Raw genomic sequence first — 111,733 nt, 5'->3', positions numbered from 1 at the left:
GGAGTCGAGCAAGATGACGTCCTTGATTCCAACAGCAAGCATGATTTCTGCGATGGCGATGCCTGCGGCACCTGCGCCGGAAACAACAACCTTCAAGCCGGCCAGCTCGCGCTTGGTCACCTTGGCGGCGTTGGTCAGGGCTGCAAGAACCACGACGGCGGTGCCGTGCTGGTCATCATGCATGACCGGGCAGTCGAGTGCTTCAATGAGCCGCTCTTCGAGTTCAAAGCAGCGGGGTGCGGAGATGTCCTCGAGGTTTACCGCACCGAAGCTCGGGCGGAGGCGTACCAAAGTCTCGATGATCTCGTCGACGTCGGTGGTGTTGAGCACGAGCGGGATGGAGTCCAGGTCGCCAAAAGACTTGAACAGGGCGGACTTGCCTTCCATGACTGGCAGGGAAGCGCTGGGGCCGATGTTGCCAAGGCCCAAAACGGCGGTGCCATCGCTGACCACCACAACAAGGCGCTCTGCCCAGGTGTGTGTGCGGGCAAGTTCGGGGTTGGCGTGGATGGCGCGGCTGACTTGGGCCACGCCGGGGGTGTACGCAATGGAAAGGTCACGTTTGTTATTCAGCGGAACGGTGCTGGAAATACTGAGCTTGCCGCCTTCGTGGGCTGCGAAAATCTCTTCTTCGCTCAGTACCAGGGCGTCATTATCAGTTGCAATTGTCTCGGTGGACACGTCTTTGTCTCCTCAGGCTAGCCGTGGACCCACGGCATGATTCGGGCAGGAACAGAACTGCGGTGCGGGCCAAGGGTGACTGGCCCGGCGTTGCTTCTGCAGATAAGGGGGCTGCTAGCCGCTTCGGTGTTTCCAGCCTAAGGAGTAACAACGGGGACAAGATTCAATACCAACAGAGATGATTCGAGAGTAAAACGATTAACCATCGGCTAGTGTGACGTGCTTCATGCAGGTTTCGGTAGGTGCGAGCCCCGGCGCTAGCTGGCGGTAAGTAGCGTGCAGGCCCTCTTCAGGTCCTTCTCGGCTTCGAACAGCGAAAGCCGGCGGCAGCGGACAGCCTGAACCAAACCGCTGACCAGATGTAGCAAAATTCGGGCCCTGACGGCGTCGTTGGCGGTGTCCTTACTCAGGGAGCCAACCGCTTCGACGGACAGTGCGTCTATCTCCCGGAGCAACTGGGTAGTGTCCTCGTCGCGGCCTGCGGGCCGGATCAAACAATGTTCAACACCGGGTTGCATGACCCTCAGGTGGAAGATCTCCATCATCACACCGGCAAGGTCATGGCCCTTACCCACTCGCTTGCGCAACCCGTCCCGCAGTTCGCGCAGTTGTTGCCGGTACACGGCCAGCATCAGGTGGGCAGTGGAGGGAAAGTATCGGTACAACGTGCCAAGCGGAACGTCCGCCCGAGAAGCGACATCGGAGAGGCTTAACGTGTCGAATTGACGTTGGGCAAATCCCGCCGCGGTCTTCAGGATGCGGGCATAGCGCAATTGCTGTCGCGGCGTGGTGGGCGCGGCAGCCATGCGGGGCAAGCCCGTGGTCAGATCAAGGGAGTACGGTTCCAGTGAGTTCGGTGCGGTCATTTCCGGCGATCTTTTGGCAAGCTGACAAGGAAGCGGCGTGCTCGGTCCCAATGGACAGGGCTGGCCGATCGCATCCATGATACGGGAGCAAAGTGACCGTTTCCTGAGAGCAGCCAGGTCGGTCCGGCCATTGGCCATGCCGCTGCCCGCGATCGCTACGTGCCCCACATACACTTCATGAAGACTTGACCCCAACCAAGCCACCCCCTAGGGAGCCATTCCGGGTTTATCCCTGGCTGGTTGGATACACACAGGAGGAACAGCATGGGAACACTTCGACGCCGGATGGCAGTCGCGCTTCTCGCAGCGGTCGTCACTGCCATGGCAATCAGCCCATTGCCGGCGTCGGCGGCGCCCAGCGGTCCCGATCCCGTGGTCACCGGTACCGCGATCGTGGGCCAGACGCTGGGCACCGTGATCGGCCCCTACACCTTCTACGGCTGCGGCGGCGGAACAGGACCGGATTTCACCATTTACTGGACGCGTGACGGGTTCCTGGTGGCGGGTGAAACCGGCCGCACGTATGTCCTCCGGCCCGGTGACGCAGGCTCCCGCATGGCTGCCCACGTGTCTGCCAGCAGAACAGCGTGCAGCGCCGAAACGATCAACAGCGCCGAAACCAGCCCTGTCGGAGCAGCTAACCGGGCGAGCGGCTTCACCGGGCGGACCTTCGAACTCTTGGCCCGCGGAACTGACGGCACCCTCTCCCTGTTCGGCCGGACCGGCAAAGCGTGGGACGCCCCGCGCACCGTGGGATGGGGGTGGAACGGTTTCAACCTTGTGTTCTCGCCCGGTGATTTCAACGGCGACGGGAAGAGCGACGTGATCGCACGCGACGCTTCGGGAGTCCTCTACCTGTATCCCGGAGACGGAACGGGCGGATGGAAACCGGCGCAAGTCATCGGCACAGGGTGGGACGTTTTCGACTCCATCGTGAGTCCCGGCGACTTCAACGGGGATGGGTCCAACGACGTCCTCGCCCGCGGAAAGGACGGCACCCTCTACCTGTACCCCGGCAATGGTGCCGGGGGCTGGTTGACGCGCACCGTCGTCGGAACCGGTTGGGATGTCATGGACGCCATCCTGACTCCGGGAGACTTCAACGGGGACGGAAAGGTCGATGTCCTGGCGCGTGACCGAAATGGATATCTGTACTTTTACGGCGGCAATGGTGCCGGCAGCTGGACCCGGTCCTGGTTGATCGGTACTGGATGGGGTGCGCTGAAGTTCCTCGGGGCAGCCGGTGACTTCAACGGCGACGGCTTTGCGGACGTCTATGGCGTTGACGCCCAAGGCCGCTTGGTGAGCTACTACAGCGACGGCCGTACGGGCTGGAAAGGCTCTGAGGTCGTGGGCAACGGATGGGGTGGATTCACAGCAATCTTTTAGCAAAATCCCAGCCGCGGTACCATTAATCGCACAAAGTCTGGGGAGGACACCATGTTTACTTCATCACGCCCGACGTCCGGCGTGCGGCGCGTATTGGGAACTGCCGCTGCCATAATGGCTGCCGTTGTAACCGCCGTCGCATCTTCCGCCGCTCCCGCAGTGGCGACGATGAACCCGGAACCTCCGGTGATTCATGGCTCCCCCTTTGTCGGTTCCAAGCTGACCGTTGAAATCGAACAGGGCTCCTTCAGTGGCTGCGGCGCCGCTGCCGGGCCGGACTACAGCATCTACTGGACACGCGACGGCGTCACCGTTTCCCGGCAGTGGCCGAACTACGTCGTCACGGAGGATGACCGGGGAGCAGCAATTGCCGCCCACCTCGTGGCCAGCCAAAACGGTTGCGACCCCGTCGAGGTCGCCAGCGCAGAAACCGCTCCTATCTCGGCCTCCAACCGGGCCAACGGTTTCACTGGCCGGGGTGCGTTCGAATTGCTGGCCCGACGCCAAGACGGCACCCTGCTGATGTACGCACGAGTGGGCGGCAACTGGGAGTCTCCCCGCACCATCGGACCCGGCTGGAATGGATTCAACACCATCCTCTCCCCCGGCGACTTCAACGGCGACGGTACTAATGACATCCTGGCCCGCGATGCGGCGGGCCGCTTGTTCCTCTACCCGGGAACCGGCAACGGCGGTTTCCAGGCCGGCCGCCAGGTAGGCAGTGGATGGAACAGCTTCACGTCGATCGTTTCACCGGGCGACTTTGACGGCGACGGCAACAACGACGTCCTGGCCCGTGATGCCAACGGCGTGCTCTACCTCTACCCGGGCGACGGACACGGCGGGTGGCTCACCCGCTCCGTGGTGGGCACGGGGTGGAATGTGGTCAATCAAGTGGCCACTCCGGGCGACTTCAACGGTGACAACACCGTAGATGTACTCGGCAGGGACACGTCCGGCAACCTGCGCCTCTACCGTGGCAATGGTTCCGGTGGCTGGGGCGGCATGAGCGTCATCGGCCAAGGCTGGGGTGGCATGTCCACCATTGGCGCGGCCGGTGATATCGATGGAAACGGGAACGTGGACGTCTACGCAGTGGACGGTTCCGGCCAGTTGCTCGCTTACTACGGCGACGGCGACGGCGGTTGGAACGGATCCGCGGTGATCGGCTGGGGCTGGGGCGGATTCAACGGGATCTTCTAGTTCCGCACCCGATTTCGGTTGTTTTCTGACCGCGGGACGCTCTGTGGCGGAAATATTCTCAGGTAATACCCAGATTTCAATTCCTTAGCTGTACTCTCAAGTCATTTATACTCGCCGGCCATTCTGGCCGACCTGACTTGGGGGAATCCTTGGAGAGCACTTCACCTCGCCGTGTCCGCTGCAAGCTTGCCACTTTGATGGCGAGCATCGTCTTGGTGGCGGGTCTCAGCGCCGCATCCCCTGCGACTGCCGACGCCACCACCTTCGCACCCACGACACTCCTGGGTACCGTGTTGCCGGCGCAGGCTGGCACGGGCGGGGCTGCCGCTTCCCGGTATGTCTTCATCAACTCCGCACCTCAACTACGGGGTGACGCAAGCGTGGGAGGACTCCTGACGGTCGATGTGTCCCTGACCAGGGCTTACGTCTCTCCGGCAGGTGGAACCCCGTCGATCTCGTATTCGTGGACCCGCGACGGAGCCGTCATGCCGGGAGTGACTGGCCAGAGCTATCGGCCGACTGCATATGATCTGGGGCACGTGGTGGCCGGTAACCTCACGGTTACTTACGACTCCGCGTCACAGACCACGGTCCAAGCAGCCAACCCCTTGAGGATCGCTGCAACCGCCCGCGAACGGGGCTTCAATGGAGATGGCACCATGGACATCTTCGCGCGCGATTCCTCGGGCAGGTTGCTGCTGTACCCCACCGACGGTCACGGTAACTGGCAACCTACCCAAGTCATCGGTTGGGGCTGGAACGCTTTCAACTTGCTCGTTTCTCCCGGTGACTTCGACGGCGACGGCACCGTGGATGTGATGGCGCGCGACAACCAAGGCCGGCTCTTCCTCTACCAAGGAAATGGTTCGGGTGGGTGGAAGCAAGCCTTCCAGATCGGGCAGGGCTGGCAGGGGTTTACGGACCTGATAGCACCCGGCGACTTCAACGGAGATGACACCAATGACATCATCGCCAAGGATTATGCCGGAAACATATTCCTCTACCCGGGCAATGGCCACGGTGGCTGGCTCGCACCCCAGAAAATCGGCCAAGGTTGGAACGGTCTCTCCGCCGTCGGTGCAGGCCATTTCTTCAGCAACGCGGACCTGGTTGTTCTTGGCCGCGACACTGCCGGAAACATCGGAGCCCACACGGGACACCGCAATGGCTGGTTCGAGGATTACGGCATGCCAGGCAGCTACGCCGGAAACATAGGTTGGGGCTGGGAATCCGTCTCCCGCTTCGGCGTGGCCGGAGACTTTAACGGCGACGGCGATTCGGACGTCTGGGGAATTGACTCCAGCGGCAGGTTAACGATGTACCTCGGGGACACTAGTGGATATTTGACCGCCGGAATCTACGGCTACCGGTGGAAGGGCTCCCCAGTTGTCGGCTGGGGCTGGGGCGCCTTCACCGCCGTCTTCTAGGCATCTGTCTCAGGCCTAGTCAACGCTCTTGATCTTCACCACGAACACCGCCCCCAACAGGCCTATGACCGCGGCGGCTATGTACAGGGAGACATAGCCGCCCCAGTACGTGACGAACGGGAAAGCAATGAGCGGGGCGATCACCTGTGGCAGCGAGTTGGCGATATTGATCACGCCCAGGTCGCGGGCGCGGTCCGCCGCCGTCGGAAGGACCTGGGTGATGAGCACGAAATCCACGGCGAGGTAGGCACCGAAGCCGATCCCCAGGACCACCGCGCCGGTCAGTCCGCCAGCCCACGTGGGCGCAAACGCCAAGATGAGGGAGGCGACGGCGATGATGACGGATGACGCTATCACCAGCGGTTTCCGCTTCCCCATCCTGTCGCTCAGCCGTCCCCCCAGCACACTGGTGATGATCACCGTGATCGCATAGAGCCCCGTGAGGATAAGAACACCGAACGCGGGATCAATGTTCTCTGTTTCCCGCAGGTGCACGGCATCGATGAGGAAAAAGAGCAGGTACAGCGTGATCATGTGGTTTCCGGTGCTCACCAGCAGTCGGGTCATCCATGCCCAGCCAAAGTCCGGGTAGCGGGCCGGGGATATCCAGAACCCTTTGGCGAACGCCCCAAGCCTAAAGGGAGGGTGCGCAGTCACGGGGAGTTGGGGATCGTCGTTTTTGAAAAGATACAGAACGACGCCGGCCAGCAAGGCAGCGGCGCAGAGCCAGTAACCTACGGCGAAATTTCCAGCAACGACGGCGGCAATCACCGCGCCGAGCAGGATGCCGACGGTCTGTCCCATGGCGGCCAGACCTCCCACGGTTCCGCGCTGAGGCACAGGGACGCGGTCCGGCACAGCGGCCGTGATGGCCGCGTACATGGCATTGGCTCCTGCCTGGACCAGGCACCACAGAACCGTCATGACGGCCACGTTCGGAGCGCCTGCCAGCGCAACGAGCGCCGTCGCTCCCAGAATGGCGCCGACAACGACCCACGGAACCCGGCGGCCAAAGCGGGAAGCGGTCCGGTCGCTGAAAGCCCCGAACAACGGGTTTGCCACCAAGGAAACTACTGCACCGCAGCCGGTGACCAAGGCCAGGATCGCTTCCTTCTGCCCCTCGTCGAAGTGGGCAGCCTGCTGGCCCAGGAGCACTTGCAACGGCCCAAAGAACGCCGCGTTGATGCCCAGATTCACCAGGACGACGCCGGTGATCCACACCGCCCGGACTTTTTCTACTGGTTCCAGGAGCGCCGAAGCCGGACCATGACCGGGCTCGACCGGATGTGGTTCCGGCACGTCGGACTGGCTCATTGCTGGTTTCCCCCTATGTTCGACGATCCCGAACCATTCAATGACTGCACCCAGCCTAGCGGTGCGGCAGTGCGCCCCATTCAGTGCGCCCTCTTCGGCGACCTTCCTCCGGCTTCGTAAAGCTTGTGAAAAAGAATTAGGTACTTCCGGGAATCAAACTGGCATTAGGATAGTTACTGAAAGCAACTATCCTGCTTATTCCCCTCCCTGCCACCTTGGAGTAGATATGTCCAAATCCACGCCCGTCAGGGCCGCTGGTGAAGTGCTGACGCATCGTCAGACGCTCACCGTCATGGTAGGACTCATGCTCGGCATGTTCCTGTCATCCCTGGACCAGACCATCGTGTCCACGTCCATTTACACCATCGCCAACGACCTTGACGGATTGTCCCTCCAGGCGTGGGCCACCACGGCGTACCTCATCACCTCGACCGTCAGCACCCCGCTGTACGGCAAGCTCAGCGACATCTTCGGACGGCGCCCGCTGTACCTCACGGCCATCGTGATTTTCCTTGCCGGCTCCCTCTACGCCGGCTCGGTCCACTCCATGACCGAACTGGCCGTGGCCCGCGGTATCCAAGGCCTTGGCGCCGGTGGCCTGCTGGCTCTGGCCCTGACCATCATCGGCGACATCGTCGCGCTGAAGGACCGGGCCAAGTACCAGGGCTACTTCATGTCTGTCTTCGGTGTCTCCTCCGTTTTGGGCCCTGTGATTGGGGGTGCCTTCGCTGGGGCTTCCAATATCCTGGGCTTCGATGGCTGGCGCTGGGTCTTCTTCATCAACCTGCCCATCGGCTTGGCGGCACTCGTGGTGGTCTTCCTCCACCTCCATCTGCCTGCCCGGCACGTCAAGCAAAAGATCGATTACTGGGGCGCGGCTGCCATCACCTTGGCCATCGTCCCCCTCCTCCTGGTCGCCGAACAGGGCCGCACTTGGGGCTGGTCCTCGGGTGGTTCATGGCTTTGCTACGGACTCGGCGTCGTAGGTATTGTGGCGTTCCTGCTGATCGAACGCGGTGCGGGCGACTACGCATTGATCCCGTTGCGCCTCTTCAAGAACGTGACCTTCGGGTTGTCGTCCCTGTTGAACTTCATCATCGGCGTGGGCATGTTCGGCGCTATCGCCATGCTGCCCATGTACTTGCAACTGGTTAAGGGGCTTACCCCCACCCAGGCAGGCCTGATGATGATCACGTTTACTGTCGGAATCCTGTTCGGCTCCATCACTGCCGGACGGACCATCTCCTCTTCGGGCGTTTACAGGGTCTTCCCGATCTTGGGCACCGCGATACTGGCAAGTGCAGCCGGCGTCATGGGCTTTGTCCTCGGAGTAGATACAGGCCTCTGGGTTCCTGGGCTGATCGCCGTCTTCTTTGGTGTGGGCCTTGGCTTCTGCATGCAGCCGCTCACCCTCGCAATGCAGGTCTCCGTGCCGCCGAAGGACATGGGAGTAGGCACGTCCACGGCCGCGTTCTTCCGGTCCATGGGCGGAGCAGTAGGCACGGCAGTGTTCATTTCCATGCTGTTCAGCACGGCTGCGGACAAGATCGCCAACGGCATGAAGACTGCAGTAGCCAGCCCGGACTACCTGGCTGTCATGCATGATCCGGCAGTCGCGGCGGATCCGGCCAACGCGAAGCTGTTTGCTTTCTTCAAGAACGGTGCCAGCAACGATTCCTTGAACGACACGAGCTGGCTGCACTCGGCAAACAGCACGCTCACCCGGCCGATCACAGAGGGCTTTGCCCAGTCGATCGACGTCGTCATGCTCACCGCTGCCGGCCTGATGATCGTCGCATTCCTGATCAGCTTCGCGTTGCCCAACAAGAAGCTCACGGACCCGAAGGCTGCTGCCAAGGACTCGGTCCCGGCCCACTAGGGAATCGCACAAAGGGTTTTTCTCCCCTGAACAAAGCGGCAGGCGGCCTACGGGCCGCCTGCCGCTTCTTCGTTGGTTCCGTGTGACTGGCAGTTGGTGGTACTCCATGCCACACTGTGTAGCGCGAGTGCGCCGGCATCCCAGCCGGAACAGCCAATGACGTCCCGCAGCCGCTTCCACAAGACCAGCCGTAGGGAGTCCCATGTCCACATCCAGTACCGAAGCCACTGCCCACGTTTCCCGGAAAGTGATTGGCTTGGCGGTCGCCGGTGCAGTGGGCGGCTTCCTTTTTGGCTTCGATTCCTCCGTGGTCAATGGGGCCGTGGATGCCATGAAAGCCCAGTTCGCCCTTGGCGAGGCTGTGACAGGTTTTGCTGTTGCCGTCGCTTTGCTCGGCTGCGCAGTTGGCGCGTACACGGCCGGTCGGGTGGCAGACCGCTACGGTCGCATCCCCGCCATGAAGCTTGGCGCGGTCCTCTTCTTGGTGAGCGCGGTGGGCACCGGGCTTTCCTTCGGCGTGTGGGACCTCATCTTCTGGAGGTTGGTGGGCGGCTTAGGCATCGGGCTCGCGTCTGTGATCGCCCCCGCTTACATCTCCGAGATTTCCCCGCGCCACGTCCGTGGGCGACTGGCCTCGCTCCAGCAGCTCGCCATCACCACAGGCATCTTCGCGGCACTGCTGTCCGACGCCGTTCTGTCCAACTCCGCAGGTGGGGCAGGGTCAGAGTTTTGGTTGGGTATTGAGGCCTGGCGGTGGATGTTCATCGCTTGCGCTGTGCCCGCCGCGGTCTACGGCTTGATCGCCTTCCGCCTTCCGGAATCCCCGCACTTCCTCGTCCTCAACGGCAAGGAGGACAACGCCCGGGAGGTTTTCGAGCGCCTCATTCCCGGTGACGACATAGAGCGCCACATCCGGGAAATCCGTGAGTCCATTCAAGAAGACAAGCTCTCCAGCAGGAAAGGCTCCCTGCGGGGCAAGCGGTTCGGCCTGCAACCGGTGGTATGGATCGGCATCATCCTGTCCGTCCTGCAGCAGTTCGTTGGGATCAACGTCATCTTCTACTACTCCACTACATTGTGGAAAGCCGTGGGCTTCCATGAGAAGGACTCGTTAACGATCTCTGTTGCCACATCGATCACCAACATCCTGGTGACGCTCGTGGCCATCGCCCTGGTGGACCGCGTGGGCCGCAGGCCCATCCTGCTCACGGGATCCATCGGCATGGCTCTTTCCCTTGGCGTGATGGCTTTGGCATTTTCATCAGCAACCGGTTCGGGAGCCAACATCAGCCTGCCCGGCGGTTGGGGCCCGGCGGCCCTGATTGCGGCAAACGTGTTCGTAGTGAGCTTTGGTGCGTCTTGGGGCCCGCTCGTTTGGGTGCTTCTTGGCGAGATTTTCCCCTCGCGCATCCGCGCCCGCGCTTTGGGCTTGGCGGCTGCGGCCCAATGGATCGCCAACTTCGCCGTCACACTCAGCTTCCCCGTGATGGCAGCGGGTTCGCTGCCCCTCACGTACGCCATGTACGCCGCGTTTGCAGCGGCGTCGTTCTTCTTTGTGATGTTCAAGGTCCCCGAAACGAACGGCATGTCATTGGAACAAGCCGAGACATTGTTCGTCCCTAAAGGCCGTAACGTCCCACCCTTGCCGACTACCACCGGCGACCAACACTAGAAAGCGCAGAGCGCGCTGCGAGATGGATCTCACAACGCGCTCTGCCGCTACTTGGTGGGGGTTTACACGAGATGCGGCTCGTGCGACTTCAGGTAGCTCCGGCCCCCGAAGGCGATAAGGATCGCGACCACCATGGCAACTGCGCCAGCGAAGAACGGCACCTGCGGGCCGAAGTGCTCGCCCAGCTGCGCCGCCATGAACGGGGCCAGCGCGCCACCCATCCAGCGCACGAAGTTGTAACCGGCGGAGGCAATGGGGCGGGGTGAATCCGAGACACCCATGGCCAATTCAGTGAAGATCGTGTTGTTGATCCCCAGCAGCGCGCCGGCCGCAATCACAAGCACGACGACGGCGGGCACCGAGTGCCCCGCCGCCAGGCCCAGCCCGATCAGGTCCAGCATGAGCACCGCAAGCGTTCCCGTCAGGACTTTGACCGCCCCGAAGCGCTTTTGGAGCGCAGGAGCCACAAACACCGAGAACACAGCGACGGCCACGCCCCAACCGAAGAACACTCCCCCGATGCCGTAGGCGTCCATGCCCAGGATGAAGGGCGTGAAGGCCAAGATGGTGAAGAAGCCGTAGTTATAGAACAAGGCACTGGCGGCGGTGGTACGCAGGCCCTTGTGGCCGAGGGCAAGGAGCGGGTCACGGAGACGCGATTTGGTAGCGGGTGCGGGAGTTTTGGGGAGCAACGCCAAGAGTGCGATGAAGGCCGCAGCCATCAAAGCAGCGGTTCCAAAAAACGGTGCACGCCACTGCCATCCACCCAACAGCGCGCCCAGCAGCGGGCCGAGTGAAATGCCCAAGCCAAGGGCTGCCTCGTAGAGAATGATCGCGGTTCCCGTACCACCGCTGGCCACTCCGACAATTACGGCCAGGGCTGTTGCTACGAACAGGGCGTTGCCGAGGCCCCAGCCGGCGCGGAAGCCCACCAGTTGCCCGACGCTGCCGGACAAACCTGACAAGGACGCGAACACCACGATGATCACCAGGCCGATCAGCAGCGTCTTCTTGCCTCCGATCCGGGAGGAGACGAAGCCACTGATCAACATGGCCACAGCAGTGACCAGGAAGTAGCTGGTGAACAGGAGCGAGACCTGGCTGGTGGAAGCCTGGAGGTTCTTGGCGATGGCCGGGAGGATCGGGTCCACAAGGCCAATGCCCATGAACGCGAAGACGGCCGCAAGGGCAGTTGCCCACACCGCCTTGGGCTGCTTAAGGAACGAGGCTTTCTCGGCCTCAAGGGTGGATCCGGCGCTTGCTGAGGCGTCAGCCAGCTGGCGTGACATGAAAGGCTCCTTGTCGGTTTGCATCTAGTTTTGGAAGGCGCTGTTGAGTTTGCTGATGACGGGCAGCGCAGCTTCGAGCTGTTCGATTTCCTCGGTGCTTAGGTCTTGCAACAGCCCGGCGACCATGGCGTTACGGCGCTGGTTGGCGGAGTCGACGGCGGCACTCCCGGCGCCGCTGATGACCACCCGGACCGCGCGGGAATCATCCGCATCCGGCTGTCTGCCGACCAGTCCGGCACGTTCGAGCTTGATGATCTGTTCAGTGGCGCTTGGGACCCTGATGCCCAGGTTCTTGGCGATATCCCCCACGCGGAGGCCGCCGTCGTAAATCATCGACAATAGGCTGAGTTGCGCGGCAGTAAGTTCGCCCTCGGGGTCCAGCCGGCGGAACATATACACGCCTAGCCGGAGGGCTTCACGGAAGCCCTTGGCGAGTTCCAGAAGACGAGGATCAAAATTACCGTTCATACTTAGGTAGCCTAATAGTTAGGACCCCTAACAGTCAAGCCTTCAGAGTGTGAGCTTCATACCTTCATGGCTCGCCTCGAAACCGAGCCGCTCGTAGAACCGATGCGCTCCAACCCGCGACTTATCGGTGGTGAGCTGGACCAGCGTGCAGCCGCGCTGGCGGGCCTGATCGACGGCCCATCCAATCATGAGGGCCCCTGCACCCCGGCCCCGCAACGCCTCAGCCACCCGGACCGCCTCGATCTGCGCGCGCCAGGATCCTCCGCGCGAGAGGCCCGGGAGATAGCTGAGCTGGAATGTCGCGACCACCTGACCCCCGAGCTCGCCGACAATCAGGAGGTGGGCGGGATCGGCGTCGATCGCCTCAAACGCCCGCTCATAGGGCTCCAAGTCATCGACGTTTTCGCGGGCCGCGCCTAGCTGGTCATCGGCAAGCAACTGGAGGATGCGTGGCAGGTCCGCCCGCACGGCGCGCCGGAGGCTGAAGATGCCGGAGCCGACGTCGACAGCCAGGAAGGAGGGCATGTCCGAAGAGTTGGTGGTCACCCTGACAGCATGGCACCTTTCGGGTTATCAGTATTGCTAAGTAGTGCTACCTAGTTTTACTATGTAGTGGTAGCTAGCAATACTGAGTAGCAAGGAGGTGTCCGATGGGCAAGCAAATGACCGAGATGCTCAAGGGCACACTGGAGGGCATCGTTTTAGCTCTCTTGACCGGAAACCCCGCCTATGGGTACGAGATCACCACCTCGCTCCGGGCACAGGGTTTCACCGAGATCGCTGAGGGCACCGTGTACGCGCTGCTGGTCAGGATCGAGCAAAAGGGCCTGGTGGACGTGGAGAAGCGACCATCCGAAAAGGGGCCGCCCCGCAAGGTGTACACGCTCAACGCCCGGGGCGAAAAAGAACTCAACGAATTTTGGAACACCTGGAGCTTCTTGTCCGAACGGCTTGAACAGCTCCGCAGGGAAGGAAACTGACATGGCGGCAAAGTGGATCGAGCTGGTGACCGGCTCGCTCGAACAGAAAAAGCAGTACAAGCAAGCCAAGGCCCGGATGGAAGCCCTCCCCCAGCCTTACCTCTCCGTGGCTACGGCGTTCAACCGCTACCTCATGTACTACGCCGGTGTCACCGAGGGCGACACTATGGTGCAGATGTTCTCGGATCTCGCGGATCTCTGGGAACGCGCCGCCGTCGACGGCACGCCCGTCAGCGAGATCGTGGGCGAAGATCCCGTCGAGTTTGCCGAGAGCTTCGCTCAGGCCTACGGCGGCAAACGCTGGATTGATAAGGAGAAGGCCCGCCTCACTGAAGCAGTCGACAAGGCGAAAGAGGCTGAGTCATGACCACAACGGCTATCCACGTGCGCGGTTTGGAGAAGTCGTACAAAGATCTACATGTGCTCCGCGGCGTCGACTTCGAGGTGGCCTCCGGCACTATCTTCGCCCTCCTCGGCTCCAACGGCGCCGGCAAGACGACGATCGTGAAGATCTTGTCCACGCTGCTGAAAGCGGATGCCGGTTCAGCCGCCGTCGAGGGTTTCGACGTCGTGGGCGAAGCCAGGCAGGTGCGGGAGTCCATCAGCCTGACGGGGCAATTCGCGGCTGTGGATGAAATCCTGACCGGAAAGGAGAACCTGGTCCTCGTGGCTAGGCTGCGGCACGCAAGGAACCCCGGCCACGTTGCCGAGGACCTGCTGGCCCAGTTCGATTTGGTGGATGCGGGGTCCCGCAGGGTGGCCACGTACTCGGGCGGGATGCGACGGCGGTTGGACATCGCCATGAGCCTCATCGGCGACCCGAAAGTAATCTTCCTCGACGAGCCCACCACCGGCTTGGATCCCGAAGCACGTCTCGAGGTCTGGAAAATCGTCAAGAAGCTGGCCAACCAAGGGACCACGGTCCTGCTCACCACCCAGTATCTCGATGAAGCGGAGCAACTCGCGGACAGGATCGCCATCCTTCACTCGGGGCGCATCATCGCGAACGGCACCCTCGCCGAACTGAAAGGGCTGTTACCGCCGGCCAAAATCGAATACGTCGAGAAGCAGCCGAGCCTGGAGGACATCTTCCTGGCGCTCGTCGGCAACAAGGCGTCGGTGGGCGATAGGGCGTCAGCGGGAAGCCGGGAATCTGTGGAGGACATGTCATGAGCACTCACTTCTTCTCCGACACCTCAGTGCTGCTGGGGCGCTCGTTGCGGCATATCTTCCGCAGCGCGGACACCATCATCACCACTGCGATCACCCCGATCGCGATCATGCTGCTGTTCGTATACGTACTCGGCGGAGCCATCAAAGCAGGCACGGACAACTACGTGAATTACCTGCTGCCTGGCATCATGCTCATCGCGATCGCTTCCGGCATCGCCTACACCGCCTTCAGGCTCTTCATGGATTTGAAAAGCGGTATCTTCGAGCGGTTCCATTCCATGCCCATCTCCCGCTCCTCGGTCCTGTGGGCCCATGTGCTCACTTCCGTGATCGCCAACCTCCTCTCGGTGGTGATCATCGTGCTGGTGGGCCTAATGATGGGCTTCCGCACTTCGGCCGGTCCCTTGGCGTGGCTCTCTGTGGGAGGCATCCTGGTCTTGTTTACGCTCGCCCTGACCTGGGTGGCCGTGATCGCGGGACTCGGTGCCAGCACCATCGAAGGTGCCAGCGCCTTCTCCTATCCCCTGATCTTCCTGCCGTTCGTGAGCTCTGCTTTCGTGCCTACCGAGACCATGCCAGGACCGGTCCGCTGGTTCGCCGAGAACCAACCCGTTACCTCGATCGTGAACTCCATCCAGGACCTGTTTGCCCAGCGTCCGGTGGGAAGCGATCTCTGGATCGCCCTCGCTTGGTGTTTGGGCATCCTCGTCATCGCATACGCATTCGCCAATGCCGCGTATCGCCGCAAAATGGCCTAAGGCTGAGCAAAAAACTCCCCGACGAAGGCCAGCGAGCGCACTCGCTTCCCCGCCGGGGAGCTTTACGAAACACAAGTACCGAACCGCCTACGCTTCGGCTTGGCGGTCCTCTATGAGCTTCTTCACTGCCGGGAACAGCGGGTGCTCGGGCTTCAGTTCCGTCAGGCGTTCGACGGCGGCACCCGGCTCCAGGTCGGAGAGTAACTTGCCCAGCTCCACCGCTTCGACATCAGAGGCATCATCAAAGCGCAGCGCCGCAGACATTGCCTCGAGCAACGCCACAGGAGTGATGCCACGTTCGGCCAACTCCGCCGCAGGCCCGACGAAGCGCTCGTGGCGTCCCAGCTTCCGCAGGGGTGCCCGGCCGACCCGGATCACGGTATCCGGCAGGTAAGGGTTGCTGAAGCGGGACAGGATCTTCTGCACGTACGCTTCCTGCTCCGCCTCGGCGAAACCGTGCTTGGCAACCAGGAGCTCCTTGGTTTCTTCCAATACCGCCCGAACTTTGGCCGCAACTGAGGCATCGGCCATGGCGTCCGAAATTTTCTCCAAGCCCGCCTGGTAGCCGAAGTACGCCGCGGACGCATGGCCGGTGTTGACCGTGAACAGCTTTCGCTCGATGTACGGGCCAAGCTCGTCCACGAACGTCGCTCCCGGAATCACCGGTGCATTGTCCCCGAAGGGCGTGCGATCGATGACCCACTCGTAAAACGTCTCCACTGTGACATCCAGACCCTGGCCCGGCGCTTGGTTAGGAACGATCCGGTCCACGGCGGTGTTGGCGAACACGGCCACACCGTCCAGGTCGCCTGCCGAATCATCCCACGCGGCCTGAACCTCGGCGCGAAGAAGATCGGTGGCGTTGATCGCGTTCTCACACGCCATCACCTGCAGGGGAGGCAACTCTGCGGAACGGGCAGCCAAACCGCGGGCGATGACCGGAGCCACGAACTTCAGGATGTGCGGGCCCACCGCAGTGGTGACCACATCCGCCGTCGAGATTTCCTCCACGACTGCAGCCTCCTGCGTTGCCGAGTTCAGGGCACGGAACCCTTCCACGGTTTTGACGGCAGGATTTTCGCCGACCTCGTGAACGTCATAGCTTTCAGCCGAGGCCAACTGGCCGATCAGCGCATCAGCGACGTCAGCGAAAACCACCTCATAGCCGGCCTCGTGAAGCAGCAGCCCCACGAAGCCACGGCCGATGTTTCCTGCCCCAAAATGGACTGCCTTCACTATGCATTGACCTTTCCGAACAGTTCCAGGACTTCATCCACGGTGGTGGCTTCTTCCAACTGAGCCACCTGGGCTTTGTTGGTGAAGATCTTGGCAATGGAGGACAGGATGTGGAGGTGTTCGTTGTTGATACCGGCGACGCCGACGACGAACTTCACCTGCTTGCCTCCCCAATCGATGCCCTCGGGGTAACGGATGATGGAAACGGCCGAGTGCTTGATGTGCTCTTTGGCATCGTTGGTGCCGTGCGGGATGGCAAGGAAGCTACCCATGTAGGTGGATACGGATTCTTCGCGTTCGTGCATGGCGTGGACGTAGCTCATGTCCACGGCACCACGGTCAAGGAGGAGTTGGCCGACTTCGTCGATGGCCGCGTCGCGGTCCCGGGCGGACCCGAGAAGCACCACGCTGTCCCGGAGCAGGATGTCCTTGCCTTCGACGCCGGTAGCCGGTTCCGCGGCATGGGCTCCCTGATTGGCGGGTTCGGCGGGAGCCGTGGCTCCTGCGTCCTCGGAATTGCTGGTGCGCACCAGGTCCACGATCTCGTCGTACCTGGGACTGTTCATGAAGTTGTCCACCGAGAAGTGCATGGCACTGGAAGTCCTCGGCTGGGCCCGTTCGGTCAGGTCCTGGTGAGTAACCACGACGTCGTAAGTATCGCTCAAGTTGGCAATCGCGGAATTGGTCACCTTGACCTCCGGGAAGCCGGCGGCCTTGATCTTGTTGCGCAGGACCGATGCACCCATGGCGCTCGAACCCATGCCGGCATCGCAAGCGAACACGATGTTCTGGACGGGGCGGGTGAGGACGTTGCCATCGCGGCCCGCGGCCCGCTCACCGACCAGTGCCGAGGAAACCGAGCTCTTCTTGCCCTTCATGGCTTCCATGCGGGACGTGGCTGCCGTCAGGTCGTCGTCGCCCTTGTCCTTGGAGGTGCGCAGGATCACCGACGCGATCAGGAAGGAAACCGTGGCGGCGAGGATGACTGCCAGGATGACGCCGACATAACTGTCACGCGAGGTCTGGGCGAGGACGGCGATGATGGAACCTGGTGCAGCCGGTGCCACGAGGCCTGAATTGGTGATGGCCAAGGTGGCGATACCGGTCATGCCGCCGCCAATGGCGGCCAGGATCAGGATCGGCTTCATCAACACGTACGGGAAGTAGATCTCGTGGATACCACCGAGGAAGTGGATGATCGCCGCACCGGGAGCCGACGCCTTGGCAGCACCACGGCCGAAGAACATGTACGCCAGCAAGATGCCAAGGCCCGGGCCGGGGTTGGCTTCGAGCAGGAACAGGATGGACTTGCCGTGATCCAGGGACTGTTGGATGCCCAGCGGCGTCAGGACGCCGTGGTTGATGGCGTTGTTGAGGAAGAGTACTTTGGCGGGCTCAATGAAAATGGATGTCAGCGGCAGCAAGCCGTTATCCACGAGGAACTGGACCACGTTTCCAGCTACGGTGGTGAACAACTTCACAACAGCTGACAGACCATAGAAGCCGCCGAGGGCTAGCGCGGCGCCCCAGATTCCAGCGGAGAAGTTATTCACCAGCATCTCAAAACCGGGACGGATCTTGCCGTCCCACAAGCGGTCGAGCTGCTTGATGGTCCAGCCACCCAGCGGCCCCATGATCATGGCACCGATAAACATCGGGGAGCTGGTTCCCGCGATGACGCCCATCGTCGCGATGGCACCCACCACGCCGCCGCGGACGTCGTAGACCATCCGGCCGCCCGTGTAAGCAATCAACAGCGGGAGGAGGTACGTCACCATGGGCCCGACGAGGCCCACGTTAGGGGCACCATCGGCGTTAGTACCGAAGCCACCCAGGGCAGCTACGGGTATCCACCCCTTTTCGATGAACAGGGCCGTGATAAGGCCCCAGGCAATGAACGCGCCGATGTTGGGCATGATCATGCCGGAAAGGAATGTTCCGAACTTTTGGACGCCAACGCGCACGCTGGTGCGGGGCTTCGCAACGGTCTCTGTTGCCATGTGAATTCCTAACGTGTGTCCCGCTGCGGCGCGGGGTCAGTCGATATAGATCGAGAGATAACAGCCTTAGGAGCTGCTGGAAATACGGTGGAGCCACTCAAGGAAGAGCTTTAATTCAGAACTGGAAAGCTGGTCCGAATGCGAGGCCTGCAATGCCGCATTCAGTGCGATTGCCGCAACAACTACCGACGACTTGCCTGAGTCGTCCGTTGCGGCGCCACGGGCGGTGTCCGTGGAGACGGCAAAGATCATGGAATCCCGGGTCATCGTTGAGAGCTCGAGATTCCGGTCCTCCACCGGTTCGGCGATCAACATGAGCGTGACACCCACGTTGGCCGCCAAAATGCTGCGTGCCGCTTCGCGGGGCGGCACATTGATCTGGCCTGCGATGGCCGCCTTGTTCAGCATCTCCTCCAGGAGCGCCTCCGCATCGGCCACGATTGCCGGGCGGCTTTCCGGCCGGATATTGCCGAACATGACCAGATAGAGGTGGGGCTGGGTGAGCCCGAACTGGACGTGGTTATCCCACATCCGGCGGACATCCTCCAGTGGCTCCCCAGAGGGAGCGAAATCACGCTCCCCCGCCACGTATTCCTCGAAACCCGCAGAAACGACGGCGTCGAACAGCCCTTCTTTGTCGCCAAAGTGATGGTAGAGCGTCGGGGCCGTGACCCCTGCGAGCTTGGTGATCTGACGTGTTGAGACCGCTGACCCGTCTGAATTCGCCAGCAATTCGGCAGCTGCGCGAAGCAACCGAATTTTCGGCGGAAGCTGGTCATCGAAACTCATAACCGCTACCCTAACACCTATAGCGTTGCTATATGAAGTGGCTCACAAGAGTATTTTGTAAGCTAATCCCGCAGGCTCCCAATGCCGTCGTCGGCGGGTCTGAACCAACAAGCAGGAACAGAGGATTCAGTGCAGAATTTCCAAGGCGTCGGGGTCAGCCCTGGCCGCATCATTGGTTCCGTCCGCCAGATGCCAAAGCCGGTGAGCGAACCGGCGTCGGGCGAGCGCCTGGCCGCGAACACCAGCCCGGAAGACGCCGTCGCAGGCCTGAAGGCCGCCGCGCAGTCCGTGCATGACGAACTCAAGCGGCGCGCGGACAGCGCCTCGGGGGACGGCAAAGCCGTGCTGGAAGCCACGGCCCTGATGGCCAAGGACACCATGCTCCTGAAATCTGCCGCGAAGCTGATCAATGCCGGTTCGTCCGCAGAACGCGCCATCTGGGAGGCCGGCGCTTCGGTCTCCGAAATGCTGCACAACCTGGGCGGCTACATGGCCGAGCGCGCTACCGATGTGCTGGACGTCCGCGCCCGCATCGTGGCCGAACTCCGTGGCGTCCCTGCGCCCGGCATCCCCTCCTCAGACACACCTTTCATCCTGGTCGCTGAAGACCTGGCACCGGCAGACACCGCGACGCTGGATCCCGCAGTGGTCCTGGCGCTGGTGACATCCGGGGGCGGACCCCAGTCGCACACGGCCATCATTGCCCGCTCGCTGGGGTTGCCCGCAGTAGTCGCTGCCCCCGGTGTCGACGCCATCGCCGACGGGACCGAGGTGTACGTCGACGGCGCGGCTGGATTTGTCGCAGAGTCGCCTTCGGATGAGCATCGTGCTGCGGCCACAGCCTGGGCGGAAACCTCAGCCACACTGGCGGCATTTGACGGCAACGGCACGACGGCGGACGGCCACTTGGTGCCGCTCCTCGCCAACGTGGGCGGAGCCAAGGACGCCGTGGCAGCAGCAGGCCTCGGGGCGCAGGGTGTGGGCCTGTTCCGTACCGAATTCTGCTTCCTGGAGCGCGACACCGAGCCATCCGTCGATGAACAAGCAGCGGCGTACAAGGCCGTGTTTGACGCGTTCCCCGGCAAGAAAGTTGTCCTCCGCACCTTGGATGCCGGGGCCGACAAGCCGCTGCCCTTCCTCACCGACGCCAGCGAGCCCAACCCTGCCCTCGGCGTTCGTGGCTACCGCACCGACTTCACCACCCCGGGCGTCTTGGAGCGCCAGCTTGAGGCGATCGCCCGGGCTGCCTCCGAGTCCGAGGCGGATGTGTGGGTCATGGCCCCGATGATCTCCACCGCCGCCGAAGCAGGACGATTTGCTTCATTGTGCGCTGCCGCCGGAATCCAGACGCCAGGCGTCATGGTGGAAGTTCCCTCTGCCGCCCTCACGTCCGCCGCGGTTTTGCGCGAAGTGGAGTTCGCCTCCTTGGGCACCAACGACCTCACCCAGTACGCCATGGCTGCCGACCGCCAACTCGGACCCCTCGCCGAGCTCAACACGCCCTGGCAGCCGGCAGTGCTCCGGCTGGTGCAACTCACCGTGGAAGGTTCGACGCTCGAAGGATCCGGCCGGGAAGGCGACAACAAACCGGTGGGAGTCTGTGGCGAGGCGGCAGCGGACCCGGCACTCGCCGTCGTGCTTACCGGGCTGGGTGTCACCACGCTGTCCATGACGGCGCGCTCGCTGGCAGCGGTGGGGACGGTGCTGAAGACGGTCACGCTGGAACAGGCCCAAGAGCTCGCCCGCTTGGCGCTCTCGGCCCCCAGCGCCATCGAAGCCCGCGATTGGGTACGCGCAAAGCTCCCCGTGCTGGACGAGCTCGGGCTTTAACAGTCCGCCCGCCCTGCCCGTTTCGATGCTTCGCTGCGGGGCATGCCGTGCGAACGGCACTCCCCGCAGCGGGCCATCGAATTGGGCGCGTCCGCACCCGTTGGACGCCACACGCTAGGCTTCTGCCATGGCATTGATAGCTCCCCGCGTCACGGCAGGCCTTCCCGCCGACGACGCCAGGAATCTCGCGCGTTCCCTCCAGGACAGCAACGACGTCACCGTGTTCGTGGACGGCACTGTCCACCGCCTGCCCGGTGAGGCTAGGGACGCCGTCGTGGACCTCTTGGCACGGCTTGGCCGGGGCGAAACGGTGACGGTCAGCAGCGTGGAGGAAATGCTCACCACGTCCCAAGCCGCGGAACTGGCCGGTATCTCCCACACCTACCTGCGCAACATGACGGATCGTGGAGAAATCCCCGTTGAATACCGGGGAACGCATCGTCGTATCCGGCAAGCTGCGATCATCGAGTGGCTGGAAAAGCAGAAACGCTCCGAGGCCGAGGCCGCCACCCCCGCGGAAACCGGGACCAAGGAAACGGGACGCAAGAACGCATGACGGCACTCCTCTCCGCCGACGTCGAAGCCTTGGGTCTGACCGGCCGGATCTACTGGGCTGACGGAACCCCTGCTCCAAGTGCAGCAACAGCGACACCACCAACGCCAGCCGCAAGCCACGGCAGCGCGAGCAGCGAGCCCGCCTACATCCTGATCCACGGCATCGGGGTATCGCACAGGTACCTCGCCCGGCTCCACGCGGTCCTTGGCGCGGATTCCCCCACCTATTCCTTGGACCTGCCAGGTTTCGCAGGCACGCCCAAGCCGGGACGGCGACTTCAGGTAGAAGATTACGGGGCGTTCATTGCCGCGGCCTTGGCGTCCTGCGGAATCGAGTCCTACATTTTGGTGGGCCATTCCATGGGGGTGCAGTTCGCGATTGAAGCTGCGTTGCATGCACCGGAGCATGCCGATCGCGTGGTCTTGATGGGCCCGGTGGTCGACTCCAAGCACAAGAACCTGTGGCGCCAGTCCGTTGCGCTCGGCCTCGATGGCCTGCTGCGCGAGAGCCCGTCGTCCAACTGGTTGGTCATCAGCGATTACCTGCGTTGCGGACCCCGCTGGTATCTCACCGAGCTGCCCGTCATGATGCAGTACCCAACCCAGGCACGGTTAGCCGGGATTACGGTGCCGGTACTGATCCTCCGTGGAAGCCGCGACCACGTGGCCGGGCCGGAGTGGTGCCTGCGGCTCTCCAGGACTGTCCCCCAAGGACGCTTGGTGGAGATTCCCGGCGTCGGACATGTGGCCCAGCATATGCGCCGCAAGGCAGTGGCCGACGCCATTCGGAGCTTCGTCTCCGCGACGGCCCGCCACCGCTGAGCGGCGCCCCTGGAAGTGTACGACGCCGGCCGGTCACCCCGCCTGCCCTTGTTGGGTCCGTGTTGCCCGGCTAGGCTGGCCATATCAACGCAATAGTAAGTTTGCTTACGAAAGGGTTGCTCGTGACCAAGGACTCGAAGGAAGAAACACAAGGCTTCGGCGTAACCGGCGCTAAGGGACCCGTGGACACCACGGCTTCAGCGGACAGCATCCATGAAGACCCGGAGATGCGCCGGGATCGCGATGATGATCCCGCTGCCTCGGCAAACCCCGACCCCCTCAACGGCAACATCACCGGGCTGGAACCGGGAGGGGGCGTCCCGCCAGGTGAAACCCCGCCCGCCGAGGACAGTATGAGCATGGATCAAGGACACGACGAGTAACGCCGTAGCTACCCCGTAGACTACGTGAGCTTCAGGATCTCGCCGAGATCGTAATCGGCCGGTTCCTCCAGCTGGGAGTAGGTGCAACTACCGGGTGTCCGGTCGGTCCGCCACCGCCGGAACTGGGTGGTGTGCCGGAAACGATCGCCCTCCATATAGTCGTACGCCACTTCGATCACCAGTTCAGGGCGAAGCGGGACGAAAGAGAAGTCCTTGCCGCCGCTCCACCTGCTCTGGGCCCCAGGCATCCTGGAACCACCCGCCGCTTCATCTTGCGTGGCCCACTCACCCCATGGATGGTCGCCGAGGTCCACCTGGTACGGTTCCAACTCGGCCACCAGGCTCTCCCTTTTGGCCATGGGGAACGATGCCACCACCCCCACGTGGTGAAGCCGCCCGTCGTCGTCGTAAAGGCCCAGCAGCATGGACCCGACGACCTTTGCCGTCTTATGCCAACGGAAACCCGCCACCACGCAGTCCGCGGTTCGCACGTGCTTGGTCTTGAACATGACGCGCTTGTTGGGTTGATATGTGCCGTCAAGTGGTTTGGACAGCACGCCATCCAGCCCTGCGCCTTCCAGTTGGACGAACCACTCCTTGGCCCTCTCCAAGTCGGTCACTGCGGGGGTGATGTACACAGGGGGTTCGGCCGTGGAGAGTGCTTGCTCCAGGATTGCTCGGCGTTGCGAAAAAGGCCGACCCGTCAGGTCCTCGTCGCCTAACGCAAGGATGTCGAAGGCGACCATCGACGCCGGGGTCTTCTCCGCCAGCATCCGGACCCTGCTATCGGCAGGATGGATGCGTTGCTGGAGAACCTCGAATTCCAGCCTGTTGCCTTGGATCAGGACAATCTCGCCGTCGATGACGCACTTGTCCGGAAGGTTCCCCTGCAGCGCCGCCACGAGCTCCGGGAAGTACCGGGTCATGGGCTTCTCATTCCGGCTGCCGAGGACGATCTCGTCCCCGTCCTTGAAGACGATGGTCCGGAAGCCGTCCCACTTGGGCTCGTAGTGCCCAACATCGGGGATGTCAGGGACTGACTTGGCGAGCATGGGCGAGACGGGCGGCATCACGGGCAGGTCCATAGGTCAATGTCTACCTGCCCTGGCCCAGTGAAGCTAGTGTTCGGCGATGGATATCCGGCCGTGTTGCGGGCGGGACCTGTGACGACCGCGCAGCCGTTACATTAATGTGACTTTGTTTTCCGCCTAGGGTAACTTCATAGGGCGACCCGGAACTCCGCTGGGCCGTTTCCGGGCTGACGCCGAGCTCTGCCGCAATCCGGGATTCCGCTAGACCCACGGCAGAGACGGGGGACCCAGTGTTCCGGGCTTGTTCCCCGACAAGCCCTTGGGGTGTAGCCGCCAGCCGCGGCCGGACGGCCTCGTCCGAACCCGACAGCTAACCTCGAAGGCGTCGAGAGGCAACAACCATGTCCCCAACCATGGATCAGCCGCGACGCGCCCTGCGTGAGAGCGAGCGCGCCAAACCAACCGGCCGCCGTCGGGCGTCCACTGACAGTCCCGCAATTGCCGACCCGGCAGTACCGATGACCCGTGCGGCACGGCGTGCCGCCGAGCGGCAACGCGAGCACGCTTCCGGCGTGGGCATCGACGACGACGCCAGCCAAGCCGTTGACGCCGAACGACCCGCCGCAGCGGAGCCCCAGCCCAGGCAAACCGCGTTCGAGGAAACCGCGAGCGTCCCCGAAGCTCTGGCCGGAGAAGCCCTAGCCGCCGAAGCTCTGGCCACAGTTCAGATTCCAATCGTTCCGGCCGTTCAGCCCGCCACTACTGAAGCAGTCACGGCAGCCATCCCGCTCCAAACGGCCGAGGTCTCAGCGCTTCCGCACCACCGGCCGCGCCAATACAGTCGCGAACCATACGCGGTACTACACAAGGCCGCGTCAGTCCGCCACATGAGCCAGCGCATGGCCATGGTGGCTGGGGCATTGGGGCTCGCCTTGACTGTGGGCACGGTAGGCCAGGCTCTCGATCTTCCGTTCTTCGGCAGCGAAAGCAAGGTCACGGACGCCAGCGGCGGCGGCGCCGGTGACACGACTGCACAAACCACGGCCTCGATCTCCGGTGTTCCCGGTGGTTCCAGCACCGCATCCGCTGTGGCTGCCTCATCGGGTGCAACGCCATCTGCGGAGTCATCCGATGTCAGCCAAGCTGCCACTGTTCCGGACGCGCCGGATACCGCGGCGTCGTCGTCGCCCGCGGCCTCCGGCACCCCCACAGTTTCCCTTGCGCCGCCAGTGTGGGTTCCTTCGGCAGCCCAACCAGCAGCTCCGGGCACGCCAGCCGCACCCGCGCCTGTTCCTGCTCAGCCTGTTCCTGCCCAGCCAGTTGCTAGCGGCGCGGCTTCGGACAACGTCCCAGCACAGCCGCCCACCTCGACGCCTACTGCCACCTCAACGCAGCACCCCACGGCAACACCCACACCTCAGCCCACCGCCACCCAGGCCCCGAGCCCTGCACCGCAATCCTCGGGGCAGTCGGCGCTGGGATCCCTTCTCGGCACCGTCAAGAAGGCGCTCAAATGAGCCCTCGACTGCCTACAGCGTTCGGACACACTGGCTGGCATGGCCGGTACTGCCGCGCGAGCCGGACGGCCTTGGTTCGGGGCCGAATTGGCCGCTGGAGCTGCCAACGACTCCAGCGCTCCTGAGAGGCCCAGGGTCACGGGACTAGATCCTCGGCCTGCCGGCCCAGCGCCGTGCCTTCAACGCTGCGTGCAACTCAAGCCGAACCGCACCATTCACGGGATCTGCGCCAATGAGTTGGCGTATGCGGCCGAGCCTGTTGTAGACGCTGCTTCTGTGAAGGTGAAGCTTGGTGGCGACATCTTGGACCGAGCTGTCGTTGTCGTAAAGGAGTTCCAGCACCGGTAGGAGTTCACCGTTGCGGTCGTGATCCTCCAAAGCGCGGAAATGCACGCTGCTTGTGTCATCCCAGCCGCCTGGAGCCTGAAGTCGGTCGAAAAGTTGGTAAACGCCTACGGCCCTGACGTCCACGAGCTCGCCCAACGGCGGATCCACAGCGGCAGCTTGTGCAGCGACTTTTGACTGCCGGTACGCAGCACCAAGTTGCCGGATCACGTTGAACGGCTCGCTGATCCCCAAAATGACACGGTCCACGGTTCGCCCGGCGCGCTTGGCAAGCTCCAGCTGGTAGTGCACCAGGACCTGGGCGTGATCGGCCCTGCCGCCGGATTCGCGGAACAAAACCACGGAGTGGGTCTCTGTGCCGGCACTGAAGAGGGCCGGGTTGACCCCGATAGTGGACTGGAGCGCTGCCGAACGGTGCGTCAGGGTCGCGGCGAGGGGGTCGACGTCGGACCTCGCGCCGTCCGCATCGAGGATGGTCACCAGTTGCCACGGACCCCGGCCTTGGATTTCCTTCCACCCCGCAACAGCTGCGATCGCGTTTGATTCCCCACTGCAGGCCGCCATGAACTCCTGTTCCCGGCGTCGCCGGAATTCGGACTCTGCGGTGTTTGAATCGAGGAGCAAACCGGCCAACAGGTCCAACTCGTCACGTACGCCCGGCAACTGGGCGAGTATCGCCGTCGCACTTTGTTCGTCGGCGTCCTGTTGCACCCAGAGGTAGCCAACGCGGAAGCCCCGCACCAGCAGGGGCACGCAGACGCGGCCCAACATGCCAAGTTCCTCGTTGGCGGGGACGACGACGGGGCGGACCGCCGTCGAGATTCCGTGCGATAGCTGCCACACGCTGACGTCGGAGGGAACCCGTTTACTGAGGAGGAAGTTCACGCGGACGCGATCGGCGTGGGATTGGTTGGAGCTGTACGCAAGAAGCAGCCCGTCGAGGTCTTCCAAGGACAGTCCCCGGCCCAGTTTGGCCGCTACCTGTTCAACGATCTGCTCCACGTCCTGCTGCATCCCGAAAGCGTACCAACACCAGACGACACCTGACGGCCCAGCAATCGACAAATGTCGAACACTGCGCGCGGAAAACCCTGATTTTCCGCGGTTTTGCTGCCACGGCATTGAGGAAACCATGTCGCCTGCCTCACAGCCGGATTTATTCTGGAATCACAGCCCGCAGCAAGGATTCGGCCGAAAATGGCCGCTAACAATGGAGCCCTCACATGATCATCGGCGTCCCCAAAGAAATCAAGAACAACGAATTCCGCGTAGCCATCACGGCCTCAGGTGTTCACGAGTTCCGCACCCACGGACACACGGTTCTGGTGGAGCGCGGCGCAGGCCTCGGCTCGGGGATCACCGACGAGGAGTACTCGATCGCCGGCGCCGAGATCGTCAACGAAGCTGATGACGTCTGGGCCCGCGCCGACATGGTCATGAAGGTCAAGGAACCCATCGCGGCCGAGTACCACCGCTTCCGGAAGGGCTTGATCCTCTTCACCTACCTGCACCTCGCTGCGGAACCGGAGCTCACCGCCGAGCTCATCAACTCCGGCGTCACCGCGATTGCCTACGAAACCGTCCAGGACGGCCGGGCACTTCCGCTGCTCGCTCCCATGTCCGAGGTCGCAGGCCGGCTTTCCGTGGTTGTCGGTGCTTCCTCGCTGATGGCCCCGGCCGGCGGTAAAGGCGTCCTCTTGGGCGGCGTACCGGGCGTCCGCCCGGCAAAGGTCGTGGTCCTGGGCGCAGGTGTGGCCGGAACCAACGCCGCCGCCATGGCCCTGGGGCTCGGTGCCGACGTCACCATCATGGACATCAACATCAACCGGCTGCGCGAGCTGGATGCCCTTTACCAGGGCCGCCTGAAGACGGTTGCCTCCAACGCCTACGAGATCGAGAAGTCAGTAGTCGACGCAGACCTCGTCATCGGTTCAGTCCTGATCCCGGGCGCCAAGGCCCCCAAGCTCGTCACCAACCAGCTCGTAGCCCGGATGAAGCCCGGTTCGGTACTGGTGGACATCGCAGTTGACCAGGGCGGCTGCTTCGAGGATTCACACCCCACCACGCACCAGGAACCCACGTACAAGGTCCACAACTCGATCTTCTACTGCGTTGGCAATATGCCCGGCGCCGTTCCGAACACCTCCACGTACGCACTGACCAATGTCACCCTGCGCTACGCGGTGGCTCTTGCCAACCTGGGAGTCCGGGCTGCGTTCGATCGCGATCCTGCCCTCGCTGCCGGCCTCAACATCGCCGGAGGCCACGTGGCCCATCACTCCGTATCCGAGGCACACAACCTGCCCCTCGTCACCGATTGGCACAGCCTGGTCTCTGCATAAGGACCTTTCAACTCCCCAGATTGACACGTAAGGGCAATGTTCCACAGGAACATTGCCCTTACGTGTTATCTCGTGGGAAGTGTGGGGACGCCAAGGACACCGGGCACGGCCGGGCTGGCCGGCACGGGGATGGCGGGGCGTTCCACAGGGGGAAGCTCAACACCTGGCGGGGTGACGGGTGCCGTCACTGGCGGGCTGGGAATGCTGAGATTGCCAGGATCAACGCGTGGTGAAGCCTTGGGGCTCGGGCGTGAAGCGCCTTCTCCGGGCGTGGAACGCGGGTCTGGGTGCGCGGCGCCGGACGGGCCGCCGGGGTTAGCCGGCGCTGTCCCTCGGGCCGGGGCCGGATGCGTCGCTTCATTAACGGGAAGCGGATCCGGGGTGCTGACAGCGGGCTCGCCCTTCCGGGGAGCCTTGCCGGATGTTGGGGCCAACTGGCTGACCACGGAGCCGATCGCTGCGCCAACGTGTTGGACAACGGCAGGGATGCCGCCCTCCGAGGCAGCTGCGGCCGTGGCTCCGCCGGCCAGGGTTGCGGCGACAGCGAAGCCTGCCAGCGCGGTTCGCCGCTTCCGACGACGCCGGGCCGCGAGTTCGTCCTCTTTGGCGCAGGAACCCGTGGCTGCCACCGTGGCGAGCACCGACGTCGGCACCTCCGACAAGGCTGCAGGACCGTCCGCCGTCGTAAGTTTGCTGGTGGCCGCTGCGGGGCCACTGACCATCAACGCGCGGACGGCAGCCGAGGGCGACGGCGGCGTGCTTGCCCAAGAGCGCAGTTCAAGCAATTCGGACCGGATGCCGCCGAGGTCGTCCGAGCACGCGTCGGCATCGGCGAGGAGGCGGTCGATGGCCTGCTCGTCGTTCATCCTGAGCCGTGCGGTTTCTTCACTCATTCTGAGCCGTTCCTTAGTAGTGCGCGCTTCTTCAACGCGCCCAGTGCCCTGCGTTGCAGTTGTTTCACGGCGCCTTGGGACTTACCCATGATCGCTGCGGTTTCTTCCACGGAGAGGTCTGCGACCACCCGCAGTGCAAGGACCTCGCGGTAGTCGTCGGCAAGGCCGTCCAAGAGCTCGGTAACCCCCAAGGAACCAGCGCCGAAGGCTTGGTCTTCGGCGGACGGGGCCCTCCGGGTGTCCGTCTCGACCTCGTATGGTGCAGGTTCCGGCCTGCGCTCCCGACGACGGTAGTGATCCACCATCCGGGCATGCGCGATCGAAAACAGCAGGGTTTTTGCCCCTTGCAGCCCGCCGTGCAGGGTGTCGAGCCTCGGATACAGCGCGAGGAAAACATCTTGGGTGACGGCTTCGGGATCGTCCACTCCGCGCGCCCGGAGATAACCGCAGACGGGCGCGGCGAACTCATTGTAGGCAGCAGTGAACAGCAGGGCGAGATCATGGTGGTCCGCCTGCACATATTCATCAACTAAAGGGTCAAGCACCCTAGGCTGCCTCCGTCCGCACAGCGAAGCCTCGCCGCGGCCTACGCCCGGCACCATCGCTGCGGTCTCCCACGAAGCAGGGCTCCCTGTCCTAGCCAAGGAGCCCTGCCGTTAAACCGTAACCGCTACTTGCTTAGCGGACAGAATCCAGGGCTGCGCCCGGAACGGTCGGTACAGCGGAAGGTACCTGGGTGGGTACGGCCGGAACAGCGGGGGTCGCTGGGACGGCGGGTACAGCCGGCACGGCCCGGGTTGCCGGCACCGCAGGTACAGCGGACTTCACCGTGGTACCGGCGGCGGCGTCACCCTGCACGCTGGCGTCGGCCTTAAGGCCAGCTGCCTTGCCTGCAGTAACGACGGCCTTGCAGTGTGCGTCAACCTTGGTCTCGCCGCCCGCGGCAACAACCAAGGACTGGTAGCCAGGGACCTTGGTGTCGGCCTTCAGGCCGCCGTTCAGGAACGCGGTGCAAAGACCGAATGACTCGGGGGACGTGGCATCTTTGACGACGTCAGTCGCCTTCGCCTGGACGCCTGCGACGGTGTCAGTCGCCTTGGCCTTCGCGGCGTCGGCGGCAGCGGTTGCGCGCGCCTCTGCACTTTCGACGGCGCCTGCCACGCGGGTCTTGGCGTCAGCCGCGGCGTCGGCTGCTTCTGCGGTCTTCGCGTCTACGGCGGACTTGGCAGCAACCGGTGCGGGAGCGCCGACGAGGTTGTGCGCGCCCTGCTGGATCTCAGTGGGAAGAGCACCGTTGAAAGCGGCGACGCCGGTTCCACCGGCAGCTACGGCTCCGGCGGCCAGGACGCCCGCGGCGACTTTGCTGGTGGCGATAACAGTGAACAAGGACATGAAACCCTCCGACATACGGTGTGGATTGCTCCGGCAGCGATGGATCCGCTACCGGATGATCAGGTGCGGACGTGGCCCGCACACCCCTTACATCGTTCTTGGGTGCCGTGAGGTTACGCGGTGTCGAAAATTCTTTTTCGCCCTGATCTCACGCCAGCCTCCGGGCCTGCTCAATGAGCCGGAGCACCGCAACCGAGTCGGCCGGATCCACGGGTACCTGACGCGCCGAGGTGATGCCGCCGTCGTTGATCTTCTCGGCGAGTAGCCGGTAAAACTCCGGGTACGCGCCGCGCTCCGTGGGTATGGTCCGCTGCTGCCCGTCCACCTCGAGCGTGCCATGGTTTTCGGGAGGTTCGACGCCGTAGGCCGGGTGGCTCGGCAACCCGCCGTTGCGGACAAACGGCTCCTGCGAGTCGCTGCCGAATTTCACGAATGCACCGCGGCTACCGAGCACCCGGAAGCGCGGTCCGTGCAGATGGCTGTTGAGGTTGATGGTGACGTGGCTGATGACGCCGGACTCGTGCCGGAGGGCGAGGAAGACGTCGTCGTCAGCATTTTCCTGCGGGCGGCGTGCCGCGATTTCCGCGTAGGTAACGGTTGCGGGCCCGAAGAATCGGAGCGCGAGATCCAGCACGTGCGTACCGAGATCGAACAACGCTCCCCCACCGTCCTCGGCTGTGGCACTGGCCTTCCACGCCTTGGCGATCTCCGGCGCCCACCGCTCCATGCCTGCCTCGAACCTGGTCACTTCACCCAGGGTTCCGGCGTCGAGCAGTTTCTCCACTGTGAGGGCGTCGCCGTCCCAACGGCGGTTTTGGTAGACCGTGAGGAGGCGTCCCAGGCTGGCGGCAAGTCGGATGAGTTCCTCGCCGTCGGCGCTGTGGACCACGAACGGCTTATCGACGACGACGTCCAGGCCGGCTTCCAGCGCCGCCTTCGCCAGCCGATGATGGGTTGCGGGCGGTGTGCCAAGAACGATCAGGTCCAGTTCGTCCCCGAGCGCCACGAGGTCCTGTGGGGCGTCCACGATCTTGGCGTTCGGGTACCGTTTGGCAGCTTGCGCTTGCCTTTCGGGGTCCGACGTCGCGATGGCCGTGAGCTCATAGGAAGGGTTGCCGGCGATGTAGGGCGCGTGGAAAACGCTGCCCGATAACCCGAAACCTGCGATCGCTGTGCGGATAGGCCTGGAAGTCATGTGCCAAGGCTAGTTCAGGACACCCCGCCACGGGGGCCGCGCCGTCGGGTGGCTTCGACACGGCAAAGGCCGGGAACCCTGCGACACCGTGAGCGGAGCGCGGAGTTCCCGGCCTCCAGAAAGCCGGGCCGGTCAGTTAAAGGCTACTTCTTGGCGCCCTTTTCCCAACCCAGGGTTGTCCAGTCAGGTACGTCCGAGAGGCTCTTGAACAACGACGGGCCATAGTTGGCCAAGCCCGTGTGCACGAACTGGATCTCGGGGCCGTTCAGGACGGTACCCATGGAGTAGTACTTCGCCATGTGCGCCTTCTCGATGTCCATGGCGGCCTTGTTGCGCTGCGCGTCATCGGCCATACCGGCGACGCTCTTGATCTGCGCATCAAGCTGGGGATCGCCGAGGCCATTTTCGTTGGTGCTGGAATCGTAGTACTGCTTCACCGCGTCGGTGGCGTCCGGACCCACGGTGTAGCCGGAGATAGTGAGGTCAAAGTCGCGGGTACCCAAGACCTTGCCGAAATCGGCATCCCCGCGCTGATCGATTCCAACGTCCATGCCGGCAGCCTGGAGCTGCTTTTGGAGAGTCTGGGACGTTGCTCCGATGGTGGGATCATCACCGAAGTTGGTGATCTTGAAGGAGACCGGCACGCCGTTCTTGGCCATGACGCCCTTGTCGTTCGGTGCGTAGCCTGCGTCCGTCAGGACCTTCTTGGCTGCGTCCGCCCCGGTGTCCTTCACGGGGTAGTTGTCCTGGTAATAAGGCGAGAACGGCATCAACATCATGGAGCCGGAGCTCTCTTCTGACCAGTTCAGGCCGTTGAAGCGCACATCGCGGATGGCTTTACGGTCGACGGCGGTGAAGATCGCCTTGCGCACGGCCACGTCCGCAAGTGCAGGGCGCTTGGCGTTGAGGTTCAGGCCACCGGCGAACAAGCGCTGCCCGCGGCGGATGTCGGTGTTCTTAGTGCCTTCCAGCTGCTTGTAACGGCCCAGGGTGCGTCCGTCCACAGCGTCGATTTCGCCGTTTTTGAAGGCGGCGATGCTGGCGCTGGGTTCCATCTGGCGCCAGATGACCTTGTCCAGGACAGGCTTCTGGCCCCACCACTTCTCATTCGGAACCATGGTGACCGTCTTGGCAGTGGTGTCGTAGTTCTCTACTTTGAACGGACCAGCCATCCACTCGGGGTGCATGTTGCCCGCAAAGCCCTTGTTGAAGATTTCGGCGGTGTTGATGGCCGGGTGGATCAGGCCGAAGAACAGGGAAGTCAGTGGGTAGACCGGCTGGGTTGTGGTGACAATGACTTCCTTGTCATTGGCCCCTGCCTTTACCGAGTCCACGAAGGGGTAGTTTCCGGCGGTGACGATGTCAATGGACTTGTCATCGCCACGGAGCATCTTCCACGTGTTGATGAAGGTCTTGACGTCGATCGGCGTGCCATCGTTCCAGGTGGCCTTGTCATTGATCTTGATGGTGATGGTCTGCTTGCCGTCTTTGACCTCACTCTTGACGTCCTCGCAGAAGTCCTTGTTCGGCACAGCCTTGCCGTCGAAGTCGAGCTTCCAGCAACCGCCAATGCCACCGCTGCTGATGGACGCCGTGTTCACCGGCGTCAACAGCGCGGAGGTGTCAGCACTGTTGCCAACGTTGGAGTTGATGTTGAAATCCGGACCGATGTTGCCTACGGGAAGCGTCACCGTGCCGCCCTGCTCCAAGTCCTTGGGGTCCTTGGCGTTGACGCTGATCAGTTTGTTGATGTCACCGCCTGCCTGTTGGGCCTGCTGGGAGGCCGGGCCCGACGGCGTTCCCCCACCGCAGGCGGTCAGCGTCAGCGCAGCTGCGAGCGCCACGCCGCCGATCGTCGTGTACTTCTTCATGGTTTGCCCTTCATTTTTTACGACTGGAAATCTTTGCGAGTTGAGTTCAGGGTGTCATCTCTGCGTCATCTGTCGTCAGGCATGCACCACCAGCATGTCGGCATCTATTTCTCCGTCCGGGAAGAAGCAGGCGAATTCTTGTCCGTGTGCCTCTTCTGAAGCCAGTGGCGGCTCCAGAGTAAGGCACTTCTCCTGTTTCGCGGCAGGAAGCGCAGCGAACACCGGACAACGAGTCGCAAAGTTACAACCTCGCGGGGCATCCAGGGGGCTGGGGAGGTCCCCCTGGAGGATGATCCGTTCACGGGTGCGTTCAACGTTCGGGTCCGGTACCGGGATGGCCGACAACAAAGCACGGGTGTAAGGGTGCCGCGGGTTGTCGAAGACCTCGTCCACGTCACCGGTCTCCACGATTTTGCCCAAATACATCACTGCCACCCGGTCAGAAATATGCCGCACCACGGACAGATCGTGGGCAACCATCAGGTAGCTCAGACCCAGTTCGGCGCGGAGTTGGTCCAGCAGGTTGATGACGCCGGCCTGCACCGATACGTCCAGCGCGGACACAGGTTCATCCAGGACAACGAGCTTCGGGTTGACGGCGAGGGCGCGGGCGATCCCGATTCGTTGGCGCTGTCCGCCCGAGAACTGGTTGGGGAAGCGGTTAACGTGGTCCGGCTGCAGGCCAACCAGGCGCATTAACTCCATGATCCGTTTCTTGATGGCAGCCTTGGGCATGCCAAGGTTTTCCAAAGGTTCGGCAAGGACCTCGTACACGGTGAAGCGAGGGTCCAAGGCGCCGGTGGGGTCTTGGAAGACCATCTGCATTTCCTTGCGCATGGCCATCTTGGTCTTGGAGTCCGTGGCCACCTTGTTGCTGACGCCGCTGATGACCACCTCGCCTTGCTGGTCCGGGTGGAACTCCATGATCTCCAGCAGGGTGGTGGTTTTGCCGCAGCCGGACTCGCCAACGATCGAGAGGCACTCCCCTTCGCGGATATCGAAGCTCAGCCCGTCCACGGCTTTTACCGTGCCGATCCGCCGCTTGATCAGGGCACCCTTGAGCAGCGGGAAGTGCTTCTTCACGTCTTTGAGCTCCAGGACCTTTTCGCGCTCTGTGCGTTCCACGCCGTCGAACTTTGATACTGGCTTGGCGGGCGCCCTGAAAATGTGGTGAGCGTCCGTTTCGCCGCCCAGTTCCTCCGCTTTGATGCAGGCGGCCCTGTGGCTGGCTGCTCTCTTCGCATCGGCGCCGTTTGCATCGGTGTCGTTTGCGTTGGTGCCGTTTGCGAGGACACGCACGGACAGGAGCTCCGGCTCGCCGTCCAAACAAGCGTCGCTGACCAGCGGGCAGCGCGCCGCGAAGGAGCAGCCGGTCACCGGAAGCGCCAGGTTGGGCGGTGTGCCTTCGATGGGAACCAACGACTGTTTGTTGGCGGTATCTACTCGGGGAACCGCTCCGAGCAGGCCCAAGGTGTATGGCATCCGGGGGTTGTAGTAGATGTCCTCCACAGTGCCGGTTTCCACGGGCTTACCGGCATACATGACCATGATGTCATCGGCCATGCCCGCGACGACGCCCAGGTCGTGCGTGATCATGACGACGGCGGCGCCGGTCTCCTCTTGTGCGGTGTGCAGGACTTCCAGCACCTGGGCCTGAATGGTGACGTCCAGCGCCGTCGTGGGTTCATCTGCGATGAGTATCCGCGGATCGTTGGCGATCGCAATGGCGATCATCACGCGCTGGCGCATGCCGCCGGAGAATTCGTGGGGGAAGGCCTTCAGCCGGTCCTTGGGGCTGGGGATGCCCACCATGCGCAAAAGGTCGACGGCGCGGGCTTCTTTAGCCTGTTTGCTCATGGTGGGGTTGTGAACCGTGAGGGCTTCGATGATCTGGGTGCCCACCGTGTAGACCGGGGTCAGGGAGGACAACGGGTCCTGGAACACCATGGCGATGTCGCTGCCCCGGTGTTTGCACATGGCCTTGTCGCTGAGGCCCAGGAGTTCCTTTCCCCTGTACCGGACCGATCCAGTGATGTCCGCCGTCTCCGGAAGCAGCCCCATGATGGCCATGGACGTCACTGACTTCCCGGAACCGGATTCGCCCACGATGCCCAGGGTTTTACCGGGGAGGAGGTCGAAATCGACTCCGCGGACTGCGTGGACCACGCCGTTTTCCGTGTTGAAGCGCACGTTGAGGTCGCGGACGCTGAGGACGGCATCGCCAGGAGCGTAAAGACCCACGTCACGGAGCCGTTCTGCAGGTGTTTGGGAGATATTGGTGCTCATTTGCTGGTCTTCTTTACTGTTCGTGCTGCGGTCCGCTTGGCCCGGCCGATGGAACTGGAGCTGGGGTCGAACGCGTCACGGAGGCCATCGTTCATCATGGCCAATGATCCTGTCAGCAGGAACATAACCGTCAGCGGAACCCAGAACATCCACGGGAACGAGGACACCTGCCCGGTGGCCTGGCCGATGAGGACGCCGAGGCTGACGTCAGGAAGTTTGATGCCGATACCGATGAAGGAAAACGCCACTTCGGCAAGGACCGCACCGGTGATGCCGCGGGTGAAGTCCAGGACCAGGAGGGAGCCGATGTTGGGAACCAGGTGCCGCCAGACAATGCGCCGGGATGGAACGCCCATGTACTTGGCTGCCTTGACGTAGTCACGTTGCATGAGGGACATAGACAGGGAACGCACCAACCGGGCAGTGCCCATCCAGCTGAAAAAGAGCAGTACAACAATCAGTAACAGCCAACTGGGGAGGTTCTTCAGCCCGCCGCTGCCGCTGGTTGCAACCGCGACTACCAGGATGGCCGGCATCATGATGAGTGCTTCGAGAATGAACAGCATGATCGCGTCCACTTTCCCCCCGAAGAACGCCATGGTGCAGCCGTACACCGCGGAGACCAAGACGGACACGCCGCCAACGATCAAGCCGATGAAGATGGAAATCCTGGTGCCTTCCACGATCAGCGCCAAGAGGTCGATTCCGGCCTGGGAGGTACCGAGGAAGTGGTCCGGGGAAGGACCCATGCCGATGTTGTAGGGATCGATCGTGTCCTTGTTCCACGGAGTCAGGAACCCGCCCACCAATGAAAAGAGGAACAAAGCAAGGAAAACGAACAGTCCGGCGACGGCGGTTCGGTTACGCATGAACCGGCGGAAGATAATGCGGGACTTGGCGATGACCACGTCCTGGCCATCGGAGACGCGGGATTCGTCGATCTCTGCAATCGGATCAATGATGTTGGTCATTACTGGACCCTCACTCGTGGATCGACCAGCGTTGTGGCGAAGTCCGCCAGGATTGCACCGATGGCAAAGATCACCGAGCCGTAGGCCAGCGTTGCGGTAGCGACATTGACGTCCTGCAACCCGATGGACTGGATGCTCCAAAGGCCAATGCCCGGCCATGCGAAGATCGCCTCAGCGAAGAACCCACCGGTAAAGATCGCGGGGATGGTGAACGCGATGCTCTGCGCCACCGGGATAAAGGACACTCGCAGCGCATGACGACGGATGGCTTGGTTGCGGGTCAGGCCCTTCGCCCGCGCCGTTCGGACGAAGTCTGCGTTGACATTGTCCAAAAGATACTGGCGCTGGGCGATCTGGTAACCGGCCCAACCGAAAATCGTCATCGCGAAGGTGGGCACGGTGTAGTGGGCCACGAGGTCAACGAAAGCGGGCCACCCGGGTCCGATTCCCGGCGTCGAAATTCCTGTCACGAAGAAAATCCGCTGGCCGACTGCCTCATTGACGCTGATGGCGCCCAACTGGACCAGGAAGTAGGCGATGGGGGCGGGCAGGATGTGCACCAGATAGCTGTAGGAGGTGATGACCCGGTCTTGGAACTTGTATTGCCGTGCCGCGGAGTACACGCCCAGCGCCACGCCGATGATCAGGGTCAGGATGATCGAAGCAATGAACAGCCGGGTAGAGACCAGGACGCGGTCTCCGAATTCAGCATTAACTGATGCGCCGTTCGGGCTACGGCCCCAGTCCCAGTGGGTCACGATGTTTCCGAGCCATTCCACGTAGCGTTCCCACGCATTCTTGGCCGGATCCAAGCCTAGCCCCCGGAACGATGCCGCCACCTGCTCAGGGGTTGGCCGCGGAATTTTCTCCTGCTCGAGGACTGCCGGTTTCAGGGAGGACACCGCCAGGAGGTACCCGGCGCTGGTGGTTAAGAAGATCATGACCAGGTAGATTCCTGATCGCTTCATCAAGTACTTCAGCATGTCGGTCGGCTGCCTCGAATCAGGGCAAAATTCAAAAGCTCGTCCTTCCGCGGTACCCGGCTGTGGCCGGCTTCAGTTGCAGGGGCACACGGGTATGTGGGCGTCCCCCGCACCTCTTCAGCGACCACCAGCCTTGATATGGCATGGGTCACATTCAAGAGGAAACTACCACAATAACTGCTTCACGTTTTGCTTCACGGCGGCTTGAGCCGCGCCTGCGGCCAGATTGTTATGCAGGGCAGCTTCGGGCTACCGCGGGTTCAGGAGGCGCGTCACGAGTTCGCGCCAGGAATCGGTGATGCGAGTGGGCGAGATTCCGTGGGTCCGCACGTCATTGATAATCCGTTCCGGATCCAACGCGGACATCAGTGACATCGCCATGACCCACGGGTCTGGCGCGCCGGCCTCCCGCAGCAGTAGCTCCACATGCCGGTGCGCAAGAACTGTCGCGGGGACTTCAAAGCGGTGGTGGGCAGAGGTTCCTGCAGCGCGCAACAGTTCCCCGTTCTCCAGGACGAAGTAGACGCGCCCCTCCCCGAAGGCGATGAGCCTCTCCGCAGGCGTAGCGCCCGGGCCCAGTGGCGGCGGCCCAAACATGAAGCCGCGCTGGAAGTCTGCCTCCGAATCGCTGAGCAGCGTGATCATCAGTCCCGCCCGGCTGCCGAAACGACGGAAAACAGTCCCTTTGCCCACCTTGGCCTTGCATGCGAGGGCGTCCATGGTCAAAGCCTCGGCTCCGAATTCCTCTACCAACTCGCGGGCGGCACAAAGAAGCCGCTCACGGTTCCGGGCAGCGTCGCTACGCTCCTGTGGCGCACCCGGGGATGCCTCCGGCTGGAATGGAATCGAGCTCACAAACTCATTCTAGCCCCGGGGAATATTAAGCGGACCAAGGTCCGTTTATACTCAGTGAAGGCACCAAAGCCCCCGAACCGTAGGCCTACAGCCCGCCTGTCAGGCCAACAAAAGGAGACATCATGTCAAAGCACACCATCCTCGCCCTCGTCGGCAGCCTCCGCGCCGAGTCGCACAACAGGAAGCTCGCCGAAGCCATCCAGCTCAACGCCCCCGAGAACGTTGAAGTCCAGATCCACGACTCGTTGGGTAACATCCCCTTCTACAACGAAGACATCGACGTGGAGGGCCAAGTCCCAGCCGCGGCTGCCGCTCTTCGCGCCGCAGCCGCCGACGCCGACACTCTCCTCCTGGTCACGCCCGAGCACAACGGCACCATGCCTGCCTCCCTCAAGAACGCCATCGACTGGCTGTCGCGCCCGTACGGTGCCGGGGCCCTCGCCGGCAAGCCGACCGCCGTCGTCGGTACCGCATTTGGCCAGTTCGGTGGAGTCTGGGCCCAGGACGAGGCCCGCAAGGCAGTCGGGATCGCCGGCGCCAAGGTGCTTGAGGACGTCAAGCTTGCCATCCCGGGTTCCATGATCCGTTTCGCTGAACTGCACCCGAAGGACGACGCTGAGGTTGTCGAGCAGATCAAGGGCATCTTTGAGCCGCTGACCGCAGTTCAGGATGAAGAAGAAGAAGTAGCCGCGTAACCCGGCTCCTGTCGACGCCCCTGTCCCGAGCCTGCCGATTACACAGGCTCGGGCGGGGGCTTCGCTTTTAACCCGGCTTCGTCCGGCTGCATCCCTTAAAGGCTGTATTTGGGTCCTTGCTGAAACAGGCCATCCATCTCCGCATGGCTCCGGGTGCCTGCCAGGCCCGCCCAATTGCCGTCAGCCAGGATTTCGCTGGCCACCTTGGCTACTTTGGCGTAGGCGGCCTTGGCAGTATTGCCTCCGATACTCACCCGCCGAACACCGGCGTCGTGCAATTCCGCTGGCGACGGCGAGCCGACACCAGCCAATGCATTCAGGGGTGCCGCGATGCGGCTGGAGATCTGGTGCAGGACGTGCAAATCCACCACTCCGGGCACAAAGATGCCGTCCGCGCCGGCAGTGAGGTACGACTCGGCCCGCCGTAACGTCTCCTCGTAGGCCGCATCCGGGAAGCGTCCTGACAGATAGGTGTCCGTCCGTGCATTCACGAAAAGCGGGACCCCGCGTTCGTCAGCGGTTGCACGGATCACTGCGATTCGCCGTGATTGCTCGCTGACATCCGTGAGGGGGTCCTCCGCTGAGTCCTCTATATTGATTCCCACGGCCCCAGCGTCCAGCACGGCGTGAATGGTGGCTCGAAGTTCATCGTCGGTGCGGCCATAACCGGTTTCGATATCGGCGGTGACGGGCAGCCGGGTCGCATGCGTGATGCGGCCCAGCGCGGCCATGGCCAATCCCCACGGCACGTGATCACCATCCCGGTATCCCAAGCTCCACGACACCGCGGAGCTCGATGTAGCAATGGCCGACGCACCCGCCTCTTGCACGACGCGGGCAGAAGCCGCGTCCCAAACATTCACAAGCACCAAGGGCTGAGGACCAGGATCGTGGAGCTTTCGGAAGTGTTCGGCCTTAGTCACGGATCCCGAGTGCGTTGTCATAGCTACATTCCAGCCGCTCGGCATCGTGTCGTAAAGCGCTTGCGACCCTCCGGGTGATTTTGAGCAACAAGTGTTGCCTCTTTAGCAACATTGAGGAGTATTCTTTCCGTGTGACCCACGAAACATTGGATGCCGGCACCACACTGCCCGCTGAAGCCATCGACGCCATCGAGCGGGCCGCAACGGCCGCTCACCCGCATGAGGAGCTCTTTTCCGCGCGGGCCGCCAACATCAAGCAGTCCGCTGTTCGGGACGTTTTCGATATTTCGATGCAACCCGGCCTTGTCTCCCTCGCCGGCGGTAACCCCTATCTCCAATCCTTGCCGCTGGAAAAGCTGGGCCAGACAGCAGCCAAGATCATCGCCGAGGAAGGCATGACCGCACTCCAGTACGGCGGAGGGCAGGGAACGGACGAGTTACGGAGCCAGATCTGCACCATCATGGCCGCGGAAGGCATCACGAATGCCAGCCCGGAGAACATCGTCATCACCGCAGGCTCCCAGTCAGCCCAAGATGTAGCCACGAAGGTTTTCTGCAACCCGGGCGACGTCGTTCTGGTAGAGAACCCAACCTACGTTGGTGCTCTCAACACCTTTGAGGCCTACCAGGTGCAGGTTGAACCTGTCGAAATGGACGACGACGGCTTGGTCCCGGAGCAACTGGAGGCCCGGATCTCTGCGTTGCAAGCAGAGGGCAAAACCATCAAGTTCCTCTACACGATTCCCAACTTCAACAATCCCTCCGGGATCACGTTGGCTGAGGAACGCAGGCAGCAGATCGTCGACATATGCCGGAGGTCGAATATCATCGTCCTCGAAGACAACCCCTATGGGCTTCTTCGATTTGACGGACAACCGCTTGCGCCCATGCGGGCAGCCAACCCGGACGACGTCATCTATCTGGGCTCCTTCTCCAAAATCTTCGCGCCCGGACTCCGCATAGGTTGGGCCCTGGTCCCTGCACACCTGCAACGACGGTTCTATCTGGCCTCCGAGGCAGTCACCCTCTGTCCTCCGCCATTGAACCAAATGCTTGTCTCGGCATATCTCCGCGAGTACGACTGGGAAGGCCAAATCGAGACGTATCGCTCCCTCTACGCGGAGCGTTGCAAGGCCCTGCTCTCAGCATTGGAAACCTACATGCCCGCCGGAGTGACGTGGACCAGGCCCGCAGGCGGATTCTTCGTGTGGGTCACCTTGCCCGAGGGTCTGGATACCTATCCCCTTTTGGGTAAGGCCATCGATGCCGGCGTCGTGTTCATCCCCGGGGCCGCTTTCTCGCCGGCCGATGGAATATCAAACAAGCTCCGTCTGGCGTTCAGCGCCGTTCCGCCGGATACCATTGCCGAAGGGGTGCGTCGACTGGCGCCCATCCTGGCTGAAGCCATTGAAGCTACCAATGAAGGAGCAGCACAATGACCGGAGTTGTGATCGTCGGAGTAGACGGCAGCGAGACTGCCCTCAGAGCCGCGCATTCTGCCCAGCAGCTAGCCATAGCGCTGGGCGCCAAGCTCCACGTCGTGAGTGCTTTCGACAGCAACAAGACAGAAGTGGTTGAGATCGGAACCGACAAGTGGGTGGTGTCCGACGCCGCCGAAGCTGAGGCCGTGGCCCGAACGGTAGCCGAACAACTCAAAGATGAGAGGCTTGAGGTGACCTACGGTCCGGCCTACGGCAAGCCGGGCGACGCCCTCGTCAAGGAGGCCGAAATCCTGCACGCCCAACTGATCGTGGTGGGAAATCGGCGCATGCAAGGACTTGGGCGCGTACTGGGAAGCGTGGCCAACACAGTGGCTCACACTGCCCCCTGCGACGTGTACATCGTGAAAACCGACGAAGCCTAAAGCGAGCAGGATCACGGTGCCGGGTGGGGATTCTCACCCGGCATTCGCGTCCCCTTGAGCCGGGCGCCCAAGGCAACCGTCATAAAATTGAGATGCCCCCAAAGGTGCGAGCCGCCTCCATTTTTCGATCTCAGGGGATCCTCAATGCTTACTATGCAGCCGCGCCAACGCGTTGGACACGACATCCTGCTTGCCCGTCACGGCAACAGCATCAGCACCATGCGCTTGGACCGCGCCAATGACCGGGTCATTGCAATGCTCGACGACGGCTCCTGGGACAGCGCACCGAACCTGATCTCCCCCAGCATTCAAATGCCGGAGACGATCCGGAGCATCCTTCGCAAAGACTGGCGCTTCCTGTCGGTGGTCTCCGTCGCCGTGCTGACCGTCGCCGCAGTGGCCTTGGGAGTCAGCGTGGAAATGGCCCAGCACATGTCAACAACGGAACTCCAGGCGCTCCTGGTCAACTACCCGGCGTACTAAGCGCCGCACGGGGTGGCCCGTGTTTCGGGTTGCTCGTGTTCCGGGTTCCGGGTTGCTCGTCAGAGCATGTATTCGCGAAGCAGCCACCACAGTCCGGCTATGATGACACCGCCGGACAGCGAGCCGATAACAACTTGGGCAACGGTGTGCGCCCGCAGAACGAGGCGCGACCAGCCCACAGCGGGCACGAGCAACAGCAACGGCAGCCAGGCAGGCCCGAACATGAGAATGGCTATGACGGTGGTGCCGGCAAGCGCCGAGGCATGCCCGCTCATCTTCCAGAACGCGCTGACAACCGCCAACACGGCGATGCCGCCAATGAGGGCAAGTATCATCACCGACACGCTCACAGGGGCGTGAAGGACCTGCAGAAGAAGAAGCCCGGCGAGCACCGACACCAGCGTCGTCATCAGCAAAGCGGGCCTCTGCCGTCTGTCACTGACGTGGTGGTCCGTGATCCTGCCCAGCCTCACCATCACCAGCACGTAGGCCAGCGGCAGCAAGCAAACGAAGACCGCGGCCAAGACTCCGAACCATATCGTTCCGGGAAACCCCGGCTCGATGACAGGACTGATCAGGAGCAGGACCGTCACCACTACAGGCGGTTGGAATACCTCCGTCAGCACACGGGCAACAGCGCGCCACTTGCCGGAAAGCTGCGCGACCGACGTCGTACCTTCAGTCAAGCAGCAATGCCGGTTCTTCAAGGATCGCCGCCACATCCGCCATAAACCGGGCGGACAGGTCGCCATCGACCACTCGGTGGTCGAAAGAACCGCCAAGAGTGGTGATCCAGCGTGGGATGACTTCCCCATCAAGGACCCAGGGCTTTTGCTTGATTGTTCCGAAGGCAACGATTGCTACCTCGCCCGGATTGATGATGGGGGTTCCGGTGTCAATTCCGAGCGCACCGATGTTGGTGACGGTTAGGGTACCGCCCTGCATCTCGGCAGGTTGCGTTTTGCCGGCCCGGGCTTTGGTGGCGAGTTCGTTAAGTGCCAGCGCCAACTCCTTCAAGGAGAGGTCCTGCGCATCCTTGATGTTGGGCACCATGAGTCCCCGCGGGGTTGCGGCCGCAATGCCAAGATTCATGTAGTGCTTCACGTGGATTTCGGCGGCTCCCTTCCCGTCGGAGTCGTCCACCCACGTCGCATTGACGCTGGGGTTACGCGCGGCGGCCCAGATCACTGCTTTGGCGAGGATGAGGAGGGGGGAAACCTTGATGCCTTCGAAGTCGCGGGAAACCTTCAGCCGCTTGACGAATTCCATGGTGCGGCTCGCATCAACGTCCACGAAGATACTGACGTGGGGAGCTGAGAACGCAGAGTCAACCATTGCCCGAGCCGTCGCCTTGCGTACCCCCTTGACCGGGATGCGTTCGATCCTCTGATCCTGTGGCTTCTTGGACGCGCTCCAGAAGCTTTCCGCTTGGTCCAGTTCCGCGTCTCGTTGCGCCTGGTAACTGACCAAGTCTTCGCGCGTCACTTCACCACGATGTCCTGTGGGCACCACGTCCGCGAGGTCAATCCCGAGGTCACGGGCAAACTTTCGCACCGGCGGCTTTGCCAGGACTTTGTTCACGAGACCTGTAAGGGCCACACCCACACTGTTCCCGCGGGTTGCGGGCGACTCTTGGGCTACCGACGTGACGCGCTTCGGGGCCGGCACCTCGGCAGCGTTGGCTTGCAACACAGAGGTCACGTCCTGCACTGTACCTTCAGCGTCCTCGGCTACCGGAGCCGCGGCGACCACGCTTTCGAGTGGCCGCTTGCGGGCACGGCGCTTGACGGCGTCGGCCTTTGGACCGGATCCAACCAAGGGACTGGTGGCGGGCTGCTCGTTGTCCTCTGCGGAAAGCTTTCCGTAGACGGGTGTGAATACTTCGTCCACCTCTGGCGACACGGGGGGAGCTTGGGGAGTGGCGGGCGCTGAATCACCCTCGTGCCCCTCGGAAACGGCAATGATGGCAGTGCCGACCTCCACCGTGATGCCCTCCTCCACCAGCAGTTCGGTGACCGTACCGGCAAATGGCGAGGGCAACTCTACGAGCGACTTTGCAGTCTCAATCTCGCAAAGTACATCGTTTATGGCCACGGTGTCCCCCGGCTTGACCTTCCATGCCACTACCTCGGCCTCTGTCAAGCCTTCGCCGACGTCCGGCAAGTTGAATTTCTTTACAGTCACTGGGTCCTCGATTGTCGTTTGCCACGCACGAAGCAGGGCGAATCAGGGCGGGCTAGTAGGCCAGGGATCGATCGAGCGCTTCGAGGATCTTGTCGATATCCGGCAAGTAATCCTCTTCAACTTTGGCAACAGGGTAGGGCATGTGGAAACCGCCCACCCTGATCACGGGGGCCTCAAGGTGGAGGAACGCCCGTTCGCTGATTCGCGCCGCGATCTCCCCGCCGATGCCACCAAAGGTAGGAGCCTCATGGGCAACGATGAGACGGCCGGTCTTCTTTACCGAGGCTTCCACGGTGTCGAAATCCACCGGCGAAATGGAGCGGAGGTCGATAACTTCAACACTTCGACCATCCTCCTCAGCTGCATTTGCCGCTGCCAGTGCGACAGGCACCAACGGCCCGTAAGCCACGATGGTCGCATCGGTTCCCGCACGGACCACGTGAGCCTTGAAAGGATCCTCCGACAAACCGGGATTCTCAACGTCGACTTCACCTTTGAGCCAATAACGGCGCTTAGGCTCGAAAAAGATCACCGGATCCTGGCACTCAATTGCTTTCTGGATCATCCAATAGGCGTCGTGCGGGTTCGAGGGTGAAATGATGCGCAACCCTGCCGTGTGCGCGAACAGCGCCTCGGGGGACTCGGAGTGGTGTTCAATGGATCCGATGCCGCCACCGTAAGGGATGCGAATGACCACCGGAACGCTCAGCTTCCCCAGGCTCCGCGAGTGGATCTTGGCCAACTGCGTTGTGATCTGGTTGAAGGCAGGATAAACAAAGCCGTCGAACTGAATCTCGCACACGGGCGAATATCCCCGCAACGCCAAGCCGATCGCGGTACCTATGATCCCCGATTCAGCCAATGGCGTGTCCAGAACGCGATCATCGCCGAATTCCTTGATCAAGCCGTCCGTGACGCGGTAGACGCCGCCGAGGTGCCCGATGTCCTCGCCCATCAACAACGACTTGGGATAGGCGGTCAGTGATGCTCGCAGGCCCTCGTTAATGGCCTTGGCAATGGTCATGGTCGCCATTAGTTGGTTGCCTCCTGGTCACTTTCGAACCCTGCCGAGTATTCCTCAAACCAAGCCAATTCCTCGGCAATCAACGGATGCTTTTCGGCGTAGACGCTGGCGAAGGCTTCGCGAATGTCAGGCACTTCAATGCCATGAGTGGTGCTCCGGACGTATTTGGCCAGTTCATCGCCGTCGGCCGCGACCTGGTCGAAGAAGGCTTCATCGGCCAAGCCTTCCGCCCGCAAGTACTTCTCCAGCCGATCCAAGGGATCCTTTTCGCGCCAGGCAGCTTCTTCCGCAGATTCCCGGTACTTAGTGGGATCGTCGGCAGTGGTGTGGGCACCGACGCGGTAGGTGTAGGCCTCAATCAGAACCGGCCCCCGGCCCTCCCTGGCATGTTCGAGAGCCCACTCCGTGACGGCGTGAACTGCGATGACATCATTGCCATCTACGCGAATCCCTGGGAAACCGTAGCCCTTCGCCCGATTGGCCAGAGGGACCTTGGTCTGGACTTCCGTGGGGACCGAAATGGCCCAATGGTTGTTTTGGCAGAAGAAGACCACGGGCGCATCGTACGAAGCGGCAAAGACCATGGACTCGTGGACGTCGCCTTCGGAGCTGGCGCCATCGCCGAAGTAAGCGATGACGGCGGCCTTCGGATCAGCGGAGTCCGCAGCAGCAAGTTTCTGGTCCCGCTGGATGCCCATGGCGTAACCGACCGCATGCAGAGTCTGCGCGGCAAGCACCAGGGTGTAGAGGTGGAAGTTGTTCTCGCGCGGGTCCCAGCCACCGTTGGAAACTCCACGGAATTGCTTGAGCAATTCGGCCAGGTCCACGTTGCGGACCAGGGCAACGCCATGTTCCCGGTACGTGGGGAAGATGTAATCCTGTGGTTCGCTGGCGTGTCCGGAACCGATCTGCGCGGCTTCCTGGCCAGTCAGCGGCACCCAGAGAGCCAACTCTCCTTGGCGCTGCAACGCCGTGGCTTCCTGGTCGAAGCGACGGATTCGGGCCATGTCGGTATAGAAGACCTTCAGTTTTTCCGGATCGATGCGCTTGGCGTAATCCGAGAACACGGGATCAGTTCCGAGTTTTCCGTCGGGCCCGAGCAACTGAACCATGTCCACCGGTTCGGCCGGCGCGGCCGCTGCCGCGGTGGTCGCCGCGAGAGTTTCTTCCGTACCGTGGGGTAGTTGTCCCTGGCCCATACCCGTCTCCTTGCTTCCACGGCGGCGCCGCGGCGATGTCTTTCGCTGGGATATATGCCAGTTCTGGAATGCATTCCGGAACTGGCATATATTTTGGCTTTCGTCCTTACTTTATCGGGAGTAAGGAATCTTGGTGCACATGTTAACCGCTAGGAACGCTGCGGCGGGTTTGTATAACCTGCACAGAGTTCCAGAAAGCGGGTGTTGGCCTCGACCTCCCCGATGGTGACGCGGACGCCTTCATCACCGAAGGCACGGACTGACAGGGCTTTCTCGGCTGCGAGTGCCGAGAATTCACCGCTGTGCTTACCCAAATTGAGCCAGACAAAGTTGCCTTGGGGCTCCGGAATGAACCAGCCGAGCTCCCGCAGGCCAGCGGTGACCCTGTTCCGCTCGTCCACCAGGCTTTGTACCCTCTCCACAACCTGGTCGTAGTTCTCGATGGAAGCCACCGCTGCCCGCTCCGCGATTTGCGATACTGCGAAGGGTGTGGCGGTGACACGGAGGTGCTGGGTAATCAAGGGGCCGGAAACGCTGTACCCAACCCGCAGACCTGCAAGGCCATGAGCCTTGGAGAAAGTCCTCAGCACCACCACGTTGGGATACTTCCGATAGAGCTGGATCCCGTCGACGGCCCGTTCATCCCGCACAAATTCCTGATAGGCCTCGTCGATGACCACCACGACGCCGGGCGGAACCGATTGGATGAATCGCTCAGTTTCTTCTGCGGTGAGGATGGGACCCGTCGGGTTATTCGGTGTGCAGAGCAGAATGACTTTGGTACGAACGGTCACCGCAGCGGCCATGGTTTCCAGGTCATGGCGACCGTCCGGGAGAAGCGGGATCCGGACGCTTCCCGCACCCGCCAACCCGACACAAATCGGGTATGCCTCGAAAGAACGCCAAGCGTAGATAACCTCGTCCTGTTTCCCGTCGTCGTTCTGTCCGGCGAAAGTGGCGAGGATCTGGTTCAATGCCCCCAAGCTGCCGGCGCCAGTGACGACGTCGTCGGCCGGGATATCGAGGAAATCGGCCAAGGCATTTCGCAGCTTGGTGGCCAAGGGGTCAGGGTAGCGGTTAATGTCGGTCTGGTCCGCGATCGCCTGCAGCACTGCAGGAACCGGGGGTAAGGGATTCTCGTTTGACGACAATTTGTAGCTAGTGAGGCCCTCAATCGCAGCGGGAGGTTTGCCGGCTGCGTACTTGGGGAGCCTGTCCACGACCGGGCGAGGGAGTACGCCCTCCGGTGCGTTGTCAGTAGTAGTCATGGATTCAAGCCTACTTGCCGATCCGTGGCTGTTGTTGGGCTGATCGGCCGGCCTGTGTGGAACCATGGGTCTATGGGTTCATTCATCATCCGCGTCCTCATCAACGGGCTTGCCCTGTGGGTTGCCACATGGCTGCTGGACGGTATGGATATCTCAACGAGTGCCACAGAGCGGGCGGCAGCAAATGCCGGGCTCGTGCAAGGAGCGGACACCGTGGGCATAGTCCTTGCGTACCTCTTCATCGGCCTCATCTTCGGCGTGGTCAATGCGTTCGTTCGCCCGTTGGTCAGGGTACTTTCGCTTCCCGTGACCATCCTGACGCTGGGACTGTTCACCATCATTATCAATGCGGCCATGCTGTACCTGACTGCGTGGCTAAGTAGTTTCACGCCGGTCCACCTCACCATCGATTCCTTTTTCTGGACGGCTGTCTTGGCTGCAATCATCATCAGCATTATTTCCATGGTTGCCGGCTTAATCCCCGGCGCCCGTCGACGCTGAGTATCCAACACTTATCGTGCCCCTGCCACTGATCGGGTCTCGGGCAGATCCTTGGGAGGCAGGATGTCCTTCCGTTGCGGCATCGGCTGCCGCTTGAGTTTGAAGTGAGTTACTTTTACCGCACCTCCACCCCCGACAGCCCCCGCGAAGGCAGCACTTGAGGCTAACAATGAGGGGTCGTGGCTCGCACTGACCAGCTCCGCCCCGGCCGCGTAGTTCTCTTGGTCGTGCCCGGGGCCCAGCCCAGGATCTTGTCCCTTTGGGGTTGCGACGGGGTTTGTCAGCGTGACGGTAACTCTGTCCTTGGTGTCTGGATTATCGGCCCCATCTGTTCCTGGTACCCAGTCCTGGATGTGTTCCAAATGCAGCGCACTGATGCCCGGTTCCGACGTGATACCGCCGACCGGCGATCCCGCGGTCAGTACAAACTTGAGGTTGAACTCGCTAAGGAACGCCTTGTCTTGAGCCAAATTCATGGCGTGGATTCCCCCTTGGCTGTGGCCGACAGCGACCACTGGGTCCCCGGCCGCTGCGCCGGCTGCCTTTAGTGCCTGACCGATTGCCGGTATGACTTCTTGGGAGCCATACCCGAGCGCCTCACCGACACCGGCAGCGTCGAAAGGATTGGATGAGGAGGGTTCCAGTTGGGTTCCCGGGATGAGGACCATCCACGAAGCAGATCCCCTGTTTCCGAGCTGAATGACCTCGATTTCGCCGTCGTTGAGGGCGTGCAGCTTTTCAAGCCGACGCAGGCTACCAGCCATTGTTGGCCGGAATTCCTCCACGGACTCGTCCATCTTCTCGATCGTGACGGGTCGCGGCTGCATCCCCTCCAAGAGTGGCGACTTCAGCAGCTCATGCAATACGTCGCCCACCCGGTACCCGGTGGCAATGAGTCTGTTATAGGTTTCTTGGGTCACATCCCGACCGGCAGCCAAAACCCCCGGCGCCCCGGACCATCTGATCTGATCGGGACGCAGTACGTGTGGCAGCGCGTTCCGGGCTTCAACATCCTCGTAAGCGCGGCGGCTCGACCGAACCTGCGCGCTGATGCCGACAAGTTGTTCGCGCACCTTGCCGACGTCACTGCGAGCTTCTCCCACAGCGTTGACTGCCGGGTAGCCGGACACCACGGCGTTCTGGGCGAACATCTCCAGCTCATCGTGAACCTTGCGGGCCTCCGCTTCGATCTCCAGGAGTTGTTGGGCAACCTCGTCCAACTGGTCTGCACCGCGGGAAAGCTCCTCCAGTTGAAAAGAGATGCCACCCACCCCGCCCCTGATGGAAAGGCTGCCATCCCCGACCGGCGGCAAGGGCTGGAGAGCGGATCCGTCACCGAAAGAAACCGCATCGGCCATCAGGGACCGGTCCCGCCGGAGACGGAAACACTTCTGGAATAACGGAGCACCATTGCCACTGCGTGCTCCATGGTCCCCCTTGCACGCATCAGGGCTGCGGCCTGCAAGGCAACCGTTGTTCGATAAGCCTGCCCGGCCGGTGATTGCCAGTCTTCCATCTGCGCTCTCCGCAGCGACGCCAACGCGGTATCGGCGAGGTCCACACATGCCTTGATGCGCCAGGCGAGCCTCTGCACGTCATGGCTACGCGATGCACACTCCAGGGGGTCGAATGTGGGCGGGGTGGCTGCAGGGATCAAGCCGACGCTCATGTCCTTTGCTCCATTTGATTTGTTATGCGGTTCTGTGGCTACGAGATTACGGAGCCCTGGGAGCCTAAGGAACTGCTGACCTCCCCTATGTGGAAAACGCAAATGACTGTCCACAGAGCGCCTGTCACCAACGCCCGGGACAGCCGTAGAGCATGAAAGAATAGGCACCATGGCTGAATCCCCTCGCGTGTCCCTCGCTTCCGAACCTCTCGCCCTTGGCGCCCTCGACGGCCGCTATCGCGCCGCCGTCGCGCCGCTCGTTGACTACTTGTCCGAGGCGGCCCTGAACCGCGACCGTGTTCATGTGGAAGTCGAGTGGCTGATTCACCTCACCAGCCAGTCGGTGCTGCCGGGCGCCGGTCCCCTCACGGACCAGCAGGTCTCTCAGTTGCGGTCCATCGTGACGGAGTTCAATGCGGAGTCGGTCAATGAACTGGCGGAAATCGAAGCGGTCACTGTTCACGACGTCAAGGCCGTGGAGTACTACATCGGGCGTCGCCTGGCCGCCATCGGCATCGAGAACCTGACCGCCATGGTCCACTTCGGCTGCACGTCTGAGGACATCAATAACCTCTCCTACGCTGTGGGCATCAAAGGTGCCGTGGAGGACGTTTGGCTCCCCAACGCAAAAGCCCTGGTCCAGCAGATCGAGGCCATGGCAGAGGCCAACCGCTCCGTGCCGATGCTGTCCCGCACGCACGGCCAGCCCGCGACTCCTACTACGCTCGGCAAGGAACTTGCGGTGATAGCCCACCGCCTGAACCGGCAACTCACCCGCATCGCCAAGACCGAATACCTTGGCAAAATCAATGGCGCAACCGGCACCTACGCCGCGCACGTAGCGTCTGTCCCCAGCGCTGACTGGGAGGCCGTTGCCAAGACGTTCGTGGAAGGGCTCGGCCTGGCGTGGAACCCGCTCACCACGCAGATCGAGAGCCACGACTGGCAGGCCGAGCTTTACGCTGACATCGCGCGTTTCAACCGCATCCTGCACAATGTCTGCACCGACATCTGGAGCTACATTTCCATCGGTTACTTCCGGCAGATACCGGTTGCCGGTGCCACGGGTTCTTCCACCATGCCGCACAAGGTCAACCCGATCCGATTCGAGAACGCCGAAGCGAACCTGGAAATCTCCAACGGCCTTCTCGATACACTGGCCGCCACGCTGGTTACCTCGCGTTGGCAGCGCGACCTCACGGATTCCTCCTCCCAGCGCAACATCGGTGTTGCCTTCGGTCACTCCCTGCTCGCTATCTCAAATGTTGCCAAGGGCCTCAAGGCACTTGATGTGGCCGAAGAAGTCCTCGCAGCCGACCTCAACACCAACTGGGAAGTCCTTGGCGAGGCGATCCAGATGGTGATGCGCGCGGAGGCAATCGCCGGTGTCGAGGGCATGGAAAACCCGTACGAGCGGTTGAAGGACCTCACGCGCGGCCAGCGCGTCGACGGTGCCAGAATGCAGGAATTCGTGCAGGGCCTGGGTCTTTCCAAGGACGCTGAAGCTCGGCTCTTGGAACTTACCCCGGGTAAGTACACAGGCATCGCCGACAAGCTGGTGGACCACCTGCGGTAGACCATCTCCTGCGGTGTTGCCATCACAGGTGACGGACGCACGTCGACGGCGGGACGGGGCTGTGTGCCCCGGTCCGCCGTCGCCTCTTAATGGCACCATCGCTTAATGGCGCATCGGATAACGGCACCATCGCTTTACCGCGCCATACCTTTCGGGTGGCGGCGCGCAATTCTCCGGACGCTTACGAGCAGGAAACACAGTGGTAACTCGCCCTACCTAGGCTTGAGTCGCATAGGAACCTCACCACGCGGCGAAAGAGGCATACATGCAGACCAATCCACGGCTCAACATCCGGCAGGTCACATGGGCAAACCCGGTGGGTGCAGACCTCCGAGCCGCACAACAGGCCGAATTGGATTCGCGCTTTGGAACCACAGACCACGAGCCTGGTCCGGCCCCTTCGGAGGCTGATACGGCCGTTTTCGTGGTGGCCTATGAGAGGTGCTCGGGACAACCCTTGGGCTGCGGAGGCTTGAGGATGCTCGACGAAAACACCGCAGAGATCAAAAGGCTCTACGTGGTTCCGTATGCCCGCGGGTCCGGGGTTGCCAGCTCAATACTCGCCGCCTTGGAAGCTCAAGCCCACTCGCATGGCTTCAGCGTGATCACAGCGGAGGCGGGGTCTGCCCAGTCGGATGGCCGCAGCTTTTACGAGAGCGCAGGGTTTGCCCCAGTGCCAAACTTCGAGCCATATATCGGCGTAACGGATTCGCATTGCTATTCCAAGCACATCGATTCACATAGTGCCTCGCACACAGCCATGGCCTAAGCGGGCGCAGGTTGAGACGGCAACATCAAGCACACCTCGGTACAGTTCGATAATCTCAAATTATGGAAAAAGCAGATATCACCTTCCGCACGCGTAAATGGGTGCGGCCCGAGGACCTGAACGCCAATGGCACGCTCTTCGGCGGTAGCCTGCTGAAGTGGATCGATGAAGAGGCCGCGATCTACGCCATCCTCCAGCTTGGCAATGGCCGGGCTGTCACCAAGTACATCTCAGAGATCAACTTTGTGAGTTCGGCGGTGCAGGGCGACCTGATCGAGATGGGCCTGACGGCCAAGCGGTTTGGCCGCACGTCACTGACCATGCGTGCCGAGGTCCGCAACATGATCACCCGGCAATCCATCCTGACCATTGAGGAGATCGTCTTCGTGAACCTGGGAAGTGACGGACGCCCGGAGCCGCATGGTTACACGGAGATCACCTATGACCGTGACCGCATCCCCACGCACCACCTCACCAAGCCGCTCGACGAGGATTAAACGGCACGCGTACCCAGCCCAATTAACTGGCAGGAGGGGCTACTCCCCTCGGGAGCAACCCCTCCTGAAAGTCAGTTGGGTGCTGGCGTCAAACGCCCTGGCTGACCTTGTGGGTGGAAGAACGACGGCGATCGAAGACCGTTGCGCCTACCTCTTGTTCGGCTTGGTTGTCGATTCCCAAATCGATTCCCTTGCGCTCGCGGGTCAACAGAACAGCTCCCGCGGAGATCAACGCGACGATCAGCAAGTAGGCGGAGACGCTCATCGTTGTGCCTGTCGCCTGGACAAGGGCCGTGGCAATGGTCGGCGCGAAAGCTCCGCCGATGATGGAGCCCAGGGCGTAGGAGATAGCTACTCCCGAGAAACGGATCGAGGCCGGGAAGAGCTCGCTGTAAAGAGCGGCCTGCGGCCCATAGGTGAGTCCAAGGCCCACACTGAAGAGTGCCAACGCGGCCGCCATGGCCCAGATGTTGCCGGTGTTGATCAGCCAGAACAACGGGAAGAAGGTGACGATCAAGCAGGCATAGCCAATGATGTACGTCTTCTTGCGCCCGATGCTGTCGGCAAGGTAACCCGCGATGAGCGTGAAAACGAACCACAGGGCGGCAGAGGCGGTGATGGCCAGCAAAACCTGGGTGCGGTCCATGGCCAGGCCCTTGGGTGCCGTGGCATAACTCAGGATGTAGCCGCCAGTTGTCATGTACCCGGCGGCGTTGTTTCCTGCGAAGATCAGAGCAGCGAGTATCACGAGCAGCCAGTGCTTCTTGAACAGCTCAACGATGGGAACCCTGGTCTGCTGCTTCCGGGCACCGATCTCGGAGAAAACGGGGCTTTCGTCCACCCCCCTGCGGACAACGAACCCGACGATGATCAACACGAAGCTGAGCAGGAACGGGACGCGCCAGCCCCATTGTTCGAAAGCGGCACCCGGCGCAATCACTCCCGACATCAGGGTAAGGACACCGGACGCCAGGAGCATGCCAAGCGGTACTCCCAGTTGCGGGAAGGATCCGAAGAGTCCCCGTTTGTTGGTGGGCGCGTGCTCTACTGCCATCAGGACGGCCCCGCCCCATTCGCCACCGGCTGAGATACCCTGCAGGATTCGAAGGAGCAGCAGCAGGATCGGTGCGGCCAACCCTGCCGTTTGGTATGTGGGCAAGACACCGATCAAGGTGGTGGCTGCGCCCATCAGGACCAGTGTCAGGACCAGCATGGCGCGCCGACCTAATTTGTCCCCGAAGTGCCCTGCCAGGAAAGCACCCAGCGGCCTGAACAGGAAACTCAGACCAACTGATGCAAAGGAAATCAGCAGCGCAATATCGGCGCCTGCGGGTTCGAAAAAGAGTTTGGCGAAGATGAGGCCGGCAGCATTGGCATAGATGAAGAAGTCGTACCACTCCACCGTGGTGCCGACAATCGTGGCAAAGGCTACTCGGCGGTTGCTCCGCGCCGAATGACTGTGTGCTGCTCCGCCTTGGGCAGAGGTTGATGCGCTCATGAGGGAACTCATTTCCCGCGGGCACAGCGTTGTGACCGCGATAGGAGGGGTGGGACCAGGCGTCAGTAGCTCTCGCGCTTCGTCGCCTCGGACACGGGAATGAAGGTGGAAGCAAAACTCTCCGACGCCCTGGCCAGCACCGAAACGTCGGCGCCGACGAGCACGAAGGAGGCACCGGCGTCGAGGTAGGCGCGGGCTGTGGCCTGGTTGAAGGCGTTAACGCCGGCAGGCTTGCCGGCCGCTTTAGCGGCTTCAAGGCAGTGCTCGACGACGGCCCTCACCAAAGGATTTTCCTGCTGTCCCAGCAAGCCCATGGAGGCCGCGAGGTCCGACGGGCCGAGGAAGATGCCGTCCACGCCGTCTACGCCCAGGATCTCTTCCACGGCTGAGGCTGAAGCTTCGGATTCGATTTGGACGGTGAGGCTGATGGTGTCAGAGGCCGTGCCAAGGTACTCCGGCACACGGTTCCATCGTGAGGACCGGGCCAGCGCGGATCCGACGCCCCGAACCCCGTGGGGCGGGTAGCGAATGGCCGCGACCGCTGAGGCGGCCTCGAACGCCGAATTCACCATGGGGACCATGAGGTTTTGCACGCCAAGATCGAGGTACTGCTTGATGACCACGGCATCGTTGACCGGCGGACGGACCATGGCCTGCACGGGATAACCGCTGACGGCGTAAAGCTGCGCGAGGATCGATTCAAGGCCATTGGGACTGTGCTCAGCATCGATCAGCACCCAATCCAATCCGGAGCCGGCGCAAATTTCGGCCACCAAGGGGCTGCCGGAACAAACCCACATGCCAGCGAGTGGACGGCCCGCTTCACTCAGGGCCGAGTAGAACGTGGGGTTCAGTCGAAGTTGCATGTCACCACTCCCAACGGTCCGTAGTCCGCGTGCACGGTATCACCTTTGTACACCCACATCGGCCGGGTAAACGAGCCCGCCAGGATGATATCTCCGGCCTTCATGGAGTCTCCGTGCGCGGCGATCTTGTTTGCCAGCCAGTGGACGCCGTTCGCCGGGTGGTCCAGGACGCCGGCGGCCACGCCGGTCTCCTCCACGGTCTGGTTTTTGTACAGGATCGCCGATACCCATCGGAGGTCCACGGCGTCAGGTTTCACGGGCCTGCCACCGATCACCATGGCACCCATCGCGGCGTTGTCCGAGATGGTGTCCACGATGGTCCGGCCCTCCATTTCGATCCTGGAGTCAAGGATTTCAAGGGCCGGAACCACGTAGTCGGTGGCATTGAGGACGTCGAAGATGGTGCAGCCCGGCCCCTTGAGACCTGACTTCAGCACGAACGCGAGCTCCACTTCAACCCGCGGGTGGGTGTACTTGTCCCACTCCACGGAGCAACCGGTTTCCAGGACCATGTCATCAAAAATGGCACCGTAGTCCGGTTCGGTGATCCCGGTTGCAGCCTGCATGGCCTTGGACGTGAGGCCGATCTTTCGCCCCACCAACGTGCGTCCCGCTTCCTCGTTCCGCCGCATCCACAACTGCTGCACGGCGTACGAGTCCTCAACCGTCATGTCGGGGTAACGGGCCGTCAACCGGGAAATGGGCTGACGGTTCCGGCCGGCTTCGAGGAGTTCGTCGGCTATCGCTTCGATCGTCTTCGCGTCCAACATGGTTTAGACCTGCGCTCCCAGTTTGAAACCCTCCGCGGTCTCGCCTCCGGCGGGGCGGGTGTAGGAGAATCCATCAGCGCCAATGGTGACAGCCATCTCCGATTTGTCTTTGCGTTCGATGATGGGCTGTGGGTTGCCGTCAAGGTCCAGGACCAAAGAGGCTTCGGTGTACCAGGACGAGACGACGGGGTTGCCCCACCAGTCGCGGCGCTGGTTGTCGTGGACGTCCCACGTGACGGTGGGGTTGTCGGGATCACCGGTGTAGTAGTCCTGCGTGTAGATCTCGATGCGGTGGCCGTCCGGGTCCAGGATGTAGAGGTAGAAAGCATTGGATACGCCGTGGCGGCCCGGGCCGCGTTCGATCCTGTCGGAGATGCGCAGGGCGCCCATCTTGTCGCAGATCTGGATGATGTTGTGCTTCTCGTGCGTGGCGAACGCAACGTGGTGCATGCGGGGACCGTTACCACCGGTCAGGGCGGTGTCGTGTACGGTCTGCTTGCGGTGCATCCACGCGGCGTACGTGACGCCGTCGGAATCCTTGATGTCCTCGGAGACCCGGAAGCCCAAGTCCTCCAGGTACTTGCGGCCTCGCGGAACGTCCGGGGTGACCTGGTTGAAGTGATCCAGGCGGACAAGTTCACCGGCGGAGTAGAGGTCGTAACGCTGGGTGAGGCGCTCCACGTGCTCAACGTCGTAGAAGAATTCGTACGGGAAGCCCAGCGGATCTTCCACACGGAGGGAGTCGCCGACGCCCTTGGTGAAGCCTTCCTTGCGGCGCTCCACACGGCAGCCCAGCTCGCGGTAGTAGGCCTCGGCGGCGTCCACCTCGGCCGGGGACTTCACCCGGTACGCAAAAGCGGCGACGGCGGCCACGGGCCCCTGGCGCAGCACAAGGTTGTGGTGGATGAACTCCTCGAACGAGCGCAAATAGATGGTGTTCCCGTCTTCCTCGGTGACATGCAGGCCGAGGACGTCGACGTAAAACTCCCGGGACTTGGCCAGGTCCGTCACCACGATGTCCATGTACGCGCAACGGACGATATCCGGGGCCGGGACCGTGGGAGTTGGGATGGGGTCGGTGAAAGGGTTGCTCATGATGGTCTCTCTTCGTTGAAAGGGGGCAGCCTAGGCGCCGAATTTTGGAGTATGCACAGCGCCGAGCGTGATGTGCACGGCCTGCTGGTCGGTGTAGAAGTCGATGGAGCGGTAGCCGCCCTCGTGGCCCAGGCCGGAGGCTTTGACGCCGCCGAACGGGGTCCGGAGATCACGGACATTGTGGCTGTTGAGCCACACCATGCCGGCTTCGACGTTCTGGGAGAAGTTGTGGGCCCGGGTCAGGTTCTGGGTCCAGATGTAGGCCGCCAGGCCGTACTTGGTGTTGTTCGCCAAGGCGAGGGCTTCGTCGTCGTCTTCGAACGGCGTGATGGCCACGACGGGACCGAAGATTTCCTCTTGGAAGATCCGCGCGTCAGGTGCGACGTCGGCAAACACCGTGGGTGCGATGTAGTTGCCTTCGGGCAGGTGGTCGGGTCGTCCGCCGCCGGCAAGGAGCCGGCCTTCGGACTTGCCGATCTCCACGTACGATGCCACTTTCGCGTAGTGCTCCGGGTGGACGAGTGCGCCCACCTGGGTCTTGGGATCGTGGGGGTCTCCCACCACGATGTTCTTGGCGCGGGCGGCGTACTTCTCGCAGAATTCGTCATAGATGGCTTGCTCTACCAAGATGCGTGAGCCCGCGGTGCAGCGTTCGCCGTTGAGCGAGAACACACCGAAGAGGGCGGAATCGATCGCGGCGTCCAGGTCGGCATCGGCGAACACGACGCACGGGGACTTGCCGCCCAGCTCCATGGACAATCCCTTGAGGTTGGCGGCAGCGTTGCGGAAGATCGTCTGGCCCGTGGTGGTCTCGCCAGTGAAGGAAATCAGCGGAACGTCCGGGTGCTTCACCAAGGCATCACCGGCTTCTTCGCCCAGTCCGTTGACCAGGTTGAACACGCCGTCGGGCAGGCCTGCGTCCTTGAAGATCTGTGCCCAGAGGGACGCGGATAAAGGCGTGAACTCGGCCGGCTTCAGCACCACGGTGTTGCCGGTGGCCAAGGCCGGGGCGAGCTTCCAGGACTCCAGCATGAACGGGGTGTTCCACGGCGTGATGAGCCCCGCGACGCCGATCGGCTTGCGGTTCACGTAGTTGATCTGCGAACCGGGGACCTTCATGGCGTCGTCGAACTGTGCCACGATCAAGTCCGCGAAGAACCGGAAATTCTCGGCGGCACGCAGGGCCTGACCCTTCGCTTGAGTGATCGGCAGGCCGGTGTCGAACGTTTCGAGCTCGGCGAGTCGCGCTTCCTGGGCTTCGACGGCGTCGGCGATTTTGTTCAGCACCCGGGCTCGTTCACGTGGTTTCATCTTCGGCCACGGGCCGTTGACGAACGCTTCCCGTGCGGCGGCCACCGCGAGGTCGATGTCTTCTTTCTGGCCGGCGGCGGCGGTGGCGTAGTTGCCGTTCGACACCGGATCGAGGACATCGAAAGTCTTACCAGACGCAGAGTCAACGAATTCGCCGTTGATGAAGTGCTGGATGTGCGTGGGCAGGTTCTCGGGGATGTAATGCTTGGCGGTGGTCTCTACAGGAGCAGTCATCATTGTCTTTCCTTTTCAGCAACGCAGTGCGTTAGGTGGCTTTGGCGAGGTACGCGTCCAGGGTGGCGGCGCGGTGGTGGCGGGCCGCTTTTTCGATGGTCTCGGCGTCGGCTCCGGACTCGATCAGTTCCAGCAACGCCTCGTGTTCGCGCACGGACTCATGGGCGCGGTTGGGGACGAACCTGAAGGTTGACGAGCGGAGTGACGCGAGCCGGTTCCAGCCACGGTGGACGAGGTCGAGGATGTGCGGGTTGGGGCAGTATTCGAACAAGACGCTGTGGAAGTCTTGGTTCAGCGCAGTGAAACGAACGGGGTCGAAGTGCTTGAGGCACTCACGCATCTCTTCGTTCACTGCACGGGCCCGGGCGATTGCCACGGAGTCGATGAGGGGCGCGGACAGTGCGGTGGCGGCGCCTTCGACGATGCTCAACGTCTGCATCGTGTAGAGGTACTCAGTGGGGTCGATGCCGGACACTGTGGCGCCGACGTTCCGTTCGAACGTCACCAACCCCTCAGCTTCCAAGCGGCGGATCGCTTCGCGCACCGGCACCACGCTGAAACCCAAGTCCTCGGCAATTTTGGCCAGGACCAGCCGGTAACCGGGCGTGTAGGTCCCCTCCACGATCCTGGCCTTGACGGCTTCATAGGCCTGCTGGGACTTACTCCCGACGGCGGCGCTTCCGACGGCGGTTTCAGTCACCTGGGGCTCCTTCCGGGCTGGGGCTTTCCTGCCCCGCGGACCACTCGGCAAAGCGGTCCTGCCATTCCTTGTTCATGGGGTAGAGCCCATCAACACTGTTGCCCTCTTTGACCATTTGGAAGATAAAGGTCTCTTCTTTTTCCTGCTGAATGCAGTCATCCACCAGCTCTTCGGCGATCGCCGGCGGGATCACCAGAATGCCGTCCGAGTCAGCCACGATGATGTCCCCGGGCTGCACGGTGGCGCCGCCGCAGGCAATGGTGATGTCCGTATCCCAGGGGATGTGGCGCCGGCCCAACACTGCCGGGTGTGGGTTCGCGAAGTACGTGGGCATCTGCAGGTCAGCCACGGCAGAGTAGTCGCGGACACCGCCGTCGGTAATGATGGCAGCAGCACCACGGACCTGGGCGCGGAGGGCGAGGATGTCCCCCACAGTTCCCGTGCCCTTCTCGCCGCGGGCTTCCATGACGAGGATCTCGCCCGCATTGACCGAGTCAATAGCACGCTTTTGGGCATTGAACCCGCCGCCACGGGTCTTGAAGAGGTCCTCGCGGTTGGGGACGTACCGGAGTGTCCGGGCCAAGCCCACCACTTTTCGGTCTGGACGGGTTGCCTGCAGTCCATCGATGCTCACGTTATTCAACCCGCGCTTACGCAACTGGGACGACAAAGTGGCAGTCGCAACGCTTTCCAGCTTGGCCTTCAACGCAGGGGTCAGCACACTCGTGGCAGGACCAGCAGCAGGCAAACCGGCAGCCTCCCGGGAACCGTATGCTTCTTCGCGCTGCGTGTCATCTGCCTTGGGCTGGGCACCAAAGTCCGCGAACGGCGTCGTACCTTCTGTGACCTTGGTGGTCAGGCGGCCGGTGCTGAAGTCACCGCCTGTGACTTCGACGACGACGACGTCGCCCGGCTTGGCCACGGAGGCACCGGCAGGGGTGCCTGTGAGGATGATGTCGCCCTCCTCGAGGGTGAGCAACTGGGAGAGGTCCGCCACGAGCTGCGCGAACGGGAACAGCAGGTCCTCGGTGGTGTCGTCCTGGACCAGTTCGCCGTTATGCCACGTGCGGATCCGCAGCCCGGCAGGGTCAACGGCATCGGCCGGAATGAGCGCCGGACCCACCGGAGTGAAACCGTCACCGCCCTTCGACCGAACGTTGGAGCCCTTGTCCGCATAGCGGAGATCGTAAACGCCCAGATCATTGGATGCGGTGACCCATTCGACGTGGCTCCACGCATCATCCAAGCCGACCCGTCGGGCTGACTTGCCGATCACCAGCGCGATCTCACCCTCATAACCGAGCAGCTCACATCCAGCTGGACGCTCAACAATCCCCGGATTGTCTGTGAAACCCAGCGCCAAGGATGTCGGAGGCTTCAGGAAATACGAAGGCTGCGCGGGAGTGCGTCCACGTTGCGCTGCGCGGCTGGGGTAGTTGATGTGGACGGCTATGACTTTGCGCGTCCGGGCCAGCATGGACTGGCTTAAGTCTTGGGTCCGAAACTCCACTGTCACGGCACCTCCTTGGGGCAAGATTTATCGAGTACGAAATCGTATACGATAACTATGTCCGCGAAGGTCTCCGCCGTCAACCCCTTTCTGCAAAGGGACTAGCAAAGGGACTAGCAGTCAGGCATGGCGTTTAGGGAGCTGAGTTGCCCTGGTCCGCCCGGCCCGTACCCGCAGCATCCTCCACACCAGGCTCTGACACAACATCGGATGCCACGGTTGGCGTGGCAGGTGCGGCCGCAACTGTTTTCAAGGTGGCGATCGAGTCCCCTGCCGACTCGGACCCCTTGGAGCCCGGAAGCATGGCTTCAGCCTTATCGATCAGCTTCTTCCCCGCCTGATACAACGAGTCCAAAATGTCGGGTACCGATTCCTGCACCGCCTCCGCGGCTTGATGCACACCGTCCTGGACGTCCGGGTTCTTTAGGACCTTTTCTGTCCCTCCGCGAACCCGGCCGTAGACCTCCGACCAGGATTTCGAACCCCATACGTAACCGACAGCCACGCCGACGGCGAACATTACTTTCCCTTTCATGGGAACCACTCCTTCCGAGGTGACTATCTTTCGACCCTAGTCTGCCACCCATCCACTGTCACGTGAACATTCATTCATTCTCCCGAGTCCTTTGTAGTCCTTTGTAATTGCAGAATCATCATGGACAAAGAGCTGCTTCCGACTCAGGAAAAGCATCCACGCCGTGCACGAAATCACATATGTTCAGGGTCTTCGATGATGAAGATCCCGCGGGTCAACCACACCGAGCCGCGCCAATCACGCCGCCCCCTACAGACCTGACAGCGCACCGCTGGCATCGGGATTTCCAAGCCGACGTCGCCCCGAATCCGCGGCATCTAGACGAAGGAAGCACGCTTTTGGCCGTAACGCAAAATAGTCAGGTTACTTGCTACTCGACCGGGGACCCGCTAGCGTTGCTTGTGCAGTGCTACGGACCGACCCCATCGGCAGGAGTGTTTTATTGGCTTTATTTAAGACATTCATCGGGATGGCATAACAGTTCCAATCCCCGCGTTCCATAGGGCCTCCAGGGGCCCCTTTACGGTGCCTCCACATTGGAACAGGCACCCGATGAACTGGACCTCTTGACAATGTTCATGGAAGTTCATGGAATTTACATCAACAAGAAAGTGGGACCAAAAATGGGTTTCTTTGGTTTTCTCCTGCTCGGCCTCTTGGCTGGCGCTATTGCAAAACTTATCCTTCCGGGCCGTCAGGGTGGCGGCTGGCTCATCACCCTTCTGTTGGGCGTCGTCGGCGCCCTCTTGGGTGGCTGGATCGGAGGCGTTCTCTTCCACACCGGCCTCCAGGACTTCTTCTCGCTTACCACTTGGCTCTTGGCTATTGGCGGATCCATCATTGTTCTGCTGATCTATGGCCTCCTCGCAGGACGCCGGACTCACCGTGGCTAAGCACCAGAACCCAGACGCCAACGGCGAGGAACTCGACGGCCAGTACGTCGAGGGTGACTACGGTGATGCGGGAGTATCCCCCGAGACTCTGCGCGACGACGCCGGGGGCGATTACACGGCCGGCGACTACGCCGAGAAGACCGTGCCCTCGGCTGATGCCGAGTTGGACGAACGCAACACCGAAGATACGGCGAAGGACCGCCCCTTCTCATCCGAACCGGATGAGGAAGCCTCCGGTTCCGGGCAGACGCAAAACTAGCCTGTAACGCCAAGAGCCCCGGAAGATGCATTGCGCATCTTCCGGGGCTCTTGCAGTTAAGCGGATGTCGCAGCTAGGTGCGCAGGGTTTTGGCTTTGACCATCAGGAACAGCCCGTACGCAATAAGCCCCAGGGCCACAGCCCCCAAGAGGTATGGCCCATATGGCTGTTCCCTCAGGGCCTTCAGGCTTCCGTCGAGGCCGGTGGATTGCTCGGGCCGTGCAGTGACCGCTGCGATGACCACCAACAATCCAACGAGCAACAGCGCAATACCTTTGGCAACGTAACCGATCACGCCAACACTGAGTTGGAAATCGCGGTCTTCTTTCTTGGAAGAAAGAGCGAGATCTTTCTTGAACGACCTAGTGAAGCCGCGCAGCCCGAAAACTATGCCGGTGATCATGATGCCCACGCCTACAGCAATCAGGATGGCCGTGCCGAACGGCGCCTTCATCAGGCTGGCGGTGACGTCCGTAGTAGATTCCCGGCTGTTCTTGTCCTTGCCCACCACGAAGGAGATGAGTGTGGCCGCCAAAGCGGCATACACAACGGCCTGTCCAGCGGCTGAAAGCCTTTTGGATACTTTGTTATCGACTCCCCTCCGGTAACCGAGAATGGCGTTTCCTAGTTGCCATAGAGCCAGTGCCGCGCACGCAGCAAAGCAAGCCCATAAGAGGAATGGTCCTGCCGGCTGACTGGCCATCTGGGATATCGCGCCTGTGACGTCGGCTTCACCACCCCGCCCTACCGCCAACTGGAGGGCGATGACGCCGATCAGGACGTGCAGGATGCCGCTCACGGCATACCCTGCGCGGGCTACGCGTTCGAAGGTCCGGGATTTGGAAGCCTCCTCGGCCACGTCAGCGGCCTTCTTCATCTCCTCTTTGATGACAAGCCTCCTTATCTTCTAGTTGCACACCATGGTGCCACCGGAATCCCCCGAGGGCTATGTGCATGGGAAGAAGGCCGAGCAGAAGGTCCTAGAAACCGCACACCGATTGCGGCCAGATGCTTCTTAGGCCAACACCAAACGGGTTGAACTGCTCCCGGACAGCTGACACGGAACGCGTTTGTCCGAGGACGTCCATTGCGGGGCGCGAGTCATCTTCGGCACAGGCAAGCGGACCGGACTTCACAGACGAGGCAGCGCCGGCGCTCATTGAGGGGGTCGTGATCTGGTCAGGCATTCCCGGTGGTCCTTCCTGGAAGTTCCCATCAGCTGTATTGGCTGATGTTTCAACCATCAGACCGGCCCCTCAAGAACGACGCCGGGTCATCTCAAGATTCGCTCAAGATTGCCAGACTCTCCGACGCCTGCAACGTCCCGTCGGGCCACGCCACAGCGTCCGCCCGAAGTCTGTTTACGAAACTTCTTGACGCACTACTTGTTTTTTGCAAGTGTGGTTGTGTCCAGTACCGGACCAACCAGACGGAGACCACCATGACTGCAATGTTCGTCAACCTGCCCGTGACAGACCTCGAGCGGGCAAAGTCGTTCTATACGGCGATCGGGTTCAGCATCAATCCGATGTTCACTGACCACAACGCGGCCTGTGTTGTGGTCGAAGAAAACCACAGCTACTTCATGATCCTGGTGCGTGAGTTCTTCCAGACATTCACGGACCGTCCCATCGGGGATCCTACGGCAGCGGTGTCAGTGGCCACCGCGATCTTCCTCGACAGCAAGGAAGACGTGGACACAACGGTGGCCAACGGCCTCGCTGCAGGCGGCTCGGAAGATCGCCCCGCCACGGATCTCGGCTTCATGTACCAACGGCAACTCACTGACCCTGACGGAAATGTGCTCGAGTTCGGCTACATGGAACCGATGGCGGCCGAGCAGGGGCCTGAGGCTTACATGACCCAGCAGGCCTGATCCCGCATGGCTGCACGGGACTATGGGCAGTACTGCGCGATCACCCGCGCGTTGGAGCTCGTGGGTGAACGTTGGGCCCTGCTCATAGTCCGCGATCTACTGGTGGGGCCACGCCGATACGGGGAGCTCGCAGGGGGCCTTCCCCGCATTCCGAGCAATATCCTCGCCACCCGGCTCAAAGATTTACAGTCCGCCGGCATCATCCGCCGGATCCCGCACTCCCGGGTTATCGTTTATGAGTTGACGCCGTATGGCCGGGAGCTCGAACCGATCGTGCTTGCGCTGGGCGCCTGGGGTTTCAAAGCCCTGGGTGATCCCCGGGAGGAGCAGATCATCACCCCGGATTCCATGACGATGTCCCTCCGAACGGCGTTCCAGCCCGACGTGGCAGCTAGGTTCCCGGCCACTTCCTATGAGGCCGACGTCGGTTCCGCTGGATTGCTGGTGAGGGTCTCCGGTGGGACCCTCCAAGTGACGCGTCGTGAGGACCCCGGATGGGAAGGAGCGGCAGACCTTGCCTTTGCAGCCGGTCCGGACATTCACCGGATCATCTCCGGGGAGCTAACCCCTGATGAGGCCGTGGCCGCAGGCGTGGTCAGGGTGTTGCACGGACCAGGCGATCTTTTGAATCGCTTCGCCAGCACATTCCACCTCGCCGCTGCCTGATCCGGGATCATCGGATTTCCCGATAGTATCGGCGAGGAATCCTAAAGACGCTTGGGGGAGTTATATATGACGGAAGTGCTGGGCCGGTTGTCCTTTACCGACGATTCGAGCCGTGACCTCGAATTGAGGGAGTACGGACTGGACCCGGCAACGGACTCCACCTTGCTGCCCAACACCGCCGTCATGAGCGCTTTACAGAACCTCGTACGGCTCGCCGCCGAGCTATGTTCGGCCCCCTTCGGCGTCGTTAACATCATTAGCGCGGAGTACCAGCACCAGATCGGGGCGTGGGGCGTGGACCCCGGCGTCTGCTCCCGCGAGGATTCCATGTGCGCCAAGGTGTTCCTGTCCCGCGAGCGGACCATAGTGTCAGACGCGTCAAAGGATCCCCGGTTCGCGGACAATCCCTTTGTGACCGGGGACATTGGGAAGGTACGCTTCTATGCGTCTGTGCCCCTTCAAACGGAGTCGGGTTTCGTTCCCGGGACCTTGTGCGTTTTTTCGAACAAGACCAATGAACTCAGCCCCCAGCAGGTGGGCATGCTGGAAGTACTCGCCAAACAAGTGGTGGAGCTACTCGAACTCCAGCACCGCACGGTCCAGTTGGACAGGACCTACGCCGAGCTCAAAGAGAGCAACGCCAAGCTGGCGGGGTTCGCGGGCCGTGTCAGCCATGATCTCCGCATCCCGCTCACCACCATTCTTGGATATGTGGAATTGGTGGAAGACGACCCCGACATCGGCGGCCACAGCGTGGCGGCCGAGTACCTGAACCGGATCGGTGCCAGCGGACGGCGGATGCTGGGGATGCTGGAAGACGTCCTGAACTACTCCCGGGTTGGGGGCGGAATCCAACCGGCCCAGTTGTCCTTACAGGACGTGGCTGTAGACGTCATCCGCGACCTCGGCATTGAGAATGACGGCATCGTTGAAGTCCAGGACCTCAGACTTTCCGCCGATGAAGCCCAACTCCGGGTCCTGCTTCAAAACCTCTTGTCCAACGCCATGAACTACCGGAGTCAAGAGCGGGAGCTCCGCATCCGGATCAGCGGCGTATCCAACTACCAGGGTGCAACCCTCTTCGTAGCCGACAACGGTAAAGGCATAAATCCTGAGGACCGCGCCAAGGTCCTGGAACCTCTGGTGCGGTTGCGACGCGAGGGCGATGGACCCGGTTCCGGTTTAGGCCTGGCCACCTGCAGCAGCATCGCGAAGTCCCACGGCGGGGAGCTTAGCCTCACGGAAACTCCGGGTGGCGGAACCACAGTGGCGATCAGCTTTCCGGCCGGCGCGTAGCCGCCGTTACCGGCGTCGGTAATAGCGCAGCAATAAAATCGCCCGCATAAGGCGCCGGCCTACTTGCCGGGGCCGTTTTTCTGCGATTTGTCTTTTGCCTTCTCAGGTTTGGTTTGCTTCCCGCCGCCGGAATCCTTGGCGTTCCCCGCGGGGTGGTTCGCCGGCTCAACGACTGCAGGCGCGGCAGGCGTCACGGGAGCCGGCGCGGGAAGTTGCACCGCAGCTGGAAGATCAACTACTGCTGCCGGGACACCCTGGGGTGTTGGCACGGCTACCGGGGCGGCCGTCGGCACGGCTTCCACTGGCTGGGTCGAGCCCTGACCAGCGGGCTCCGCCGGTGCCGATGTCTGCGGATCGGCTTGGGACACGTTGACGTCTGCGCGCTGGGCGGGCGGGATATTCGCAGAGGGGACCAGCCCGTGCGCGAACATCAACAACGCCAGTGGAACGGTCACCGCTGCAGCGGCCAAACCGCGAACCGTCTTCGGGCGCCGCCTGCCCAGGCTCACTGCACCGGCGACGGCGGACTGGCGCCTGGTCCGGACCGCCAGCGGCGGCCTGGACGGCATCGGCGGCAGAGGCGCCACGACGGCGGCCGGGCGGCCAGGGCGCGTCCGCTCCACCGCCAATGTCTGTTCGACCTCGTGGGCGCCGGGCCGCTTTAGGGGGTCCATGTCTGTCATCGCCGCGAGCAAGGAACGCAACGATCGCGGCAGCCCCGGGGGAATGTGCGGAGACCGGTGCAGCCTCGCCGTCGCCGTCTCCACCGGCGTGCCAGGGTATTCGGCTTTGCCGGTAAGGGCCTCCAAAATGACCAAACCCAAGGAATAGATGTCGCTCGCTGGAGTCAGGTGGAGTCCTTGGGCTTGTTCGGGGCTCAGGTATTGGGCAGTGCCCACCGTGAATCCGGTGGCTGTCAGGCGGTTGTCGTCCATGACAAGCGCGACGCCGAAATCCGCGAGCTTCACGGATTGGGTATGAACATCCCCGCCCGAGACGAGGATGTTCGCGGGTTTGATGTCACGGTGGATGACCCCGCGGGCGTGGACTTCGGACAAGGCTTCAGCGATCCTAAAACCGATATTCGCGGCTTCCCACACTGGCAGCGGCCCATCGGCGAGCACGGCGCGGAGGTCCCGGCCCTCGGCAAGCTCCATGACGAAATACGCCCGCTCCTCGTCATTACGCGTGTCGACGCCCGTGTCGAAAGCAGCCACGAGTGCGGGGTGGTCGAAGCTCGCAAGAAGGCGCATCTCGGTTTCCTGGCGCGCCCGGAAGGACTCATCCCCCGAGCCTGGCAGGAAGAGCTTGATGGCCACGTCACGGCCCAGAAGCAGGTCTGTAGCCCGGTAAACGGTGGACATGGCGCCACGGCCCAGGATCGGACCAAGTTGATAGCGCCCGTCAAGGACACCGCGATCGAGATCGGGGCCGGGGATGTTCCCGGCCTCTTCATTGTTGCCCACGAATTGTCACGCCCTTCAGGCTCACCTGGATGCTTCGGACAGTTACTTGTCCGCCAATGCCAGGCAATGCCGTCGATCATATTTTTTCAGCGATGGCCGCGTGGCCGCCTGCTTCAGCCCGCACGGCCCGAGCAACCCCCAGCCCAAACAGCGTCATCCAGTTTCGCTGGATAAGTCATCAGGATACTTAGTACTAAGGGGGTAGGGCAATGTCACGGGTCTTTTTGGTACCAAATGGCTGACGCCCCGCCAGTGCTTCGGCGGGGCGTCATCGGCCGTGGTGGCCATATATTCGCTGGGCGACTACTCGGAATCCTTGGCTTGGTCCCGGTCGCGAAGGTTCTTGCCAAGCTCGTCAAGCTTGTCCTTGATGCGGCTCGCGGCTTCAGAAAAGCCCTTTTCCGCACTGCTCAGTGGATCCAGTTGAAGGTAGACCTCCTGGGAGATAGGCAGATCATATTCGTCCTTCAGGTGCGTGCCGCCGCCGACTCCGGCAAGGGACAAGTAGACCTGCGCCTCCGTGCGGGCAATCCCGGCGATGGTACCGAAAACCACCGTGAAGTCGTTGGCTTGAAAACTCACCGACTGGCCCACGTGACGCCGGTCCAACTCTCCGGCAGGAACTGCCTTTTCGGATGGACTTCCGTTGTAGCTCATGTACTTCCCCTAAGCGTCGAGAACAGTTACATCAGCAGTCTATAAGGAGACTTACAAAGTGCACCCCCAGCGATGGCAGTGCAGAATGGAAGGCATGACCCTCACCACCTTCGCCCTCGTCCGCCATGGCCAGACCGACTGGAACGCCGAGCGCCGGCTGCAGGGTGCCACGGATATCCCGCTCAACGACGTCGGCCGTGGCCAGGCCCGTGATGCCGCAAGTGCCTTGAAAGGCCACGCCTGGGATGTGGTGGTTTCCTCCCCGCTGGACCGCGCCGCGGAGACAGCGCGGATCATCGCGGGCGAACTGGGGCTCACAGTGGCCAAACACATTCCCGAACTTATTGAACGCAGCTTCGGCCGCGCCGAAGGGTTGCAGGCCGGTCCCGAGTTGGAAGCCCTCCGAATTGCCGACGGCTTCCAAGGGGGCGAAAGCGATCACCATGCAGCAAGCCGTGGACTGGCGGCGCTCGAAGCGTTGGCGCACGAATTTGAAGGCCAGCGGGTATTGGTGGTGGCGCACGGGACATTGATTCGTTTGGCTCTCAGCCGAGCGATCGGCCGGACCTTGGGCAACGTACACAATGCTGCGCTCAATCTCGCCACCTACGATGCCTCCGGCGACTGGCAGCTGGAGTACTTCAACGGCGAGCGCGTGAGCGCCGACGTCGACGCCTGATTTAGCCGGAATTTCCTCCCCGAATACCGACATTAAGCATACGAATTTCTGTATGCTCAATTAAGTCGAGAAGGTGGCTTACGCTAGTCTGCGCCCCGGGAGGGCCTCGACCTTAACCTCCCGGTCATCACTGTCCTGGAAGGGCAGGAACCTGCGTTATGACCGCGATTGCCCTGACAGCGATGGTGACAAGGGCCGCCGATAGTTGGTTTGAGTTGCACGTCACGCAAATTCCCGACCTCGTGGTCCAGTCCCCCAGTCTCGGAGAAGCCGCCCAGGCGGTTCGTGAGGCTGCGGCCCTCGCCACCGGACGTCGCCCGGAAGAGTTCGACGTCGACCTACTGTGGTGACCCCGGGAATCACTCGCGGAGGAAACACCCGCGGACTGTTACCGCGACTCGAGCCGAGCCTTTAGCTCTTCGGCATAATCCCCGTACGCGGCGGCGATTTCTTCGAGATCGACGGTCTGCGGAAAGTCGATCACCGGCTGGCGTTCTGCCAGGTAATCCGCGGTTTCTTCGACGACCAGCTGCTCGTCGAAGCCATCCAGGCCTACCTCCGCGAGGAACTCCGGGTTGGTATGGAACAGGGACTCGCCTGCCTGCCCCTCTGCTGCCCAGCGGAGCAGATACTCGTTCACATTTACAGGTTCAACGACGAATGAGTTTTCCATGTCAAAAGCCTACGTTGTGACGTCCCGCTGCGTTGGCGCTCGACGGCGACCCTCCGCCGTCGAGCGCTTCACGCTTCGGGCGAGCCGGCTAGATTTCGGGACGACGCTCAACAATCGTTTCCGGTGCAACGCGCCGCTCGACGACGGTGCGCCGGGTGCGGCTCGACATGGCGATGGAGATGATCAGCCCCAAGACGCCGACCACCATCAGGATGTATCCCACCAGGACTTGGTCCAAGAAGGGAATGAGTCCGGGGGCGAGCGCGAAAGCCAGAATAGCTCCGATGGCAATCAGGGCAATGGAAGAACCAATTCTCATAACGAGCTCCTCAAGTTCGTTCGGCACGCGGCCATAGCGGACGCGTCCGTAACATCAGGATACTTATGATCATTTGGTCCCGCCAGCATGGTCATCACCTGGAAAGAGCCGCGTCAGCGTTGAGGCAGCCAAACGGACAGGGTACGGTCAGGCGTAATCGATTGCACCGAAGTAAGGAACTGATCCATGGCCAGGATTGAGGATTACGCCCTCATTGGCGATCTTCACACGGCAGCCCTCGTGGGACGCAACGGATCCATTGACTGGATGTGCCTCCCCCGTTTTGACTCCCCGGCCTGCTTCGCGGCTCTTCTGGATTCACCTGAGGCCGGCCGCTGGCTCCTTGCGCCAAAGGGCGCCCAGGGCAACTGCACCCGGCGCCGGTACCGCGAAGACACCCTGATCCTGGAATCCGAATGGGAAGTCGACGGCGGAGCGGTCCGCGTCACGGACTTCATGCCGGTACGGGACGATGCCGTGGATCTGGTCAGGATCGTGGAGGGCCTCGCCGGTGAGGTCACCATGGAGATGGAACTGGTCCTGCGCTTCGATTACGGCACCGTGGTTCCTTGGGTTCGCCGCAGCAAGCATGGCATCAGTGCAGTGGCCGGGCCGGATTCGGCCTACCTCACCACTCCTGTCCCCCTTCAGGGCCGGGACAAGCGCACCTTTAGCGAATTCACGGTGCGGGCAGGCGAGAGGATTCCCTTCGTCCTGCGCTGGGCTCCTAGCCACGAACGGGAACCCCGGCAGATCGACGCACGCCGGGCCTTCGAAACGACTCAATCGTTTTGGATCGACTGGGTGGCGCGTTCCGAAATGCAGGGGAAGTACAAGGAGCCCATCGAACGCTCCCTGATCACCCTCAAGGCCCTCACCTACGCACCCACTGGTGGAATTGTGGCAGCCGCCACCACGTCCCTGCCAGAACAAATAGGCGGCCCGCGGAACTGGGATTACCGGTACTGCTGGCTCAGGGACGCAACGCTGACGCTGCAGTCCCTGCTTGCTGCCGGCTACACAGAAGAAGCCGCGGCATGGCGTGAATGGCTCCTCCGGGCAATCGCCGGAGACCCGGCCAAGCTGCAAATCGTGTACGGGCTCGACGGCGCCCGCCGACTTCCGGAGGCAGAGATCCCCTGGCTCTCCGGTTACGAGGGTTCCACGCCGGTCCGGCTGGGAAACGCCGCGGCCCCCCAACTCCAACTCGATGTGTGGGGCGAAGTCCTGGATGGGCTCTCGCTGACCCGGGCGTACTCACCGCCGGGCACAGTCGATAACTCTTGGGATATCCAGGTGGCCCTCATGGAGTACCTGGAAGGGGCGTGGGACCAGCCGGACAACGGACTCTGGGAGGTTCGGGGCCCGAGGCGCCACTTCACCCACTCCAAGGTCATGGCGTGGGTGGCCGCCGACCGCATGGTCAAGGGTGTCAAGACTTCCGGCCTGCCGGGACCCGTGCAACGTTGGGCAGCACTTCGTGGCGAGATCCATGCGGACGTGATGTCAAAGGGCTTCAACCAGAAGCTCAATTCCTTTGTACAGTCCTACGGGAGCACAGAGCTGGACGCCAGCCTGCTGCTCATTCCGCGGGTGGGCTTCCTGCCCCACCGCGACCCCCATGTGGTGGGGACCGTTGATGCCATCCAAAAGGGCCTGACCGATGACGGTTTAGTACTCCGCTACAACACTGCCTCCGGGCACGACGGACTCCCTGGCGACGAAGGTGTATTCCTTGCGTGTTCGTTCTGGATGGTTGATGCACTTCTTGGTGTTGGCCGCACAGCCGAGGCCACGTCGTTTTTTGAGCGGCTGCTCACCCTGCGCAACGATGTGGGCCTGCTGAGCGAGGAGTGGGATCCCCGGTCCCAGCGGCAACTCGGGAACACCCCGCAAGCGTTCAGCCACTTCCCGCTGATCCACAGCGCCCTGCAACTTCATCATGGCGAGGCACACCACAGCGACACTCCTATGCACCGGCATAAGAGAACGCAACAGGAGGGTGCGGCTACCCTTCGGAATGATCCTCGTCTTCGTTAGCCCGCGGTTCGCCCTTGTGGCTGGCTTCTTCCAGATGCTGGTCCAGTTTTCGTTCGGCTTCCCTTCGGCGCTGGCCTATGGTCCGAATTTGCTGGGTGGTCGGGTCTCCCCGGTCTTCTGACGCTGCGCCCCTCGGCACGGCGGGCTGGCCTTGCTCATGTTCGCCCATCCATCCATCGTCCCATTCCCGGTGCTCGAGCGGTAGCTGCAAGACGCAACAACGCGTCCGACGGCGGCCTCCCGCCGTCGGACGCGTTGCATTAAGCCGACTTGCGCCTAGGTCAGGCTTGCGCCTAGGTCAAGCTAGCGGCGGGTCTCGCCCGTGCCGTCAGTTTCGATGTTTTCCTTGCGGACTTCCTCGTCGACCTGGACGTTGTCCGTGACGGTCTCCTTTTCGAGGCGAACCCGCTCCACCGGGACGGTTTCCTTCTCGACCACGGGGCGCTCCTCATGAAGGGTTACCTCGTGTTCGCTTTCGGTGAGGTCCGGCCCGGACATGGCGTCGCTCGCGTTGGCGTCTGTGATGGGCTCCCGCTCCAAGCGAACTTCCTCGCGCTGGACGGGCACCGTGGTGGTGACGTTTTCCGTGGTGATGTACTTCCGGAGGCGGGCACGGCCTGTAGCCTGCTTTTCCGTTCCCACGTTCAGGCGCTCCTCGGAACGGGTCATGGAATCGCCGCCGCCGGAGGCGTTCACGTCAGCGGTGCCGGTCGCGTTCGTGCCGGACGTGCCGGTGGTAGCCGTGTCTTGGTACGTGTCGGCAGTCCCATACGTGCCTGCGGCCTGGCCGTTTCCGTTGTCCCGCCCCTGGATTGCGTAGTGGTTGTACAGGCGGTCCTCCTCGCCCGGATCCAAGTGTCCGTCGTCGGCTACGCGGGGTGCGTCCTTGATGTGGTCCTTGCCGTAGGGGACAACGACGTCGTCGCCGTCCACGGATGCTCCTTCAAGCGGAATGAAAGACTCGGAGCTGCCGAACAACCCGGTCTTCACTGTGACCCATGTGGGCTCTCCCGTGTCGTCATCGGTGTAGAAGGTGCCAATGGAACCAACTTTGTCACCGTCTGCCGTACGGACGTTTCCGTTGAGGCCCATCAAACGGTCAATGTTTTCCCTAGCGAGCATGATGTCTCCTTGGAATGCGGTTCTGGTGCTGAAAATGCCTGGCGAGATGCTTCACCGGGCCGTTCGAGACGCTGTTACGGGGAATTCCTGAGAATAAATGTCGACCCGTCAACGAGGAACACCAATACCATAAGCATGCTTAGTGTTGCCTTGGCAACCCCTTGGACAAAGATTCACCAAGCTTGCGATGCCGGGCCTGCCGCGCTTACCCTCAAGAGAGGAGAACAACACTTATGCCATAGGCGTCCACTCTCCATTTACTTTCAGGACCAACCAATGCCTGCTCAGCCAGCGCATCATTTTCCCTCCTCCGCTCCGGCCCCTGCGATGACCGCAGTCCGAGTCGACGACGAGGACGCCCACTTCCGAGGCTCCACAAAAAACCAAAGCATTCCGCGCCTCAGCAAGCGCTACCTCCATTGCGGGGTAGCCATGCACACGGGGACCGGGAAGCGAAGCATGCTCATGACCGGCCTCGACGACCGCAGGGTGGATCCTGACCTTGAGGCCTACCTGACCACCCGCGTACTCCATTGCGACGAGTGCGGGTTCCAGATGGAGATTCCGGACTAGGCGGGACAAGCACGTCGACATTTCAATGGTAAGTAGCCTTGCTTTCTAGTGTCCTGTGGTGTTTCGATTGAGGTACCAGGGTCGAGCCGAGGCCCCGGCGCATGATCACCCCACTCCACAAGGACATGACATGGCACAAAGAGATTCCAGGGGAGCAAGCACTCCCCAAGGGCGTACCAATGACATCGTCGCCACTGAAAAGGAACGGTTCGGCGGCATCAAATGGGGCTCAGCGTTCTTCGGCTGGCTCACCGCCATCGGGATGACCGTCCTGCTGAGCGCCTTGGCGACCGCCATCGGCGTCGGCGTCGGCGCTGCAAATTCCACCAACGTTAACCAGGCCGCAGACCAGGCCAGCAAGAACGCCCAAACACTCGGGGTTGCCAGCGGCATAATTCTCGCCATCATTCTATTTCTTGCGTACTACTGCGGCGGATACGTGGCGGGCAGGATGGCCCGCTTTGACGGAGCCCGGCAAGGACTCGCCGTTTGGCTCTGGGGCATCATCGTCGCCGTGATCGTGGCCATCCTCGCCACGGTAGCCGGCAGCCAGTTCAACATCCTCGGCAACCTCAACGGAGCACCGCAGATCCCCGTCGACGGCAGCCTCCTGACAGTCAGTGGCATCATCGGCCTCGTCATTGCCCTGATCGTTCCCCTCCTCGGGGCCATCCTGGGCGGCAAGGCGGGAATGCACTTCCACCGCAAAGTCGACCGGGCCGCCGTCGAGCGTCGCACCGACGTCGTCGACTAGCAAACCCGCATAAACTACCAAACACGCAAGGGCACAAAGCGTCCGACGGCGGCCTCCCGCCGTCGGACGCTTCAATGCTGTGTAGGACAGAATCCCAAGGAGCAGCCATGAGCAGATCACACCGGACGTCCAAACATGAGCCGGACACCGCCGTCGAACTCAACCCCTTGTTCAGCAGGGCCGGTGAGGCCACAATCTTCCCGCGCTTTACCATGCCCGAGGGCGAGTCACTGCCCGCCACCGCTTACCAGATCGTGCACGACGAAGCGATGTTGGATGGCAACTCCAGGCTGAACCTCGCAACGTTCGTCGGGACCTGGATGGAGCCCGAAGCATCGGAACTTTATGCCCAGGCCTTCGACAAGAACATGATCGACAAGGACGAATACCCGCAAACTGCGCTGATTGAAACGCGCTGCTGGCGGATGCTCGCCGACCTCTGGAACGCACCGGACGCAGCCAAAAGCGTGGGAACGTCCACCATCGGATCCTCGGAAGCCTGCATGCTCGGCGGATTGGCCCTCAAGCGCCGTTGGCAACACAAACGGCGGGCAGACGGCCTGCCAACGGACAAGCCGAACCTCATCCTCAGCTCCGCAGTCCAAGTATGCTGGGAAAAATTCTGCAACTACTGGGACGTCGAGGCGCGCTACGTTCCGGTATCAGCGGAACACCCGGTCCTCGACGGCGAAGGCCTCGATCAGTACGTGGACGAGAACACCATCGGCGTCGTCGCCATCATGGGCGTAACGTACACCGGCAAGTACGAACCGGTCCATGCCATCTCCGCCGCGCTGGACGACATTCAGGAACGCAGAGGCCTCGACATCCCCATCCACGTGGACGGCGCGTCCGGCGCTATGGTGGCTCCGTTCCTGCAGCCGGAAATTGTGTGGGACTTCAGGTTGCCCCGGGTAGCCTCCATTAACACCTCGGGCCACAAATACGGACTGGTCTACCCCGGATTGGGCTGGGTTGTATGGCGGGACCAAGAAGCTCTGCCTGACGACCTGATATTCCACGTGAGCTACCTGGGCGGGGACATGCCCACGTTCGCCCTCAATTTTTCCCGCCCCGGCGCCCAGGTGCTACTGCAGTACTACCTTTTCCTTCGTTTGGGCTTTGCCGGATACAAGTCCGTCCAAGCCACCTCGCGCGACGTCGCCCACTACCTCTCGAGCGAGATCGGAGCCATGGACGCGTTCAAGCTGTGGAGCGACGGATCCGACATCCCTGTCTTTGCATGGCAGCTCGCAGACGGCCATACCGACACATGGAACCTCCACCATCTTTCAGAGCGCCTCCGCCTGAACGGATGGCTGGTTCCCTCTTACCCCTTGCCTGATGGGCTCAGTGAAATTACCGTCCAGCGAATCGTGGTCCGGAACGGCTTTACGCGAGACCTGGCATCGAGCTTCCTCACCGACCTGAAGAGGGAAGTCCAATACCTCGATTCCCTCGACGCCCCGATGCCCACCGTCGGACAAACACCTGCCTTCCACCACTAGCGGGCTGTACCGTGTCCTGTGTCAGCTGATCGCCCCGGCTGTGCTGTCCTCGTCGTGAAGGAGCAATGACATGTGCCGACTCTTCGGGCTGCATGCCGGCGCGCACCCTGTCCGGGCCACGTTTTGGTTGTTGGACGCCCCGGATAGCCTCTCCGTCCAGAGTCGTCGGGAACCCGACGGCGCCGGCATCGGAACCTACGACGCCGCCGGGAAGCCGCGAGTGGCCAAACAGCCACTCGCCGCTTGGGAAGACCATGCTTTCGCCCGCGAAGCCCGGGACCTCAAAAGCACCACGTTCTTGGCCCACGTACGCTACGCGAGTACCGGCGCCTTAACCTTGGTGAACACGCACCCCTTCGAGCAGGACGGCCGGTTGTTCGCCCACAACGGTTCCTTCGAAGGACTGCAAAAGCTCGACGCTCACTTGGACAGCCTGGGTGTTCTGGATCTCGTAAAAGGACAGACGGACAGTGAACGCCTGTTCGCCCTCATCACCGCGGAAACCCGGAAGGCAGCACGAGATGTGGGAATTGGAATCGGACGCGCCGTCAGTTGGATTGCCGCAGAATTGCCGGTGTTCAGTTTGAACTTCATCCTGACAACAGCCACCGACATTTGGAGCCTCAGGTACCCGGCAACGCACGAGCTATACATCCTGGAGCGGGAACCTGCCGCGGTTCCGGGCCCCGCTGCGCCCTTGGATGCACGGAGCAAGCGGATACACTCCCGAAGCACTGAGCTCACCCGTTCCAAACACGTACTTTTCGCTACCGAACGCATGGACCACGACCCCGGATGGCGTCCGCTCAGATCCGGTGAGCTGATCCATGTTGGCCCGGATCTGGCAGCCCGGAGCACCTTTCCCTTCCCGGACGCCCCGGCCCACCAGCTCACCCTGGCCGACCTTGAACCCCACGCCGCGGAATCGCAAAAACCCTGACCTCCTTCGGGCGGCAGCTCGGTGTCAGGTTATCGTGGTCCCAACACACCTAGTTGAGGAGATCGCATTGCAGCACATCGTTGACTTCAAAAACGTTTCTACAGAAGGCTTGGAGTCGTCTCCTGTGGTCGATGCGCTCGCCGGCTTGCGCGCCAATGAGTCTCGCTACTACATGAACAAGTACAACCATGCCTTCACCGTCAGCCCCGCGGACGAGGTCCCCGAGGTGATCGAGCGCGTTAGCCGCATCCTGAAAGAAGAACGGGACATTGTCATCGGGTCCCGTCCGCTGGAAGCGACTTCCTTCGAAGTTGACGGGCTCCGCATGGATTACGTTTTCTACGAGTCCGGCCTGTCCATCAACGTCATGTACAGCATCGAGGAGGGCGGCAAGAGGGCTGTGGGATTCAAACTTTCGGAGGGAATGGAGATTCCCGAGGAACTCGAATCACGCTTCAAGTTCGCCCGCCAGAAATCGAAACTTGCCGGTGTCATCAGGGGCTCCTACTTCGTGATCAAAGGCGAGTACTAGGTAGCCCCAGGCCCGTGAGTACCTCCATGGCCGCCGTTTCCGTTTCGCCGACCGCTCAGGTTCAGGTGCTTCGGTTTAGGGAGGTTTTCCACATAGCGCGGATTGCACCTGATGCTTGTTTGGCTCCCGTGACAGGGTTTCTCTATGGGAAACGGCGGGCAGGTACGCGGGCAGGTGGTAATACAGCGGAAGCAGCAGAGTGGCGCCCAGCCCCGCATCTCGCGACGCAGGGGCGGCACAGCGGGGGCCCGGAACACTGCCATGCCGCCGCTTTCGCCTCCTCAGGGACGCGAGCCCTCGCCGGGTTCCTCTACTGACTTAACCGGCATCGGGCAGATCCTGGAGAACTGCATTTCGGGCCTCGACTCGGCACGTTCAGCTGCTGCCGTCGAAGGGCGCCTGATGGACTTCACCGAGGCCGCCGCTTTTGCCGGCACGGTTGAGGAGATCTCCCGGTCCCTGGAGTACCTGCAGGTAGTCGCAGCTCACGCGGTAGCCCGGACCCGGCACGAGGCTGAACAGATGAAACCATCACGAGCGGCGGGGCCAGGGTCACAAGCCGCCAAAGCGCAAGACTACGGCAGGAAACCTGCGACCCTCTTGGACGACGGGTACCGGAACGCAGCGGAGTTCTTGCGCGCCCGCTTGCGGATCGGTATCAGTGAAGCCCGGCGTAGGCTTGCACTGGCCTCCGAACTCCTCCCCCACGCCGGCATCGCCCGTCAATCGGTGACGCCCAAGCGGGAAGAGCTCGCCGACGCCATCGCCTCCGCGCTTGTGCCTTCGCGGTCCGCGACGATCATCACGATGGCCTTGGACAAGGTCACGCACTTCGCCAGCACCGACACGATCGCGGCCATGGAGCGTGCCCTGACCCAGACGGCAATCCAGTCCGACCCCGACTTCGTCGCCACGATTGCCAGGCGCTGGACTGACGCCATCGACCAAGACGGGCCCGAACCCACCGAAGAAGCCCTTCGCCAACTCCAAGGCGCCTTCATTCGCAAGCCCCGCCACGGGCTCCACCACGTTGAAATCTTCGCCACCACTGAACAGTTCGAGACCCTCACCACCGTCATGAACACCGCGACCAACCCACGTCTTCGCACTACCGGCGCCGGCACACCAGCCAGCACGGCCAGCAATGAAGGCACCGGCACAGTCGAAGCTTCCGCTGCAGGCACGGCGGCGCTGAAAGAGGAACCCGCCCGCCCAGTTCTAGACCGACGATCCAGGGCGCAGAGGCTCCTGGACGGACTGGTCGGTGCCTGCAACGTGGCACTGGCCACCGGCCAACTGCCCTCCAACGGTGGACTGCGGCCCCAAGTCACCGTCACGATCGACCACCGCGACCTCCTCCAACAAGTCCAACGCAGGTACCGGGGCCCGTCCAGCGGCAGGGCCACATTCAGCGGCCCAATCCACCCCAACACCATCCGCAAAATCGCCTGCGACGCCGACATTATTCCCGTCCTGCTCGGCAGCGAGTCCCGGGTGTTGGACATCGGCCGCACCACTCGGCTGTTCCCGCCCCACGTCAGGAAAGCCATCACCGCCCGGGACGGAGGTTGCGCCTTCCCTGACTGCACCATGCCCGCCCCTTGGTGCGAAGCCCATCACGTCACCTACTGGTCACAAGGCGGGACCACAAGTACCGAGAACGGCACCCTGCTCTGCAGCCACCACCATCACCTCGTGCACAAAGAACAATGGAAAATCACCGTCATTCGAGGTGTCCCGTGGTTCGTCCCGCCACTCCACGTTGACCCCGGTCAAACGCCGCAGCGGAACCACCACCACAAACCCCTCAGAACGTAGGAGGGAGCACCCTAGGTTCTGTCGGCCCTCATCCACCCACCCGTTCGCCGTCGATCGGAGGCAACGTAATGCTCATCATGGCTTCAGCGCGACGTCGGCCAACCCGTATAGGACTCCGCCAGGTACGCTTTCCCGTGCTCGGATCCAACAACAGAGTGCAGTTCGCCGAGTTGCCGCGCCCTGTCAAAATCGTCCGCACCCGGCACGGTGTGCAGCATGGAAGTCATCCAGTATGAGAAATGCTGCGCCTTCCAGACCCGGTCAAGGGCCCGGTCGCTATAAGAATCCAACGTGGCCGTGGAGCCGCTCGAATAGAAAGAGTCCAAACCCTCAAAAAGTACCTTGACGTCATGGATGGCCAGGTTCAAGCCCTTGGCTCCGGTAGGCGGAACGGTGTGCGCCGCATCCCCGGCCAGGAAAAGGTTGCCATGGCGCATCGGCGTGTGCACGAAGCTCCGGAAAGGAAGAACCATCTTTTCAAGCACCGGCCCTTCCTTTAGTTCGAACCCGTTGCCGTTGACCCGCCGGCGGAACTCTGACCAAATGCGCTCGTCGTCCCATTCGGCAACGTTTTCGTGGGGATCGCACTGGAAGTACATCCGCTGAACGGTTTCGGTACGCTGGCTGATCAGGGCAAAGCCGTTGTCGGAGTTAGCGTAGATGAGCTCATCGGCACTTCGCGGCGCTTCAGCCAGGATGCCGAACCAGGCAAAGGGGTACTCGTGGAAATACCATTTGCGGTTGGCTTCAGGTATCTGGAAGCGGCAGTGGCTACGTGAGCCGTCAGCGCCTACGATGAAGTCCGCCTCAACCTCCACGTCATGGCCTTCCGCATCGGTAAACCAAACCTTGGGTTTGCCTTCGAGATCGTGCACTGTCGTGTCGGTGACGCTGTAGCGCACGTCGCCGACGTCGGCCTCGCGGCGGGCGGCAAGGTCCGCGAAGACATCCGTCTGGGGATAGAGCCACACAGACTCGCCCACGAGTTCCTTGAAATTGATGCGATGACTCTCACCGTTAAAGCGAAGCTCAATGCCGTCGTGCCTGTCCCCTTCGCGCAGAACCCGGTCCGACACTCCGGAGTCGACCAGCAAGTTCACGGTGCCGTGTTCGAGGATGCCGGCGCGAACTGTCTCGTGGATCTGTTGTCGGCTCCGGATCTCCACCACTACGGATTCGATTCCCTGCTTGGCCAAGAGATGGGAGAGCATCAGCCCTGCCGGACCAGCCCCCATGATGGCGACTTGGGTAGTGATAGTCGTGCGTGCCATGGTACTCCTCGCTTCGTTGCGGTCCCCGCCCAAGATCTGGCTGGGATGGATCTGCAATCAGTCTGGCGGGCAGGGACTGCTCGAGGGGTCGTACATTCCGTTGAACGGAAGGCTAATTACGCTTCAAGACGGCGTCCTATGCCGCGGGCTGCGGTCTGAAGTGCGGGGACCAAGGCTTGAAGGCGCATCTCAGCAACGGGCACCACCACGCCCAATGCCGCTAGCGTCCGGCGTTTTCCATCCATCACCGGCACCGCAATTCCCCAGGCGTCCGGGTCCACGACGCCGGCGAGCTGCACATACCCTTGCTGCGCGCCCTCCGCGAGCAAACGACGTACGACGTCGGCAGTCATCTTTCCTGAAGGGTCTCGGAACTGCTTGAGGTACTCGGCTTGGAGCTGGGCCGATTGATGCGCCATCAGGACCAAACCCGCAGATGAGATATGCACGGGCATCCGCCCTGCTACCCGAGCACGGTTGACTATTGACCCCCTGCGCGAGAGACGCTCCACGAACAGAGCTTCCCACCCATCGAGCACAGCTAAATTAACGTTCTGGTTGAGTACTTGTTGGATGTCCTCCATGAACGGCATCGCCGCCTGTCGCAAGGCCAAGGTGGGCGAATTGCGGTTCACGAGTTCCCACAAGCGCATGCCCAAGCGAACGGTGCCGCCGGCGTCGTGCTCCAGTAGCCCATGGCCGGAGAGCTGCCGGACCAGCCGATGGGCCGAGGAGAGCGGCAGGCCTGCGCGCTCAGCGAGCTCAGTCAGCTGGAGTGACGCCACACCTTCAGGGAATGCCTCAAAGACCCTGACAACCCGATCGACAACGGAGTCGCCCGAATCTGAATTTGCCACGATGTGCTCCTCCACCAGAGGCGCCGGAGGTGGCGCCTTCCATTCAATGGTAAGACCAATTGATCGTTAGCAGCAGCCGCGCTGCCCCCGGGCTACAGGGGTGCACCAACCAGCCCCGACTCAGATCGGTTATGAGCTGCGGAGGTTATGAGCTGCGCAGATGGTGAGGGGCGCCTGCCGCGGCATTGCCGAGCACCTGCGGGGCGGCCGCCAGACAGCGTTCGGCAGCACTCCGAAGTGCCGGTAGGACCTCGGCGGCAGAAGCCAAGCAGTGGTTCCTGATCATCGATTCCATTGCGCGGCATTGCGATTCCGCCTCCATAGCCCCAACCATGGCCGAGGAGATCTTCAGGCTGAGCACCGCATCCAGGGTGGCGTTGGTGTCGTGTTGACACAAACCCTTGGAAATCCTGAGGACCCTGCCCGGAAGCATACTCAGGTAGGTCGAAAGGAAGCGTGCGACGGGACGGGAATCGCCCAACTCGTCCCCAAGGCTCCTTAGCGCGTCCAGTTCCCAGAGGACTATTGGCGACGCCGCAGTTTCCGACACCACAGTTTCCTCAGTCATCTCCGGCATGCTCATCATGGCATTCCTTCCGCGGTTGTGCCACCAGTTTGGTAATTGCTAGTAACCGCTCGAGCCTGATCGGGCAGGGGGGCGCCCGATCAGGCTCGGCGGTAGCTGGTTATTTGGTGGTGGCGGTGCGTTGGGTGGCGTTGAAGGCGAAGGAGATGGTGCTGGTGGCGCCTTGGAAGGTGTCGTTGGCGGTGGTGGGGAATGCGGTGGTGACTTTGAGGTTGTCGGTTTTGGTTGCGGTGAGGGAGGTGAGGTTGGTCAGGGTCTGGTTGGCGGTGATGACCGGTGCGGAGGCCAGGACGGTGGTTTTGGTGCCGGTGCAGGTGTAGGGGGCTGTGGCGCCGGTCCAGGCGGTGGAGCAGTTTTCGATGGTCAGTTGCAGGCCGTTGACGGTGTCGGTGGTCAGCAGGGATGCGGTGGCTCCGGCGGTGGTGGTCAGTGACACGGTGTTCAGGTCTGAGTTGCCGGTGTTGGAGAGGGTGACGAGTTTTTCGACTTTGTCTCCGGGGAGCAGTCCTGCGACGGGGACGTTCAGGGTGTTGTTCACTCCGGGGGCGCCCAGGGCGATGGTGATTGTTCCGGCGGTGACGGCTTGGCTTGCCGAGGTCGAGGAGGTGAACGCGCCGTAGGTTCCCATGCCGGCGACGGCGGCTGCGGTGCCGACCAGTGCGACGGAGGCGAGGATTTTCCCGGAGGTGGTTTTGAGGCTGATGGCCATGGGAATCAGTGTCCTTTCGGGAGGCCACCGTTTTCGGGCCGGCCAGTTGATCTTTTCCAGCCTCTCTGGCTGACAAGAACTACTGTGCCGGGCCACCATCAAGAACCACTCAGGTGTTCGATCAGGACATGATCAGGAAAAGCTCAAGAAACCCACTACCCAGGCAACCCACCCGGCTGATCCGGGCCTATGGACTAACTGTAAGCATCCTGATATTCGTTGAGAACCGGACTGGTTCAACAGCTGAGGTGGGCGATGGCGGATCGAATTACCGATATCTGGGGCACCAGGACGCCGTTCGCGGGAGGAGACGAATGGCCCACCCGCGTCGATTTCGCCTTGCAAGCAGGACTTACGGAGGACGACATCGACCATTGGGTCCAGTCTGCCTGTGTGTTGTGCAGCAACGGCTGTGGGTGCGATATCGCCGTCAAGGACGGCCTGATGGTGGGCATCCGGGGACGCTCCGCAGACCGGATCAACAAGGGTCGCTTAGGACCCAAGGGCCTGTTCGCCAGTTGGCAGGGCGTCGCCCATAAGGATCGCCTCATCCGTCCCTTGATCCGCGAGGGTGGCCATCTGGTGGAGACGGACTGGGATACGGCCATGAGCAGGGTCGTTGCGCGCAGCAAGGAACTTTTGGCGTCGAAAGGGCCGTTGAGCCACGGCTTCTACACCAGCGGGCAGCTTTTCCTGGAGGAATATTATGCACTGGCTGTCATTGGCAAGGCCGGGATTGGGACACCTCACATGGACGGCAATACCCGGCTCTGCACCGCTACGGCAGCATCTGCCCTCAAAGAGACGTTCGGAGCTGATGGGCAGCCAGGCGCTTATGAAGACATCGACGCTTGCGATGCAATTTTCCTGTACGGCCACAACATGCCGGAAACACAAACCGTCCTTTGGTCCCGCATCCTTGACCGGTTAGCAGGCCCGACGCCACCTAAGTTGGTCTGCGTGGACCCCCGAAACACGGAGGCGGCCCGCTACGCTACCGTTCATCTGGCAGTCCGTCCGGGGACCAACTTGGCTCTTATGCATGCCCTGATCCGCGAGGTCCTCAAGAACGGCTGGCACGACCCCCAGTACGTCACGGATCATGCCATCGGCTTCGATGAGTTGCAGGAGGCCGTGCAGGAGTGGACTCCAGAAGCCGCCGCGGAGATCTGCGGCGTCAAGGCCGATGACATCAGGGAGGCGGCGTGGATATTCGGCACCTCCAGCACCGTTTTGTCCACAGTCCTGCAGGGCTTCTATCAGTCCTCCCAAGCCACGGCATCCTCCTGCCAAGTCAACAACTTGCACTTGCTCAGGGGCATGCTAGGCCGTCCCGGCGCAGGGCTGTTGCAGATGAACGGCCAGCCAACTGCCCAGAACAACAGGGAATGCGGGGCCGACGGCGACCTCCCCGGCTTCCGCAACTGGGGGAATCAAGGGCACATCGAGGAACTCGCCAGCCTATGGAACGTGGATCCAGGAGTCATTCCCCACTGGGCCCCGCCGACGCACGCGATGCAAATCTTCCGGTATGCCGAACAAGGATCCATCGACTTTCTCTGGGTCTCCGCCACTAATCCGGCAGTGTCCATGCCGGAGCTGCCGAGGATCCGGAAGATCCTGTCCAAGCCGGACCTCTTTCTCGTGGTGCAGGATTTGTATCTGACCGAGACGGCGCAACTGGCGGACGTTGTGCTGCCGGCCGCGGCTTGGGGAGAAAAGACGGGCACGTTCACCAACGCCTCGCGCGTAGTCCATCTTTCTGACAAAACCGTGGAACCTCCTGGTGATGCCCGCGCCGACCTGGACATCTTCCTCGATTACTCGCGCCGCATGGAATTCAGCACTTTGGACGGGCGTCCATTACTCACGTGGGACGGTCCCGAGTCGGCATTCGAAGCATGGAAGGATTGCTCGCGTGGGCGGCCCTGCGACTACACCGGCTTGAGCTATGCCAAGTTGCGGGGCGGCAGCGGAATTCCTTGGCCATGCAATGAGGAGAACCCCGACGGCGTCACCCGACTGTACACGGATGGCAACTTTCCAAGCGCGCCCGATTACTGCGAGAGCTATGGGCACGACCTCTTGACGGGGGCAGCAGTGGAGCCGGAATCGTACCGCGCCCAGAAGCCGGACGGCCGAGCCTGGCTTAAGACTGCCCCGTACCACCCGCCCCACGAAGAACCCGACGACGACTACCCGTTCCGGTACACCACCGGACGGACCGCCTTCCACTTCCACACCCGGACAAAAACTGCCCGCTCCCGGACGCTGAACGATGCCGCTCCCAGGATGTGGGTGGAGATCTCCGTGGAAGACGCCCAGGATCTGGGGATTTCGGAGGGGGACATCGTCCGCGTCTCATCACGGCGCGGAGTTATCGAAGCGCCGGCACGGGTGAGCGGAGTGCGTCCGGGCACCATCTTCGCCCCGTTCCATTACGGATATTGGGACGCCAGCGGCGGGGGGAACGCCGGAGTTGGCATGGAGGGTGACCGCACCAACAGCGATGGCCAACAGCACACGACGGCGGCAAACGAGCTGACGATTACCGAATGGGATCCAGTCTCCAAGCAACCCATTTTCAAGAACGCAGCGGTACGCGTGGAAAAGATAGGCAGCGGAAACGGACCAGCGCCGGCCCCCACCACTACTGCTTCCCGGCCGGCAGGACCCCAGTCATGAATCTCCACATCTACCTCGGCCTGCTTCACCAGGGCGAACAAACGCTAGCTAAGTCATTCCGCCAAGTTTCAGAGGGCCATGGATCTGAGCCCGACGTGCATTTCCTCTGTCAAAGCCTCGCTCAGCAATGCGACCACCACGAGAAGCTGCTGCTGCCCATAGTGCAGCAGTATGGGCAGGACTCATCGGCCGACGAGCCTGAACGTCTTCACGCCGAGGGTTTATCCAAGACCCGCAGCGGCCCCGTGGGTTTGCTCCGAGACCTGCAGGATTTGTACCTCTTGGCCAGCCTCGTCGACGTCACATGGACGATGTTGGAGCAGGCAGGCCAGGCCCTTCGCGATCGGAACCTGCTCGCCGTCGTCGAGCGCTGCCAAAAGGAGACCAAGGTTCAACTTCGCTGGTTGCAGACCCGAATGAAACAGGCCGCACCCCAAGCCCTGATTGTCGCCAGCTGAGGAGGTCGCGCCAACCGGCCCGATCGTCAGCGGACGCCGAACCGAACGGCCGCCGCTTCAGCCAAACGTTACGGGACGAGGGTTTCGTTTTTGCCCACAGTAACTGGTGCGGTTTGGGATGGCGCAAAAGGTTCGACGCCGGCGGCGAGCGCCCGATTGTAGGCCAACTCAAACATGTCCTTCGCAAGGGCCAGTTCGTGCTGGAGGCGTTCGCAGCGGAGGGCGGCCATCCAGAGGCCACTCATCGGGTGGCTGATGTCTACGTCCATCCGGAAGCCACAAGCGCAGGCCCATTCCGGCCAGGCTGCCGTGGCTGCTTCCACTGAATCCATAGTCTCAATCGACTTGAGCGGGACCAGAGTCGTCGACCGCAGGGCGCCCTCGCTGATCCGCATCCGGGACCCGCAATGGACGGGCCCGAAGTTCTCCCTGGCATCGGAATGCACAGTTGGCAGGGGGTCTTCAGCCACCGGTGTGGGGCTTGGTTCACGCAGCGCGACCGTCATCGTCTTCTCCCACACATTAACCGGATAAGTAATTTGGCTATCTAGTTATATGTGTACTGATCAATTCTGTCCAGTTTCATCCCTGGTCGGGGCTAGCCTACGCAGCTGCCGACGTCGAGCGCGCCGGCCGATCGGCCCGGACCCGGCGCCACGCCGCGGGCGCCACCACCACAGCTACGCCGACGGCGGCGCCGATGACGGTCTCGATGATACGGTCGCGCAGCAGCAGTGCTGGGTCCACGCGAGCAGCCAACAGCGTTGCGATCAACGCCAGGGGCGTAACGAAAAGCTGGGCGACCAAGTATTGGCGGGCTATGAACATCTCTGCCCCGAACTGACAGGCGGCGATCACCAAGACCATCGCCCACGGTGCAGGATTCAGCCATAGGATGCCGGCAAGAATCACCAATCCCATCACCGTCCCGGCAATTCTTTGAACGCCCCGACGAACACGGTGCCGCGTCGAGTGGCCCACCAGCGGCACCACGGCCGCCACCATCGCCCAATATGTATGCCCAAAACCAAGCCGCTCGCCAACTATCGTCGCTATGGTTCCGGCCAGCCCCGCTGCCACAAGATAGCCGGCACCCTCCAACCACATCGCACGCCGTTCGGGAGACGTTTGGCGGATTCGCGGTGGCCGCTTCCAGGGGCTCCGGTGGCTTCGGCGAACCCGGGCGGACATGCCAACCAGGAGGCAGAAAAGTGTGGTCGAGACTGCCACGAGCATCGCTTCCCAAAGCGGCGGCTGCGCCGGAATGGAAGCGATCGCCGCGAACGCGAAAATGTGAAAGAGGGAGCCCCCGGGCCGAAGACGCCATGCAGCGACCACCACGGAACAAACACCCGCAACTGCCGTGGTTGCTGCTGTCAAAACCCACGTGTACGCGGTGCCACTAACTCCCACCTCGTGCGCGAAGCGGGCCATCAGGGTGGCGCACAACATGATCAAAAGCATGAAGCCGCCCGCGCGGAGCTGACTGCGGAACCGCACGCTATGCGGCTCGTTGCGCCCATAAATACCGGTAAACGCTCCAAAGGAGGCGAACACAGCCAAGTCGAGTCGCCCCATCACGGTCAACGCAATCAACGGCACAAACACACCAACTGCACAGCGGAGAGCCGGGTGGTGGTCCTTGTTGGCCGGGCCCATGGTGAACATTTCCGCTACAGCCTTCAAAACCAGGCTCGCCTTTCGTCGCAAGATCAAACATACGACGGCGGCGCTGACGTCCGCTTTCAAGGTTACGCTCCGACTCCTCACTACCCGGGGATCGGGCGCATTTGGTGCCCCTCATCACCTGAGGGGTACCAAATGTGAAGCAGTACGTGGTGGAGGGCGTCGCTAGAACCGCGACGCTGCTCCGGCCACAGGCTTCGTGGCCAGTGGATTGCTGGCGATGTCGGTAAGTCCGGAGGCGGGGGTGTAGGTGGGGAAGACGTTGGCTGATGTGACAGTCTTGCTGCCGCTGGTACCAGCGCCCAAGGTAATGGTGAGAGTGTTGGCCGAGGGGTCCCACACGAGGGAGGTCGCGTTCGCGCCGTTACCCATAAAGCTCAATGCCGTCGCGGTGTAGACCGCGCCCAATGACACGCTTCCAACCCTCAAGCTCGGGCAGGCAGAACCGGACACGGTCAAGGTGTTGTCACTGGCCGTGGCGCTGATCGTGACCACCACTTGGTCAGCATTGTTGCCCCTTTGCGTCTGGGTGGTTGTGTTGTCGGTCCAGGCACTGCAGATGCTGTTAGCGCTGAGTGACTCGGAGAACTTCAAAACAACCTTGTCGCCCTTGTCCACTATGTTGAGGGTGCCGCCGTTGCTCAATTGGACTCCAGTGACAGTTGGGGACGAAACGTCCTTGGTGGATGTCGCCGTACCTGCAGGTCCTGTATTGCCAGCGGCGTCAGTAGCCGTAGCGGAGTAAGAGATCGTCCCCGGGCTGAAAGCAGTCATATCCACCGGCACGGCAGTCCAACCGCCCGAAGGATTGGTGGTGACATTTTGTGTCACGGCAGGAGCCCCACCACCCGTGACCGTCAAGACGACCGTCGAGTTGGCCTCCGCGGTGCCGCTGATCGGGACGCCGGATACGTTGCCTTGGTGCACATACGTCGGCGCTGTCACCACGGGAGCAAGGGGAGGCGTGGTATCCGTGATAGGAGTCGTTGCAGCACTGCGCAAGCTTTCGGCGCCCTGCCACAGGGAGAGCAATGGCGTCACTGTGTAGTACCAGGTCCCCGCCGGGACGTTGCTCTCCACGCAACTCAGGCCAACGACGGTTGTCCCGCAGGCGCCGGTCGCCGTAACGCGTGTCCCGCCGGTCGCGGAACCATAGCGGGCGATGCTGTACCCGCTCACCGGCCGCTGAGCCGCCGTCGTACTGGCCGCCCAACTAACTGTGACGCTGGTGCCTGAAACGGCGGTGGCCGGTTGGGCCCCCTGGCTTACGGCGTCGGCCTTCGCGGCCCCGGAGCCGGAGCCGACTGAACTCCAGAACGCGCTGGCGGCTGGTCCGGCCCACGAGACGAAAAGGATGCCCACCAAGATCAGGGCAACGCGGTTCCACCTGCCAAAGCCGATGGAAGCGTGGTGATGGCGGCGGGTCACTTGCGTACCTCCAACGTGACGGGGATGCTGAATTGCGCACCTTGGCATGCGGACATCGAACCGGTGCCCATGCTGGCGGCACCCTGCAGCGTCACGAGGATGGAGCTGTTGGCCTGAATTGTCAGGGACGCCATGGGTGCAGGTGGAGGCGTGAATGTCACTCCCGTTGTTGTACAGCCGGAGTGTGCGGCGTCGGCAGTCGCGGCCCCGCTGGATGTAATGCCGTAGATTGTCACCGCCTGTGGGTTCGGGTTGGTAGCCCGAACAATGACGTCGGCGGTTCCGCCCGGAACCAGGCTGGTCTGCAGGGTATCGCCCGGGACGAGTGCGTCCACCGTAACGGTCTGCATGGTGCTGTTAGTTGCCGACCCGGCGCCAATGCCGGTTGAGGCCCAATATGCGTAGGCGGATCCTGCGCCGCCGAGGATGCAAAGAACCACGGTCGCGGCTGCCGTTCGTGCGAGCCTTCCTGGGCTCAGGATGCGCGGAAGTCGAAGGGTCATCATCTTAGTTGGCCTCTCCGGTGCCCGTGAAAGTGAACTGGACAGTCGCGCCCTTGCAGCCGTCCTGAAGTTGGGGCGTGTCAAGCATTTTGATCTGCGGCCAGTTCGCCTCGAGTACCCCCAAGGCGGAAAGTGAGCGAGTGCCTGGCTCCACGGTCAGCGGATAGGCACCCGAGTATTGGGTGATCCTGTAATCGGCAGAAGAGCAGGGTAATTTGGCCGCAACTGCTGCCGGGGTCCGGACCACTTGGCTGATGGCCACAGACAGATTTGTCACAGCGATGCTCTTGTTCTGCGGATTGGAAATCTGGAGGTTCAGCGACCTCGAAACACCCGGCGCGAGCAGGCCGGTTACCGAGCCGGAAAGGCCGAACGTGCGTTTGACTTCCAGGACCTGCAACTGCCCGGGCGCCGCATTGGACAGGGTGGATCCGCTGGTACCAGTCACCGTGAAGTCTGTTTTAGTCGCCGGCGTCGTGGTTGCTGTGGAAACAGTCAGCGTCGCCTGCGCGGTGCTGCCGGAGGCAAGCACCAACGACGCCGGCGCCGCGCTCGCTGTCGCACCGTCCGGAAGTCCGCTGACTGCGAAGGTCACAGGCCCGGTGAAGCCTCCCGTCGACGTCGCTGACACCGTGAAACTGGCGGACTGCCCTTGGTCGACGGTTCGGCTTGAAGGACTCAGAGCCACCGTGATCCCTTTGCTTACCTTCGCGGTGCTGCCCTGCGCGTTGTTGCCCTGTGTGCTGCCGCCCTGCCCATTGTTGCCCTGTGCGTTGCTAGCGGCGAGGGCGGCCACCGGCACAACGGCGACCAGGAGTGCAAGCAGCAGCGCACGGAGGGGGATACCAACTCGGTGAAAGGGTGCTGTTCGCTCTGGCCGGCGGTCCATGAAGGCTCTTTTCGGACGATAGCTTGTGCATTCGGGACATGTGGGAAATGCGTGTGCCGGGGACCTCCACTCGTAGGGTGGTCCCCGGCCGGTGGAGTCTAGAGACTACCGACGTTGACTGTCACGACGGCGGACTTGCAGGCGTCCTGGTTGACGGTGGTGCTGTCGATAAACTTCAGCACACCGGAGCCCACAGAGGTTCCGGTGGAGTTCGCAGCCACCGGGCTGTTGCTTGTCACGGCGGTGACATCGAACCAGGCAGGAAGGCAACCGGCGACGTCGGTGGTCACGTGAGCGGAGAGAGCACCGACCACGGTGCTTGAGGTGGTGGAGTTGTCCGCCGTGTACGCAACATTGACCTGATTGCCCGGTGCGAGACCGCCCGCAAACGTCGCATGAAGGGTGACAGTGCCGCCACCGGCCGAGTTGGTTGCGGCTCCAGTTCCGGAGCCCGTGGTGGTCCAGTACGCGTAAGCGGCTCCGCCACCCACCGCTACCAAAGCGACGCCTGCGACTGCGGCGGTGACCCGGCTCTTCTTGGAAAGTTTGCGCATGATGTAACTCCTTGGTTGATCGGTCCCAGGGAGCCGCCAGGCAACTCCCAACCATCCGGCCGAGGGTGGCGGATGAAGCGATGTCCCCATGGTTCAGTGAGCGCGCACCGAGTGGCTAGCGTTCCGTGTACGCCATTTTTTCGTCCGAACAGAGCAGGAAAATACCCATACGCGGCATGCAACTACTCAGTCTTATGTAACTGACTACTTGGACAAGCGCCGCCAATTCCGGGCTACCGCTGGGTAATACGCCCCAACTCCACACGGACGGAATCCAAGGAATGGACAAACGCATCGGCCTTCCAACCAACGGCCGGAAGAGGCCTTGCGTCAAGATTGTGGCGATCTTGAGCAAAAACTGCGCGTATATTCGAGTGCTCGGATGGCCGCCCCAGGCCCTGCCTTGCTGCGTGGAGAACTCGGGAGGAGCGCGGAATGAGCAGCTGCTAGGCCGATATGACCGCGCCTAAGGAGTTGAAGCTGTAGAGCTGGATTCCCTCGATTCCGGGCTGCGCAGCCAGGTCATGTATCAGCGCATCCGGTGAATACCGCTCACCCATCAGAAGCCTCTTGGCGAGCGGTCCCCTCTTGCTGAGGAATTTCAGGGAGGAACCCACACCAATCTTGCTGGCCAGGGAGATGAGCTTTGTCTTGGGTACGGCCCCGGCTACTCCGGCCCAGACCGGGAGGTGCACGCCCTGCCGCCGGAGCAACGCCGCATAATTGTGGATCGCATTGGCCGAGAAGCACATCTGGGTCACCACCCTTGTGGCGTATTCCTGTTTGGCGGCCAAGGCTTCCAATAACTGCAGTCCGTTGATGTTTGGGTGGCCCTCGGGGTACCCTGCCACCCCCACCGCCATCTTCCCGCCTGTGATGTCTGCAATATCCCGCACGAGTTCGATGCCGGTTGAATACGGTCCCGCCGGATGGGGCGCATCACCGCCAATCGCAAACACCTCAGAGATGCCTGAACTGGCGCAGTCGCCAAGAATCCGCTGCAGCTGGGCTCGGCTATCGAGGCACTTCGCAGCTAAGTGTGGCACCGCTGCGTAGCCCAGTTCACTGAGCTGGATAGCGGTCCCCATGGTGGGGCCAATTCCATGGTGCGGCAGGCACGTGACACTGATGGTGGTGCTCTTGGGCAAGGCTTCAGCGACCCGGGCAACAACGCCGTCGGTGGGAATGATTTCGACGCGGGTGGGGAGCATGGATCAGGTCCTGGTTCGCTGGCGTACTGGCGGGCGCAGTTGTTTCGGGCGTTGTGTGGCCTGATTTGCACCCTTGGGTAGGGTCATTTCATGCAGAGCGGGCCTCACAGGGCGGTCAGCATCCACGTCGACGGAGTCGTACCCTATGGCCTTGAGCATAGTGTCGACGTCGGCCAGGCGTCGTGCGCCGATATGCCGGTCCGCGAAGGCGGTAGGGGTTGATTGAACGGTCAAGAGGAACTCCATAATTCACGGCCCAGTGAGCGCCACAATGAATAAAAGTTCCTCCCCGCTCTGTCTTGGACCTGAGAGATTCCGCAGACTGTGTTTCCACGTTATGCCTGCTTGCACCGTCGGTGAGCCCGGTTATCCGTGCTACTTTCCAGAGTTGCCTCGCCGCGGCGGTACATGGGCCTGAGAGATTCCCGGGGAGGATTTGCTCCTACGGCGCCTGACTGGATGTACCGGCAGGACTCTCCCGCCGCAGATCAAAAGCGTTGCGCCACCTGAGTGACACGCTTCACACCATAGCGGGTTCGTTTGAAGAAGCGCAACCATACATGCATGGGTGCGCAGACGGTTCTTCCCTCAAAACCCGCGGACACCTCCCAGATTTACTTATCCACATCGCCCCCTGCTTCGCACTTCTTTGACATCCCGGAATGGTAGTTTGATCTCTGCTGAGCCAGACACCTGTACCCGATCTGAGGACACTCCATGTTTAAGGGTTTCAAAGAGTTCATACTTCGCGGCAATGTCATCGAACTTGCGATTGCAGTGGTCATTGGTGGTGCATTCACCGCATTGGTTGGCGCGTTTACAACGAACATCATCAACCCCGTCATAGCCGCTGCCGGCGGAATGAAGGCTGATGGCCTTGGCTTCAAGATCTGGCAGGACAACCCTGCCACGTTCGTCAACATCGGCGCCGTCCTCACCGCCGTCGTGACCTTCTTGATTACCGCTGCGGTGGTCTACTTCGTCTTCGTTGCCCCGATGAACAAAGTCAACTCCATGGTCAAAAGCCGCCTCGGCGCGGCAGAGCCGGAGGAAAAGCCCCTTCCCGCGGACACAGCCTTGTTGGCCGAGATCCGCGACCTGTTGAAGGACGCAGCCGAACCCCGTAAAGCCAGCCACGCTGCCACTTCCGGCCAAGGCCCAAGCTCCGACCACATCCACTAGGCGGGCCCGCGGCAACCGGATGGGCAGGACTGGCAGTATCCACCGTCAGCTAAGCACCCGGTACTTGAGGAAAATTGCTCCGTTGCCGAACGTGCGCTCCTGAACGAGTTCCAGCCGGGTACCAAAGTCTGCGGGCAAGCCCTTCTTCCCGCCACCTACGATGGCCGGCACCATAACCAACTGGCATTCATCGATCAGTCCATCACGGAACGCTTGGGCTGCGAGTTCCGGGCCCCCGATGGAGATGTCTGTTGCAACTGACGCCTTGAGTTTCCGGACATCGTCAGCCCTGTACTCCCGCTCAATCTTGGTGTTGCGAGTGGACGGATCCTGCAGGGTTCGCGAGAAGACCACCTTCTCCGCCCGGCGCCAAAGGTGCGCAAAGTCATCGATGAAAGGCGGTTCGGACGAGGTATCCCACGTGTCCCAGACACTCATGACGTCGTAGAGGCGGCGTCCGAGCAAGTGGTGCCGGATATGGCGTTGGCGTTCATTGATGAAACGGTGCACTTCCTCGTCCGGCACGCTCCAGTCGAATTTGCCGTCCCGGTCCGCGACGTAACCGTCAATGGACATGATGGCCGAGTAGATGAGTCTTCCCATGTGGCTTCAGTCCGCGTCGATCGTTTCCAGCAGCTTCCCGAGGGCTGCGCGAATATCGTCGTAATCATTTTGGCCGGCGCGGCTCTCCGCGGAGATCACTGCGCAGCGGTGGATCTTCTTGAAGTCCCCGATGGGGAACTTGTAGTGCCCTTTTTGATCGTCCGGGTGGTCGTCGTCCACTCCCAGGTGCCACTTGGAGTATTCGGCATGCCCGTGCTTGTCCAAGAACGAATTCTCATCCTTGGTGGACGGGGCGTGCTCGCTCCAGTCGTCACGGGCATCTTTGACGACCTTGCCGTCGTCGATCAGCTGTTTGGCGTGTTCGAAGGCCTTCTTGTTGAGTTTCACTGTCATGGCACAACCTCGCTTGGACGTTGGTATTCGACGCGTGAGCGCCGTACCGTCCCAAGCTTAGGTTTGCGCGGACAGCCCGGGAAGACCCTCCCCAGGCAGGGTGATTCAGCCTATGACGCGAACCTGTTGGCCTATGCCGAGCTCTTTAACCACCATGCGCCGTTCTATTGGCCCTGTTTGCTCTAACCAAAGGATGCCGCCGTCTACGGACACGGTCTCAACCGATCCTTCGTCCACGAGCTGATCGTAATGCCAAACCTGAACCACCCGGCCCGGGAGTTGCCGCCAATCGGACACGATCTTCCCCGGCATACTTTCGCCAGGACCCCGCGTGAAATCCTTCATCCCGTGATACAAAATCGACTCCTAGGCATCCGTCTTGTCCGCAACCAAAGTCAGACTGGAAGGCCCGGCGGCGGATCACAGCACGCGGCTCCAACGGCCGCCCCCTGCAAGGAACGAGTGCCGTGGATGTTCCGTACATGACGCGGTTTGCCGCCCGAACTCCGGGCGGGCTACGGCGGGTTGCTTCCTTAGAGGGCTTTGACCGCTCCGAGGACCTTGGTGAGCGATTCCTTTGCGTCCCCGAACAGCAACGTGGTCTGGGGCTCATACAGCAATTCGTTTTCGATGCCGGCAAAGCCGGGGCGCATGGACCGTTTGAGGAATACCACTTGGCGGGCGTCGGCGACCTCAAGGATTGGCATGCCGTAGATCGGCGATCCGGAGACGGTTTTTGCCGCCGGGTTGACGACGTCGTTGGCCCCGACGACCAGGGCGACGTCCGCGGTCTTAAACTCCGGGTTGATGTCACCCATTTCCTTGAGCGATTCATACGGAACATTGGCTTCAGCCAGCAGGACATTCATGTGGCCAGGCATCCGCCCCGCCACTGGGTGGATAGCAAAGTCCACCTCAATCCCCCGGCTTTCCAATGCAAGCGCCAACTCTGCCGCCGTGTGCTGCCCTTGGGCCACGGCCAGACCGTACCCCGGAACAATGATGACCCGTTGCGCATATCCCAGCAGTACAGCAACGTCTTCTGCGCTGGAGGAACGGACCGGGCGATCACTCAACGCAGTGGAACCTGCCGTGGAACCGCCCTTGAATGCCCCGAACAGGATTCCCGCCACGCTGCGGCCCATCGCCGCAGCCATGGCGCGGGTAAGGATGGTTCCTGATGCTCCGACCAGTGTCCCCGCGACCACAAGGAGGACATTTCCCAGCACCAGTCCCGACGCCGCAACGGCCAGTCCGGTAAATGCGTTCAGCAAAGAAATGACGATCGGGACATCGGCGCCGCCCACCGGGAGGACAAGGAGGACGCCAGTCCCCAGTCCGAGAAGCAGAACGGCAAAGGCCAGCAGCGATGAGCCGCTGAACACGACAGAGGCACCCGCAGCCACGGCGGCGAGCAATACCGCGCCCATCAGAACGGGAAGGCCCGGAAACGTGACTGGGCGCGTAGTCATCAAACCTTGGAGTTTGGCAAAGGTCACGCCGGAACCTGCGAAGGACACGGCGCCCACGAGCAAGGTAAACACCACCGCCAGCCGAATCCAAGGATCGTCATGATGGGGAAGTTCCAGCAAAGCCACAAGGGCTGCAGCCCCACCGCCCACCCCGTTGAACAAGGCGACGAGCTGCGGCATTTGGGTCATCTGAACCCGCCTGGCCACCGGGGCCGCAACACCGGCTCCCACGGCCATTGCGGCAATGATCCACGGGATGTTCTCAACCCTCGCTGAAACGAACACCGTCACCACGGCCAGGAACGCACCCAAGGCGCCGATGAGGTTGCCGCGACGGGCCGTTCGGGGCGAGTTCAGTCCCTTCAGGGCGACGATGAAGCAAGCCGCAGCGACAAGGTATAGAAGCGCCGTCCAGGTGGGGCTGAGTAGCGTCACGGGCGCGGCTCCTTACCCCGGGTTTCGGCGCTTGATCCGGCAGACGACGGCGGCCGGCCCCTTCCGCGGAACATCTCGAGCATGCGGTCGGTCACCACGAAGCCACCCACCAGGTTTGCCGTTGCCAGTACCACAGCCACCAAAGCCACCACCAGCACCGGGGGCTCTATGGCTTGGCCGGCCACGATGATGGCGCCCACCAGGATGATGCCGTGGATGGCGTTGGCGCCGGACATCAAGGGGGTGTGCAGCGTGCTGGACACTTTGGAAACTACCTCGAAGCCGACGAACACCGCGAGCACGGTGATGGTCAACAAGCTCATGCCGTCCATCAGCCCACCCTGGTGTCGGGGTCGCCGAGGGTAAGCAACGCCGCCCGGGTGGGTTCGTGCCGCACCTCGCCGTCGTAGGTTAGGCAGGTACCCGCCACCACTTCGTCACCGAAGTCCGGCGCGACAACTCCATCCTTGGTGATCAACGCGACCAGGTTGGCAACGTTCTTGGCGTAGAGCCGCGACGCGTCTGCGGGCATGGCCGACGCAGCGTCCCTCATCCCCACCAGCGTGACCGCGCCACAGCCATCCGCGGTAGTAATGGAAATATCCTCCCCCGGGATGCTCCCTTCAACGTTCCCTCCGGATTCTGCCGCGAGGTCCACCACCACTGATCCCGGACGCATGCCCTGCACCATCTCGCGGCTCACCAGGAGCGGGGCCCGCCTTCCCGGGACCGCGGCGGTGGTGATCAGGACGTCCGACTGGGCCACATGCGGAGCCAAGAGTGCCCGCTGGAGGGCTCCACGATCTGCGCTCAGTTCACGCGCGTATCCGCCCGAAGCCTCCGCTGTCTCCAGGTCCAGCTTGATGAAGGTTCCCCCCATGGAAGCTACCTCGTCCGCAGATGAAGGCCGGATGTCATTCGCCGATACCCTGGCCCCGAGCCTCTTGGCCGTGCCAATCGCCTGCAGACCGGCAACCCCCACGCCCAAAACCAGCACCCGGGCCGGTGGAATGGTGCCGGCAGCTGTCATGTACAGCGGAAAGAACCTCGGTAAGCGTGTTGCGGCCTCCAGGACACAGCGATAGCCCGCAACCAAGGCTTGGGAGGTCAGGGCATCCATTGACTGCGCACGCGAGATGCGCGGAACCAGTTCCAGAGCAAACGCGGTCACCCCGCCGCGGGCGAGGGCGCGGACAGTGGGCAATTCCGACGACGGCGATCCCAGGCCCACGGTGACGGCGCCCCTGTGAAGAGCCGCCGCCGTCGAAGGTTCCATGGGACGTACGTGGCAATAGAGGTCGAGCGTCCCGAGGTCCAAGCCTTGCACCACCGAAGCGCCGGCGTGCCGGTAATCGCTGTCGCTGTGGCCCGCGGCGAGGCCTGCGCCGGACTCGATTTCAACTGCCAATCCCAACCCCGTCAGTTGCTTGACCGTCTCGGGCGTCGCCGCGACGCGACGCTCGCCGTCGAGCGCTTCACGTGCTACGCCTGCCTTCACCCGCCACCCCTCTTCCGCAACCCGAACCAGTTGGCATGAGTCTATGACTGCGCGGAGCGGGACGGGAGTAGGGGGCTGCGCTATGTGCACAAGTCAACTAGGGTCAGTTGAAGCTGGAGGCAACCAGCCGCCACACCGTCGACGAGCCGGTTCCGGCCGTGCCGTCGGGAAGGAACGCCCCCGTGGAAACGTTCAAGATCGGCTATTTCGTCGGAAGTTTGTCCAGCACATCCATCAACCGCGTCCTGTCGCGGGCCCTCATCAGCGTGTCCCCGCCCGAGTTGGAATTCCACGAGATCGCCATCAAGGATCTCCCTCTTTACAGCTCCGACTACGACGGCGACTTTCCCCAAGTGGGGAAGGACCTGAAGGATGCCATCGCAGCGTCCGACGGTATCTTGTTCATCTCGCCCGAATACAACCGTTCCATCCCGGGCGCGCTGAAGAATGCCATCGATTGGGGCTCCCGTCCTTGGGGCACCAATTCGTTCGCACGCAAACCTACCGGGATCATCGGCGCATCGCCTGGCGGTATTGGCACGGCGGTCATGCAGTCGTCCATGCGAAGCGTTTTAAGCTTCCTTGACGCACCGCAGCTGAATGCCCCCGAGGCCTACATCCGCTTTGTCGCGGATGCCTACGACGACGACGGTTCAGTAAAGGACGAGGCCACCGCAGGTCTGCTGCGCCACTTCATGGAGGAATACAGCGCTTTCGTGCAGCGGGTCCTCGCGGCCAACGCTCCGGGCCATATCGGTGACCCGGAACCGGACAGTGACAAGCTGAACCGTTAGTTTTCTCCGCAATTCATGGTTTAGTCAGTATGCTTACTAATATAAGTGATGCTCGGACACACCCTCACCAAGGAGAAACGATGCTTCGTAGACTAGCCATGACCACCCTGGCATTGGCCCTGTTCTCCGGGTCGATGGCCGCTACGGCTGTTGCGGCCGACGCCGCCGTCTCGACTCAGGGCCATGTCACCGCCGCCAGCGCAACACCCAGCAGCTCCCCTACAGCGACGACCAGCGCATCCGACTCAGACGCGCCCAGCCCGTCCACCGGCGGAAGCACCGGACCCAACAACCCGGGCACGGGAGAGACCGGCCAGCAGCAACAACAACGGACAGACGTGGTGCCGTGGATTTTGGCTATCGCGGCAGCCATCATCATTATCGGCATCATCATTTGGACGGTGCGGAACCGGCGTCCCAAGGATAAAGGACTGACGGATCGCCGCCGCTAAGCGCCGGGCTGCCCCTCGGTCAGCCGCCCAATGATGCTGGATTCCAACTGCTCGAGCAGGTGCCGCGGGTTGTCATAGACCTCTGCGGCACCTGCTTCGCGCAGCTCCGCCTCGCTGATTCCACCGCACAGCAAGCCGATCACGGGCACCCCGATTGCGGCGCCGGCCTTCACGTCCCACACCGCGTCCCCAATGAAAACGACATCTTCGGGGCTGAGCTCCAGCTTTTCCAGGCACGCCAGGAGGATGTCCGGCTCAGGTTTGCTTTCCTTGGCATCGTTGGAGCTGGTCCAAGCATCGATGGCAGCTCCGCCGCCGTCGGAGGATTCGCCGCTGGAGGATCCGCCGTCGAGAAGCTGCCTGCTCACCTCAAGGTCGCGTTCCTGGGCAGAGGACGCCAGACCCACAGCCAAGCCGGACTCCGAGATCGCGGACAACAGCTCCCGGGCAGCATCGAAGGTCCGCAGCGCGGGCCAAAAGGTCGAGAACACAGCGCCATGGGCGGACTTCAAGTCTTCCTGCATGTCCTCTGAGCAACCCGGAACCAGGGCTTGGATCAACTTGTCCCCGCCCATTCCCACGCAGCGATGGATGGCGGACATCTGGACGTCCAGGCCCTCCCGGCGGAAGGCTTGCCACCAAGCCATTGCGTGGAAGTAGCTGGAGTCGATCAGCGTTCCATCCACATCGAAGAGGACGCCGCGCCGTTTTCCTGCGGTTGGGGTAGCTTTGCCGGACTTTGACTCTGCCATTCCTAGCCCACCTCCACGCGTGCGCGCGGGGCCTGCCCCGCCAGAGCCGAGTCAATCTCAGGCTCCTCCAACATGAGTACCGCATACCGTTCCGATGACGCTCTGCTGAGCAGTCCCGTCCCGGCCACCTCCCGGATGGCTTCGACTCCCCTGGCGGCCTCATCCACCGACGCATAACGCTTCGAAAGCCCCATCAAGGTGTCCTCAGCATCCACCATGAGAATCCTGTAACCCCCGTCAGGGGTATCGACCAATTCCAAATGTCCAGCCACCCAAACCTCCTCGCCTTTGATGACAATCTACATAGTAAGACTACTTAGTATAACCCGAACGACGGCGGCCTAGCGCCTGCGTTGGGCTCCGGGAGACCGCGGGAAATACCTGCGCGACTGACGGTGTTGGCAGGATCATGACAACAATTGGAATTATCGGAGCAGGACACATTGGCAGCCAGGTGGCACGCAAGGCCGTGGAACTCGGCTACGACGTCGTCATCAGCAACTCACGGGGACCGGAAACCCTCAGTGACCTGGTGGCAGAACTAGAGCCTCGCGCCCGAGCCGCAACGGCCGCGGAGGCCGCAGCGGCCGGTGATTTCGCCGTCGTGACCGTTCCACTGAAGAACTATGGAAGCGTTCCGGTGGGGCCCCTTGAGGGCAAGATCGTGGTGGATACCAACAACTACTACTGGGAGCGCGATGGCCGTATCCCGGAGTTGGACAACGGCGAAGCAACTACCTCGGGACTGCTCCAGAAGCACCTTCCGGCATCCAAGGTGGCCAAGGGTTTTAACCACATCTATGCCAAGGACATCACCACCGACGGCGCGCCGGCCGGAACCCCGAATCGTCGTGCCTTGGCTACGGCCAGCGACTTCCCGGAGGCCGGGGAAATGGTCACCAAGCTTTATGACGAATTCGGCTTCGACACAGTCAACATCGGCCCCCTCGAGGACAGCTGGCGGGTTGAGCGCGACCGCCCCGCCTACGTGATCCGCCAAAATGCCGACGAGCTACGTGAGAACCTCGCCAAGGCGACGCGAACCGTCTAAATTTCGGGACAAAACCGTGTCATGAATAGGGCCGTTTGTGCACTTTATTGGTGACTGCTTCCTTGGGCGTTCGGCGCATCGGGCGCCCCGGGAAGCAGTCGCCCCCTGCCAGTTCGGCAAGCGCCGGATTCGGCAAGTGCCCTATTCGAGGAGTCCCGTGTCCACCAAGATCTCGAACTGGCCCGCGGGGACTCCTATGTGGGTGGATCTGGGAGTTCAGGACCTCGAAGCGGCAAAGGGCTTCTACGCAGACCTCTTCGGATGGCAGTTCCTGCCCGGCGGTCAATTCGGGGAGTTCGGGGGCGGCACTGCGGTCGAGGATTATCTCCTGGCACATCTCGGCGGCCGCGCAGTGGCGGGGATCGGCCTCCGGCAGGACCGAGCGGGCTGGACAACATTCCTCGCCACTGACGATGCCGGTGTCACGGCGAGGAAGATCGAGGCCGCTGGCGGACGGGTAACGGCACACCCATGCGACGTCACCACTTCGGTCCGGACGGCTCTGGCCGAAGACACCGCCGGGGCGGCGTTCGGAGTTTGGCAAGCAGGAACGCATATCGGGGCAGAACGCGTCAACGAGCACGGTTCACTGTGCTGGAACGAACTCCGAACGCTGAGCTATCCCGCAGCGCGCTCCTTTTACGCAGAGGTGTTCGGCCATAGCTACCAGGAAATCCCTGCGGAGGACCGCCTCTATGCCACCATCCGCAGGCCCCATGACGGCAGGGAGGTAGCTGGCTTGCAGTGCGTGTCGCCCGTGGACCCAGCCCATGGGCACTGGCTTACTTGGTTCGCCAGCGACGACGTTGAGGCCACGGTCCGCATGGCTACGGAACGTGGTTCCAAGCTGCTGGAACCCCTCACGGAGGGGCCGCTCGGACGTACGGCGATAGTCCAAGCTCCCCAGGGCGAAGTATTCGGTGTTACCGACGCTCCACACAGCAGCCGGTTTTTCAGGCAACCACCGGATCAAGAGCTTCGGTGATGACGTTATGGGCGTGGGCGGCGGCCAAGGGAGCTGCCAGGCGATGCACTCCCAGGAAGATCCTGCGGACTGCCGGGCCGTGCCAGTCCGGCGGAAGGTAGTCGGTGGGCAGGTTTGGGTCGCGATACGGGAACCGGCGCCACATGGTCAACATAGGGATGTAGTAGCGGAACGCGTCCCTTCGCAGCTCCTCTGTGGAGGCCGCCAAGGCAGCCTCCGGATCCTCGCCTACCCGTTCAACCCACTGTTGCTCCGCGCCCTCGTACAGCGCGAGGAACTCGGTGAACTGCTCATCGAGTTCCTTAAGATCCCACCACTCTGAAATTTTGGGCCGCATGGGCCCGTCAAAGACGTAATCACTGCGGAACAGGTCCACGAACTCGATGAGCCCGTTGGCCATCAGCCGTTCCCGGGCCTGCTCCAGCTTGTGCGCCGGCGCGATCCATACACCGTTGGCGACGGAGCCGAATCCGAGTCCGGCCAAAGCTGAACGCAACTGATGCCTACGGTTACGCATCGATTCCGGCACCGAAAAAACGGCCAGGACCCATGTGTCCACAGGGGCTGGTGGCTCTGGTGCGAAAATCCTCCGGTCCCCTTCACGGAATACATCGCTCACGGACTCCGCGATCTTGTACTTGGCGATCCCGTCCTCGCGCACGCTCTTCAAGACGCCCTTGGACTTCAACCGGGACACCGAGGACCTCACTCCTGGCGCGTCATAACCCAGTGAGCCCAGCATCGCGATCAACGCCGAGACCGGCAACGCATCGCCCGCATTCCTGCCATAAAGACCGAAAATGGTGACGAGCAACTGCTGGTGGCGAACCGGGGGTGCCGGGACGGGGAACATTGAAAGGTCCTCTTTTCCGCGCCTCCAGTTCAGGCGCCAGTCCAGTTCATCATAGGGCTGCGGACCGCCGTCGCCCGGGCGAAGCCTAGCCGTACGTTGATAAGCATGCTTACTATAGATAGACACTGCTTTGAGGCCGATAAGGCCGAAAAGTCCTCACCGTATCGACGATAGGAAGCACATCATGGCAGGAAATCTCGTAGCTCGCTCCGTTCACGACCTTACTGCGGCAGCGTGGTTCGGTGGCTCCTTGATGGGCGCCATTGGTTTGAATGGTGCAGCGGCGGAAGCCAAGGACCCTGCCGAGCGGACCCGTCTGTCCAGCAAGGGCTGGGGCAAATGGGCGCCAATCCAAACGGCCGCTTTTGCCGGACACTTGGTGGCAGATCTCGCTATCGCGTGGGAAAACAAGGGCAGGATCGCCAAGCAGGACAACGTGGCGGCCAACACGGTTTACAAGACGGCGGTGACCTTGGCCGGTGCTGCCGTCACCCTCTACGCAGGGATCGTGGGAAAGAAAGTGGACGCCCTCGCTGACCAAGGAGCGGAGGGTGCCACCGAGCCTCGGGCGGGCGCGTCGGACGAGCTCAAGTCAGCCCAAACGCAGCTGAAAGCGTTGCAGTGGGCCATTCCTGCCTTCGCGGCCTGGGTGATCATTCTCGGCGCCAAGCACGGCGAGATGCAGCGACCCAAGAACATCGTCAAGGGCCTGCGCTAACGGCGCGTTAAGAACCGTTCTGGCGGCGCGCGAACGTCAGGTGCACCACGCCGCTGGGTGACGGCGCGGCTTCGATGTCGAAGCGTTTCTCAAGTCCTTCGAGGTTGTCCCACAACCGCTCACCCCGGCCCAAGAGGATTGGAACCACGGCTATGTGCATCTGATCGATGAGGTCGGCCTGCAGGAACTCGCGCACCGTGGCGACGCCGCCGCCGATCCGCACATCGAGGCCACCAGCCAGGGCGCGTGCTTGTTCAAGTGCTTCGGCGGGCTTGGCATCAACGAAATGGAAGGTGGTTCCGCCTTCCATTGTCAGCGCCGGACGGGGGTGATGCGTTAGGACGATCACCGGCGTGTGGAACGGCGGGTTCTCGCCCCACCACCCCTGCCATTCCTCGTCGGTCCACGGGCCGCGCTGGGGCCCGAACTTGTTGCGGCCCATGATTTCGACGCCGATTCCGGCAGCCCAGCGGCTGGCAAAGGTCTCATCGACCCCGTTGGTGCCGCCAACCCCACCATTGAGACCCATTTGCGTAAAGGTGCGCGTCGGAAAGGCCCACTGAACCAAGCGCTGCCCGGCATGCCCGAACGGGGTCTCTAACTCCTGCCCCTCTCCAGTGCCGAATCCGTCGAGAGAAACAGAGAAGTTGTGAACGCGAACCAGCGACATCGGGCTCCTTGATGGTGCGGTGAACTTTGACGGGTGAAACGAAAAATGACGGGCGAAACACGCTCAGCCTGAACCGTTTGCAGCATGCATTCGCTGCGCCGACGGTAACGCACGCGCGCGGCAAACTGCAAGCACTTCCGGGGTCTGGCGGTTGACACGCACAGCCCCGGCAAATTGGTCCTGCCAGGGCTGTGCGGAGCCTGCGCCGTGCCCGCGCTACTTCACCCGCGCTACTTGACCAGGACCGACGTCGTCGCCCGCTCGGGCGTCCAGCGAAGATGTGCCGTGGCCTCTTCGACGTCGGCTTCCTTGAGCAGTGACAAACGAGGCCGCACGGCATCGGTGCGGGAGCTGGGCGGCTTCCGCCGGCCGGCGCGGAACTGCGGAATCCACTGGGCCCCGGGGCCGTGGTACTCCTGCTCAGCAGCAGCGTGCAAGGTCCACTGCGGATCGTAGAGGTGCGTACGGCCCAAGGCGATCAAGTCAGCACGGCCGGCGAGGAGGATGGAGTTCACGTCGTCGTAACTGGAGATGGCACCGACGGCGATCACGGCCACGCCCGCGGGGGCGGCAACTTCCTGCCGGATGCGGTCGGCGAACGGCGTCTGGTAGCTGCGTCCGTAAGCCGGTTTCTCTTCCTTGGCGACTTGGCCGGTGGAAACATCCAGCCCGGCAGCGCCGTGTTCCACAAAAGCCTTCGCGATGGCGACCGAATCATCGGAGGTGTTGCCGCCCTCCATCCAGTCCGTCGCGGAGATGCGCACCGTCAGGGGCTTGCTCGCGGGCCAAGCCGCCCGAACGGCGTCGAACACTTCCAGCGGGAACCGCAGCCGGTTCTTCAGGCTGCCACCGTATTCATCGGTCCGCTTGTTGGACACCGGCGAAAGGAATGAGGACAGCAAGTAGCCGTGGGCGGCGTGAATTTCGAGGAGGTCGAATCCCGCCTGCGCGGCGCGAACGGTTGAGGCGACGAACTCGGCCCTGATGGCGTCCATACCTGCACGGTCCAGCTCCACCGGTGTCTGGTTTTCGGGGCCGTACGGCAGGGCAGAGGGTCCGACGGCGGTCCAGTTGCCGGACTCGAGGGGCTGGTCGATGCCTTCCCACATGAGCTTGGTGGAGCCCTTGCGGCCGGAGTGGCCCAGCTGCGCCCCGATCTTTGCGGTGGAACGGCTGTGGACGAAGTCCACGATCTCCTTCCAGCTATCGCGCTGGGCATCCGTGTACAGCCCGCTGCAACCCGGGGTGATGCGCCCGGCTTCGGAAACACAGACCATCTCGGTCATGACCAAGCCCGCGCCGCCCAAGGCCTTGGAACCCAGGTGGACCTTGTGGAAGTCGCCCGGAATTCCGTCAACAGCGGAGTACATGTCCATCGGAGAGACCACAATACGGTTCTTCAGCTCCAGTTCGCCGATGCGGAACGGCTGGAACATGGCCGGCGCGACGTCGGACAGGCCTTGGGACTCTGCGAAATCGCGATCCACAGCCTCCGCGAACTCGGGGTCGCGGAGGCGCAGGTTTTCCTGCGTGATGCGGCGGCTGCGGGTAAGCAGGTTGAACGCGAACTGCGTGGGATCCTGGTCCTTGTACTGGCCGATGCGCTCGAACCACTCAAGCGAAGCCTGCGCGGCGCGTTGGGTGGAAGCAACCACGGGCCTTCGCTCGGCTTCGTAGGCCTCCAGCGCGGCCTGCACTGTGGGGTGCTCGTGCAGGCAGGCAGCCAAAGCCAACGAGTCCTCCATGGCGAGCTTGGTGCCCGAGCCGATGGAGAAGTGTGCGGTGTGGGCAGCGTCGCCCAACAGCACAACGTTGCCCTTGCGCCAGCTATCGTTGCGAACCGTGGTGAAGTTGATCCACTTGGAGTTGTTGGTCAGGACTTCGTAGCCGTCCAGTTCTTCAGCGAAGATCCCGCGGATCTTGGCGATCGATTTCTCGTCCGAGACTCCCGGAGGGAACACTTCGTCGGCCGTCTCGTCGAACCCCGCAGCATGCCACACGTCTTGATGCATTTCCACGATGAACGTGGAGCCCTCGTCCGAGTAAGGGTAACCGTGGATCTGCATGACGCCCCACTCCGTTTCCTTCACGAAGAACTTGAACGCCTCGAACACCTGATTTGTACCGAGCCACATGAACTTGTTGGTGCGCGGGTCCAAGGTGGGGCGGAAAGCGTCCGCATACTTCGCACGGATCTGCGAGTTGACCCCGTCGGCGGCGAGCACCAGATCATAGTTCGCTTCGAGCTCTTCGATCGCTGGTGCCAGAGTGCTGAATCGCACGTCGACACCGAGTTCGATGCACCGGTGCTGCAGCAACTCCAGCAGTTCCTTCCGGCTCATCGCCGCAAAACCTTGGCCGCCAACGGTGATCGTCTCGTCCCGGAAGTGGATGTCGATGTCGGACCAGCGGGCAAAGCGACGGCTCATGTACTCAGCCACCACGGGATCGGCGTTACCGATGCCTCCCAGCGTCTCATCGGAAAATACGACGCCGAAGCCAAAAGTGTCGCTGGCAGCGTTCCGTTCCCACAAGGTGATGTCGTGCGAGGCATCCAGTTGCTTCATCAAAGCTGCGAAGTACAGGCCGCCCGGCCCACCTCCAACGATTGCAATTTTCATGGTGCTGCTCCTTCTCAGGCCTGGCTCTGGCCGGCGTGGGTAAGTTGTTCGGTCCCGCTCGCGTTCCCTGCTGCGTCTTCTGTGAGCAGTCTGTCGCGGAGCTTGAAGTGCTGGAGTTTGCCGCTGGGGTTCCGCGGCAGCTCGGCCACGAAGCGGACGTCGCGGGGGTACTTGTACGGGGCGATGGTCTGCTTCACGAAGTCCTGGATTTCCTTGCGCTTTGCGGCATCGCCAGTGACGCCTTCGCGCAGGACGACGAAGGCGCACACGATGCTGCCGCGTTCCTCATCAGGGATTCCAATGACCGCGTTTTCCATCACGTCGGGGTGCTGGTCGATAGCGGCCTCGACCTCGGGCGCGCCGATGTTGTACCCGGAAGAGACGATCATGTTGTCCGAGCGCGCCTGGTACGTGAAGTACCCGTCTGCGTCCATGGAGAACGTATCGCCCGTGACGTTCCAACCGCGGACAACGTAGTTCGCCTGACGGGGGTCATCCAGGTAGCGGCAGCCGGTGGGGCCGATAACAGCCAACCGTCCCATGGCGCCGGGGCCGAGTTCGTTGCCATCGTTATCCAATATGGTGGCCCGGAAGCCCGGAACCGCCCGTCCTGTGGTTCCCGGTCGAATATCGTCCCCGGCAGCGGAGATGAAGACGTGCAACATCTCCGTGGCACCGATCCCGTTGACCAACCGCAGGCCTGTGGCCTCGTGCACGGCCTCCCACGTTTCCTTGGAGAGGTGTTCTCCCGCAGAGACGGCGATGCGAAGTCCCCGCAGAAGGTCCCCGCGCTTCTCCTTGAGGATCGCCCGGTATGCCGTGGGTGCGGTGAAAAGGATGGTTGCCCCGGCCTTGGAGGCGTGCTCGGCCAATTCCACGGGTCCGGCCTTTTCGGTCAACAACGACGACGCACCAAACCTCAGCGGGAACACCACCAAGCCGCCCAGCCCGAACGTGAAGGCAAGCGGAGGTGAGCCGGCAAAGACATCGTCAGCGGTGGGCTGCAGGATGTAGCGGGCAAACGTATCGGCGTTGGCCAGGATGTCCCGGTGAAAATGCATGGTTACCTTGGGCACTCCGGTGGTGCCCGAGGTCGGACCCAATAGGGCAACGTCGTCAGCGGAGGTGTCCACTGCTGTGAACTTCCCGCTCTTGTGGCCGCAGCGCGAGACGAGGTCGCCGTCGTCGTCGAATCCTTTGCCGGCTCCGTACGTCAGGACGGTGACATCATCCCCGGCAGCTACCGCGAGCTCGTCCCGGAAACGGTGATCCGAGATCGCAACCACGGGTTTGGTGAGCTGGATCAGCGTGGATACCTCGGCGGAGCGCAGCATGGGCATGGTGGTGACCACCACGGCGCCTGCCTTCAACACGCCAAGCCAAGCAGCCACGATCCACGGATTGTTGGGGCCGCGGAGAAGGACCCGGTTACCCGGAACAACACCCAGATCCTCTGTGAGAACCTGGGCCACCTGGTTGGAACGCGTCTGGAGCTGACCATAGGTCCAGACCGCACCGTCCGGCGTCCATAGGGCCGGCCGGTCTGCGCCGTACTGTTCGACAGCGTCGTCGATCAGCACGGCCGCAGCATTGAGCCGTTCCGGATACTGGAGTTCAGGGAGGGTGAATTCAAGCGCCGGCCAGGTATCGGCGGGTGGCAAGTGGTCGCGGGTAAACGTGTCCACATGGGCCGATGGCATCATGCTCATGGCCGTCCTTTCAGGGGTGCATCGTTGAAGCTGGTGGTTGGGGGTCGGGAGGCTCAGGCTCCGGCCCGGATCATGCCCTCTTGGGCAACCGTGGCGAGGAGCCTTCCTTGCCGGTCAAAGAAACGCCCCATCGCAAGGCCCCTGTTGCTTTGGCCGGAAATTGCTTCCTGCGCGTACAGCACCCACTCATCGGCGCGGCCGTCCCGGTGGAACCACATGGAGTGGTCGAGGCTCGCGGTCGCGAGCCCCGGGCTGGACCAGTGCAGGCCGTTCACCCGAAGCAAAGGCTCCAGAATCGTGTAGTCGCAGACATACGCGAGGGCCGCGCGGTGGAGGTCGGCGTCGTCGGGAAGCTCATCGAAGGCCTTGACCCAGATGGTCTGCTGCGGCACCGAACCGCCCTCCAGCTCGATGTATACCGGTCCGGGTATATGCCTCATGTCGAAACTTCGGCCCGAGGACCAGTACTCTCCGGCATCGCCGTCCACCCCAGCCAGCGCTTCCGCTGCCGACCGCAGTGATTCAGGCTCGACGACGGCAGGAGCTGCGGGCTGGAAGTCCGGACCGTCTTCGGGAACCTGGAACGACCCCATCGCGGCATATACGGGTTTTCCGTTTTGGAAGCCGCGGACCGTGCGGGTGGAATAGCCACGGCCGTCCCGGAGACGTTCCACTTCGTAACGGACACTGGAACCGACATCCACGGGGCGCATGAAATAGCTGTGCATGGAGTGGAGCTGCCGGTCGGATTCCACGGACCGCATCATGGCGGCCGCAGCCTGGGCCACCATGTCCCCACCGTAGGCTTTTGGCCACGGCACGTACTGGGTGGTTGCCTCATATGCTTCATCGAAGACCTGGGGCTCGGTCGCGGTGAGTTCAACCGCCTTGAGGAATGTTTCCGACGTCAGGGTTCCGGTGATCATGGCTCAGGCCCGGCGGTAGTCGGCGAGGGTCTCGTCAGGGACGTCGTCGAGGTTGACCACGAGGTTCTCGGGCGTGCGCGCAGTGAGCCACACGAGGTCCTCGGTGACGGACATGTTGGCTTCGACGTGCGGCATGAACGGCGGGACGAATACCCAGTCGCCGGTCTTCATGTCGAGGAACTCGGAGTAGTTTTCACCGAAGTAGATCCGGCCGTGGCCACGGAGCACGTAGCCGCCGGTTTCGGCTTCGCCGTGGTGGTGCGGCAGCGACCGGTAGCCGGGGGTGTTAGAGACCTGGCCAAACCAGATCTTGGTTGCCGGCGTGTGCTGGATGCTGACACCGGAGACACGGATGCAGTCGCCGGATTGGGCAGTGTTGGTGTCTTCCTCGCCGGCGCGGGTGACGACGGGAACCACCGATCCGTCTGCCTGCGCGTAGATGGAGTTGTCGCCTTCGAGGCGGTAATCCGTGGTGGTCTGGCTCATGGAGGTTCTCCTTTGTTGTGGCTGGGTTAGGCAGTGACGGTGGAGTGGATCCGGACCCGGTTTTCCAGGCGGCCGATCCCGTCGATTTCAGTAGCGAGCACGTCGCCGTCGTTAAGGAAACGCGGCGGGGTCATTCCCATGCCCACTCCCCCGGGCGTTCCCGTGAGGACGAGGTCGCCGGGACGCAGGACGGTGAACTGCGAGATGTAGGACAGGAGCCGGGCCGGACTGAACACCAGGGTGCTGGTGTTCCCCTGCTGGACGAGCTCGCCGTTGACGTAGCCGCGGACGTCGAAGCTGTCGCCGCCGTCGTCGGCCGTCACCATCACCGGGCCCACGGGAGTTGTCCGGTCCCACGCTTTACCTTGGAACCACTGCAGCGTCCGGTTCTGCCAGTCGCGCATGGAGACATCGTTGGCAACCGTGTACCCGGCTATCGCAGCACGTGCTTGGTCCTCATCCGCGTGGAACAGTTCAGAGCCGACGACGACGGCGAGCTCGGCTTCCCAGTCGACGCGGACGCTACCGCGGACCTCGATGGCGTCGTTGGCCCCGAGCAGGGTGTCGGCGTACTTGGCAAACAGCGTGGGGAACTCGGGGAGCTCCCGGCCCATCTCTTGGATGTGGTCGCCATAGTTCAGTCCACAGCAAATCACCTTGCCGGCATGCGGCAGCAGGGGCGCGTAGTCAGCGTCGGCTTCCGCAATCAAAGTCACGGGCTGTGCGTCCTGCAGCGCCGTTTCCTGCAATCCGGTTTCCTGCAATCCGGTTTCCAGCACCATGCTCCGCCAGTCGGGCCGGGCGAGGAATGCGCCCACATCGGCAGCCGGGAGCGCCAGGTAAGAGCCGTCGCTCGTGGCGCGTGCCGCCGTCGTACCTCCACTGGCGGTACGCAGAGTGGCAAGTTTCATGATGCAGGTGCTCCTTCAGGGTTTTGTGATGTGTCGACTTTTTTACGATCGTCACATATGCTCAAGGTAGCACGGCGGAAATGATCTGCACAGAGGCTTTTTCAAAGTTTTGCAGTTGCCACATCCAGGAGGAACACCATGAGCCACCAGACGATCAACCCGGAATCGCTGCCCAAGCCCTCTGGCTTCGCGCATGGCATACTTGCGGGCAACACGGTTTTCCTCGGTGGGCAGACGGCCTTGGATAAGGACATGAATATCGTCCCCGGTGGCATCGTGGAGCAGTTCACCCAGGCGTTCACCAACGTGCTCACTACCTTGCGTGAAGCCGGCGGACAGCCCGAAGACCTGGTGAACGTGACCATCTACCTGACAGACGTGGACGATTACATGGCCAACGGCCGCGAAATCGGGCGCATCTGGCGCGAAATGGCTGGCTCCCAATACCCCGCAATGGCCGGCATTGGCGTCACGCGCCTGTGGCAGAAAGAGGCCCTGATCGAAATCCAGGGCATCGCGGTGATCCCCGAACGCAAGTAAGGCTGGTCCTCGTCGGAGCTGTGGCGGAGGATGTCCCTATGGGAACCGTCACCGAATACCTGTCGAGCGTCAGCGCAGCGAACCGCGGGCCGCTGGAACGGATTGTTGACCTGGCTCGTGAACTCGCGCCCGACGCCGTCGAAGGCACCAGCTACGGAATGCCCGCATTGCTGATTGACGGCAAGGGCTTCGTCAGTGTGATCGAGACCAAGAAGCATCTGGCGTTATACCCCTACAGTGGGCAGAT

The 111,733-nt window shown here is 62.2% G+C and carries 117 protein-coding genes and 2 riboswitches (2 of these 119 only partly in view); of the genes, 47 read left to right on the top strand and 70 right to left on the bottom strand.

Features of this window, described 5'->3' with window-relative positions; translation table 11 throughout:
* A protein-coding gene (locus tag SB659_RS11560) for an NADP-dependent malic enzyme (RefSeq protein WP_410550502.1) crosses the window boundary here: on the bottom strand, window positions 1-681 show its 5' portion. The gene continues 519 nt to the left of window position 1, outside the view; the window shows 681 of its 1,200 coding nt (coding positions 1-681); it begins with the start codon at window positions 679-681; the stop codon falls past the left edge of the window.
* Window positions 682-938: 257 nt separating this feature from the next.
* On the bottom strand, window positions 939-1,547 hold the full coding sequence (locus tag SB659_RS11555; protein WP_284978813.1) for a TetR/AcrR family transcriptional regulator: 609 nt from the start codon (window positions 1,545-1,547) through the stop codon (window positions 939-941).
* A 264-nt stretch (window positions 1,548-1,811) separates the two neighbouring features.
* Here SB659_RS11555 and SB659_RS11550 point away from each other — a divergent pair, with 264 nt between their 5' ends.
* The 3 genes from SB659_RS11550 to SB659_RS11540 all read left to right on the top strand — a co-directional run bounded on the left by SB659_RS11550 (window position 1,812) and on the right by SB659_RS11540 (window position 5,566).
* On the top strand, window positions 1,812-2,936 hold the full coding sequence (locus SB659_RS11550) for an FG-GAP repeat domain-containing protein (RefSeq protein WP_410550501.1): 1,125 nt from the start codon (window positions 1,812-1,814) through the stop codon (window positions 2,934-2,936).
* Between the two features lie 51 nt (window positions 2,937-2,987).
* The gene (locus SB659_RS11545) at window positions 2,988-4,139 is read left to right on the top strand and encodes an FG-GAP repeat domain-containing protein (protein WP_410550500.1); all 1,152 of its coding nucleotides are present in this window, start codon (window positions 2,988-2,990) and stop codon (window positions 4,137-4,139) included.
* Window positions 4,140-4,336: 197 nt separating this feature from the next.
* On the top strand, window positions 4,337-5,566 hold the full coding sequence (locus SB659_RS11540) for an FG-GAP repeat domain-containing protein (protein ID WP_410550499.1): 1,230 nt from the start codon (window positions 4,337-4,339) through the stop codon (window positions 5,564-5,566).
* A 15-nt stretch (window positions 5,567-5,581) separates the two neighbouring features.
* Here SB659_RS11540 and SB659_RS11535 read toward each other — a convergent pair whose 3' ends face one another.
* Entirely contained in the window at window positions 5,582-6,880 is a 1,299-nt protein-coding gene (locus tag SB659_RS11535; RefSeq protein WP_410550498.1) for an MFS transporter, read from the bottom strand.
* A 226-nt stretch (window positions 6,881-7,106) separates the two neighbouring features.
* Here SB659_RS11535 and SB659_RS11530 point away from each other — a divergent pair, with 226 nt between their 5' ends.
* Window positions 7,107-8,759 (top strand): MDR family MFS transporter, encoded by a 1,653-nt coding sequence (locus tag SB659_RS11530; RefSeq protein ID WP_284978808.1) that lies wholly within the window; start codon window positions 7,107-7,109, stop codon window positions 8,757-8,759.
* Window positions 8,760-8,961: 202 nt separating this feature from the next.
* Window positions 8,962-10,431 carry a sugar porter family MFS transporter gene (locus SB659_RS11525; protein ID WP_284978807.1) on the top strand — a complete coding sequence of 490 codons (1,470 nt, stop codon included), beginning with the start codon at window positions 8,962-8,964 and terminating at the stop codon, window positions 10,429-10,431.
* A gap of 62 nt (window positions 10,432-10,493) precedes the next feature.
* Here the strand turns inward: SB659_RS11525 and SB659_RS11520 are convergent, their stop codons facing one another.
* Genes SB659_RS11520 through SB659_RS11510 form a run of 3 tightly spaced genes read right to left on the bottom strand, consistent with a single transcriptional unit; the run spans window position 10,494 to window position 12,713 of the window.
* Entirely contained in the window at window positions 10,494-11,720 is a 1,227-nt protein-coding gene (locus SB659_RS11520) for an MFS transporter (protein WP_284974999.1), read from the bottom strand.
* A 24-nt stretch (window positions 11,721-11,744) separates the two neighbouring features.
* Window positions 11,745-12,188: a MarR family winged helix-turn-helix transcriptional regulator gene (locus SB659_RS11515; protein ID WP_284978805.1), complete on the bottom strand. Its 444-nt coding sequence runs from the start codon at window positions 12,186-12,188 to the stop codon at window positions 11,745-11,747.
* A gap of 42 nt (window positions 12,189-12,230) precedes the next feature.
* Window positions 12,231-12,713 carry a GNAT family N-acetyltransferase gene (locus SB659_RS11510; RefSeq protein WP_410550550.1) on the bottom strand — a complete coding sequence of 161 codons (483 nt, stop codon included), beginning with the start codon at window positions 12,711-12,713 and terminating at the stop codon, window positions 12,231-12,233.
* 125 nt (window positions 12,714-12,838) lie between these two features.
* On the opposite strand from SB659_RS11510, the gene SB659_RS11505 reads away from it, so the two are divergent.
* The 4 genes from SB659_RS11505 to SB659_RS11490 are packed head-to-tail and all read left to right on the top strand — an operon-like array spanning window position 12,839 to window position 15,099.
* Entirely contained in the window at window positions 12,839-13,168 is a 330-nt protein-coding gene (locus SB659_RS11505) for a PadR family transcriptional regulator (protein WP_284978804.1), read from the top strand.
* Window position 13,169: 1 nt separating this feature from the next.
* A complete protein-coding gene (locus SB659_RS11500) occupies window positions 13,170-13,535 on the top strand; it encodes a DUF1048 domain-containing protein (protein WP_284978803.1) in 366 nt (121 codons plus the stop codon).
* On the top strand, window positions 13,532-14,341 hold the full coding sequence (locus SB659_RS11495) for an ABC transporter ATP-binding protein (RefSeq protein ID WP_410550497.1): 810 nt from the start codon (window positions 13,532-13,534) through the stop codon (window positions 14,339-14,341). Before SB659_RS11500 ends, SB659_RS11495 begins: the two co-directional genes overlap by 4 nt.
* A complete protein-coding gene (locus SB659_RS11490) occupies window positions 14,338-15,099 on the top strand; it encodes an ABC transporter permease (RefSeq protein WP_410550496.1) in 762 nt (253 codons plus the stop codon). Before SB659_RS11495 ends, SB659_RS11490 begins: the two co-directional genes overlap by 4 nt.
* Window positions 15,100-15,186: 87 nt before the next feature.
* Here the strand turns inward: SB659_RS11490 and SB659_RS11485 are convergent, their stop codons facing one another.
* The 3 genes from SB659_RS11485 to SB659_RS11475 all read right to left on the bottom strand — a co-directional run bounded on the left by SB659_RS11485 (window position 15,187) and on the right by SB659_RS11475 (window position 19,124).
* Entirely contained in the window at window positions 15,187-16,335 is a 1,149-nt protein-coding gene (locus tag SB659_RS11485) for a mannitol-1-phosphate 5-dehydrogenase (RefSeq protein WP_410550495.1), read from the bottom strand.
* On the bottom strand, window positions 16,335-18,335 hold the full coding sequence (locus SB659_RS11480) for a PTS mannitol transporter subunit IICBA (protein WP_410550494.1): 2,001 nt from the start codon (window positions 18,333-18,335) through the stop codon (window positions 16,335-16,337). The genes SB659_RS11485 and SB659_RS11480 overlap by 1 nt, the downstream gene beginning before the upstream one ends.
* 66 nt (window positions 18,336-18,401) lie before the next feature.
* A complete protein-coding gene (locus SB659_RS11475) occupies window positions 18,402-19,124 on the bottom strand; it encodes a TetR/AcrR family transcriptional regulator (protein WP_410550493.1) in 723 nt (240 codons plus the stop codon).
* A 129-nt stretch (window positions 19,125-19,253) separates the two neighbouring features.
* Here SB659_RS11475 and ptsP point away from each other — a divergent pair, with 129 nt between their 5' ends.
* The 4 genes from ptsP to SB659_RS11455 all read left to right on the top strand — a co-directional run bounded on the left by ptsP (window position 19,254) and on the right by SB659_RS11455 (window position 22,714).
* Window positions 19,254-20,954 carry a phosphoenolpyruvate--protein phosphotransferase gene (ptsP, locus tag SB659_RS11470; protein WP_410550492.1) on the top strand — a complete coding sequence of 567 codons (1,701 nt, stop codon included), beginning with the start codon at window positions 19,254-19,256 and terminating at the stop codon, window positions 20,952-20,954.
* 127 nt (window positions 20,955-21,081) lie between these two features.
* Window positions 21,082-21,510, top strand: a complete 429-nt coding sequence (locus SB659_RS11465) for a helix-turn-helix domain-containing protein (RefSeq protein ID WP_410550491.1) — start codon at window positions 21,082-21,084, stop codon at window positions 21,508-21,510.
* Complete coding sequence (locus SB659_RS11460) at window positions 21,507-22,331, top strand: alpha/beta fold hydrolase (RefSeq protein ID WP_410550490.1); 825 nt, start codon at window positions 21,507-21,509, stop codon at window positions 22,329-22,331. Before SB659_RS11465 ends, SB659_RS11460 begins: the two co-directional genes overlap by 4 nt.
* Window positions 22,332-22,453: 122 nt before the next feature.
* Entirely contained in the window at window positions 22,454-22,714 is a 261-nt protein-coding gene (locus tag SB659_RS11455) for a DUF6480 family protein (RefSeq protein WP_410550489.1), read from the top strand.
* Window positions 22,715-22,734: 20 nt separating this feature from the next.
* On the opposite strand, the gene SB659_RS11450 is transcribed toward SB659_RS11455, so the two are convergent.
* The gene (locus SB659_RS11450; RefSeq protein ID WP_410550488.1) at window positions 22,735-23,799 is read right to left on the bottom strand and encodes an ATP-dependent DNA ligase; all 1,065 of its coding nucleotides are present in this window, start codon (window positions 23,797-23,799) and stop codon (window positions 22,735-22,737) included.
* Between the two features lie 195 nt (window positions 23,800-23,994).
* Window positions 23,995-24,144, top strand: a riboswitch (cyclic di-AMP (ydaO/yuaA leader).
* Between the two features lie 14 nt (window positions 24,145-24,158).
* Here SB659_RS11450 and SB659_RS11445 point away from each other — a divergent pair.
* On the top strand, window positions 24,159-25,262 hold the full coding sequence (locus SB659_RS11445) for a hypothetical protein (RefSeq protein ID WP_410550487.1): 1,104 nt from the start codon (window positions 24,159-24,161) through the stop codon (window positions 25,260-25,262).
* 144 nt (window positions 25,263-25,406) lie between these two features.
* Here SB659_RS11445 and SB659_RS11440 read toward each other — a convergent pair whose 3' ends face one another.
* A complete protein-coding gene (locus SB659_RS11440; RefSeq protein ID WP_410550486.1) occupies window positions 25,407-26,621 on the bottom strand; it encodes a PucR family transcriptional regulator in 1,215 nt (404 codons plus the stop codon).
* A gap of 209 nt (window positions 26,622-26,830) precedes the next feature.
* On the opposite strand from SB659_RS11440, the gene ald reads away from it, so the two are divergent.
* Window positions 26,831-27,949, top strand: coding sequence for an alanine dehydrogenase (gene ald, locus SB659_RS11435; protein ID WP_284978789.1), 1,119 nt, complete (start codon window positions 26,831-26,833; stop codon window positions 27,947-27,949).
* 65 nt (window positions 27,950-28,014) lie between these two features.
* Here ald and SB659_RS11430 read toward each other — a convergent pair whose 3' ends face one another.
* The 9 genes from SB659_RS11430 to SB659_RS11390 form a co-directional block, all read right to left on the bottom strand.
* A complete protein-coding gene (locus SB659_RS11430; RefSeq protein WP_410550485.1) occupies window positions 28,015-28,842 on the bottom strand; it encodes a hypothetical protein in 828 nt (275 codons plus the stop codon).
* Window positions 28,839-29,387, bottom strand: coding sequence for an RNA polymerase sigma factor (locus SB659_RS11425; RefSeq protein ID WP_410550484.1), 549 nt, complete (start codon window positions 29,385-29,387; stop codon window positions 28,839-28,841). The genes SB659_RS11430 and SB659_RS11425 overlap by 4 nt, the downstream gene beginning before the upstream one ends.
* Window positions 29,388-29,520: 133 nt before the next feature.
* On the bottom strand, window positions 29,521-30,234 hold the full coding sequence (locus SB659_RS11420; protein ID WP_410550483.1) for a hypothetical protein: 714 nt from the start codon (window positions 30,232-30,234) through the stop codon (window positions 29,521-29,523).
* A gap of 148 nt (window positions 30,235-30,382) precedes the next feature.
* A complete protein-coding gene (locus tag SB659_RS11415; protein ID WP_410550482.1) occupies window positions 30,383-31,429 on the bottom strand; it encodes a Gfo/Idh/MocA family oxidoreductase in 1,047 nt (348 codons plus the stop codon).
* Window positions 31,430-31,572: 143 nt separating this feature from the next.
* The gene (locus SB659_RS11410) at window positions 31,573-33,300 is read right to left on the bottom strand and encodes an ABC transporter family substrate-binding protein (protein ID WP_410550481.1); all 1,728 of its coding nucleotides are present in this window, start codon (window positions 33,298-33,300) and stop codon (window positions 31,573-31,575) included.
* A gap of 75 nt (window positions 33,301-33,375) precedes the next feature.
* Window positions 33,376-35,586 (bottom strand): dipeptide ABC transporter ATP-binding protein, encoded by a 2,211-nt coding sequence (locus tag SB659_RS11405; protein WP_410550480.1) that lies wholly within the window; start codon window positions 35,584-35,586, stop codon window positions 33,376-33,378.
* Complete coding sequence (locus tag SB659_RS11400) at window positions 35,583-36,557, bottom strand: ABC transporter permease (protein WP_410550479.1); 975 nt, start codon at window positions 36,555-36,557, stop codon at window positions 35,583-35,585. Before SB659_RS11400 ends, SB659_RS11405 begins: the two co-directional genes overlap by 4 nt.
* Window positions 36,557-37,540 carry an ABC transporter permease gene (locus tag SB659_RS11395; protein ID WP_410550478.1) on the bottom strand — a complete coding sequence of 328 codons (984 nt, stop codon included), beginning with the start codon at window positions 37,538-37,540 and terminating at the stop codon, window positions 36,557-36,559. Before SB659_RS11395 ends, SB659_RS11400 begins: the two co-directional genes overlap by 1 nt.
* 249 nt (window positions 37,541-37,789) lie before the next feature.
* Window positions 37,790-38,395, bottom strand: a complete 606-nt coding sequence (locus tag SB659_RS11390; RefSeq protein ID WP_410550477.1) for a TetR/AcrR family transcriptional regulator — start codon at window positions 38,393-38,395, stop codon at window positions 37,790-37,792.
* 122 nt (window positions 38,396-38,517) lie between these two features.
* Between SB659_RS11390 and SB659_RS11385 the strand changes: the two genes are divergently transcribed.
* Window positions 38,518-39,090 carry an NAD(P)H-dependent oxidoreductase gene (locus SB659_RS11385; RefSeq protein ID WP_410550476.1) on the top strand — a complete coding sequence of 191 codons (573 nt, stop codon included), beginning with the start codon at window positions 38,518-38,520 and terminating at the stop codon, window positions 39,088-39,090.
* Window positions 39,091-39,185: 95 nt separating this feature from the next.
* Here SB659_RS11385 and SB659_RS11380 read toward each other — a convergent pair whose 3' ends face one another.
* Entirely contained in the window at window positions 39,186-40,034 is an 849-nt protein-coding gene (locus tag SB659_RS11380; RefSeq protein WP_410550475.1) for an isocitrate lyase/phosphoenolpyruvate mutase family protein, read from the bottom strand.
* A gap of 110 nt (window positions 40,035-40,144) precedes the next feature.
* Here SB659_RS11380 and SB659_RS11375 point away from each other — a divergent pair, with 110 nt between their 5' ends.
* From SB659_RS11375 to SB659_RS11365, 3 genes are all read left to right on the top strand, one after another.
* A complete protein-coding gene (locus SB659_RS11375) occupies window positions 40,145-41,452 on the top strand; it encodes a PLP-dependent aminotransferase family protein (protein WP_410550474.1) in 1,308 nt (435 codons plus the stop codon).
* The gene (locus SB659_RS11370) at window positions 41,449-41,877 is read left to right on the top strand and encodes a universal stress protein (RefSeq protein WP_410550473.1); all 429 of its coding nucleotides are present in this window, start codon (window positions 41,449-41,451) and stop codon (window positions 41,875-41,877) included. The genes SB659_RS11375 and SB659_RS11370 overlap by 4 nt, the downstream gene beginning before the upstream one ends.
* Before the next feature lie 144 nt (window positions 41,878-42,021).
* Complete coding sequence (locus SB659_RS11365) at window positions 42,022-42,360, top strand: hypothetical protein (protein ID WP_284974969.1); 339 nt, start codon at window positions 42,022-42,024, stop codon at window positions 42,358-42,360.
* 59 nt (window positions 42,361-42,419) lie between these two features.
* On the opposite strand, the gene SB659_RS11360 is transcribed toward SB659_RS11365, so the two are convergent.
* The 5 genes from SB659_RS11360 to SB659_RS11340 all read right to left on the bottom strand — a co-directional run bounded on the left by SB659_RS11360 (window position 42,420) and on the right by SB659_RS11340 (window position 48,035).
* Window positions 42,420-43,046 (bottom strand): phosphatidic acid phosphatase, encoded by a 627-nt coding sequence (locus SB659_RS11360; RefSeq protein ID WP_284974968.1) that lies wholly within the window; start codon window positions 43,044-43,046, stop codon window positions 42,420-42,422.
* A complete protein-coding gene (locus SB659_RS11355) occupies window positions 43,039-44,544 on the bottom strand; it encodes a dihydrolipoamide acetyltransferase family protein (RefSeq protein WP_410550472.1) in 1,506 nt (501 codons plus the stop codon). The genes SB659_RS11360 and SB659_RS11355 overlap by 8 nt, the downstream gene beginning before the upstream one ends.
* 52 nt (window positions 44,545-44,596) lie before the next feature.
* Window positions 44,597-45,577 carry an alpha-ketoacid dehydrogenase subunit beta gene (locus SB659_RS11350; protein ID WP_284978775.1) on the bottom strand — a complete coding sequence of 327 codons (981 nt, stop codon included), beginning with the start codon at window positions 45,575-45,577 and terminating at the stop codon, window positions 44,597-44,599.
* Window positions 45,577-46,767: a pyruvate dehydrogenase (acetyl-transferring) E1 component subunit alpha gene (gene pdhA, locus SB659_RS11345; protein WP_410550471.1), complete on the bottom strand. Its 1,191-nt coding sequence runs from the start codon at window positions 46,765-46,767 to the stop codon at window positions 45,577-45,579. Before pdhA ends, SB659_RS11350 begins: the two co-directional genes overlap by 1 nt.
* A 149-nt stretch (window positions 46,768-46,916) precedes the next feature.
* The gene (locus SB659_RS11340) at window positions 46,917-48,035 is read right to left on the bottom strand and encodes a histidinol-phosphate transaminase (RefSeq protein WP_410550470.1); all 1,119 of its coding nucleotides are present in this window, start codon (window positions 48,033-48,035) and stop codon (window positions 46,917-46,919) included.
* A gap of 72 nt (window positions 48,036-48,107) precedes the next feature.
* On the opposite strand from SB659_RS11340, the gene SB659_RS11335 reads away from it, so the two are divergent.
* Entirely contained in the window at window positions 48,108-48,536 is a 429-nt protein-coding gene (locus tag SB659_RS11335; RefSeq protein WP_284978772.1) for a phage holin family protein, read from the top strand.
* A gap of 11 nt (window positions 48,537-48,547) precedes the next feature.
* Here SB659_RS11335 and SB659_RS11330 read toward each other — a convergent pair whose 3' ends face one another.
* Window positions 48,548-49,894 (bottom strand): hypothetical protein, encoded by a 1,347-nt coding sequence (locus tag SB659_RS11330; RefSeq protein ID WP_284978771.1) that lies wholly within the window; start codon window positions 49,892-49,894, stop codon window positions 48,548-48,550.
* Window positions 49,894-50,205, bottom strand: coding sequence for a hypothetical protein (locus SB659_RS11325; RefSeq protein ID WP_284974962.1), 312 nt, complete (start codon window positions 50,203-50,205; stop codon window positions 49,894-49,896). The genes SB659_RS11330 and SB659_RS11325 overlap by 1 nt, the downstream gene beginning before the upstream one ends.
* 169 nt (window positions 50,206-50,374) lie before the next feature.
* Here SB659_RS11325 and purB point away from each other — a divergent pair, with 169 nt between their 5' ends.
* The 3 genes from purB (at window position 50,375) to SB659_RS11310 (ending at window position 53,047) form a co-directional block, all read left to right on the top strand.
* Window positions 50,375-51,781 carry an adenylosuccinate lyase gene (gene purB / locus SB659_RS11320; RefSeq protein WP_284974961.1) on the top strand — a complete coding sequence of 469 codons (1,407 nt, stop codon included), beginning with the start codon at window positions 50,375-50,377 and terminating at the stop codon, window positions 51,779-51,781.
* 265 nt (window positions 51,782-52,046) lie between these two features.
* A complete protein-coding gene (locus SB659_RS11315) occupies window positions 52,047-52,550 on the top strand; it encodes a GNAT family N-acetyltransferase (RefSeq protein WP_284974960.1) in 504 nt (167 codons plus the stop codon).
* A 62-nt stretch (window positions 52,551-52,612) separates the two neighbouring features.
* A complete protein-coding gene (locus SB659_RS11310) occupies window positions 52,613-53,047 on the top strand; it encodes an acyl-CoA thioesterase (RefSeq protein ID WP_284974959.1) in 435 nt (144 codons plus the stop codon).
* An 88-nt stretch (window positions 53,048-53,135) separates the two neighbouring features.
* Here SB659_RS11310 and SB659_RS11305 read toward each other — a convergent pair whose 3' ends face one another.
* The 8 genes from SB659_RS11305 to SB659_RS11270 form a co-directional block, all read right to left on the bottom strand.
* Window positions 53,136-54,545 (bottom strand): MFS transporter, encoded by a 1,410-nt coding sequence (locus tag SB659_RS11305; RefSeq protein ID WP_410550469.1) that lies wholly within the window; start codon window positions 54,543-54,545, stop codon window positions 53,136-53,138.
* Between the two features lie 62 nt (window positions 54,546-54,607).
* Window positions 54,608-55,411, bottom strand: a complete 804-nt coding sequence (locus tag SB659_RS11300; protein WP_284978766.1) for an HpcH/HpaI aldolase family protein — start codon at window positions 55,409-55,411, stop codon at window positions 54,608-54,610.
* On the bottom strand, window positions 55,396-56,181 hold the full coding sequence (gene hpaH, locus SB659_RS11295) for a 2-oxo-hept-4-ene-1,7-dioate hydratase (protein ID WP_410550468.1): 786 nt from the start codon (window positions 56,179-56,181) through the stop codon (window positions 55,396-55,398). Before hpaH ends, SB659_RS11300 begins: the two co-directional genes overlap by 16 nt.
* A 3-nt stretch (window positions 56,182-56,184) precedes the next feature.
* Window positions 56,185-57,276, bottom strand: coding sequence for a 3,4-dihydroxyphenylacetate 2,3-dioxygenase (hpaD, locus tag SB659_RS11290; protein WP_410550467.1), 1,092 nt, complete (start codon window positions 57,274-57,276; stop codon window positions 56,185-56,187).
* A 30-nt stretch (window positions 57,277-57,306) separates the two neighbouring features.
* Entirely contained in the window at window positions 57,307-58,821 is a 1,515-nt protein-coding gene (hpaE, locus tag SB659_RS11285) for a 5-carboxymethyl-2-hydroxymuconate semialdehyde dehydrogenase (RefSeq protein WP_410550549.1), read from the bottom strand.
* A 31-nt stretch (window positions 58,822-58,852) separates the two neighbouring features.
* The gene (locus tag SB659_RS11280; protein WP_284978763.1) at window positions 58,853-59,521 is read right to left on the bottom strand and encodes a GntR family transcriptional regulator; all 669 of its coding nucleotides are present in this window, start codon (window positions 59,519-59,521) and stop codon (window positions 58,853-58,855) included.
* Window positions 59,514-61,037 carry a fumarylacetoacetate hydrolase family protein gene (locus tag SB659_RS11275; RefSeq protein WP_410550466.1) on the bottom strand — a complete coding sequence of 508 codons (1,524 nt, stop codon included), beginning with the start codon at window positions 61,035-61,037 and terminating at the stop codon, window positions 59,514-59,516. Before SB659_RS11275 ends, SB659_RS11280 begins: the two co-directional genes overlap by 8 nt.
* Window positions 61,038-61,164: 127 nt before the next feature.
* Window positions 61,165-61,566 (bottom strand): hypothetical protein, encoded by a 402-nt coding sequence (locus SB659_RS11270; protein WP_410550465.1) that lies wholly within the window; start codon window positions 61,564-61,566, stop codon window positions 61,165-61,167.
* A gap of 623 nt (window positions 61,567-62,189) precedes the next feature.
* Between SB659_RS11270 and SB659_RS11265 the strand changes: the two genes are divergently transcribed.
* Both SB659_RS11265 and SB659_RS11260 read left to right on the top strand, forming a co-directional pair.
* On the top strand, window positions 62,190-62,459 hold the full coding sequence (locus SB659_RS11265) for a GlsB/YeaQ/YmgE family stress response membrane protein (protein WP_284978868.1): 270 nt from the start codon (window positions 62,190-62,192) through the stop codon (window positions 62,457-62,459).
* Entirely contained in the window at window positions 62,452-62,718 is a 267-nt protein-coding gene (locus tag SB659_RS11260) for a hypothetical protein (RefSeq protein ID WP_284978760.1), read from the top strand. The genes SB659_RS11265 and SB659_RS11260 overlap by 8 nt, the downstream gene beginning before the upstream one ends.
* Window positions 62,719-62,791: 73 nt before the next feature.
* Here SB659_RS11260 and SB659_RS11255 read toward each other — a convergent pair whose 3' ends face one another.
* Window positions 62,792-63,595, bottom strand: a complete 804-nt coding sequence (locus tag SB659_RS11255; protein ID WP_410550464.1) for a DUF1206 domain-containing protein — start codon at window positions 63,593-63,595, stop codon at window positions 62,792-62,794.
* 564 nt (window positions 63,596-64,159) lie between these two features.
* On the opposite strand from SB659_RS11255, the gene SB659_RS11250 reads away from it, so the two are divergent.
* From SB659_RS11250 to SB659_RS11240, 3 genes are all read left to right on the top strand, one after another.
* Entirely contained in the window at window positions 64,160-64,594 is a 435-nt protein-coding gene (locus SB659_RS11250) for a VOC family protein (protein ID WP_410550463.1), read from the top strand.
* Between the two features lie 6 nt (window positions 64,595-64,600).
* Window positions 64,601-65,260 carry a winged helix-turn-helix transcriptional regulator gene (locus tag SB659_RS11245; RefSeq protein WP_410550462.1) on the top strand — a complete coding sequence of 220 codons (660 nt, stop codon included), beginning with the start codon at window positions 64,601-64,603 and terminating at the stop codon, window positions 65,258-65,260.
* A 66-nt stretch (window positions 65,261-65,326) separates the two neighbouring features.
* Window positions 65,327-66,556 (top strand): ATP-binding protein, encoded by a 1,230-nt coding sequence (locus tag SB659_RS11240; protein WP_410550461.1) that lies wholly within the window; start codon window positions 65,327-65,329, stop codon window positions 66,554-66,556.
* A gap of 59 nt (window positions 66,557-66,615) precedes the next feature.
* Here SB659_RS11240 and SB659_RS11235 read toward each other — a convergent pair whose 3' ends face one another.
* Together SB659_RS11235 and SB659_RS11230 are read right to left on the bottom strand one after the other, a co-directional pair.
* On the bottom strand, window positions 66,616-68,022 hold the full coding sequence (locus tag SB659_RS11235; protein WP_284978754.1) for a serine/threonine-protein kinase: 1,407 nt from the start codon (window positions 68,020-68,022) through the stop codon (window positions 66,616-66,618).
* 303 nt (window positions 68,023-68,325) lie between these two features.
* Window positions 68,326-68,679, bottom strand: coding sequence for a hypothetical protein (locus tag SB659_RS11230; protein ID WP_284978753.1), 354 nt, complete (start codon window positions 68,677-68,679; stop codon window positions 68,326-68,328).
* Between the two features lie 85 nt (window positions 68,680-68,764).
* On the opposite strand from SB659_RS11230, the gene SB659_RS11225 reads away from it, so the two are divergent.
* Window positions 68,765-69,358: a histidine phosphatase family protein gene (locus SB659_RS11225; RefSeq protein ID WP_410550460.1), complete on the top strand. Its 594-nt coding sequence runs from the start codon at window positions 68,765-68,767 to the stop codon at window positions 69,356-69,358.
* Between the two features lie 158 nt (window positions 69,359-69,516).
* A complete protein-coding gene (locus tag SB659_RS11220) occupies window positions 69,517-69,708 on the top strand; it encodes a hypothetical protein (RefSeq protein WP_284974943.1) in 192 nt (63 codons plus the stop codon).
* Between the two features lie 38 nt (window positions 69,709-69,746).
* Here SB659_RS11220 and SB659_RS11215 read toward each other — a convergent pair whose 3' ends face one another.
* Together SB659_RS11215 and SB659_RS11210 are read right to left on the bottom strand one after the other, a co-directional pair.
* On the bottom strand, window positions 69,747-70,031 hold the full coding sequence (locus SB659_RS11215) for a hypothetical protein (protein ID WP_284978751.1): 285 nt from the start codon (window positions 70,029-70,031) through the stop codon (window positions 69,747-69,749).
* Between the two features lie 88 nt (window positions 70,032-70,119).
* Window positions 70,120-70,350 carry a DUF6458 family protein gene (locus SB659_RS11210; RefSeq protein ID WP_284978750.1) on the bottom strand — a complete coding sequence of 77 codons (231 nt, stop codon included), beginning with the start codon at window positions 70,348-70,350 and terminating at the stop codon, window positions 70,120-70,122.
* A gap of 186 nt (window positions 70,351-70,536) precedes the next feature.
* Between SB659_RS11210 and SB659_RS11205 the strand changes: the two genes are divergently transcribed.
* Window positions 70,537-72,390: a glycoside hydrolase family 15 protein gene (locus tag SB659_RS11205; protein WP_410550459.1), complete on the top strand. Its 1,854-nt coding sequence runs from the start codon at window positions 70,537-70,539 to the stop codon at window positions 72,388-72,390.
* Here the strand turns inward: SB659_RS11205 and SB659_RS11200 are convergent.
* On the bottom strand, window positions 72,359-72,559 hold the full coding sequence (locus SB659_RS11200) for a hypothetical protein (protein WP_410550458.1): 201 nt from the start codon (window positions 72,557-72,559) through the stop codon (window positions 72,359-72,361). The two genes, SB659_RS11205 and SB659_RS11200, sit on opposite strands and share 32 nt — an antisense overlap.
* Before the next feature lie 134 nt (window positions 72,560-72,693).
* On the bottom strand, window positions 72,694-73,512 hold the full coding sequence (locus SB659_RS11195) for a DUF2382 domain-containing protein (protein WP_410550457.1): 819 nt from the start codon (window positions 73,510-73,512) through the stop codon (window positions 72,694-72,696).
* Between the two features lie 276 nt (window positions 73,513-73,788).
* Between SB659_RS11195 and SB659_RS11190 the strand changes: the two genes are divergently transcribed.
* The 6 genes from SB659_RS11190 to SB659_RS11165 all read left to right on the top strand — a co-directional run bounded on the left by SB659_RS11190 (window position 73,789) and on the right by SB659_RS11165 (window position 79,637).
* Window positions 73,789-74,085 carry a hypothetical protein gene (locus SB659_RS11190; protein ID WP_410550456.1) on the top strand — a complete coding sequence of 99 codons (297 nt, stop codon included), beginning with the start codon at window positions 73,789-73,791 and terminating at the stop codon, window positions 74,083-74,085.
* Window positions 74,086-74,215: 130 nt separating this feature from the next.
* Window positions 74,216-74,839: a hypothetical protein gene (locus tag SB659_RS11185; protein ID WP_410550455.1), complete on the top strand. Its 624-nt coding sequence runs from the start codon at window positions 74,216-74,218 to the stop codon at window positions 74,837-74,839.
* Between the two features lie 107 nt (window positions 74,840-74,946).
* Window positions 74,947-76,347, top strand: a complete 1,401-nt coding sequence (locus tag SB659_RS11180; protein WP_410550454.1) for a glutamate decarboxylase — start codon at window positions 74,947-74,949, stop codon at window positions 76,345-76,347.
* A gap of 70 nt (window positions 76,348-76,417) precedes the next feature.
* Complete coding sequence (locus SB659_RS11175) at window positions 76,418-77,287, top strand: class II glutamine amidotransferase (RefSeq protein WP_410550453.1); 870 nt, start codon at window positions 76,418-76,420, stop codon at window positions 77,285-77,287.
* 67 nt (window positions 77,288-77,354) lie between these two features.
* On the top strand, window positions 77,355-77,819 hold the full coding sequence (locus tag SB659_RS11170; RefSeq protein ID WP_410550452.1) for a phage tail protein: 465 nt from the start codon (window positions 77,355-77,357) through the stop codon (window positions 77,817-77,819).
* 144 nt (window positions 77,820-77,963) lie between these two features.
* Window positions 77,964-79,637 (top strand): DUF222 domain-containing protein, encoded by a 1,674-nt coding sequence (locus tag SB659_RS11165; RefSeq protein WP_410550451.1) that lies wholly within the window; start codon window positions 77,964-77,966, stop codon window positions 79,635-79,637.
* Window positions 79,638-79,720: 83 nt separating this feature from the next.
* Here the strand turns inward: SB659_RS11165 and SB659_RS11160 are convergent, their stop codons facing one another.
* The 4 genes from SB659_RS11160 to SB659_RS11145 form a co-directional block, all read right to left on the bottom strand.
* Window positions 79,721-80,908: a 4-hydroxybenzoate 3-monooxygenase gene (locus SB659_RS11160; RefSeq protein WP_410550450.1), complete on the bottom strand. Its 1,188-nt coding sequence runs from the start codon at window positions 80,906-80,908 to the stop codon at window positions 79,721-79,723.
* Between the two features lie 116 nt (window positions 80,909-81,024).
* Window positions 81,025-81,765 carry an IclR family transcriptional regulator gene (locus SB659_RS11155; RefSeq protein ID WP_410550449.1) on the bottom strand — a complete coding sequence of 247 codons (741 nt, stop codon included), beginning with the start codon at window positions 81,763-81,765 and terminating at the stop codon, window positions 81,025-81,027.
* Between the two features lie 145 nt (window positions 81,766-81,910).
* Entirely contained in the window at window positions 81,911-82,333 is a 423-nt protein-coding gene (locus SB659_RS11150) for an Hpt domain-containing protein (protein ID WP_284978739.1), read from the bottom strand.
* A 118-nt stretch (window positions 82,334-82,451) separates the two neighbouring features.
* On the bottom strand, window positions 82,452-83,060 hold the full coding sequence (locus SB659_RS11145; protein ID WP_410550091.1) for a TasA family protein: 609 nt from the start codon (window positions 83,058-83,060) through the stop codon (window positions 82,452-82,454).
* A 255-nt stretch (window positions 83,061-83,315) separates the two neighbouring features.
* Here SB659_RS11145 and SB659_RS11140 point away from each other — a divergent pair, with 255 nt between their 5' ends.
* Window positions 83,316-85,745, top strand: coding sequence for a molybdopterin oxidoreductase family protein (locus tag SB659_RS11140; protein WP_410550448.1), 2,430 nt, complete (start codon window positions 83,316-83,318; stop codon window positions 85,743-85,745).
* A complete protein-coding gene (locus SB659_RS11135) occupies window positions 85,742-86,203 on the top strand; it encodes a hypothetical protein (protein WP_410550447.1) in 462 nt (153 codons plus the stop codon). The genes SB659_RS11140 and SB659_RS11135 overlap by 4 nt, the downstream gene beginning before the upstream one ends.
* A gap of 68 nt (window positions 86,204-86,271) precedes the next feature.
* Here the strand turns inward: SB659_RS11135 and SB659_RS11130 are convergent, their stop codons facing one another.
* From SB659_RS11130 to SB659_RS11095, 8 genes are all read right to left on the bottom strand, one after another.
* Entirely contained in the window at window positions 86,272-86,709 is a 438-nt protein-coding gene (locus SB659_RS11130; protein ID WP_410550446.1) for a hypothetical protein, read from the bottom strand.
* A 97-nt stretch (window positions 86,710-86,806) separates the two neighbouring features.
* Complete coding sequence (locus SB659_RS11125; RefSeq protein ID WP_284976232.1) at window positions 86,807-87,889, bottom strand: FUSC family protein; 1,083 nt, start codon at window positions 87,887-87,889, stop codon at window positions 86,807-86,809.
* Between the two features lie 165 nt (window positions 87,890-88,054).
* On the bottom strand, window positions 88,055-89,317 hold the full coding sequence (locus SB659_RS11120) for a hypothetical protein (protein WP_410550445.1): 1,263 nt from the start codon (window positions 89,315-89,317) through the stop codon (window positions 88,055-88,057).
* Window positions 89,314-89,823, bottom strand: a complete 510-nt coding sequence (locus SB659_RS11115) for a hypothetical protein (RefSeq protein ID WP_410550444.1) — start codon at window positions 89,821-89,823, stop codon at window positions 89,314-89,316. The genes SB659_RS11120 and SB659_RS11115 overlap by 4 nt, the downstream gene beginning before the upstream one ends.
* Before the next feature lies 1 nt (window position 89,824).
* Window positions 89,825-90,709, bottom strand: coding sequence for a hypothetical protein (locus tag SB659_RS11110; protein ID WP_410550443.1), 885 nt, complete (start codon window positions 90,707-90,709; stop codon window positions 89,825-89,827).
* Between the two features lie 98 nt (window positions 90,710-90,807).
* On the bottom strand, window positions 90,808-91,263 hold the full coding sequence (locus SB659_RS11105; protein WP_284976236.1) for a hypothetical protein: 456 nt from the start codon (window positions 91,261-91,263) through the stop codon (window positions 90,808-90,810).
* Window positions 91,264-91,709: 446 nt separating this feature from the next.
* Window positions 91,710-92,474, bottom strand: a complete 765-nt coding sequence (locus tag SB659_RS11100) for a methylenetetrahydrofolate reductase (protein WP_410550442.1) — start codon at window positions 92,472-92,474, stop codon at window positions 91,710-91,712.
* Window positions 92,475-92,477: 3 nt separating this feature from the next.
* Window positions 92,478-92,708 (bottom strand): hypothetical protein, encoded by a 231-nt coding sequence (locus tag SB659_RS11095; RefSeq protein WP_410550554.1) that lies wholly within the window; start codon window positions 92,706-92,708, stop codon window positions 92,478-92,480.
* 158 nt (window positions 92,709-92,866) lie between these two features.
* Window positions 92,867-92,965, bottom strand: a riboswitch (glycine riboswitch).
* Window positions 92,966-93,191: 226 nt separating this feature from the next.
* On the opposite strand from SB659_RS11095, the gene mscL reads away from it, so the two are divergent.
* Window positions 93,192-93,656 (top strand): large conductance mechanosensitive channel protein MscL, encoded by a 465-nt coding sequence (mscL, locus tag SB659_RS11090; RefSeq protein ID WP_284978730.1) that lies wholly within the window; start codon window positions 93,192-93,194, stop codon window positions 93,654-93,656.
* A gap of 45 nt (window positions 93,657-93,701) precedes the next feature.
* On the opposite strand, the gene SB659_RS11085 is transcribed toward mscL, so the two are convergent.
* The 6 genes from SB659_RS11085 to SB659_RS11060 all read right to left on the bottom strand — a co-directional run bounded on the left by SB659_RS11085 (window position 93,702) and on the right by SB659_RS11060 (window position 98,018).
* Window positions 93,702-94,259 carry a dihydrofolate reductase family protein gene (locus SB659_RS11085; RefSeq protein WP_410550441.1) on the bottom strand — a complete coding sequence of 186 codons (558 nt, stop codon included), beginning with the start codon at window positions 94,257-94,259 and terminating at the stop codon, window positions 93,702-93,704.
* 6 nt (window positions 94,260-94,265) lie between these two features.
* Entirely contained in the window at window positions 94,266-94,613 is a 348-nt protein-coding gene (locus SB659_RS11080) for a hypothetical protein (RefSeq protein ID WP_284976242.1), read from the bottom strand.
* A 105-nt stretch (window positions 94,614-94,718) separates the two neighbouring features.
* The gene (locus SB659_RS11075; protein ID WP_410550440.1) at window positions 94,719-94,958 is read right to left on the bottom strand and encodes a hypothetical protein; all 240 of its coding nucleotides are present in this window, start codon (window positions 94,956-94,958) and stop codon (window positions 94,719-94,721) included.
* Window positions 94,959-95,146: 188 nt separating this feature from the next.
* Complete coding sequence (locus SB659_RS11070; RefSeq protein WP_284978727.1) at window positions 95,147-96,520, bottom strand: NAD(P)(+) transhydrogenase (Re/Si-specific) subunit beta; 1,374 nt, start codon at window positions 96,518-96,520, stop codon at window positions 95,147-95,149.
* Window positions 96,517-96,852, bottom strand: a complete 336-nt coding sequence (locus tag SB659_RS11065; protein WP_284978726.1) for an NAD(P) transhydrogenase subunit alpha — start codon at window positions 96,850-96,852, stop codon at window positions 96,517-96,519. Before SB659_RS11065 ends, SB659_RS11070 begins: the two co-directional genes overlap by 4 nt.
* Window positions 96,852-98,018, bottom strand: coding sequence for a Re/Si-specific NAD(P)(+) transhydrogenase subunit alpha (locus SB659_RS11060; RefSeq protein WP_410550439.1), 1,167 nt, complete (start codon window positions 98,016-98,018; stop codon window positions 96,852-96,854). The genes SB659_RS11065 and SB659_RS11060 overlap by 1 nt, the downstream gene beginning before the upstream one ends.
* Window positions 98,019-98,200: 182 nt before the next feature.
* On the opposite strand from SB659_RS11060, the gene SB659_RS11055 reads away from it, so the two are divergent.
* Together SB659_RS11055 and SB659_RS11050 are read left to right on the top strand one after the other, a co-directional pair.
* A complete protein-coding gene (locus SB659_RS11055; protein ID WP_284978724.1) occupies window positions 98,201-98,812 on the top strand; it encodes an NADPH-dependent FMN reductase in 612 nt (203 codons plus the stop codon).
* A gap of 80 nt (window positions 98,813-98,892) precedes the next feature.
* Complete coding sequence (locus SB659_RS11050) at window positions 98,893-99,264, top strand: hypothetical protein (protein WP_284978723.1); 372 nt, start codon at window positions 98,893-98,895, stop codon at window positions 99,262-99,264.
* Here the strand turns inward: SB659_RS11050 and SB659_RS11045 are convergent.
* Window positions 99,261-100,016, bottom strand: coding sequence for an HAD family hydrolase (locus SB659_RS11045; protein ID WP_410550438.1), 756 nt, complete (start codon window positions 100,014-100,016; stop codon window positions 99,261-99,263). The two genes, SB659_RS11050 and SB659_RS11045, sit on opposite strands and share 4 nt — an antisense overlap.
* Window positions 100,017-100,018: 2 nt before the next feature.
* Window positions 100,019-100,288: a hypothetical protein gene (locus SB659_RS11040; RefSeq protein WP_410550437.1), complete on the bottom strand. Its 270-nt coding sequence runs from the start codon at window positions 100,286-100,288 to the stop codon at window positions 100,019-100,021.
* A 137-nt stretch (window positions 100,289-100,425) separates the two neighbouring features.
* Between SB659_RS11040 and SB659_RS11035 the strand changes: the two genes are divergently transcribed.
* A complete protein-coding gene (locus SB659_RS11035; RefSeq protein ID WP_410550436.1) occupies window positions 100,426-101,067 on the top strand; it encodes an NADPH-dependent F420 reductase in 642 nt (213 codons plus the stop codon).
* 157 nt (window positions 101,068-101,224) lie between these two features.
* Window positions 101,225-102,052 carry a VOC family protein gene (locus SB659_RS11030; RefSeq protein ID WP_410550435.1) on the top strand — a complete coding sequence of 276 codons (828 nt, stop codon included), beginning with the start codon at window positions 101,225-101,227 and terminating at the stop codon, window positions 102,050-102,052.
* Here SB659_RS11030 and SB659_RS11025 read toward each other — a convergent pair.
* Complete coding sequence (locus SB659_RS11025; protein ID WP_284978718.1) at window positions 102,021-102,905, bottom strand: PaaX family transcriptional regulator C-terminal domain-containing protein; 885 nt, start codon at window positions 102,903-102,905, stop codon at window positions 102,021-102,023. The two genes, SB659_RS11030 and SB659_RS11025, sit on opposite strands and share 32 nt — an antisense overlap.
* A gap of 184 nt (window positions 102,906-103,089) precedes the next feature.
* On the opposite strand from SB659_RS11025, the gene SB659_RS11020 reads away from it, so the two are divergent.
* Window positions 103,090-103,623: a hypothetical protein gene (locus tag SB659_RS11020; RefSeq protein ID WP_284978717.1), complete on the top strand. Its 534-nt coding sequence runs from the start codon at window positions 103,090-103,092 to the stop codon at window positions 103,621-103,623.
* A 7-nt stretch (window positions 103,624-103,630) separates the two neighbouring features.
* Here the strand turns inward: SB659_RS11020 and SB659_RS11015 are convergent, their stop codons facing one another.
* The 6 genes from SB659_RS11015 to SB659_RS10990 form a co-directional block, all read right to left on the bottom strand.
* Entirely contained in the window at window positions 103,631-104,293 is a 663-nt protein-coding gene (locus tag SB659_RS11015) for a dihydrofolate reductase family protein (RefSeq protein ID WP_284978716.1), read from the bottom strand.
* Window positions 104,294-104,523: 230 nt separating this feature from the next.
* On the bottom strand, window positions 104,524-106,914 hold the full coding sequence (locus SB659_RS11010) for a bifunctional salicylyl-CoA 5-hydroxylase/oxidoreductase (protein WP_410550434.1): 2,391 nt from the start codon (window positions 106,912-106,914) through the stop codon (window positions 104,524-104,526).
* A gap of 14 nt (window positions 106,915-106,928) precedes the next feature.
* The gene (locus SB659_RS11005) at window positions 106,929-108,623 is read right to left on the bottom strand and encodes an AMP-binding protein (protein WP_410550433.1); all 1,695 of its coding nucleotides are present in this window, start codon (window positions 108,621-108,623) and stop codon (window positions 106,929-106,931) included.
* 53 nt (window positions 108,624-108,676) lie between these two features.
* Window positions 108,677-109,549, bottom strand: a complete 873-nt coding sequence (locus tag SB659_RS11000) for an acyl-CoA thioesterase (RefSeq protein WP_410550432.1) — start codon at window positions 109,547-109,549, stop codon at window positions 108,677-108,679.
* Window positions 109,550-109,552: 3 nt separating this feature from the next.
* Window positions 109,553-110,035, bottom strand: a complete 483-nt coding sequence (locus tag SB659_RS10995) for a cupin domain-containing protein (RefSeq protein WP_284978712.1) — start codon at window positions 110,033-110,035, stop codon at window positions 109,553-109,555.
* 26 nt (window positions 110,036-110,061) lie between these two features.
* Entirely contained in the window at window positions 110,062-110,946 is an 885-nt protein-coding gene (locus SB659_RS10990; protein WP_410550431.1) for a fumarylacetoacetate hydrolase family protein, read from the bottom strand.
* 138 nt (window positions 110,947-111,084) lie between these two features.
* Here SB659_RS10990 and SB659_RS10985 point away from each other — a divergent pair, with 138 nt between their 5' ends.
* The gene (locus SB659_RS10985) at window positions 111,085-111,486 is read left to right on the top strand and encodes a RidA family protein (RefSeq protein WP_410550430.1); all 402 of its coding nucleotides are present in this window, start codon (window positions 111,085-111,087) and stop codon (window positions 111,484-111,486) included.
* A gap of 38 nt (window positions 111,487-111,524) precedes the next feature.
* Window positions 111,525-111,733, top strand: the 5' portion of a protein-coding gene (locus SB659_RS10980) for an iron chaperone (RefSeq protein WP_410550429.1). Its footprint extends 136 nt past the window's final position; the window shows 209 of its 345 coding nt (coding positions 1-209); the start codon lies at window positions 111,525-111,527; the stop codon falls past the right edge of the window.

Source organism: Arthrobacter sp. SIMBA_036 (genome assembly GCF_046535135.1).
GTDB lineage: Bacteria > Actinomycetota > Actinomycetes > Actinomycetales > Micrococcaceae > Arthrobacter.
The sequence above is the reverse complement of the archived record's forward strand: the minus strand, read 5'-3'. Positions and strand labels throughout refer to the sequence as shown.

Bases quoted from the DNA above. Each gene is read 5' to 3' on its own strand.
- SB659_RS11555 (WP_284978813.1), bottom strand. From the start codon at position 1,547: ATGACCGCACCGAACTCACTGGAACCGTACTCCCTTGATCTGACCACG.
- SB659_RS11550 (WP_410550501.1), top strand. From the start codon at position 1,812: ATGGGAACACTTCGACGCCGGATGGCAGTCGCGCTTCTCGCAGCGGTC.
- SB659_RS11545 (WP_410550500.1), top strand. From the start codon at position 2,988: ATGTTTACTTCATCACGCCCGACGTCCGGCGTGCGGCGCGTATTGGGA.
- SB659_RS11540 (WP_410550499.1), top strand. From the start codon at position 4,337: ATGGCGAGCATCGTCTTGGTGGCGGGTCTCAGCGCCGCATCCCCTGCG.
- SB659_RS11535 (WP_410550498.1), bottom strand. From the start codon at position 6,880: ATGAGCCAGTCCGACGTGCCGGAACCACATCCGGTCGAGCCCGGTCAT.
- SB659_RS11530 (WP_284978808.1), top strand. From the start codon at position 7,107: ATGTCCAAATCCACGCCCGTCAGGGCCGCTGGTGAAGTGCTGACGCAT.
- SB659_RS11525 (WP_284978807.1), top strand. From the start codon at position 8,962: ATGTCCACATCCAGTACCGAAGCCACTGCCCACGTTTCCCGGAAAGTG.
- SB659_RS11520 (WP_284974999.1), bottom strand. From the start codon at position 11,720: ATGTCACGCCAGCTGGCTGACGCCTCAGCAAGCGCCGGATCCACCCTT.
- SB659_RS11515 (WP_284978805.1), bottom strand. From the start codon at position 12,188: ATGAACGGTAATTTTGATCCTCGTCTTCTGGAACTCGCCAAGGGCTTC.
- SB659_RS11510 (WP_410550550.1), bottom strand. From the start codon at position 12,713: ATGCCCTCCTTCCTGGCTGTCGACGTCGGCTCCGGCATCTTCAGCCTC.
- SB659_RS11505 (WP_284978804.1), top strand. From the start codon at position 12,839: ATGGGCAAGCAAATGACCGAGATGCTCAAGGGCACACTGGAGGGCATC.
- SB659_RS11500 (WP_284978803.1), top strand. From the start codon at position 13,170: ATGGCGGCAAAGTGGATCGAGCTGGTGACCGGCTCGCTCGAACAGAAA.
- SB659_RS11495 (WP_410550497.1), top strand. From the start codon at position 13,532: ATGACCACAACGGCTATCCACGTGCGCGGTTTGGAGAAGTCGTACAAA.
- SB659_RS11490 (WP_410550496.1), top strand. From the start codon at position 14,338: ATGAGCACTCACTTCTTCTCCGACACCTCAGTGCTGCTGGGGCGCTCG.
- SB659_RS11480 (WP_410550494.1), bottom strand. From the start codon at position 18,335: ATGGCAACAGAGACCGTTGCGAAGCCCCGCACCAGCGTGCGCGTTGGC.
- SB659_RS11475 (WP_410550493.1), bottom strand. From the start codon at position 19,124: ATGAGTTTCGATGACCAGCTTCCGCCGAAAATTCGGTTGCTTCGCGCA.
- SB659_RS11465 (WP_410550491.1), top strand. From the start codon at position 21,082: ATGGCATTGATAGCTCCCCGCGTCACGGCAGGCCTTCCCGCCGACGAC.
- SB659_RS11460 (WP_410550490.1), top strand. From the start codon at position 21,507: ATGACGGCACTCCTCTCCGCCGACGTCGAAGCCTTGGGTCTGACCGGC.
- SB659_RS11450 (WP_410550488.1), bottom strand. From the start codon at position 23,799: ATGGACCTGCCCGTGATGCCGCCCGTCTCGCCCATGCTCGCCAAGTCA.
- SB659_RS11445 (WP_410550487.1), top strand. From the start codon at position 24,159: ATGGATCAGCCGCGACGCGCCCTGCGTGAGAGCGAGCGCGCCAAACCA.
- SB659_RS11440 (WP_410550486.1), bottom strand. From the start codon at position 26,621: ATGCAGCAGGACGTGGAGCAGATCGTTGAACAGGTAGCGGCCAAACTG.
- ald (WP_284978789.1), top strand. From the start codon at position 26,831: ATGATCATCGGCGTCCCCAAAGAAATCAAGAACAACGAATTCCGCGTA.
- SB659_RS11430 (WP_410550485.1), bottom strand. From the start codon at position 28,842: ATGAGTGAAGAAACCGCACGGCTCAGGATGAACGACGAGCAGGCCATC.
- SB659_RS11420 (WP_410550483.1), bottom strand. From the start codon at position 30,234: ATGTCCTTGTTCACTGTTATCGCCACCAGCAAAGTCGCCGCGGGCGTC.
- SB659_RS11415 (WP_410550482.1), bottom strand. From the start codon at position 31,429: ATGACTTCCAGGCCTATCCGCACAGCGATCGCAGGTTTCGGGTTATCG.
- SB659_RS11410 (WP_410550481.1), bottom strand. From the start codon at position 33,300: ATGAAGAAGTACACGACGATCGGCGGCGTGGCGCTCGCAGCTGCGCTG.
- SB659_RS11405 (WP_410550480.1), bottom strand. From the start codon at position 35,586: ATGAGCACCAATATCTCCCAAACACCTGCAGAACGGCTCCGTGACGTG.
- SB659_RS11400 (WP_410550479.1), bottom strand. From the start codon at position 36,557: ATGACCAACATCATTGATCCGATTGCAGAGATCGACGAATCCCGCGTC.
- SB659_RS11395 (WP_410550478.1), bottom strand. From the start codon at position 37,540: ATGCTGAAGTACTTGATGAAGCGATCAGGAATCTACCTGGTCATGATC.
- SB659_RS11385 (WP_410550476.1), top strand. From the start codon at position 38,518: ATGTCAAAGCACACCATCCTCGCCCTCGTCGGCAGCCTCCGCGCCGAG.
- SB659_RS11380 (WP_410550475.1), bottom strand. From the start codon at position 40,034: ATGACAACGCACTCGGGATCCGTGACTAAGGCCGAACACTTCCGAAAG.
- SB659_RS11370 (WP_410550473.1), top strand. From the start codon at position 41,449: ATGACCGGAGTTGTGATCGTCGGAGTAGACGGCAGCGAGACTGCCCTC.
- SB659_RS11365 (WP_284974969.1), top strand. From the start codon at position 42,022: ATGCTTACTATGCAGCCGCGCCAACGCGTTGGACACGACATCCTGCTT.
- SB659_RS11350 (WP_284978775.1), bottom strand. From the start codon at position 45,577: ATGGCGACCATGACCATTGCCAAGGCCATTAACGAGGGCCTGCGAGCA.
- pdhA (WP_410550471.1), bottom strand. From the start codon at position 46,767: ATGGGCCAGGGACAACTACCCCACGGTACGGAAGAAACTCTCGCGGCG.
- SB659_RS11340 (WP_410550470.1), bottom strand. From the start codon at position 48,035: ATGACTACTACTGACAACGCACCGGAGGGCGTACTCCCTCGCCCGGTC.
- SB659_RS11335 (WP_284978772.1), top strand. From the start codon at position 48,108: ATGGGTTCATTCATCATCCGCGTCCTCATCAACGGGCTTGCCCTGTGG.
- SB659_RS11330 (WP_284978771.1), bottom strand. From the start codon at position 49,894: ATGGCCGATGCGGTTTCTTTCGGTGACGGATCCGCTCTCCAGCCCTTG.
- SB659_RS11325 (WP_284974962.1), bottom strand. From the start codon at position 50,205: ATGAGCGTCGGCTTGATCCCTGCAGCCACCCCGCCCACATTCGACCCC.
- purB (WP_284974961.1), top strand. From the start codon at position 50,375: ATGGCTGAATCCCCTCGCGTGTCCCTCGCTTCCGAACCTCTCGCCCTT.
- SB659_RS11315 (WP_284974960.1), top strand. From the start codon at position 52,047: ATGCAGACCAATCCACGGCTCAACATCCGGCAGGTCACATGGGCAAAC.
- SB659_RS11310 (WP_284974959.1), top strand. From the start codon at position 52,613: ATGGAAAAAGCAGATATCACCTTCCGCACGCGTAAATGGGTGCGGCCC.
- SB659_RS11305 (WP_410550469.1), bottom strand. From the start codon at position 54,545: ATGAGCGCATCAACCTCTGCCCAAGGCGGAGCAGCACACAGTCATTCG.
- SB659_RS11300 (WP_284978766.1), bottom strand. From the start codon at position 55,411: ATGCAACTTCGACTGAACCCCACGTTCTACTCGGCCCTGAGTGAAGCG.
- hpaH (WP_410550468.1), bottom strand. From the start codon at position 56,181: ATGTTGGACGCGAAGACGATCGAAGCGATAGCCGACGAACTCCTCGAA.
- hpaD (WP_410550467.1), bottom strand. From the start codon at position 57,276: ATGAGCAACCCTTTCACCGACCCCATCCCAACTCCCACGGTCCCGGCC.
- hpaE (WP_410550549.1), bottom strand. From the start codon at position 58,821: ATGACTGCTCCTGTAGAGACCACCGCCAAGCATTACATCCCCGAGAAC.
- SB659_RS11270 (WP_410550465.1), bottom strand. From the start codon at position 61,566: ATGAAAGGGAAAGTAATGTTCGCCGTCGGCGTGGCTGTCGGTTACGTA.
- SB659_RS11265 (WP_284978868.1), top strand. From the start codon at position 62,190: ATGGGTTTCTTTGGTTTTCTCCTGCTCGGCCTCTTGGCTGGCGCTATT.
- SB659_RS11255 (WP_410550464.1), bottom strand. From the start codon at position 63,595: ATGAAGAAGGCCGCTGACGTGGCCGAGGAGGCTTCCAAATCCCGGACC.
- SB659_RS11250 (WP_410550463.1), top strand. From the start codon at position 64,160: ATGACTGCAATGTTCGTCAACCTGCCCGTGACAGACCTCGAGCGGGCA.
- SB659_RS11245 (WP_410550462.1), top strand. From the start codon at position 64,601: ATGGCTGCACGGGACTATGGGCAGTACTGCGCGATCACCCGCGCGTTG.
- SB659_RS11240 (WP_410550461.1), top strand. From the start codon at position 65,327: ATGACGGAAGTGCTGGGCCGGTTGTCCTTTACCGACGATTCGAGCCGT.
- SB659_RS11230 (WP_284978753.1), bottom strand. From the start codon at position 68,679: ATGAGCTACAACGGAAGTCCATCCGAAAAGGCAGTTCCTGCCGGAGAG.
- SB659_RS11225 (WP_410550460.1), top strand. From the start codon at position 68,765: ATGGAAGGCATGACCCTCACCACCTTCGCCCTCGTCCGCCATGGCCAG.
- SB659_RS11220 (WP_284974943.1), top strand. From the start codon at position 69,517: ATGACCGCGATTGCCCTGACAGCGATGGTGACAAGGGCCGCCGATAGT.
- SB659_RS11215 (WP_284978751.1), bottom strand. From the start codon at position 70,031: ATGGAAAACTCATTCGTCGTTGAACCTGTAAATGTGAACGAGTATCTG.
- SB659_RS11210 (WP_284978750.1), bottom strand. From the start codon at position 70,350: ATGAGAATTGGTTCTTCCATTGCCCTGATTGCCATCGGAGCTATTCTG.
- SB659_RS11205 (WP_410550459.1), top strand. From the start codon at position 70,537: ATGGCCAGGATTGAGGATTACGCCCTCATTGGCGATCTTCACACGGCA.
- SB659_RS11200 (WP_410550458.1), bottom strand. From the start codon at position 72,559: ATGGGCGAACATGAGCAAGGCCAGCCCGCCGTGCCGAGGGGCGCAGCG.
- SB659_RS11195 (WP_410550457.1), bottom strand. From the start codon at position 73,512: ATGCTCGCTAGGGAAAACATTGACCGTTTGATGGGCCTCAACGGAAAC.
- SB659_RS11190 (WP_410550456.1), top strand. From the start codon at position 73,789: ATGCCTGCTCAGCCAGCGCATCATTTTCCCTCCTCCGCTCCGGCCCCT.
- SB659_RS11185 (WP_410550455.1), top strand. From the start codon at position 74,216: ATGGCACAAAGAGATTCCAGGGGAGCAAGCACTCCCCAAGGGCGTACC.
- SB659_RS11180 (WP_410550454.1), top strand. From the start codon at position 74,947: ATGAGCAGATCACACCGGACGTCCAAACATGAGCCGGACACCGCCGTC.
- SB659_RS11175 (WP_410550453.1), top strand. From the start codon at position 76,418: ATGTGCCGACTCTTCGGGCTGCATGCCGGCGCGCACCCTGTCCGGGCC.
- SB659_RS11165 (WP_410550451.1), top strand. From the start codon at position 77,964: ATGGGAAACGGCGGGCAGGTACGCGGGCAGGTGGTAATACAGCGGAAG.
- SB659_RS11160 (WP_410550450.1), bottom strand. From the start codon at position 80,908: ATGGCACGCACGACTATCACTACCCAAGTCGCCATCATGGGGGCTGGT.
- SB659_RS11150 (WP_284978739.1), bottom strand. From the start codon at position 82,333: ATGACTGAGGAAACTGTGGTGTCGGAAACTGCGGCGTCGCCAATAGTC.
- SB659_RS11145 (WP_410550091.1), bottom strand. From the start codon at position 83,060: ATGGCCATCAGCCTCAAAACCACCTCCGGGAAAATCCTCGCCTCCGTC.
- SB659_RS11140 (WP_410550448.1), top strand. From the start codon at position 83,316: ATGGCGGATCGAATTACCGATATCTGGGGCACCAGGACGCCGTTCGCG.
- SB659_RS11135 (WP_410550447.1), top strand. From the start codon at position 85,742: ATGAATCTCCACATCTACCTCGGCCTGCTTCACCAGGGCGAACAAACG.
- SB659_RS11130 (WP_410550446.1), bottom strand. From the start codon at position 86,709: ATGACGGTCGCGCTGCGTGAACCAAGCCCCACACCGGTGGCTGAAGAC.
- SB659_RS11115 (WP_410550444.1), bottom strand. From the start codon at position 89,823: ATGATGACCCTTCGACTTCCGCGCATCCTGAGCCCAGGAAGGCTCGCA.
- SB659_RS11110 (WP_410550443.1), bottom strand. From the start codon at position 90,709: ATGGACCGCCGGCCAGAGCGAACAGCACCCTTTCACCGAGTTGGTATC.
- SB659_RS11105 (WP_284976236.1), bottom strand. From the start codon at position 91,263: ATGCGCAAACTTTCCAAGAAGAGCCGGGTCACCGCCGCAGTCGCAGGC.
- SB659_RS11100 (WP_410550442.1), bottom strand. From the start codon at position 92,474: ATGCTCCCCACCCGCGTCGAAATCATTCCCACCGACGGCGTTGTTGCC.
- mscL (WP_284978730.1), top strand. From the start codon at position 93,192: ATGTTTAAGGGTTTCAAAGAGTTCATACTTCGCGGCAATGTCATCGAA.
- SB659_RS11085 (WP_410550441.1), bottom strand. From the start codon at position 94,259: ATGGGAAGACTCATCTACTCGGCCATCATGTCCATTGACGGTTACGTC.
- SB659_RS11080 (WP_284976242.1), bottom strand. From the start codon at position 94,613: ATGACAGTGAAACTCAACAAGAAGGCCTTCGAACACGCCAAACAGCTG.
- SB659_RS11075 (WP_410550440.1), bottom strand. From the start codon at position 94,958: ATGAAGGATTTCACGCGGGGTCCTGGCGAAAGTATGCCGGGGAAGATC.
- SB659_RS11065 (WP_284978726.1), bottom strand. From the start codon at position 96,852: ATGGACGGCATGAGCTTGTTGACCATCACCGTGCTCGCGGTGTTCGTC.
- SB659_RS11050 (WP_284978723.1), top strand. From the start codon at position 98,893: ATGCTTCGTAGACTAGCCATGACCACCCTGGCATTGGCCCTGTTCTCC.
- SB659_RS11045 (WP_410550438.1), bottom strand. From the start codon at position 100,016: ATGGCAGAGTCAAAGTCCGGCAAAGCTACCCCAACCGCAGGAAAACGG.
- SB659_RS11035 (WP_410550436.1), top strand. From the start codon at position 100,426: ATGACAACAATTGGAATTATCGGAGCAGGACACATTGGCAGCCAGGTG.
- SB659_RS11025 (WP_284978718.1), bottom strand. From the start codon at position 102,905: ATGTTCCCCGTCCCGGCACCCCCGGTTCGCCACCAGCAGTTGCTCGTC.
- SB659_RS11020 (WP_284978717.1), top strand. From the start codon at position 103,090: ATGGCAGGAAATCTCGTAGCTCGCTCCGTTCACGACCTTACTGCGGCA.
- SB659_RS11015 (WP_284978716.1), bottom strand. From the start codon at position 104,293: ATGTCGCTGGTTCGCGTTCACAACTTCTCTGTTTCTCTCGACGGATTC.
- SB659_RS11010 (WP_410550434.1), bottom strand. From the start codon at position 106,914: ATGAAAATTGCAATCGTTGGAGGTGGGCCGGGCGGCCTGTACTTCGCA.
- SB659_RS11005 (WP_410550433.1), bottom strand. From the start codon at position 108,623: ATGAGCATGATGCCATCGGCCCATGTGGACACGTTTACCCGCGACCAC.
- SB659_RS11000 (WP_410550432.1), bottom strand. From the start codon at position 109,549: ATGATCACCGGAACCCTGACGTCGGAAACATTCCTCAAGGCGGTTGAA.
- SB659_RS10995 (WP_284978712.1), bottom strand. From the start codon at position 110,035: ATGAGCCAGACCACCACGGATTACCGCCTCGAAGGCGACAACTCCATC.
- SB659_RS10990 (WP_410550431.1), bottom strand. From the start codon at position 110,946: ATGAAACTTGCCACTCTGCGTACCGCCAGTGGAGGTACGACGGCGGCA.
- SB659_RS10985 (WP_410550430.1), top strand. From the start codon at position 111,085: ATGAGCCACCAGACGATCAACCCGGAATCGCTGCCCAAGCCCTCTGGC.